Annotated in this window: 136 protein-coding genes, 1 tRNA gene and 4 pseudogenes (1 of these 141 only partly in view); 109 read left to right on the top strand and 32 right to left on the bottom strand. The window is 70.3% G+C overall.

Annotation, left to right across the window (positions count from 1 at the left end):
* The 9 genes from IG86_RS40280 to IG86_RS0130345 all read left to right on the top strand — a co-directional run.
* On the top strand, positions 1-2,170 hold the 3' portion of the coding sequence (locus tag IG86_RS40280; RefSeq protein ID WP_051785508.1) for a M16 family metallopeptidase. Its footprint begins 497 nt before the window's first position; the window shows 2,170 of its 2,667 coding nt (coding positions 498-2,667); its start codon lies off the left edge, out of view; the stop codon is at positions 2,168-2,170.
* 45 nt (positions 2,171-2,215) lie between these two features.
* Complete coding sequence (locus tag IG86_RS42575) at positions 2,216-2,701, top strand: hypothetical protein (RefSeq protein ID WP_157854938.1); 486 nt, start codon at positions 2,216-2,218, stop codon at positions 2,699-2,701.
* Positions 2,698-3,048 carry a transcriptional regulator gene (locus IG86_RS41710; RefSeq protein ID WP_234316055.1) on the top strand — a complete coding sequence of 117 codons (351 nt, stop codon included), beginning with the start codon at positions 2,698-2,700 and terminating at the stop codon, positions 3,046-3,048. The genes IG86_RS42575 and IG86_RS41710 overlap by 4 nt, the downstream gene beginning before the upstream one ends.
* 41 nt (positions 3,049-3,089) lie before the next feature.
* Positions 3,090-4,244 (top strand): nucleotide disphospho-sugar-binding domain-containing protein, encoded by a 1,155-nt coding sequence (locus IG86_RS0130375; RefSeq protein ID WP_045936601.1) that lies wholly within the window; start codon positions 3,090-3,092, stop codon positions 4,242-4,244.
* Positions 4,245-4,443: 199 nt separating this feature from the next.
* Positions 4,444-5,325: an ABC transporter ATP-binding protein gene (locus IG86_RS0130365; protein WP_244306155.1), complete on the top strand. Its 882-nt coding sequence runs from the start codon at positions 4,444-4,446 to the stop codon at positions 5,323-5,325.
* A gap of 37 nt (positions 5,326-5,362) precedes the next feature.
* Positions 5,363-6,238, top strand: a complete 876-nt coding sequence (locus IG86_RS0130360; protein WP_107051889.1) for an ABC transporter permease — start codon at positions 5,363-5,365, stop codon at positions 6,236-6,238.
* Positions 6,239-6,329: 91 nt separating this feature from the next.
* Positions 6,330-6,977 carry a GOLPH3/VPS74 family protein gene (locus IG86_RS0130355; RefSeq protein WP_030901203.1) on the top strand — a complete coding sequence of 216 codons (648 nt, stop codon included), beginning with the start codon at positions 6,330-6,332 and terminating at the stop codon, positions 6,975-6,977.
* Positions 6,978-6,984: 7 nt separating this feature from the next.
* Complete coding sequence (locus IG86_RS0130350) at positions 6,985-8,139, top strand: glycosyltransferase (protein ID WP_030901200.1); 1,155 nt, start codon at positions 6,985-6,987, stop codon at positions 8,137-8,139.
* An 84-nt stretch (positions 8,140-8,223) separates the two neighbouring features.
* On the top strand, positions 8,224-8,646 hold the full coding sequence (locus tag IG86_RS0130345; protein WP_030824762.1) for a hypothetical protein: 423 nt from the start codon (positions 8,224-8,226) through the stop codon (positions 8,644-8,646).
* A 99-nt stretch (positions 8,647-8,745) separates the two neighbouring features.
* Here the strand turns inward: IG86_RS0130345 and IG86_RS0130340 are convergent, their stop codons facing one another.
* Genes IG86_RS0130340 through IG86_RS0130320 form a run of 5 tightly spaced genes read right to left on the bottom strand, consistent with a single transcriptional unit; the run spans position 8,746 to position 13,151 of the window.
* Complete coding sequence (locus IG86_RS0130340; protein WP_030824765.1) at positions 8,746-9,678, bottom strand: tyrosine-protein phosphatase; 933 nt, start codon at positions 9,676-9,678, stop codon at positions 8,746-8,748.
* Positions 9,679-9,708: 30 nt separating this feature from the next.
* Complete coding sequence (locus IG86_RS0130335; protein WP_037943292.1) at positions 9,709-10,800, bottom strand: NAD(P)H-dependent flavin oxidoreductase; 1,092 nt, start codon at positions 10,798-10,800, stop codon at positions 9,709-9,711.
* A 4-nt stretch (positions 10,801-10,804) separates the two neighbouring features.
* Entirely contained in the window at positions 10,805-11,557 is a 753-nt protein-coding gene (locus IG86_RS0130330) for a CoA-transferase subunit beta (RefSeq protein ID WP_030901195.1), read from the bottom strand.
* The gene (locus tag IG86_RS0130325; RefSeq protein WP_030824775.1) at positions 11,554-12,405 is read right to left on the bottom strand and encodes a CoA transferase subunit A; all 852 of its coding nucleotides are present in this window, start codon (positions 12,403-12,405) and stop codon (positions 11,554-11,556) included. The genes IG86_RS0130330 and IG86_RS0130325 overlap by 4 nt, the downstream gene beginning before the upstream one ends.
* On the bottom strand, positions 12,402-13,151 hold the full coding sequence (locus tag IG86_RS0130320) for an enoyl-CoA hydratase family protein (RefSeq protein WP_030824778.1): 750 nt from the start codon (positions 13,149-13,151) through the stop codon (positions 12,402-12,404). Before IG86_RS0130320 ends, IG86_RS0130325 begins: the two co-directional genes overlap by 4 nt.
* A 56-nt stretch (positions 13,152-13,207) precedes the next feature.
* On the opposite strand from IG86_RS0130320, the gene IG86_RS0130315 reads away from it, so the two are divergent.
* Positions 13,208-13,972, top strand: a complete 765-nt coding sequence (locus IG86_RS0130315) for an SDR family oxidoreductase (protein ID WP_030824781.1) — start codon at positions 13,208-13,210, stop codon at positions 13,970-13,972.
* Between the two features lies 1 nt (position 13,973).
* Entirely contained in the window at positions 13,974-14,885 is a 912-nt protein-coding gene (locus tag IG86_RS0130310; protein WP_030901190.1) for an SDR family oxidoreductase, read from the top strand.
* Here IG86_RS0130310 and IG86_RS43255 read toward each other — a convergent pair.
* The 3 genes from IG86_RS43255 to IG86_RS0130295 all read right to left on the bottom strand — a co-directional run bounded on the left by IG86_RS43255 (position 14,862) and on the right by IG86_RS0130295 (position 17,029).
* A complete protein-coding gene (locus IG86_RS43255) occupies positions 14,862-15,035 on the bottom strand; it encodes a hypothetical protein (RefSeq protein ID WP_157854937.1) in 174 nt (57 codons plus the stop codon). The genes IG86_RS0130310 and IG86_RS43255 overlap by 24 nt on opposite strands.
* A gap of 221 nt (positions 15,036-15,256) precedes the next feature.
* The gene (locus IG86_RS0130300) at positions 15,257-15,952 is read right to left on the bottom strand and encodes an HAD family acid phosphatase (RefSeq protein ID WP_030901188.1); all 696 of its coding nucleotides are present in this window, start codon (positions 15,950-15,952) and stop codon (positions 15,257-15,259) included.
* Between the two features lie 180 nt (positions 15,953-16,132).
* Positions 16,133-17,029, bottom strand: coding sequence for a hypothetical protein (locus IG86_RS0130295; RefSeq protein ID WP_030901185.1), 897 nt, complete (start codon positions 17,027-17,029; stop codon positions 16,133-16,135).
* A 171-nt stretch (positions 17,030-17,200) separates the two neighbouring features.
* On the opposite strand from IG86_RS0130295, the gene IG86_RS0130290 reads away from it, so the two are divergent.
* The 3 genes and pseudogenes from IG86_RS0130290 to IG86_RS0130280 all read left to right on the top strand — a co-directional run bounded on the left by IG86_RS0130290 (position 17,201) and on the right by IG86_RS0130280 (position 19,629).
* A complete protein-coding gene (locus IG86_RS0130290; protein ID WP_030824789.1) occupies positions 17,201-17,953 on the top strand; it encodes a S1 family peptidase in 753 nt (250 codons plus the stop codon).
* Positions 17,954-18,212: 259 nt separating this feature from the next.
* A pseudogene (locus tag IG86_RS39265) lies at positions 18,213-18,811 on the top strand (response regulator); the annotation flags it as partial.
* 443 nt (positions 18,812-19,254) lie between these two features.
* Positions 19,255-19,629: a chorismate mutase gene (locus IG86_RS0130280; RefSeq protein ID WP_030901182.1), complete on the top strand. Its 375-nt coding sequence runs from the start codon at positions 19,255-19,257 to the stop codon at positions 19,627-19,629.
* On the opposite strand, the gene IG86_RS0130275 is transcribed toward IG86_RS0130280, so the two are convergent.
* Positions 19,630-20,943, bottom strand: coding sequence for a site-specific integrase (locus tag IG86_RS0130275; protein ID WP_030901179.1), 1,314 nt, complete (start codon positions 20,941-20,943; stop codon positions 19,630-19,632). It lies immediately after the preceding gene.
* A gap of 367 nt (positions 20,944-21,310) precedes the next feature.
* Positions 21,311-21,832: a helix-turn-helix domain-containing protein gene (locus tag IG86_RS0130265; RefSeq protein ID WP_051785506.1), complete on the bottom strand. Its 522-nt coding sequence runs from the start codon at positions 21,830-21,832 to the stop codon at positions 21,311-21,313.
* A gap of 214 nt (positions 21,833-22,046) precedes the next feature.
* Here IG86_RS0130265 and IG86_RS45615 point away from each other — a divergent pair, with 214 nt between their 5' ends.
* From IG86_RS45615 to IG86_RS0130190, 16 genes are all read left to right on the top strand, one after another.
* Entirely contained in the window at positions 22,047-22,256 is a 210-nt protein-coding gene (locus IG86_RS45615; RefSeq protein ID WP_159040020.1) for a helix-turn-helix domain-containing protein, read from the top strand.
* Positions 22,253-22,549, top strand: a complete 297-nt coding sequence (locus tag IG86_RS0130260) for a hypothetical protein (protein ID WP_030901171.1) — start codon at positions 22,253-22,255, stop codon at positions 22,547-22,549. Before IG86_RS45615 ends, IG86_RS0130260 begins: the two co-directional genes overlap by 4 nt.
* Before the next feature lie 101 nt (positions 22,550-22,650).
* Complete coding sequence (locus IG86_RS0130255) at positions 22,651-22,950, top strand: hypothetical protein (RefSeq protein WP_030901168.1); 300 nt, start codon at positions 22,651-22,653, stop codon at positions 22,948-22,950.
* Complete coding sequence (locus IG86_RS0130250) at positions 22,947-23,321, top strand: hypothetical protein (protein WP_030901166.1); 375 nt, start codon at positions 22,947-22,949, stop codon at positions 23,319-23,321. Before IG86_RS0130255 ends, IG86_RS0130250 begins: the two co-directional genes overlap by 4 nt.
* Before the next feature lie 14 nt (positions 23,322-23,335).
* Positions 23,336-23,674 (top strand): hypothetical protein, encoded by a 339-nt coding sequence (locus tag IG86_RS0130245; RefSeq protein ID WP_157854935.1) that lies wholly within the window; start codon positions 23,336-23,338, stop codon positions 23,672-23,674.
* Complete coding sequence (locus IG86_RS0130240; protein WP_030901161.1) at positions 23,674-23,859, top strand: hypothetical protein; 186 nt, start codon at positions 23,674-23,676, stop codon at positions 23,857-23,859. Before IG86_RS0130245 ends, IG86_RS0130240 begins: the two co-directional genes overlap by 1 nt.
* 88 nt (positions 23,860-23,947) lie before the next feature.
* The gene (locus IG86_RS0130235; protein ID WP_030901159.1) at positions 23,948-24,208 is read left to right on the top strand and encodes a hypothetical protein; all 261 of its coding nucleotides are present in this window, start codon (positions 23,948-23,950) and stop codon (positions 24,206-24,208) included.
* On the top strand, positions 24,198-24,665 hold the full coding sequence (locus IG86_RS0130230) for a hypothetical protein (RefSeq protein ID WP_030901157.1): 468 nt from the start codon (positions 24,198-24,200) through the stop codon (positions 24,663-24,665). The genes IG86_RS0130235 and IG86_RS0130230 overlap by 11 nt, the downstream gene beginning before the upstream one ends.
* Positions 24,662-25,015: a hypothetical protein gene (locus tag IG86_RS0130225; protein WP_167751177.1), complete on the top strand. Its 354-nt coding sequence runs from the start codon at positions 24,662-24,664 to the stop codon at positions 25,013-25,015. The genes IG86_RS0130230 and IG86_RS0130225 overlap by 4 nt, the downstream gene beginning before the upstream one ends.
* Positions 25,016-25,123: 108 nt before the next feature.
* Complete coding sequence (gene bet / locus IG86_RS43765) at positions 25,124-26,176, top strand: phage recombination protein Bet (RefSeq protein WP_051785505.1); 1,053 nt, start codon at positions 25,124-25,126, stop codon at positions 26,174-26,176.
* Positions 26,173-26,790 (top strand): hypothetical protein, encoded by a 618-nt coding sequence (locus tag IG86_RS0130215; RefSeq protein ID WP_030764871.1) that lies wholly within the window; start codon positions 26,173-26,175, stop codon positions 26,788-26,790. The genes bet and IG86_RS0130215 overlap by 4 nt, the downstream gene beginning before the upstream one ends.
* A 76-nt stretch (positions 26,791-26,866) precedes the next feature.
* A complete protein-coding gene (locus tag IG86_RS0130210) occupies positions 26,867-27,187 on the top strand; it encodes a hypothetical protein (protein ID WP_030901151.1) in 321 nt (106 codons plus the stop codon).
* Positions 27,184-27,492, top strand: a complete 309-nt coding sequence (locus IG86_RS0130205) for a hypothetical protein (protein ID WP_030901149.1) — start codon at positions 27,184-27,186, stop codon at positions 27,490-27,492. Before IG86_RS0130210 ends, IG86_RS0130205 begins: the two co-directional genes overlap by 4 nt.
* Positions 27,489-27,821, top strand: coding sequence for a hypothetical protein (locus IG86_RS0130200; RefSeq protein ID WP_051785504.1), 333 nt, complete (start codon positions 27,489-27,491; stop codon positions 27,819-27,821). The genes IG86_RS0130205 and IG86_RS0130200 overlap by 4 nt, the downstream gene beginning before the upstream one ends.
* Positions 27,818-28,087 carry a hypothetical protein gene (locus IG86_RS0130195; RefSeq protein ID WP_030901142.1) on the top strand — a complete coding sequence of 90 codons (270 nt, stop codon included), beginning with the start codon at positions 27,818-27,820 and terminating at the stop codon, positions 28,085-28,087. Before IG86_RS0130200 ends, IG86_RS0130195 begins: the two co-directional genes overlap by 4 nt.
* The gene (locus IG86_RS0130190) at positions 28,084-28,893 is read left to right on the top strand and encodes a hypothetical protein (RefSeq protein ID WP_030901139.1); all 810 of its coding nucleotides are present in this window, start codon (positions 28,084-28,086) and stop codon (positions 28,891-28,893) included. Before IG86_RS0130195 ends, IG86_RS0130190 begins: the two co-directional genes overlap by 4 nt.
* 70 nt (positions 28,894-28,963) lie before the next feature.
* On the opposite strand, the gene IG86_RS0130185 is transcribed toward IG86_RS0130190, so the two are convergent.
* Positions 28,964-29,173 carry a type II toxin-antitoxin system prevent-host-death family antitoxin gene (locus tag IG86_RS0130185; RefSeq protein ID WP_030901136.1) on the bottom strand — a complete coding sequence of 70 codons (210 nt, stop codon included), beginning with the start codon at positions 29,171-29,173 and terminating at the stop codon, positions 28,964-28,966.
* Positions 29,174-29,329: 156 nt separating this feature from the next.
* On the opposite strand from IG86_RS0130185, the gene IG86_RS43245 reads away from it, so the two are divergent.
* The 18 genes and pseudogenes from IG86_RS43245 (at position 29,330) to IG86_RS0130100 (ending at position 37,873) form a co-directional block, all read left to right on the top strand.
* Positions 29,330-30,226: a hypothetical protein gene (locus IG86_RS43245; RefSeq protein ID WP_157854934.1), complete on the top strand. Its 897-nt coding sequence runs from the start codon at positions 29,330-29,332 to the stop codon at positions 30,224-30,226.
* Between the two features lie 2 nt (positions 30,227-30,228).
* Entirely contained in the window at positions 30,229-30,972 is a 744-nt protein-coding gene (locus IG86_RS0130175; RefSeq protein WP_030901133.1) for an ATP-binding protein, read from the top strand.
* Complete coding sequence (locus IG86_RS0130170; protein ID WP_030901131.1) at positions 30,969-31,244, top strand: hypothetical protein; 276 nt, start codon at positions 30,969-30,971, stop codon at positions 31,242-31,244. The genes IG86_RS0130175 and IG86_RS0130170 overlap by 4 nt, the downstream gene beginning before the upstream one ends.
* 52 nt (positions 31,245-31,296) lie before the next feature.
* Positions 31,297-32,007, top strand: a pseudogene (locus IG86_RS45610) (DNA-methyltransferase); the annotation flags it as partial.
* A 71-nt stretch (positions 32,008-32,078) separates the two neighbouring features.
* Positions 32,079-32,336, top strand: a pseudogene (locus IG86_RS45605) (zinc finger domain-containing protein); the annotation flags it as partial.
* Positions 32,333-32,809 (top strand): hypothetical protein, encoded by a 477-nt coding sequence (locus IG86_RS44735; RefSeq protein ID WP_030901129.1) that lies wholly within the window; start codon positions 32,333-32,335, stop codon positions 32,807-32,809. The pseudogene IG86_RS45605 and the gene IG86_RS44735, both read left to right, overlap by 4 nt.
* A complete protein-coding gene (locus IG86_RS44730) occupies positions 32,806-33,168 on the top strand; it encodes a hypothetical protein (RefSeq protein ID WP_030901271.1) in 363 nt (120 codons plus the stop codon). The genes IG86_RS44735 and IG86_RS44730 overlap by 4 nt, the downstream gene beginning before the upstream one ends.
* Positions 33,165-33,368, top strand: a complete 204-nt coding sequence (locus IG86_RS43240) for a hypothetical protein (RefSeq protein WP_030901126.1) — start codon at positions 33,165-33,167, stop codon at positions 33,366-33,368. Before IG86_RS44730 ends, IG86_RS43240 begins: the two co-directional genes overlap by 4 nt.
* Positions 33,365-34,327: a DNA cytosine methyltransferase gene (locus tag IG86_RS0130145; RefSeq protein WP_063761581.1), complete on the top strand. Its 963-nt coding sequence runs from the start codon at positions 33,365-33,367 to the stop codon at positions 34,325-34,327. Before IG86_RS43240 ends, IG86_RS0130145 begins: the two co-directional genes overlap by 4 nt.
* Before the next feature lie 69 nt (positions 34,328-34,396).
* Positions 34,397-34,747: a hypothetical protein gene (locus IG86_RS39250; protein ID WP_030901121.1), complete on the top strand. Its 351-nt coding sequence runs from the start codon at positions 34,397-34,399 to the stop codon at positions 34,745-34,747.
* A gap of 79 nt (positions 34,748-34,826) precedes the next feature.
* A complete protein-coding gene (locus IG86_RS0130135) occupies positions 34,827-35,147 on the top strand; it encodes a hypothetical protein (protein WP_030901119.1) in 321 nt (106 codons plus the stop codon).
* A gap of 70 nt (positions 35,148-35,217) precedes the next feature.
* Positions 35,218-35,433 (top strand): hypothetical protein, encoded by a 216-nt coding sequence (locus IG86_RS0130130; RefSeq protein ID WP_030901116.1) that lies wholly within the window; start codon positions 35,218-35,220, stop codon positions 35,431-35,433.
* Positions 35,433-35,582, top strand: a complete 150-nt coding sequence (locus tag IG86_RS43235; protein WP_157854933.1) for a hypothetical protein — start codon at positions 35,433-35,435, stop codon at positions 35,580-35,582. The genes IG86_RS0130130 and IG86_RS43235 overlap by 1 nt, the downstream gene beginning before the upstream one ends.
* A 68-nt stretch (positions 35,583-35,650) precedes the next feature.
* Positions 35,651-35,989 (top strand): hypothetical protein, encoded by a 339-nt coding sequence (locus IG86_RS0130120; RefSeq protein ID WP_030901113.1) that lies wholly within the window; start codon positions 35,651-35,653, stop codon positions 35,987-35,989.
* Positions 35,990-36,059: 70 nt separating this feature from the next.
* Positions 36,060-36,353: a hypothetical protein gene (locus IG86_RS0130115; RefSeq protein ID WP_030901110.1), complete on the top strand. Its 294-nt coding sequence runs from the start codon at positions 36,060-36,062 to the stop codon at positions 36,351-36,353.
* Positions 36,350-36,559, top strand: coding sequence for a hypothetical protein (locus tag IG86_RS0130110; protein WP_030901107.1), 210 nt, complete (start codon positions 36,350-36,352; stop codon positions 36,557-36,559). The genes IG86_RS0130115 and IG86_RS0130110 overlap by 4 nt, the downstream gene beginning before the upstream one ends.
* Entirely contained in the window at positions 36,556-37,230 is a 675-nt protein-coding gene (locus IG86_RS0130105; protein ID WP_030901092.1) for a hypothetical protein, read from the top strand. The genes IG86_RS0130110 and IG86_RS0130105 overlap by 4 nt, the downstream gene beginning before the upstream one ends.
* Before the next feature lie 28 nt (positions 37,231-37,258).
* Positions 37,259-37,873, top strand: a complete 615-nt coding sequence (locus IG86_RS0130100) for a hypothetical protein (RefSeq protein ID WP_030901089.1) — start codon at positions 37,259-37,261, stop codon at positions 37,871-37,873.
* A gap of 47 nt (positions 37,874-37,920) precedes the next feature.
* On the opposite strand, the gene IG86_RS40265 is transcribed toward IG86_RS0130100, so the two are convergent.
* A complete protein-coding gene (locus IG86_RS40265; RefSeq protein ID WP_051785502.1) occupies positions 37,921-38,703 on the bottom strand; it encodes a BRO-N domain-containing protein in 783 nt (260 codons plus the stop codon).
* Entirely contained in the window at positions 38,700-39,131 is a 432-nt protein-coding gene (locus tag IG86_RS0130090) for a hypothetical protein (RefSeq protein WP_157854932.1), read from the bottom strand. Before IG86_RS0130090 ends, IG86_RS40265 begins: the two co-directional genes overlap by 4 nt.
* Before the next feature lie 186 nt (positions 39,132-39,317).
* Here IG86_RS0130090 and IG86_RS0130085 point away from each other — a divergent pair, with 186 nt between their 5' ends.
* Positions 39,318-39,695, top strand: a complete 378-nt coding sequence (locus IG86_RS0130085) for a helix-turn-helix transcriptional regulator (protein ID WP_157854931.1) — start codon at positions 39,318-39,320, stop codon at positions 39,693-39,695.
* A 63-nt stretch (positions 39,696-39,758) separates the two neighbouring features.
* Here IG86_RS0130085 and IG86_RS0130080 read toward each other — a convergent pair whose 3' ends face one another.
* Positions 39,759-40,535, bottom strand: a complete 777-nt coding sequence (locus IG86_RS0130080; RefSeq protein ID WP_030901077.1) for a GntR family transcriptional regulator — start codon at positions 40,533-40,535, stop codon at positions 39,759-39,761.
* Positions 40,536-40,808: 273 nt separating this feature from the next.
* Here IG86_RS0130080 and IG86_RS45165 point away from each other — a divergent pair, with 273 nt between their 5' ends.
* The 43 genes from IG86_RS45165 to IG86_RS0129855 all read left to right on the top strand — a co-directional run bounded on the left by IG86_RS45165 (position 40,809) and on the right by IG86_RS0129855 (position 72,636).
* The gene (locus IG86_RS45165; protein WP_276329201.1) at positions 40,809-40,943 is read left to right on the top strand and encodes a hypothetical protein; all 135 of its coding nucleotides are present in this window, start codon (positions 40,809-40,811) and stop codon (positions 40,941-40,943) included.
* Complete coding sequence (locus IG86_RS0130070) at positions 40,943-41,182, top strand: hypothetical protein (RefSeq protein WP_030901074.1); 240 nt, start codon at positions 40,943-40,945, stop codon at positions 41,180-41,182. The genes IG86_RS45165 and IG86_RS0130070 overlap by 1 nt, the downstream gene beginning before the upstream one ends.
* 70 nt (positions 41,183-41,252) lie before the next feature.
* Positions 41,253-41,600: a hypothetical protein gene (locus tag IG86_RS0130065; RefSeq protein ID WP_030901071.1), complete on the top strand. Its 348-nt coding sequence runs from the start codon at positions 41,253-41,255 to the stop codon at positions 41,598-41,600.
* A gap of 3 nt (positions 41,601-41,603) precedes the next feature.
* Positions 41,604-41,798 carry a hypothetical protein gene (locus IG86_RS0130060; protein WP_030901068.1) on the top strand — a complete coding sequence of 65 codons (195 nt, stop codon included), beginning with the start codon at positions 41,604-41,606 and terminating at the stop codon, positions 41,796-41,798.
* Between the two features lie 51 nt (positions 41,799-41,849).
* Positions 41,850-42,020, top strand: coding sequence for a hypothetical protein (locus tag IG86_RS43230; protein ID WP_157854930.1), 171 nt, complete (start codon positions 41,850-41,852; stop codon positions 42,018-42,020).
* The gene (locus IG86_RS0130050) at positions 42,020-42,208 is read left to right on the top strand and encodes a hypothetical protein (RefSeq protein WP_030901065.1); all 189 of its coding nucleotides are present in this window, start codon (positions 42,020-42,022) and stop codon (positions 42,206-42,208) included. Before IG86_RS43230 ends, IG86_RS0130050 begins: the two co-directional genes overlap by 1 nt.
* Before the next feature lie 219 nt (positions 42,209-42,427).
* A complete protein-coding gene (locus IG86_RS0130045; protein ID WP_030901063.1) occupies positions 42,428-42,655 on the top strand; it encodes a hypothetical protein in 228 nt (75 codons plus the stop codon).
* A gap of 35 nt (positions 42,656-42,690) precedes the next feature.
* Complete coding sequence (locus tag IG86_RS39245) at positions 42,691-43,950, top strand: hypothetical protein (RefSeq protein WP_037943288.1); 1,260 nt, start codon at positions 42,691-42,693, stop codon at positions 43,948-43,950.
* A 30-nt stretch (positions 43,951-43,980) separates the two neighbouring features.
* The gene (gene traA / locus IG86_RS0130035) at positions 43,981-44,496 is read left to right on the top strand and encodes a plasmid transfer protein TraA (RefSeq protein ID WP_051785501.1); all 516 of its coding nucleotides are present in this window, start codon (positions 43,981-43,983) and stop codon (positions 44,494-44,496) included.
* 14 nt (positions 44,497-44,510) lie between these two features.
* On the top strand, positions 44,511-46,520 hold the full coding sequence (gene traB / locus IG86_RS0130030) for a plasmid transfer protein TraB (RefSeq protein ID WP_030901054.1): 2,010 nt from the start codon (positions 44,511-44,513) through the stop codon (positions 46,518-46,520).
* Positions 46,521-46,721: 201 nt separating this feature from the next.
* Positions 46,722-47,189 (top strand): hypothetical protein, encoded by a 468-nt coding sequence (locus tag IG86_RS0130025; protein WP_030901052.1) that lies wholly within the window; start codon positions 46,722-46,724, stop codon positions 47,187-47,189.
* 9 nt (positions 47,190-47,198) lie between these two features.
* On the top strand, positions 47,199-47,408 hold the full coding sequence (locus tag IG86_RS0130020) for a hypothetical protein (RefSeq protein WP_030901049.1): 210 nt from the start codon (positions 47,199-47,201) through the stop codon (positions 47,406-47,408).
* 324 nt (positions 47,409-47,732) lie between these two features.
* Entirely contained in the window at positions 47,733-47,963 is a 231-nt protein-coding gene (locus IG86_RS0130010) for a helix-turn-helix domain-containing protein (RefSeq protein ID WP_030901042.1), read from the top strand.
* 71 nt (positions 47,964-48,034) lie between these two features.
* On the top strand, positions 48,035-48,412 hold the full coding sequence (locus tag IG86_RS0130005) for a hypothetical protein (protein WP_030901039.1): 378 nt from the start codon (positions 48,035-48,037) through the stop codon (positions 48,410-48,412).
* Between the two features lie 43 nt (positions 48,413-48,455).
* Positions 48,456-50,756 carry a GDSL-type esterase/lipase family protein gene (locus IG86_RS45160; RefSeq protein WP_078906081.1) on the top strand — a complete coding sequence of 767 codons (2,301 nt, stop codon included), beginning with the start codon at positions 48,456-48,458 and terminating at the stop codon, positions 50,754-50,756.
* 65 nt (positions 50,757-50,821) lie between these two features.
* The gene (locus tag IG86_RS45600) at positions 50,822-51,178 is read left to right on the top strand and encodes an HNH endonuclease (protein WP_030901033.1); all 357 of its coding nucleotides are present in this window, start codon (positions 50,822-50,824) and stop codon (positions 51,176-51,178) included.
* A gap of 264 nt (positions 51,179-51,442) precedes the next feature.
* Complete coding sequence (locus IG86_RS0129985) at positions 51,443-51,907, top strand: phage terminase small subunit P27 family (protein WP_030901030.1); 465 nt, start codon at positions 51,443-51,445, stop codon at positions 51,905-51,907.
* Between the two features lie 19 nt (positions 51,908-51,926).
* A complete protein-coding gene (locus tag IG86_RS0129980; protein WP_244306145.1) occupies positions 51,927-53,591 on the top strand; it encodes a terminase large subunit in 1,665 nt (554 codons plus the stop codon).
* A gap of 22 nt (positions 53,592-53,613) precedes the next feature.
* Positions 53,614-53,835: a hypothetical protein gene (locus tag IG86_RS0129975; protein WP_030901025.1), complete on the top strand. Its 222-nt coding sequence runs from the start codon at positions 53,614-53,616 to the stop codon at positions 53,833-53,835.
* Positions 53,835-55,769 (top strand): phage portal protein, encoded by a 1,935-nt coding sequence (locus IG86_RS0129970; RefSeq protein WP_037943284.1) that lies wholly within the window; start codon positions 53,835-53,837, stop codon positions 55,767-55,769. Before IG86_RS0129975 ends, IG86_RS0129970 begins: the two co-directional genes overlap by 1 nt.
* A 1-nt stretch (position 55,770) precedes the next feature.
* Positions 55,771-56,634 carry an HK97 family phage prohead protease gene (locus IG86_RS0129965; protein WP_030901020.1) on the top strand — a complete coding sequence of 288 codons (864 nt, stop codon included), beginning with the start codon at positions 55,771-55,773 and terminating at the stop codon, positions 56,632-56,634.
* Positions 56,635-56,649: 15 nt separating this feature from the next.
* Positions 56,650-57,969 carry a phage major capsid protein gene (locus tag IG86_RS0129960; RefSeq protein WP_030901017.1) on the top strand — a complete coding sequence of 440 codons (1,320 nt, stop codon included), beginning with the start codon at positions 56,650-56,652 and terminating at the stop codon, positions 57,967-57,969.
* A gap of 13 nt (positions 57,970-57,982) precedes the next feature.
* Positions 57,983-58,195 (top strand): hypothetical protein, encoded by a 213-nt coding sequence (locus IG86_RS0129955; RefSeq protein WP_030901014.1) that lies wholly within the window; start codon positions 57,983-57,985, stop codon positions 58,193-58,195.
* A 116-nt stretch (positions 58,196-58,311) separates the two neighbouring features.
* The gene (locus IG86_RS0129950; protein ID WP_030901011.1) at positions 58,312-58,539 is read left to right on the top strand and encodes a hypothetical protein; all 228 of its coding nucleotides are present in this window, start codon (positions 58,312-58,314) and stop codon (positions 58,537-58,539) included.
* Positions 58,529-59,071 carry a hypothetical protein gene (locus IG86_RS0129945; RefSeq protein ID WP_030901009.1) on the top strand — a complete coding sequence of 181 codons (543 nt, stop codon included), beginning with the start codon at positions 58,529-58,531 and terminating at the stop codon, positions 59,069-59,071. The genes IG86_RS0129950 and IG86_RS0129945 overlap by 11 nt, the downstream gene beginning before the upstream one ends.
* Complete coding sequence (locus IG86_RS0129940; protein WP_157854928.1) at positions 59,068-59,409, top strand: hypothetical protein; 342 nt, start codon at positions 59,068-59,070, stop codon at positions 59,407-59,409. Before IG86_RS0129945 ends, IG86_RS0129940 begins: the two co-directional genes overlap by 4 nt.
* A gap of 10 nt (positions 59,410-59,419) precedes the next feature.
* On the top strand, positions 59,420-59,707 hold the full coding sequence (locus IG86_RS0129935) for a hypothetical protein (protein WP_030901001.1): 288 nt from the start codon (positions 59,420-59,422) through the stop codon (positions 59,705-59,707).
* A gap of 110 nt (positions 59,708-59,817) precedes the next feature.
* Complete coding sequence (locus IG86_RS0129930; RefSeq protein ID WP_234350998.1) at positions 59,818-60,123, top strand: hypothetical protein; 306 nt, start codon at positions 59,818-59,820, stop codon at positions 60,121-60,123.
* Positions 60,124-60,159: 36 nt separating this feature from the next.
* Positions 60,160-60,939 carry an Ig-like domain-containing protein gene (locus IG86_RS0129925; RefSeq protein WP_234350999.1) on the top strand — a complete coding sequence of 260 codons (780 nt, stop codon included), beginning with the start codon at positions 60,160-60,162 and terminating at the stop codon, positions 60,937-60,939.
* Positions 60,940-61,028: 89 nt separating this feature from the next.
* The gene (locus IG86_RS0129920) at positions 61,029-61,373 is read left to right on the top strand and encodes a hypothetical protein (protein WP_030900995.1); all 345 of its coding nucleotides are present in this window, start codon (positions 61,029-61,031) and stop codon (positions 61,371-61,373) included.
* 2 nt (positions 61,374-61,375) lie between these two features.
* Positions 61,376-61,717 carry a hypothetical protein gene (locus tag IG86_RS0129915; RefSeq protein ID WP_030900993.1) on the top strand — a complete coding sequence of 114 codons (342 nt, stop codon included), beginning with the start codon at positions 61,376-61,378 and terminating at the stop codon, positions 61,715-61,717.
* A 209-nt stretch (positions 61,718-61,926) separates the two neighbouring features.
* Positions 61,927-62,136 carry a hypothetical protein gene (locus IG86_RS0129910; protein WP_030900991.1) on the top strand — a complete coding sequence of 70 codons (210 nt, stop codon included), beginning with the start codon at positions 61,927-61,929 and terminating at the stop codon, positions 62,134-62,136.
* A gap of 18 nt (positions 62,137-62,154) precedes the next feature.
* A complete protein-coding gene (locus IG86_RS0129905; protein WP_051785500.1) occupies positions 62,155-65,616 on the top strand; it encodes a phage tail tape measure protein in 3,462 nt (1,153 codons plus the stop codon).
* A 3-nt stretch (positions 65,617-65,619) separates the two neighbouring features.
* The gene (locus tag IG86_RS43220; protein WP_030900987.1) at positions 65,620-67,851 is read left to right on the top strand and encodes a hypothetical protein; all 2,232 of its coding nucleotides are present in this window, start codon (positions 65,620-65,622) and stop codon (positions 67,849-67,851) included.
* Entirely contained in the window at positions 67,851-68,951 is a 1,101-nt protein-coding gene (locus tag IG86_RS0129895) for a DUF5047 domain-containing protein (protein ID WP_030900985.1), read from the top strand. Before IG86_RS43220 ends, IG86_RS0129895 begins: the two co-directional genes overlap by 1 nt.
* Positions 68,948-69,550 carry a hypothetical protein gene (locus tag IG86_RS0129890; protein WP_030900983.1) on the top strand — a complete coding sequence of 201 codons (603 nt, stop codon included), beginning with the start codon at positions 68,948-68,950 and terminating at the stop codon, positions 69,548-69,550. Before IG86_RS0129895 ends, IG86_RS0129890 begins: the two co-directional genes overlap by 4 nt.
* 12 nt (positions 69,551-69,562) lie before the next feature.
* A complete protein-coding gene (locus tag IG86_RS40255) occupies positions 69,563-70,216 on the top strand; it encodes a hypothetical protein (protein WP_051785499.1) in 654 nt (217 codons plus the stop codon).
* Between the two features lie 55 nt (positions 70,217-70,271).
* Positions 70,272-70,907 carry a peptidoglycan recognition protein family protein gene (locus IG86_RS0129880; RefSeq protein WP_078906079.1) on the top strand — a complete coding sequence of 212 codons (636 nt, stop codon included), beginning with the start codon at positions 70,272-70,274 and terminating at the stop codon, positions 70,905-70,907.
* 1 nt (position 70,908) lies between these two features.
* A complete protein-coding gene (locus tag IG86_RS0129875) occupies positions 70,909-71,166 on the top strand; it encodes a hypothetical protein (RefSeq protein WP_030900975.1) in 258 nt (85 codons plus the stop codon).
* Between the two features lie 11 nt (positions 71,167-71,177).
* The gene (locus IG86_RS0129870; protein WP_030900973.1) at positions 71,178-71,531 is read left to right on the top strand and encodes a hypothetical protein; all 354 of its coding nucleotides are present in this window, start codon (positions 71,178-71,180) and stop codon (positions 71,529-71,531) included.
* The gene (locus IG86_RS0129865) at positions 71,532-71,972 is read left to right on the top strand and encodes a hypothetical protein (RefSeq protein ID WP_030900971.1); all 441 of its coding nucleotides are present in this window, start codon (positions 71,532-71,534) and stop codon (positions 71,970-71,972) included.
* Positions 71,973-72,031: 59 nt separating this feature from the next.
* The gene (locus IG86_RS0129860; protein ID WP_234434828.1) at positions 72,032-72,331 is read left to right on the top strand and encodes a hypothetical protein; all 300 of its coding nucleotides are present in this window, start codon (positions 72,032-72,034) and stop codon (positions 72,329-72,331) included.
* 53 nt (positions 72,332-72,384) lie between these two features.
* The gene (locus IG86_RS0129855) at positions 72,385-72,636 is read left to right on the top strand and encodes a hypothetical protein (protein ID WP_030900964.1); all 252 of its coding nucleotides are present in this window, start codon (positions 72,385-72,387) and stop codon (positions 72,634-72,636) included.
* Between the two features lie 46 nt (positions 72,637-72,682).
* Here IG86_RS0129855 and IG86_RS0129850 read toward each other — a convergent pair whose 3' ends face one another.
* Positions 72,683-72,937, bottom strand: coding sequence for a hypothetical protein (locus IG86_RS0129850; protein WP_030900962.1), 255 nt, complete (start codon positions 72,935-72,937; stop codon positions 72,683-72,685).
* Between the two features lie 141 nt (positions 72,938-73,078).
* Here IG86_RS0129850 and IG86_RS0129845 point away from each other — a divergent pair, with 141 nt between their 5' ends.
* The 3 genes from IG86_RS0129845 (at position 73,079) to IG86_RS0129835 (ending at position 75,311) form a co-directional block, all read left to right on the top strand.
* On the top strand, positions 73,079-73,663 hold the full coding sequence (locus IG86_RS0129845) for a recombinase family protein (protein ID WP_030900960.1): 585 nt from the start codon (positions 73,079-73,081) through the stop codon (positions 73,661-73,663).
* Positions 73,664-73,741: 78 nt separating this feature from the next.
* Entirely contained in the window at positions 73,742-74,131 is a 390-nt protein-coding gene (locus tag IG86_RS0129840; RefSeq protein ID WP_030900957.1) for a hypothetical protein, read from the top strand.
* A gap of 409 nt (positions 74,132-74,540) precedes the next feature.
* A complete protein-coding gene (locus tag IG86_RS0129835) occupies positions 74,541-75,311 on the top strand; it encodes a DUF3800 domain-containing protein (protein ID WP_030900954.1) in 771 nt (256 codons plus the stop codon).
* Positions 75,312-75,643: 332 nt separating this feature from the next.
* Here the strand turns inward: IG86_RS0129835 and IG86_RS0129830 are convergent, their stop codons facing one another.
* Both IG86_RS0129830 and IG86_RS0129825 read right to left on the bottom strand, forming a co-directional pair.
* Complete coding sequence (locus tag IG86_RS0129830) at positions 75,644-75,880, bottom strand: hypothetical protein (protein WP_030900952.1); 237 nt, start codon at positions 75,878-75,880, stop codon at positions 75,644-75,646.
* A gap of 23 nt (positions 75,881-75,903) precedes the next feature.
* Positions 75,904-76,233, bottom strand: coding sequence for a DUF6233 domain-containing protein (locus IG86_RS0129825; RefSeq protein WP_030900948.1), 330 nt, complete (start codon positions 76,231-76,233; stop codon positions 75,904-75,906).
* A 91-nt stretch (positions 76,234-76,324) separates the two neighbouring features.
* Between IG86_RS0129825 and IG86_RS0129820 the strand changes: the two genes are divergently transcribed.
* Positions 76,325-76,744: a hypothetical protein gene (locus IG86_RS0129820; RefSeq protein ID WP_030900946.1), complete on the top strand. Its 420-nt coding sequence runs from the start codon at positions 76,325-76,327 to the stop codon at positions 76,742-76,744.
* Positions 76,745-76,879: 135 nt separating this feature from the next.
* On the opposite strand, the gene IG86_RS0129815 is transcribed toward IG86_RS0129820, so the two are convergent.
* Genes IG86_RS0129815 through IG86_RS0129805 form a run of 3 tightly spaced genes read right to left on the bottom strand, consistent with a single transcriptional unit; the run spans position 76,880 to position 78,019 of the window.
* Positions 76,880-77,107, bottom strand: a complete 228-nt coding sequence (locus tag IG86_RS0129815; protein ID WP_244306142.1) for a hypothetical protein — start codon at positions 77,105-77,107, stop codon at positions 76,880-76,882.
* Positions 77,108-77,116: 9 nt separating this feature from the next.
* The gene (locus tag IG86_RS43755; protein ID WP_167751175.1) at positions 77,117-77,263 is read right to left on the bottom strand and encodes a hypothetical protein; all 147 of its coding nucleotides are present in this window, start codon (positions 77,261-77,263) and stop codon (positions 77,117-77,119) included.
* 9 nt (positions 77,264-77,272) lie between these two features.
* Positions 77,273-78,019 (bottom strand): hypothetical protein, encoded by a 747-nt coding sequence (locus tag IG86_RS0129805; protein ID WP_338116765.1) that lies wholly within the window; start codon positions 78,017-78,019, stop codon positions 77,273-77,275.
* 120 nt (positions 78,020-78,139) lie between these two features.
* Here IG86_RS0129805 and IG86_RS0129800 point away from each other — a divergent pair, with 120 nt between their 5' ends.
* The gene (locus tag IG86_RS0129800) at positions 78,140-78,334 is read left to right on the top strand and encodes a hypothetical protein (RefSeq protein ID WP_030900937.1); all 195 of its coding nucleotides are present in this window, start codon (positions 78,140-78,142) and stop codon (positions 78,332-78,334) included.
* Positions 78,335-78,598: 264 nt separating this feature from the next.
* Here the strand turns inward: IG86_RS0129800 and IG86_RS0129795 are convergent, their stop codons facing one another.
* The gene (locus IG86_RS0129795; protein WP_030900934.1) at positions 78,599-78,829 is read right to left on the bottom strand and encodes a helix-turn-helix transcriptional regulator; all 231 of its coding nucleotides are present in this window, start codon (positions 78,827-78,829) and stop codon (positions 78,599-78,601) included.
* Between the two features lie 382 nt (positions 78,830-79,211).
* Between IG86_RS0129795 and IG86_RS44715 the strand changes: the two are divergent.
* From IG86_RS44715 to IG86_RS0129775, 5 genes and pseudogenes are all read left to right on the top strand, one after another.
* A pseudogene (locus tag IG86_RS44715) lies at positions 79,212-79,286 on the top strand (chorismate mutase); the annotation flags it as partial.
* A 32-nt stretch (positions 79,287-79,318) separates the two neighbouring features.
* Positions 79,319-81,829 carry an aminopeptidase N gene (gene pepN / locus IG86_RS0129790; protein WP_078848239.1) on the top strand — a complete coding sequence of 837 codons (2,511 nt, stop codon included), beginning with the start codon at positions 79,319-79,321 and terminating at the stop codon, positions 81,827-81,829.
* Between the two features lie 519 nt (positions 81,830-82,348).
* Positions 82,349-83,731 (top strand): pyridoxal phosphate-dependent decarboxylase family protein, encoded by a 1,383-nt coding sequence (locus IG86_RS0129785; protein WP_030900930.1) that lies wholly within the window; start codon positions 82,349-82,351, stop codon positions 83,729-83,731.
* Entirely contained in the window at positions 83,728-85,137 is a 1,410-nt protein-coding gene (locus tag IG86_RS0129780) for a lysine N(6)-hydroxylase/L-ornithine N(5)-oxygenase family protein (RefSeq protein ID WP_030824799.1), read from the top strand. The genes IG86_RS0129785 and IG86_RS0129780 overlap by 4 nt, the downstream gene beginning before the upstream one ends.
* 106 nt (positions 85,138-85,243) lie before the next feature.
* Entirely contained in the window at positions 85,244-86,719 is a 1,476-nt protein-coding gene (locus IG86_RS0129775; protein ID WP_030900928.1) for a hypothetical protein, read from the top strand.
* A 62-nt stretch (positions 86,720-86,781) separates the two neighbouring features.
* Here IG86_RS0129775 and IG86_RS0129770 read toward each other — a convergent pair whose 3' ends face one another.
* On the bottom strand, positions 86,782-88,584 hold the full coding sequence (locus tag IG86_RS0129770) for a bifunctional metallophosphatase/5'-nucleotidase (protein WP_030824805.1): 1,803 nt from the start codon (positions 88,582-88,584) through the stop codon (positions 86,782-86,784).
* Positions 88,585-88,711: 127 nt separating this feature from the next.
* On the opposite strand from IG86_RS0129770, the gene IG86_RS0129765 reads away from it, so the two are divergent.
* The 4 genes from IG86_RS0129765 to IG86_RS0129745 all read left to right on the top strand — a co-directional run bounded on the left by IG86_RS0129765 (position 88,712) and on the right by IG86_RS0129745 (position 92,428).
* On the top strand, positions 88,712-89,416 hold the full coding sequence (locus IG86_RS0129765; protein WP_030824808.1) for an SIMPL domain-containing protein: 705 nt from the start codon (positions 88,712-88,714) through the stop codon (positions 89,414-89,416).
* A 146-nt stretch (positions 89,417-89,562) separates the two neighbouring features.
* A complete protein-coding gene (pyk, locus tag IG86_RS0129760; protein WP_030824810.1) occupies positions 89,563-90,990 on the top strand; it encodes a pyruvate kinase in 1,428 nt (475 codons plus the stop codon).
* A 58-nt stretch (positions 90,991-91,048) separates the two neighbouring features.
* Positions 91,049-91,615, top strand: a complete 567-nt coding sequence (locus IG86_RS0129755) for a hypothetical protein (protein WP_030824813.1) — start codon at positions 91,049-91,051, stop codon at positions 91,613-91,615.
* Positions 91,616-91,843: 228 nt separating this feature from the next.
* A complete protein-coding gene (locus IG86_RS0129745) occupies positions 91,844-92,428 on the top strand; it encodes a GNAT family N-acetyltransferase (protein WP_045936600.1) in 585 nt (194 codons plus the stop codon).
* A gap of 297 nt (positions 92,429-92,725) precedes the next feature.
* Here IG86_RS0129745 and IG86_RS0129740 read toward each other — a convergent pair.
* A tRNA-Leu gene (locus IG86_RS0129740) sits at positions 92,726-92,798 on the bottom strand.
* 99 nt (positions 92,799-92,897) lie between these two features.
* Here IG86_RS0129740 and IG86_RS0129735 point away from each other — a divergent pair.
* Positions 92,898-93,551 carry an ANTAR domain-containing response regulator gene (locus IG86_RS0129735; protein WP_030664904.1) on the top strand — a complete coding sequence of 218 codons (654 nt, stop codon included), beginning with the start codon at positions 92,898-92,900 and terminating at the stop codon, positions 93,549-93,551.
* Positions 93,552-93,631: 80 nt separating this feature from the next.
* Here IG86_RS0129735 and IG86_RS0129730 read toward each other — a convergent pair whose 3' ends face one another.
* From IG86_RS0129730 to IG86_RS0129695, 8 genes are all read right to left on the bottom strand, one after another.
* Positions 93,632-94,348 carry an ABC transporter ATP-binding protein gene (locus IG86_RS0129730; protein WP_030824819.1) on the bottom strand — a complete coding sequence of 239 codons (717 nt, stop codon included), beginning with the start codon at positions 94,346-94,348 and terminating at the stop codon, positions 93,632-93,634.
* Positions 94,345-95,367, bottom strand: a complete 1,023-nt coding sequence (locus IG86_RS0129725; RefSeq protein WP_208864285.1) for an ABC transporter ATP-binding protein — start codon at positions 95,365-95,367, stop codon at positions 94,345-94,347. The genes IG86_RS0129730 and IG86_RS0129725 overlap by 4 nt, the downstream gene beginning before the upstream one ends.
* A gap of 5 nt (positions 95,368-95,372) precedes the next feature.
* Positions 95,373-97,097, bottom strand: coding sequence for a branched-chain amino acid ABC transporter permease (locus IG86_RS0129720; protein WP_030824826.1), 1,725 nt, complete (start codon positions 97,095-97,097; stop codon positions 95,373-95,375).
* Between the two features lie 5 nt (positions 97,098-97,102).
* Positions 97,103-98,035 carry a branched-chain amino acid ABC transporter permease gene (locus tag IG86_RS0129715; RefSeq protein ID WP_030824829.1) on the bottom strand — a complete coding sequence of 311 codons (933 nt, stop codon included), beginning with the start codon at positions 98,033-98,035 and terminating at the stop codon, positions 97,103-97,105.
* 116 nt (positions 98,036-98,151) lie between these two features.
* Complete coding sequence (locus IG86_RS0129710; RefSeq protein ID WP_030824832.1) at positions 98,152-99,384, bottom strand: branched-chain amino acid ABC transporter substrate-binding protein; 1,233 nt, start codon at positions 99,382-99,384, stop codon at positions 98,152-98,154.
* 540 nt (positions 99,385-99,924) lie between these two features.
* Complete coding sequence (locus IG86_RS0129705) at positions 99,925-100,326, bottom strand: hypothetical protein (RefSeq protein WP_030900919.1); 402 nt, start codon at positions 100,324-100,326, stop codon at positions 99,925-99,927.
* Between the two features lie 201 nt (positions 100,327-100,527).
* Positions 100,528-101,019 carry a PaaI family thioesterase gene (locus IG86_RS0129700; protein ID WP_030824838.1) on the bottom strand — a complete coding sequence of 164 codons (492 nt, stop codon included), beginning with the start codon at positions 101,017-101,019 and terminating at the stop codon, positions 100,528-100,530.
* A gap of 54 nt (positions 101,020-101,073) precedes the next feature.
* The gene (locus IG86_RS0129695; protein WP_030824841.1) at positions 101,074-103,344 is read right to left on the bottom strand and encodes an FdhF/YdeP family oxidoreductase; all 2,271 of its coding nucleotides are present in this window, start codon (positions 103,342-103,344) and stop codon (positions 101,074-101,076) included.
* A gap of 200 nt (positions 103,345-103,544) precedes the next feature.
* On the opposite strand from IG86_RS0129695, the gene polA reads away from it, so the two are divergent.
* A complete protein-coding gene (gene polA / locus IG86_RS0129690) occupies positions 103,545-106,268 on the top strand; it encodes a DNA polymerase I (protein WP_030824844.1) in 2,724 nt (907 codons plus the stop codon).
* A gap of 40 nt (positions 106,269-106,308) precedes the next feature.
* Here the strand turns inward: polA and IG86_RS0129685 are convergent, their stop codons facing one another.
* Positions 106,309-107,190 carry a DUF4184 family protein gene (locus tag IG86_RS0129685; RefSeq protein ID WP_037848579.1) on the bottom strand — a complete coding sequence of 294 codons (882 nt, stop codon included), beginning with the start codon at positions 107,188-107,190 and terminating at the stop codon, positions 106,309-106,311.
* A 184-nt stretch (positions 107,191-107,374) separates the two neighbouring features.
* Here IG86_RS0129685 and IG86_RS0129680 point away from each other — a divergent pair.
* Positions 107,375-108,351 (top strand): lytic transglycosylase domain-containing protein (locus IG86_RS0129680; RefSeq protein ID WP_051785498.1); only part of this gene is annotated, 977 nt, incomplete at its 3' end.

Raw genomic sequence — 108,351 nt, 5'->3', positions numbered from 1 at the left:
CCAGGCGCTCTTCCGCACCTTCGCCAACGCGCACGACGGATACGGTGACCCGGAGCTGCTGGGCCGGATCACGCCCGAGGACTGCGCACGCTTCTTCGACGCCTACTACGCGCCCTCGAACGCGGTGCTGACGGTGGTCGGCCCGCAGGGCCCGGAGGAGCTCGGGGACCTGGTGGAACGCCACTTCGGTGACATCCCCGCCCGCGCGGTCGCCGGCCGGCAGCCGCTGGGCGAGCCCGAGCCGGACCGCGACCGCCTGCTGCGGCGCACCGATCCGCAGGCGGTGCGCACGGCCGTCGCCGTCGGCCACCTGCTGCCCGACCCGGCCACCGAACTTCCCGCGTACGTGGCCAACATGGTGCTCGCGGAACTCACCGGCCGGCCCGGTGCGTCGAGCCTGCCACGGCCCTTCACCGGGCCCGTGGGAGCGGGCTGCGGGTTCTTCGGCCCGCTGGACGCGCTCTCCCCCGACGTGCTCGTGGTGACCTCGCTGCTCCCGGCCGGCCAGGACCCGGAGGACTTCACCGGCCGGCTGACCGACTGGTGGTCCCGGCTCCGCGATCCGCTCGGGCCGGCCGCGTCCGGCGACGACGCCGTGGCCGCGGCCCGCTCGCTCGCGGCCCGCCACCGGCGCGACCACGCCGACCTGCAGCGGCGCTGCCGCGCACTCGGCCGCCTGGAACTGCTGCACGGCCGTGCCGAACTGGCGCTGGAACTCCCCGGGCTGCTCACCGCGGCCACCCCCGAGCAGGTCGCCTCCGCGGCCGCCGCGCTGGCCGACGCGCACCGGGCCGTCCTGGTGCTGGAGCCGGGTGAGGTGCGCGGCGGACCGGCCTGCGCGCCCCCGCCCGCCGTCCCGGCACCCGGCCCTGCCGGGGAGCCCGCGGGGCCGACGCGCCCGGCCGTGCGGCCGCGGCCCATGCCGCCGCTCGGGGATCCCGTGGCACCGGCGTTCGACGGCGCCCGGGAGACCGTCCTGGGCAACGGCCTGCGCGTGATGGCCGTACCGGACCGGCGGGCCGGTCTGATCGAGGTGCGGCTGCGGGTCTCGCTGGGCCCCGTCGGATGGCGCCGGCCCGAACGGGCGGCCGGGCTGTTGGGCGCCGCCGACCGGGCCGCCACGGCGTCGGTACGGGCGATGCGCCTCGGCGGAGAACTGCAGGTGTCCACCGGCGGACAGTGGGCGGACGTCAGCGCGTGGGCGCCCGCGCGGGAGTTCCCCCGGCTGCTGGGCATCGTGGCGGACCTGCTGGATCCCGCCCGCCTGCCGGACGGATCCGCGCAGCCGGGGAACGCAGCCCTGCGGCGCTCGCCGGAGCACCGGATGGACGGTGCGCTGCGCCTGCACTGGCTCGGGCCGCAGGCGGCTCCGGAAGGGACGGGCACCGAGACCCTCGCGGAGCTGCACCGGGCGCTGCTGTCGCCGGGCGACGCGGTCCTCGTCGTGGTGGGCGACGTGTCGCCGCGCCGTGCGGTGGACGAGGCCGCGCGGGCGCTCGGCGCCTGGAGGGCGGCCGCCCCGGCGCGCACCCTGCCCGCCTCGCGGCCCCTCGTACCGGCCACGGCCGGTGCTCCCGATGTCCTCGTCCTGCGGGAACCGTCCGCGGCCGCCGTCCATCTGACGCTGTGTGCGCCGGAACCGCCCCGCGAGGGCCACGGGGACGCGGCCCGCTATCTGGCGACCGCCCTGCTCGGAGGGCATTTCGGGGCGCGCCTCGCGGAGCGCTGCCGCCGTCTGGGCCGGGCGGAGCACGTCGTGTTCGCGGCCCGGGACCTCGTCGGCGACCGGGCCCGGGCGCTCGTGCGGGTCACCGCACCGCGCCGGTCGCTGGCCGACGCGGTCCAGGACGTGCGCGAGGAGACCGCAGCGCTGGCCGCCGCACCGCCGGGCCGCGAGGAGCTGGACACGGTACGGCAGTACTGTGCGGCGCAGTTGCTCACGGCGTTCGACTCGCCGGGCCTGCTCGCGGACGCCCTGCGGCACACCATGGTCTCCGGGCGCGGTCTGGAGTGGGTGATCCGGCGGCCGCGGCTGCTCGGCGAGGTGTCGGGCGAGGCGGTGTCGCAGGCGGCGCGCGCCCTCTTCGTGCCGGTCACGGACACCGTGGTCGTGCTCGGGGACGTGGGCCCCGCCCACGAGGTCGCGGCGGAACTGGCGGTGCGCCGATGAACCCGCCTGTTGCCATGATGGAAAGTCGACGTTATTGTTTCCAGTATGGAAACGGTAGGTGCATCAGTGGACGGAGAGGTGGTCACCATGGATCCGGCGGACGCGCGTGCGGCCCTCGAACAGGCTGCGGCGGCCCGGGCCCGCATCGTGGCGCGCACACCCAGCCCCTGGTGGTACTACCCGGGCGTCGGCTGCTGCCTCCTCTTCGCCTTCGCCTCCGTCAGCATCGACTGGGACCTGATCCCCTACGGCGTGATCTTCGGGCTCTCGCTGGGCCCGCTCCTGCTGACGACGGCCGCGGGCCGCGCCACCGGTGTCAGTCTCGACCGCTACTACGCGACGCCGGGCCTGCGTCGGACCACCTCCCTCCTCGGGCCCTTCGTGGTGGCGCTGATCGCCGTCGGGCTGGTCCTGGAATGGGCCGCCGACCTGCGCTGGTCGATGGCGGTGTGCGGCGCGGTCGCACTGATCGCCACCGTCCTCGCCGGACGGCGCCTGGACCGGACCCTCGCCGAGGAGCTGCGGCCGTGACGGGAGCGGGCTCGCAGGAGCAGCCGGGAGCCGAACCGCTGCCGGACTTCGACGAAGTGATCCACCCGATCAACCGGCTCCAGATCTGCGCCATGCTCGCCCCCGTCGAATCCCTCGCGTTCCCCGTCGTGCGCGACGCCCTCGGGGTGAGCGACTCGGTGCTCAGCAAGCAGGTGAAGATCCTCCAGGCGGCCGGCTACGTCACGATGCGCAAGGAGACGCTCAACTCGCGCATCAGGGCCTGGATCAGCCTGACCCCCCTGGGCCGCACGGCACTCGCCGCCCATCTGGAACGGCTGCGGCGCATCGCGGACCTGGCGCAGGCACCCGGCGACCCGAACGAATAGGCCGTCGGCCCCACACGTCCAAGCAAGGAGAAGGCAAGGTCATGCCCACGTACCGCGGCCCGGGCGCGCACATCGCCCTCATGTCCGTTCCGCTGCACGGACATGTGAACCCCATGCTCGGCCTCGCGGCCGAACTGGTGGCGCGCGGGCACCGGGTCACCTTCGCCACCGGCGCCGACTTCGCCCCGCTGGTCGAGCGGACCGGCGCCACGGCGATCGGCTACACCTCCGCCTTCCCCTCCCGCACCGCCCCCGGCCGTACCTGGCTGCCCGCCGACGACGACGGCAGCCTCGCCGTGGACGCCTTCCGGCGCGAGTGCAGCATCGCACTGCCCCAGGTCGCCGCCGCCTACGCCGACGACCTGCCCGACCTGGTGGTGTACGACACCGTCACCGGCCACGCCCCGCTCCTCGCCCGCAGGTGGAACGTGCCCGAAGTGCAGTTCTCACCCACACACGCCCTTGCCGGCGGTGCCACCGGCCCGTCGGTCGGCGAAGGGACCGGGGCGCTGTCCGAGAAAGCCCCCTGCATCGTGGCGATGCCCCGGTCCCTGCAGTTCGAGGCGGACAAGGTGGGCGCCCAGCACACCTTCGTCGGCCCCGTCCCCTGGCAGCGCGAGGGCCACGGCCGGTGGGCGCCACCCGAAGGGGACCGGCGTATCGCGCTCGTCTCGCTCGGGACGACCTACAACCAGCGCACCGACGTCTTCCGCCGCTGCGTGCAGGCCTTCGAGGAACTCGACGGCTCCGGCTGGCACGTCGTACTCGCGACCGGCCACGGCAGCGGTCACGACGGTCCCGCCCGGCTCGGCGAGCTGCCCCCGTGGGTCGAGGTCCACGAGTGGGTGCCGCAGATGAGCGTGCTGGCCCACGCCGACGTCTTCCTGACCGCAGGAGGCACCGGAAGCGTCCTGGAGGGCCTGGCCCACGGCGTTCCCCTGGTCGTGCTGCCGCAAGCCGTCGAACAGTTCGTCACGGCGCAGCGGATCGAGGCCCTCGGTCTCGGCCGGGTCGTCCCGCCGGGCCGGATCACGCCGCAGACGCTGCGCACGGCCGTGCGGGAGACGGTCACCGACCCGGCGATCGGCGGGCGGCTCAGCGCCGTGCGCGCGGAGATGGCCGAAGCCGGCGGCGCCCGCGCCGCGGCGGACGTCGTCGAGGCGTCCCTGGCGGGTCTCACCCCCGCCGGCCGCTGACGCCCTCCCGGCCACCGGCGGGGCACACGAGGCAGACACGGCACCCAGACCACCACGGGCAACGAACGAGAACGAGAAGGCGGGGACGGAACAGATGAAGGACGACGACGGGGCCGCGGCCCCGCGCACCCCTCACCACGGGGCCGCGGCCCGGCCCGAGGGGCCCGACGGGCCCGTGATCGACGTGCGCGGACTGCACATGCGCTACGGCGGCCACCAAGTGCTGCACGGGGTGGACTTCTCGGTGCGCCGGGGCGAGGTCGTCGCGCTGCTGGGGCCCAACGGCGCGGGAAAGAGCACCACGATCGAGATCCTGGAAGGGTTCCGCGAGCGGTCCGCCGGAGCCGTCCGGGTACTGGGCACCGATCCCGCGGAGGGCGACGAGCGCTGGCGGTCGCGCCTCGGCGTGGTCCTGCAGTCCTGGCGCGACCACGGCAAGTGGCGGGTCCGGGAACTGCTGGAGCACTTCGCCGCGTTCTACGCCCCGTACTCGACCCCGCACCACCCGCGCCCCTGGGACACCGCGCAACTGCTCGCACTCGTCGGGCTGACCGGCCAGGCGGAGCAACGGGTCGGCAGCCTCTCCGGCGGCCAGCGCCGCCGCCTCGACCTGGCCATCGCAGTGGTGGGCCGCCCCGAGGTGCTGTTCCTCGACGAGCCGACCGTCGGATTCGACCCGGAGGCCCGCCAGGAGTTCCACACCCTGGTCAAGGTCCTGGCGGACCAGGGGAACACCATCCTCCTGACGACCCACGACCTGGAAGAGGCCCAGAAGCTCGCCGACCGCGTCCTCATCCTGGTCGGCGGCCGGATCATCGCCCACGGCACGGTCGACGAACTCGCCCGCCGGATCGGCGCGGACGTGGAAGTGACCTGGACGACGGGGTGCATCGGCCACCGGCACCGGACCCCGGACGTCACCGGCTTCCTGCGCCGGCTCTTCGAGGAGCACGGCGACGACGTCGCCGACCTCCGGGTACGGCAGGTCAACCTCGAGGACGTCTACCTCGCCGTCGTCCGGGACGCCGAAGTGGGACGCACCGACGAGGCGGCACGACGGCTCGCGGGAGCGGCCCTGTGAACGCGGCCGGTACGACGACCGGGAAGGCGGCACGTCCATGAGTACGACCACCCGCGCGGCCGTGCATCCCCTGCGGATCACGCTCCGGCAAGGGCTGCACCGCGGTGGCAGGGAACTGCACCAGATGGTGACCAACGGCCAGGACCTCGCCAGCAACCTCGTCTGGCTGGTCGGCCTGCTGGCCCCGCTCCACATGCTGCGCGACAACGAGCTGGGGGACACCGGGATGTCCGTCGCCGGCTTCCTGCTGCCCAGTCTGATCAGCATGTGCGTGGCCTTCAACGGCATGCTGAGCCTCACCCAGCAGCTGATCGTGGACCGCCAGGACGGCACGCTGCTCCGGCTCAAGGCGATGCCCCACGGCATGCCCGGCTACCTCGTCGGCAAGATCATAAACGTGGCCGGCACCGTGCTGGCCGCCTGCGCGGTCGTGGTCCTCACCGGCATCCTCATGCTGCCGGACGTCTCGCCCGGCAACCCCGGACTCTGGCTCGCACTGGCCTGGGTACTGCCGCTCGGCCTGCTGTCGATGCTGCCCCTCGGGGCGATCCTCGGCTCGCTCATCGAGAGCCCGCGCAACATCGGCCTCGTCATGATCCCCCTCTTCGGACTCGCCTCGGTCTCGGGGATCTTCTACCCCGCCTCCCAGCTGCCCGCCTGGGTCCAGCACGTGGCGGAGGCCTTCCCGCTCTACTGGATCGGCCTGGCCGCCCGGGCCGCGCTGCTGCCCGCCGGCGCCGTGGCCGCCGAGATCGGGGAGAGCTGGCGGCACTGGGAGACGGTGGGAGTACTCGGCCTCTGGGCGGGGCTCGGCCTGCTCGTCGCACCCGCGGTCCTGCGCCGCACGGCACGCCGCGAGTCGGGCTCCGTCATGGCGACGCGCCGCGAACGCGCCATGCAGCGCCCCGTCTGAGCGAGCCGCCCCGCGGCCGCGCGCCCACCCGCGGCTGCGCGCCACCACCGCTTCCCCCTCATCCATCACACCGACAGAAAGAGAAGACGACATGTCCCTCGCACAGGATCTCGCCCTCCTCCTGCTCGACGACGAATCGGGCCGCACCACCATCGAGGTGGGCCGCCGGCACCGCGCCGTGGGCACCGCCGTCCTGCTCGACCTGGTACGGGCCGGCCGCATCACCATCGAGACCCCGCAGGACCGGCCCGCGGGCAGCCGTGCCGTCGTGACCGACACCGCCCCCACCGGCGACCCGGTCCTCGACGAGGCCCTCACCGCCCTGTCCGCCAAGGAGAAGAGCCTGAGCTGGGCGGCGGAGACCATCGGCCACCGCTCGTGGCGGCCCCTGCTGGAAGGCCTCGTCGAGCAGGGCCACCTGCGGCACGAGCAGGGCCGGTTCCTCGGCGTGATCCGTACCAACTCCTGGCCGTCCGCCGACCCGGCCCACGAGGACCAGGTCCTCGCCCGCATCCGCGGCGCGCTGGCGGACGGGCAGCAGCCGGACGAGCCCACCGCGCTCCTGATCACGATCCTGCACGCGATCGGCGCCCTCGCCGCGCTCCTGCCCGGCGAGGACAAGAAGACCGTCGGCGAACGGGCCGAGCGGATCATCCGCGAGACCGAGCAGAGCGGCCCCTGGCGCGAGGCGCTCCAGGGCTTCAACTCCGCCCTGCTCGCCGTGCTCCTGGCGAGCTGACACCCACGTGCGCACCACGGAACCGGGCACACCTGCGGCAGACACCGTCCTGATCGTCGATCACCAACTGCCCACCCCCGACCGCGACTCGGGCTCCCTGCGCCTGACCCGCATGATCGCGGAAATCCGCGGGCTGGGCCGGCAGGTCCTCTTCTTCCCCCTGGACGGACGCGCCGAGCAGCGGTACGCCGCCGCGCTGGCGCAGCTCGGGGTCGCCGTCCTCGCCGACCGGCGGGCGCAGCTGGGGTTCCTGCGCGAGCACGGCCGAAGGATCGCCCTCGCCCTGCTGTGCCGACCGCAGCCGGCCCTGGAACTCCTCGGCGAGATACGGGACTTCGCCCCTGGCTGCACGGTCGTGTACGACACGGTGGACCTGCACTACAGGCGGCTCGGACGACAGGCGCGACTGGCCCGGGAGCAGGGCGACGCGGACCGCTTCAAGCTGCGGGCCCAGGCCGAGACCATGCGCGCCCTCGAACTGTTCCTGGTCGCGGAGAGCGACGTGACACTGGTGGTCTCCCCGGACGAGCAGGAGGTCCTCGCACCCCTGGTGCCGGACGCCGACGTCCGGGTGCTCTCCAACATCCACGTCCCGGCCGACGCCCCCCGGGAGGCCACCGCCCCCGCCGGCGCACGGGTCCTCTTCGTCGGCCACTACCAGCACGCCCCGAACGTCGACGCGGCCCGCTGGCTGGCACACGAGATCATGCCGCTGGTCCGGCGAGAGATACCCGAAGCGGCCCTGGACCTGGTGGGCAGCTCCGCCCCGGAGCCGGTGACCTCCCTCGCCGGCGAGGGGGTGACCGTGCACGGCTGGGTCGAGGACCTCGCCGCGATGTACGCGCGCACCCGGCTGGCCGTGGCCCCCCTGCGGTACGGGGCCGGGGTCAAGGGCAAGGTCGGCGAGGCCCTGGAGCGCGGGGTGCCGGTCGTCGGCACGGCGCTCGCCTTCGAAGGCATGGGCCTGGAACACGACCGTCACGTCCTCGTCGGCGAAGACCCGGCCGGCATCGCCGCGCAGATCGTGCGCCTCGTCCGCGACGACTCCCTGCACGGCCGCCTGGTCCGCGCGGCGGGCCGCCGGCTGGAGGCCCGCTTCAGCCCCGCGGCGGCCCGCAACACGCTGCACGCGCTCCTGTCGGCGGGACCGGCCGCGGGCTGAGGAACACCGCAGGACCCCCATCCCGGCCCGCCGACGGGCCGGCCGATCCGCACTGTCCGAGAACAACCGACGTAAGGAACCAGCATGCGCCTGTCCCTCCCCAAGACGGCTGCCGTGGTCATGGCCCCGGCCGTCGCCTGCCTGCTCGGCGCCGGCCCCGCCACGGCCGCTGACACCGCCCGGTCCCAGGCGCACGGAACCGCCACGGTCACCGCAACGCGCTGGACGGAGCGCGAACTGCCCTTCTCCGTCCTGACGACACTGGTGGTCAAGGGCGAGCTGAGGAACACCGGCGCCGAATGCCACTCCCTGTGGGCCAGGTTCGACGGCAGCGGTGCGTCCGCCGCGAAGTACGCCACCCAGTGCGGACCGGGCGCCGCGCCGTTCACGCTGCGGTCGGCACCGGGTCTGAACCCCGGCGCGACGCTGTTCATATGCCGGGGCGAGGGCACCGACGACTGCGGGCCGCATTTCTCGGCACGGGAGTTCCCCGCCCGCCTGGGCTAGGGCGCGTCTTTCGGAGCTTGCCGGGCGGATCGCCCCCGGCCGGACGCCCGCGGTGCCGGCAGGAAGCCGGCGCCGCGGGCGCGCGAGGGGCGGGGCCGGTCAGCGGACCAGCTTGGTCTGGAGTTTCGCCAGCGTGCGCAGGTCCAGGCCGAGTCCCTGGGTCAGGTAGCCGTAGAAGCTGCCGTAGTCGGCCTCCAGCTGCGCCGTCGCCGAGTCCAGGTAGTCCTGGCGGACCTCCTGGAGCGGGATCAGCAGGTCCGGGTTCTGCATCCGGCCCGACTGCTTCAGGCCCGCCCGCACCTTGGCGTCGTAGGCGGCGCGGAAGGTGTTCGACGCCAGGTAGTCGCGCTCGGCGGTGTCCTCGGGGACGGCGAGCGCGCGCAGCAGTACGTAACTCATCCAGCCCGTCCGGTCCTTGCCCGACGTGCAGTGGTACAGGACCGGGCCCTGCCGGCCGTCCGCGATCTCCCGCAGGGTCGCCGCGAACTGCGCCCGGTTCTCGGGGCCGGTCACGAAGGTGCGGTAGATGTCGCGCATGTAGGCCTCGGCGCGCCCGCCGCCGAGCATCTGCTCCTGCGTGACGGGGTCTCCGCTGCCGATCGCCGCGACGAGGGTCCCGTAGAGGCCGAGGTCGCTGACCGGGCGGGCGGTGGGGGAGAGTCCGGCGGGCAGCCGGTCGGCGCCGTCGTACTGGACCTCCATCGGGATGCGGAAGTCGACGACCTTCGTGAGGCCGAGACCGGAGACGGTGGTGACGTCCGCGTCGGTCAGCTTGCTCAGTGCGTCGGAGCGGTAGACGAGGCCCTGGCGGACCTGGCCGCCGGTCCAGGTGCGGTGGCCGCCGAGGTCGCGGACGTTGACGGCGCCCTGGAGAACGATCTGACGAATCGTTTCGGCCTGCTGCTGGTGAGGCTGCCGGGCGCTGACCCCGGCTCCGGGTGCCGCCGCCGCGTGCGCGGCGGTCGGCAGGGTGGCGAGGGCGAGGGCGGCGACGGCCGCCGCGGCCGCTCTGCGGATTCTGACACGGCTCATTGGGGCGACTCCTGTGACGGAGAAGGGGGATCACCCTGGTGGTGGCAGGGCGTCGAGCGAGTGCGGTCCGTCGGGCCCGTGCAGACGGTCCAGCACGGTGTGGGCCTCGGCCATGACGCGGCGGACGAGCTCCGCGCAGGACGGGAGGTCGTCGATCACCCCCGCGACCTGGCCCGATGCCATGACGCCTAGGTCTGTACGGCCCTCGACCATGGACGCTTTGAGGAGCATCGGAGTGTTCGCGGCGAGCAGGACCTGGCTCCAGGACAGGTCCTTGCCGTGTTTCATCGCCAGGCCGTCGCGGACCATCTGCGGCCAGCTCAGACCGGACAGCCTCCGCAGGCCCGCCGCGTGCCGGACCGCCCGGACCAGCGCCCGGGCCCGGCCGGCCCGCTCCAGGGAATCGACCAGCTCCGTACGGAGCATGCGGTGCGGGAGTCCGTCGACGGCCGTGGTGACGGTGACGTCCCGGACCGTCGCCTTCAGGTATTCGGCCTTCACCGCGTCCGGGACGGTCGAGTCCGACGTCAGCAGGAACCGGGTGCCCATGGCGATGCCCGCCGCCCCGTACGCCAGGGCCGCGACCAGGCCGCGGCCGTCGCTGAAGCCGCCCGCCGCGACGACCGGGATGTCCACCGCGTCCACGACCTGCGGCAGCAGCACCGTCGTGGCCACGTCCCCGGTGTGGCCGCCGCCCTCGCCGCCCTGCACGATCACCGCGTCGGCGCCCCAGGCGGCCACCTTCTCGGCGTGCCGCCGCGCCCCGATCGACGGGACGACGACCACGCCCGCGTCCTTCAGCCGGCCGATCAGCTCCCTGGAGGGCGCGAGCGCGAAGGACGCGACCCGGACCCCCTCGTCGATGATCAGCCGGACCCGCTCGGGCGCGTCCCCGGCGTCCGCACGCAGGTTGACACCGAAGGGGGTCCCCTCCGGGACGCGGGACCTCACCTCGTGGACCGCCGCCCGCAGCTGGTCCGTGGTCATCGTCGCGGACGCCAGGATGCCCAGGGCGCCGGCGTTCGCCGCGGCCGCCACCAGGCGGGGGCCGGCGACCCAGCCCATGCCCGTCTGCACGATGGGGTGCTCGACCCCGACCAGTTTCGTGAACGCCGTCTCCACCGGATCAGCCCCGCACTTCCCGGTCGCGCAGCCCCTCCGGGTCGATCACCTCGCGGATCAGCCGCAGTTCCCCCTCGGTCGGCTCCCGCGTGTACGGGACCTCCTCGGGCAGCGCCAGCTCGAAGCCGGTCGCCGCCCGCACCTGCTCGACGGTGACGCCGGGGTGCAGGGAGGCCAGCCGCATCGCGTTCCCGGGGCCGGCGAAGTCGAAGACGCCCAGGTCGCTGACCACCCGGGGCAGCCGGTGGAAACGGCTCACCCCCGCCTCGGCGGCACGGTCGTAGCCCACGCCGCTCACCATGTCGACCCGCTCGACGAAGACCCGCGTCGAATGCTTGGGAACCCAGTAACTCACCGGATTGTTGAGGGTGTTGACGGGCGCCCCGCGCACGCCGAGCAGCTGGCGGGCCGGCCGCTCCCAGTCGCCGATGCAGGAGATGTTCTGGTTGCCGAACCGGTCGATCTGGCTCGCGCCCATCATCACGTGCCGCCGGCCGCCGGTGACCATGGTCAGGTGGCGCCGGTACGGGAGCCAGCCCTCGGGCGTGCCGTCGAGCCCGACGAGCATGGCCTCGCCGTCCGTCAGCAGCAGGTCGGGGGAGAAGGTCCGCTTCGCGAGCCGGGCCCCGAAGGAGGGGATCAGGCCCATCGGGCTGGCGAGCACCTCGCCGTCGCCGCGCCAGGCCTCGGCGCACGCGATCACGCAGACCTCGGCACGGGTGGCGGAGGCGGCGGGGGTGGCGGTCGTCGTGGTCACTGCTGCTCCTCGTGCCAGGTCCGGACGGCCAACTGGTAGTCGTGCTCGCCCGCCCCGGACAGGAAGCGTGCCGAGAACTCGGGCCAGGGGGTGCTCGCGTAGAGCTTCTGGAAGGCCTCGTCGCGGCCGTAGTCGGGGGCGCAGGAGGTGAAGTGCGCCCCGTTCGGGGTCTCCACCACCCCGGTGACGGAGTGCCGGCTGACCAGGAGGGACTGCGGGGGGCCGGCCTTGGTGAGCTCGGCGGTCTCCACGAGCTGCTCGCAGGAGACGTAGGCGGCGTCGGCGGCCTCGCAGAACAGGTCGTCGAAGTACGGGTCCGGACCGAGGTACTGGGCGTTGCCGAGGCGGTCGGCGCGGTTGAGGTGGACCAGGGCGGCGTCCATGCGCAGGGCGGGGACGGCGACGAGCTCCTCGCCGTCGCCGTAGGGCGAGGTGACCGTGCGCAGTTCCGGATTGACCCGCATCACGTCGGAGCCGAGGCCGGCGCGGACCGGGAGGAAGGGCAGCCGGTTGGCGGCGGCGTGCAGGCCCCACATGAACATGGCCTCGTCGTACTCGGTCAGCGCGAAGGCGGCCCGCTCGCGGGCGGCCCGGAAATGCGGCTCCAGCGCGATGGAGTCGAGGGTGGCGAAGGGGGCGACGAGCCGGCGGATCCGGCCCGCGGCCGCCAGCAGGCCGACATCGGGGCCACCGTAGGAGATCACGGTGAGATCGGTGATCTCGGACCGGAGCAGCGCTCTGACCAGGGCCATGGGCTTGCGCCGGGAGCCCCAGCCGCCGATCCCGAGGGTCATCCCGCTGCGCAGCTGCCCGACCACCTCTTCGACGGTCATGGTCTTGTCGCTCATGCGCGCTCTTCCTTCCCGAAGGTGTCGCGGACCCGGTCGGCCACCCCGCTGAGGTTGGCCTCGAAGGTGAAGCCCTGCTCGAAGCGGTAGCTGCGGCGCACGTCCACCGGGTCGATCCCGTTGATGGCCGCCTTCGCGAGGCGGATCAGGTAGCCGTCCTTCCGCGCGATCTCGGCGGCCAGTTCCAGGGCGGCGCCGCGCAGCGCCTCACGCGGGACCACCCTCCAGACCGAGCCGTGGGCGTGCAGTTCGGCGGCGGTCGCGGTGCGCGAGGTGTAGTAGAGGGCGCGCATCAGGTGCTGGGGGACCAGCCGGGCCAGGTGGGTGGCGGCGCCGAGCGCGCCCCGGTCCAGCTCGGGCAGGCCGAAGACCGCGTCGTCGGAGGCGACGATCGCGTCGGCGTTGCCGACCAGGCCGATCCCGCCGCCCAGGCAGAACCCGTTCACGGCCGCGACGACGGGCACCTCGCACTCGTAGACGGCGGCGAACGCCTCGTAGCAGCCCCGGTTGGCGCCGATGAGGGCCGCGTGGCCGGTGTCGCGTTGCATCTCCTTGATGTCGACGCCCGCGTTGAACCCGCGGCCCTCGGCGGCGAGGACCACGCACCGGACCTCGGGGTCCCGCCCCGCGGTGCGCAGGGCGTCGGCCAGGTCGTACCAGCCCTGCACTGGCAGTGCGTTGACGGGCGGGAAGTCGACCGTGACCAGGGCGACGCCCTTGTCCGGGTCGGAGGTGGAGACACCCATGAGAGGATCAGCTACCTTTCCACCAAACATTTGTTAGGTGAGGAAGGTAGCAGCCGATGGAGCTCGACGGGAGGGTTGTCGTCGTCACCGGCGGAACCAGGGGCGTCGGCGCCGGGATCGCCCGGTCGTTCCTCGCGGCCGGCGCGGAGGTCGCCGTCTGCGCCCGGCGGCCCCCCGACCGGCCGGTGTCGGCGGACGGCCGCGAGGCGTCCTTCACCGGGCTCGACCTGCGCGACGCGGGCGCCGTACGGGACTTCTTCGACGCGGTCGCCGGGAGGTACGGGCGGCTCGACTGCCTGGTCAACAACGCCGGCGGGACCCCGTACCGGCTCCTCGGCGAGGGCGACGCCGAACGCCACGCACGGGTCGTCGAGCTCAACCTCGTCGCCCCGATGACGGCCTCCCTGGCGGCCCACCCCTGGCTGAAGCGGGCCCGCGGCTCGGTGGTGATGATCGGCAGCGTCAGCGGAACCCGCCCCTCACCGGGGACGGCGGCGTACGGCGCGGCCAAGGCGGGCCTGGAGAACCTGGCCCGGTCCATGGCCGTCGAGTGGGCACCCGAGGTACGGGTGAACTCGCTGGTCCTCGGCATGGTGCGGACCGAACTGGCGCACCTGCACTACGGCGACGAGGCCGGGATCGAAGCCGTCGGCGCGACCGTCCCGCTGGGGAGGCTCGCCGAACCGGCGGACGTGGGCGACGCGGCGGTCTTCCTCGCCTCCGACCGGGCGCGGTACGTGAGCGGGGCGAGCCTGCTGGTGCACGGCGGTGGGGAGCGCCCGGCGTTCCTGGATGCGGCAACTGTCAACAAGGAGGGCTGAGATGGCGGGACTGTGCGAGGGTCGGGTCGTGATCGTGACGGGCGCGGGGCGGGGGCTGGGCCGGGCCCACGCGCTGGGCTTCGCCGCGGAAGGGGCGAAGGTCGTCGTCAACGACCTGGGCGTGGGACTGGACGGGCTGCCCGGGCCGGAGAGCCCGGCGGCGCAGGTGGTCCGCGAGATCGAGGGGCTCGGCGGCGAAGCCGTGGCGCACGGCGGGGACATCGCGACCGCGCAGGGCGCGGACTCCCTGGTGCGGGCCGCGGTCGACGCCTTCGGCCGCCTCGACACGCTGGTCAACAACGCGGGATTCCTGCGGGACCGGATGCTGGTGAACCTGGACGAGGACGACTGGGACGCGGTCGTGCGGGTCCACCTGAAGGGGCACTTCCTGCCGCTGCGGTCGGCCGCCGCGTGGTGGCGGGCGGAGGCGAAGGCCGGCCGCCCCGTGGCCGCCCGGGTCGTCAACACCTCCTCGGGTGCGGGCCTGCTGGGCTCCGTCGGCCAGGGCAACTACAGCGCGGCCAAGGCGGGCATCCTCGGCCTGACGCTGGTCGCGGCGGCCGAGATGGGCCGCTACGGCGTCCAGGTCAACGCCATCGCCCCGGCCGCTCGGACGCGCATGACGGAGGAGGCCTTCGCGCAGACCATGGCCGCCCCCGAGGACGGCGGCTTCGACGCGATGGCCCCGGAGAACGTGGCCCCGCTCGTGGTCTGGCTGGGCGCGGACGCCTCGGCCGGGGTCACCGGACGGGTCTTCGAGACCGAAGGCGGCCGGATCACCGTCATGGAGGGCTGGCGGCCGGGCCCCACGGCGGACCGCGGCGGGAGGTGGACCCCGGCGGAGGCGGGCGAGACGGCGGTGAAACTCCTGGCCGCGGCCGCGCCGCCGCTACCGGTGTACGGCTCGCGCTGACCCGCCGCCGCCGGCGCCTGCGGGCTCGGGGGCGGCGGGGGCGGCGGTGGTGGTGGCGGGGGTGGCGCCGCCGGTGCCGCCCTCCGCGCCGCGCAGGTCCGGGAGGAGGGTGAGCCCCTGCCGCGGGGTGCGGGCGAGGAACGGACCCACCCGCGGAGGCCGGAAACGGAAGCGGGCCCGGCCCCCTGGCGAGGGGTCGGGCCCGAGTCTTCGTCGGTGCGTTGAGGTATGACTACCCGCTGGGTCCACCCGCTGAACCGCAGTCAGGCCATCTGTTGTGCGCGAAGTTGTGCGCAGTTGCGTGACGTCACGCGACGGTCGCTCGAAGGGTGCGCGTGCGAGGCGGGAGCCGTGCGGTTCCCGCCGGTGCGTCAGGAGAGCTTGCCGTTGTAGTCCGGGAGCTTGACCGTGCGCTCGGCGTGACCGCCGACCAGATCGGTCGGGCTGTTCCCGATGTTCGCGATGATGGTGTAGCCGCGCGCCTCGATCTCCGCGCGCTTGGCCGTCTTGTAGGTGCTGACCTCCTCGAAGAGGTCGGGCAGGTCGCGGACGTAGAGCCCGGACACCGGGTAGCCGACGGCCTTGAGGTTGTACTCGGTCAGGGAGTGGATGATCCCGGGCCGGGCCGTGACGAAGAAGACGGCGACGCCGCGCGCGTGGGCGTACTGGGTCAGCGCGCGCACCTTGGCGATCGCGGGGGTCGGGTAGGTCCAGAACCAGTGGAAGTCCGTCTCCAGCGAGGTGTTGTCGATGTCGAGGACGAGGGCCGGCTTCTCACCGGCGGGCGAGTTCGCGATGCGCTGCTCGATGGCCGGACGGGCCGCGTCGACGACGGCGGCCACCTCCCGCTGCCAGGTGGCGTAGTCGATGCCGAGTATCGCCGCGTTCCCGCCCGGTGCGGACGCGGACGCGGAGGCGGGCGCGGGCGCCGGTGCGGAGACGGCTGCGGGCGCGGCGGCCGGGGCCGCCTGGGCCGCGGTGGCCGGAACGAGCGTCAGGACGGCGGCCGCTGCGGCCACGCCGACGGCGGCGGTTCGGGGCGTGCGGGTGCGGCGGGAACTGCGCATGGGGGGCGCTCCTCGGTCACGAATTGGCATGTACGTGACCAGAGTTGGCGAGAACCGCACCCATGTCTACTGGCCGGTAGGAAACTTTTCGCGACCGACCGGTGAATGATCAAGCCATATGCGGGCGGACCGGGCCCAGGGGGTCCTGTCGGTCGGCCCGGCATGATCGGCAGGACACCCCTACGTGTCGCAGTCGAGCACCGTGCGGCACAGACCGCACCGCGCCCGCAGCCGTCCGCGCACCGGCACCCGCACCCGCTGCTCGCACACCGGGCACGGGAAACTGACCCGCAGCCCCGGGCCGGACCCCTCGCGCTCGAAGCGGTACGCCGACCCGTCCGCCGGGGTGACCCCGGTGCGCCGCGCCCTCGCGTACCGCCGCCGCGCCCCCGGGCCGGCGGTGGCGAGCGGGGCCCGGCGGTGGTCCCGGGCCGCCAGCGCGCTCCCGCGCACGTAGGCCTCGTAGGCCTGGGGGCTGGTGAACCACGTGGACGGGTCCTCGCCGAACAGCGCCGCCCGCTTGGCGAGGACGTAGCCGAACTCCTCCGGTGTCAGGTAGCCGAACCTCTGGTGGGTGAGCGCGTCCTCCCGGTAGGCGTCCAGGAGCAGCCAGCCCGCCCCCAGGTAGGCGGCGGCGGTGTCGGTGAGGATCTCGTTCTCCGCCGGATCGGGGAAGGCGAGTTCCAGCCGGTGCAGCAGAACGTGGGCGACCTCGTGCGACAGGGCCGCCGCCAAGTCCCGACGGTGGGTGCGGAAGCGGTCGTTGACCTCGACGAAGTACTCGGGGCCCGCGGCCAGTTCCACCGTCGCGGCCTCCTCCATCGGCCGGAAGGCCACCACCATCCGCGCGTCGGGCAGCCGTAGCGCGCGCACCACCGCCGAGGCCACCCGCTGCGCCCCCAGGTGCAGATCGTCCGAGGTGTCGAAGGCGGCCTCGGCGGGGGAGAGGCTCGTGGCGTGGGCGCGGACCCCGTCGGCCGACAGGCGGCGGAAGAGCGCGGTGATCGAGGCGCGCACGGTCGACAGGTGCGGAAATCCGTGCTCGATGACCCCGCCCCGCCCGCCGTTCTCCTTCATCGGGTGCTCCTTACCGCAATCCCTGTCGCCTTGTGGGGAGTTGGCCGAAACTGCCTTCTTGTTGGCCGCCATCCTCCTGATGTGTCATGGACCCGTCATTCCCCGATGACACGCACGGCCCAACCCCCCACGAAAGGCAGTGTGTTGACTGTGTCCAGCCTTGTGCGATTCATGAAGCGCACCCTCGCCGTCGGCGCCGTCGCCCTCGCGGCCGTCAGCCTCCAGCCCGGCACCGCCACCGCCGGCACCGCACCCGTCGTGGGCGGCACCCGAGCCGCCCAGGGCGAGTTCCCCTTCATGGTGCGCCTCTCCATGGGCTGCGGCGGCGCCCTCTACACCCAGCAGATCGTCCTCACCGCCGCCCACTGTGTGAACGGCTCCGGCAACAACACCTCCATCACCGCCACCGCCGGAGTCGTCGACCTCAACAGCTCCAGCGCCATCAAGGTCAAGTCCACCAAGGTCCTGCAGGCCCCCGGCTACAACGGCACCGGCAAGGACTGGGCCCTGATCAAGCTCGCCAAGCCCATCAACCTGCCCACCCTCAAGATCGCCGAGACCAAGGCCTACGACAACGGCACCTTCACCGTCGCCGGCTGGGGCGCCACCCGCGAGGGCGGCGGCCAGCAGCGCTACCTCATGAAGGCCACCGTCCCCTTCGTCTCCGACGCCGCCTGCAACGCCGCCTACAGCGACCTCGTCCCCGGCGAGGAGATCTGTGCCGGCCTCATCGACCAGGGCGGCGTCGACACCTGCCAGGGCGACTCCGGCGGCCCCATGTTCCGCCGCGACAACGCCGGAGCCTGGATCCAGGTCGGCATCGTCAGCTGGGGCATCGGCTGCGCCCGCCCCGACTACCCGGGCGTCTACACCGAGGTCTCCACCTTCGCCGCCCAGATCAAGAGCGCCGCGGCCACCCTGTAGCCCCCACCCGCGAACGCCCGCGCCCGCGCCCTCGTCCTCCCGGCCCGGCACCAACCGGCCGGGAGGACGAGGCGCTCCCGCACCCGCAGCCCGGGCCCCGCGACACCCTTCCGGCGGCCCGCCGTGCGGTTGCGGGCCGCCCCACGCACCGGTCCCACGGGAGGGAAGCGGAGGCAGCGGGCGACAGCGGGGCAGGTGGCACACGGCGATCAGCGTGGTCATCGCGGACGACCAGGAGGCGGTCGGAACCGGCCTCCGGATGATCCTCGAAAGCCGTCCGGACATCGAGGTCCTCGCCGAGGTCCTCGCCGAGGTCCTCCCCGACGTCGTCGACGGAGAGGCAGCCCTCGCCGCCGTGGCCGGGCACCAGCCCGACGTCCTGCTCCTCGACCTCCGCACGCCGGGGCCCGACGGCCTCGAAGTCACCCGGCGCCGGTCCGGCAGCGACCGGCCACGCATCGTCATCGTCACCACCTTCGGCCTCGACGAGTACGTCCACGCGGCGCTCCACGGCGGAGCATCCGGCTTCCTCCTCGAAGACGCAAGCCCGGCCGTGCTGGTTGAAGCCGTACGGGCGGCGGCCGTCGGCGCCCCCCTCGTCCCGCCCGCCATCACCGTGCGGCCGCTGCGCGAGATGGCCCCGAAGACCCCGGCCTCCCGGGCCCGCCGCCCAGCGAACCGCTCACCGAACGCGACGTCGTCCGCCGCCCCGCGCGCGGCATGACCAACGCCGAGATCGCCGTAGAGCTCCACGTCTCCCTCTCCACCGTCAAGACCCACCTGGCCGACGACCAGGCCAAACTCGACGCCCGCAACCGCGTGGAGATCGCCGCACGGGCCTGGGGAAGCGGCCCGGCCGCCTTCCGGCCGAGCCCCGCGCGCTGCCGGCCCCGCCGGCGTGTCAGGCGCGGGGTCCGTGGCGGAGCGCCGGGAAGCCGCGGCGCAGCCGCCCCGCCGCAGGCCGGCCGTGCCCGCACGGGCCCCCGTACCCCCGCGACCGTCACCGTCACCGTCACCGTCACCGCCCTCCGCGTCACCCTGCGCACCGTCCCCGCAGGCTCGATGTCCGCATCGCCGACGACGGAGGCCGGCCGCGCCCGCGGTCTGCGAAAAGGCCCGCGGCGGCTACGGCCTCCCCGGCACGGCCGAACGCGCCGAAGCCCTCGGCGGACACCTCATCGCGGGCCCCAGCCCCGACGGGGGCTGGGCCGTCGCCGCCGTCCTACCCCTGTGACCGACGCCGTCTCACAGGCCGACATGCCCCGCGACCTGCACGCCCGCGCCACGTATTCTCGACAACCATGAACATCAGCGACCTCGACAACGGCACGGGCAACGGCAAGGGCGCCGCCGACGGCATCGACGAGAACGTCACCGCCGAGCTCGCCCGCCTGCGGGACAGCATCGACAACATCGACGCGGCCGTGGTCCACATGCTCGCCGAACGCTTCAAGTGCACCCAGCAGGTCGGCCACCTCAAGGCACGCCACCAGCTGCCCCCCGCCGACCCGGGCCGCGAGGCCAGCCAGATCGCCCGGCTCCGCCAGCTCGCCGAGAACGCCAAGCTCGACCCCGCCTTCGCCGAGAAGCTCCTCAACTTCATCATCGCTGAAGTAATTCGTCACCATGAGACGATCGCAGAGGAGGCTGTGACCAGCGAGGGAACCTCCGGCTGACTATTCGGAAGCCTCTCCAGGAAGATCATTTAGGAGAGATTTAGGGGATCTGGTCCGTTCCCAGACGGAGTCCCACCCGAGGTTTCCCATCGCCCGCTCGTACAGCTCCTGAAGCCCGTCGAGGCGTTGCTGCCGCATGGTGGGCGTGGGGTGCCGGTACGTGCCCTTGATGCCAGGGTACTTATGCCCCATCTGCTCGTACCCCAACACCGGCCGCACGTCGATCTGCTCCTGCCACGTGTCGTGCGTATGCCGCAGGTCGCGCATCGTCAGCCCCGGCATGATTGGTTCCCATTTCTCCTTGAGCGCTGTGCCGCGCGCCTTCGGACGGGCTTCCCGCCCGTCGGCCGCCGGCCTGATGATGCGGAACCACTCTGAGCGCCACCACCACTTGCCGGTCGGCGTGCAGAAGACGAAGTCGTATTTCCACTCCTTCAGGTGCTCTCGCAGCAGCTGAGCTAGAAACGGTGGTAGGTCAACGTCCCGCGCCGAGGGCCCGTTCTTCGGAGGCTCCAGCCCCCGGAAGATCTTCCGGTTCCCCTCCTCGTCGCGGATGTAATACTCGGCTAGCGCGCCCTCGTCCTCGTCGATCCGGATGATCGGACAGGAGAACACCTTCCCGTCATGCCGCTGCTTCCGGGTTAGCAGCGCGTTCCGCCGGTGGAGACCGACGAGCTCCTCCCAGCGCAGGCCCGTAAAAGCAGCCGTAAGAACGTGCATCCCATAAGCAGGCCCGAGCCGGCGCGCGAGCTGGAGCACAACCTCGGGTGTGGCCCACCGCTCCTCGTCGGGCTTCTTCTTCGCCGTGTCCGCGGGCATGCCCGTGAGGCGCCGCCCCGCCAGCGGATTGACCGCCAGGTGCTTCGCGTCTACCGCGCCGTTCAGGATCCGGGCCATGAGCTGCACGCAGTCCTTGACCGTGCTGCGGGCCGCCGTCTTGGCCACCTTCCTCGCCCAGGCCTCGACATCGAACCAGTTGAAGGCGATCAGCGGAGTGTGCTCCCACTCGGGGAGGATGTGAGCTTCCAGCCGCTCCCACTGGTTCATCGTGGTCCGGCCGCGGACGGCCTGGGCCTTCATCCACGTGTCCTTCGTGAAGACTCCGAACTTCTTGGCGGACAAGTTCGGGTCGATCCAACGACCCTCCCTCATCGCGGTCTCCTGCGCCTCTCCCCACTCCTCCGCGAGCTTCTTCGTGGGGAAGCCGGGCCGGCTTCCCCACTTCTCGTCGGGCCGCAGGTACCTGCACCGCCACGTGAACTGCTTGGTCTGCTTGCCGTTGCGGACCTTGTAGACCTTCTCGGCGTATGCCATGAGGACCTCTCGCGTCGGCGGGCCGTCAGCCGGCCACAGCGCGCAGCAGGGGGCGCTCGCAGCTCGGGGCCGACCGCAGTGTGAGCCCGGGTACGTGGATGGCCAAGGCCTCGTCGATGACGGCAACTGCCCTGTCGGTCAGATGGCCCTCGTGGAAGAGGGCAGGGTCGACAAGGACGCAGGTGTGTGGAAGTTGCCGGTCAACCCAGACGAGGGTGCCATTCGGCATCTTGCCAGGAACTCGGAAAACGTGGACACACATCGGCCACCCCTCGTCCTCTTGGTGGCCCCATGGTCGACGTTCTGTTATCGAACCACATCAGGGGGTCAGTTGGGAGGGGGTGTACGAAAGTCGTCCAACGCTGAATTAAGCCTGGTTTGCCGCAGGGCCATCCTCGCCATCGCGCTCCACTTCGACGGCCTCGAGCAGGTGCTGATATGCCACCCGCCACTTCTCGAGGTCCCGCCGAAGTTCGGCAGCACTGGCGCCCGGCTTGCCCTTCACGACGACGACCATGCGGGCGTCGTCGCCGAGCGGCACAACCGTGGTGTCCAGGAGTGCGCCGTCGTCGGCGAGTTCGTCAACGATTCGCAGGGGCAGCCGGCTTTCCGTGAGCGCGTCATCTGGGACCGGCGGGGGAGTGGCGGCAGGCTCAACGGTCGGTTCGCCGCCGGCCAGTACTGCCTCGATAGAGCCGTCGGCCCATCCGACGCGGCGCGCGAAGGCGCGCTGGGTCTGTGAGGGCTTACTGAACTGCTTGCCCCGCTCGATGAGCTGGACGACCGAGCGGCCCACGCCCAGTTCGTCCGCGAGCTGCTCTTGTGTGACTCCGGAGGCCTTGCGGGCGGCCTGGAGTGCCTTCCCTAGCCGTGCCCAGTCGCGATCCATGGGCACATGATGCCGCAACCTCGTGCAACCAAGAAGCCTACTTCCCGCGCTTTGACCTGCTGCTTAGTAAGCATTTCAGCCGTTCTCGGTTGCATCTCGCGCTCCTTGTGTGCGCCCCGTGTGCGCCTGTCACGCAGTGTCGCGCTCTGAAAGTGAGCCAAGAGTGTCGTCAGACTGCTTGCGCATTGAGCACGCAGAGGCGTAGTTTCTGAGCGTGAGACCGAACGGACCGGCACAACGGGCCATACGGAAGGCTCAGAACAAGAGCCTCCGCTTGCTCGAACGCATTACCGGATTGGATCGCGGATACCTCTCGCGAATCGAGACAGGACAGATCCGGCATGTGGCGGATACCTCAGTCCAGAAAATCGCCGACGCCCTCGGTGTCCCCACCGAGGCAATCACACACAAGGAGAAGACGTGACCGTCGAGGCCACCGAAACGCCCCCGGTCAAGCGGCGCCGCAAGCCGGCCCAGCAGGACAACTACGCGGCCGCCCTGAAGAAGAAGGCCGACGCCGAGCAGGAACTCGTCCGATGGACGCCTGAAGAGGTGGTGGCTCTCAAGCTTCTGCCCTACCGGAGCGTCCGCGTGCTCAAGCGGAAGTGCAACCGGCGGGAGGTCTGGTGCCACTTGGACGGTGGCCGGATCACCTTCACCGCGGAGGACATCCGCCGCGAGAACGAACGCACCGCAGTCGCCCCCATCGCCGCTTAGCGGCTATGCGGCCCCGACCGCCGGGCTACCACACACCGGACAGTCGAGGCCTCCCGATCCACCCCTCACCTGCACGCCTACATGCAAGGAGAAGAGGACCGATGTCCCACATCATGCCCGATCGGGTCGCGAACCTGATCCCCTCCCAGCGCCCGAAGCCCGCCGATCCGACCGCGACGTCCGACGCGGTGCGCCGGTTCTCGGCGAAGCGGCGCCCCCTGCCGCAGATCACCGCCGCGAGTGTCGCGGATCGGGTCGACGCCGAGATGTTCCGGTTCCGTGGCCCGCTGCTGTCGGTCGAGGACCAGGGCGACCGCGAGATGCTGCTGGCCGAGTACGCGGCGGCCGACAAGGTTCTGTCCGGTGTGGCGCTGCGGCAGTCAACGGCGGTGCTGTCATGAAGGACACGTTCCCGGTTTCCACTGACTCGCCGGCCGTCGCCGCTCTCACCCCGGCCTCGCCGCTGGACGCCTGGAACGCGGCGAACCCGATCGGTACCTGGGTCATCGCCTACCCGGGTGCTCGCGGCGACCGACCCGTGATCACACGGACCCGCGCCGAAGCCGGCTTCAGCCGGAACGGACTCCCGGTTGTCTGGCTCGAGGGCTACGACGGATACCTCCGGCTGGAGCACGTCACCCCGATCACGCAGAAGCGTGCCGGCGCGCTGCTGGAGCAGCGGCACCAGTTCCTTGACCTGGACGCCGACTCCTCCTGCCCGTTCGAGGGCGCCTGCCGCTACCCGTACCTGACCCTCGGAGGCCAGCCGTGAAGCTCCTTGCACCGATGGCCGGCCCGCTGATGGCGCAGGCCGACGAGGACGGTCGGGCGAAGATCCGCCGCGCGTTGACCGGGCTGCTGGGTAACCGCGCCTTCCGGATCCGGATCACGCCGGTGATGTGGGACGTGGACGGCAGCCCGCAGATGAGGCGGGTCGTGCTTCTGCTGGATGGTCTGGGTCGGGAGATCCCGACGCCGCGGGGCGCGCACCAGTTGATCGTGGACGCGGTGTGGTCGGTGTTTCCGGAGCAGTGGCTCGACGTCGCCTGCGAGTACGGGGTGAGTTCGGGTGAGCTGCGCCGGTACGACGCGCCGGTCCCGTCGTTCCTGCGGGCGGTGGCGTGATGGCCCGCACCGAGACGGTGGTGTCGGTCCTGCTGTCGGACCCGCCGCCCGTACTGGTCGCCCCGGCCCTGCTGCGCGCGCTGGACCTGACCGACCGCGAGCCGCCGGCCTGGATCCAGGACGCGGACCTGCGGGCGTCGATCGTCGCCGGGTTCGTGGACCTGCCGGACTGGGGGACGCCGTGACCGTCGCCCAGGCAACTCTCCGGACGCTTCTCGCCGCGGCTGTATCCGCCCTCGCCCTCTGGTGGGGCCGTCGAACCTGGAGGACCACGTGACCGCCCGCTACCCCGTGATCGTGGAAACCCGCGAACGCCACCTCGTCTGGGAGGAAGCCGACAGCCAGGAACAGGCCGTCGCCCAGCTCGCCAAGTGCGAGGAGGTCTATCAGGACCTGAACGCGTCGACCCTCCTCGAGAACGGCCTTGACCTGTACGTCGAAGCGCCCAGCGAGTGGGAGTGGGACGACCTCATCGACGAGCACCCCGAGGTCGCCGCGCTCCGCCCCACCGAGGAGGACTCTCATGGCCACTGACCCGATGGTCGCCGAGCTGACCGAACTCCGCGCCAAGCTGCGGATCAACGAGCAGCAGCTCGAGGAACGCGACCAGCGCGTAGCAGACCTCGAAGCGACGCTTGAACGGTACGTCGGCAAGGAGCCCACCGTCCGCGACGAGATGGCCTACCTGCACCGCTGCCTGAACGCCGTCTTCAACGCATGCCGGGTAGCCGAGAAGCAGGCCACCCGCTGGGAGAACCCGCTGCCCGTACCCGAGTGGGTGTCCACAGTCCGCTCCGCCGCGGCCGGCGAACACGACGACTGGCCCGCCGACAACCGGCGCCGCATCTACCTCGACGGCACCGGCCAGGCCTGGATCGAAACCACCAAGGGCTTCGTCACCCAGATCGAGATGCCCCTGTGGGACGGCGAGCCCATCGCCAACGTGCGGGAGAAGACCGGCGAGATCCACGAGATCGGCAGGACGTGGTGAGCCTCCCCGTCATAGACCGGTTCCGGTCCCGCACCACGGCCCGCGGCCAGCACCGGGCCCAGGACCGGCTCAGCCGGCTGGAAGTCGAACTGCAGCTGGAGCGGGCCCGCAACGCGGACCTGCAACGCCGCCTTGACGAGTCGCAGGCGGCCAGGGACAAGGCCAACGCGAAGGCCAACCGGCTCGGCGAACAGCTTGCCGCGGCGGTCGAGGCCACGCGACAGAACCAGACCGCCGTCTCCTCCCTCACCGCACACCCCGCCGTCACCGACACCCAGCCGATCCCGGTCCTGCCGCTCCACCTGGCGCCGTTCGCCAGCCCCGACCCGGCCCACGTGCCGGGCGCCTGAAGACCCGCCGGGGCCAGCCGTGCACCGACCGGCCGCCCCGGCGCCAAACCACCACCGCTGAGGGCCCCACACCGGGGCCCCAGCCCGCCACACCCTGAAAGGCTCACCGTGAGCACCGAAATCACCAAGGCAGGCGGCAGCCTCGCCATCCGTCCCGACCAAACCAACTGGACCCCCGAGCAGGCCGCCGTACTGCGACAGGGCGGCATCGACAACGACGTCACACCCGCCGAACTCTCCGGCTTCCTCCACCTCTCACAGCGAACCGGCCTCGACCCGTTCACCCGCCAGGTCTACCTGATCGGCCGCTGGGACAACCGGCAGAAGCGCAAGGTCTTCACCCCCCAGACCAGCATCGACGGCTACCGCGTCATCGCCCACCGCGTCGTCGCTGCCGCCGGCCACACGCTCGGCTACGAAGACACCCTGTGGTGCGACGCGTCCGGCCGCTGGTACGACGTCTGGCTGTCGGACGAAGCGCCAGCCGCCGCCAAGGTGGTCGTCGTCCGCAACGGACAGCGCTTCCCCGCGGTGGCCAAGTACTCCGAGTACGTGCAGCGCGGCAAGGAAGACAAGGTCATCGGCCTGTGGGGCAAGATGCCCGCGACCATGACCGCGAAGTGCGCCGAGGCTCTGGCCCTGCGCATGGCCTTCCCGCACGACCTGGCCGGTGTGTACACGGCCGAGGAGATGGCGCAGGCCGACAATCCGGAGCCCGAGCGGCACCTCCGCTCCGTTCAGCCGGGCGAGGCGGACCCGTGGGCCACCGCCGCACCGGTGGCACCGGCCGCTCCGGCACGGGACTTCGTCGCCGAGGCGCACGCCGCTGCCACCGCCGACGAGGTTCGGCAGATCTACCGCGACGCGTCCGCCGCCGGCTACGGCCCCGGCACCGCGACCCTGCAGGAGATCGCCGAGGTGGGCAAGGCCAAGGCAGCGTCGCCCGCCGCCCCGGCCCCGGCTGACACGGTCACCGACGCCGAGTTCGCGGACCCGGTGGCCGAGGCCGAGCAGCAGCTCCGGGCCACCGCCACCCGCGTCGGACTCGACACCCTCGACGCCGACTTCCAGCAGTCCTACGGCATCCCCATCGGCGAGGCCGGCGTCCAGCAGCTGACCGAAATGACGCAGATCCTCAGCGGCACGGCAGGTGCCGCATGAGCCTCCGTGACAATGCCGCGCAGGAGGCGTACCTCAAGACCCTCCTCGACGTCATCAACATCGCGTACAAGGCGAAGCGGGCCGAGGTGCAGCAGCAGCTCGACGACCTCGCCCGGGAGACCGGCACCCGCCAGATCGTCGTCACGCTCCCCGACGGCATCGAGGTCGGCAAGGTCAGCCTGACCGCCGGCAGCAGTGAAGCCAAGGTCACCGATGCGGACGCGTTCAAGGCGTGGGTGCTCCAGAACCACGCCGGTGAGATCGAGCGCGAGTTCCGCACCAGCGTCCGGCCCGCATTCGAGAAGAAGGTGCTGGCCGAGCTGACCGCGGCGGGCGGTACGGAGTGGGCGGATCCGGAAACCGGCGTCATCCACGACGTACCGGGCGTCAGCATCGCCCCTGCCAGCGCCCGCACCCACAGCGTCCGGTTCGGAAAGACGGGCCGCGACCAGGTGATGGCCGCATGGCGCAACGGCCAGCTGGCCGGAGTCGCCCTGCCTGAGCTGGCGGCCGGCCCGGCCACCACCACCCCCGCGGGACCGTGCCCGCCGTGTCAGGACCCGAACGGGCCGTGGGACGCCAACGGCCTCTGCGAGGACTGCCCCCACCAGTAATCCGCCTTCGGGGTCCCGCCCGCCGCAAACAGGCGGGGCCCCACCCCTCCAGTACAGCAGACGAGAGGACACCACCATGGACACGAAGCCCCTCGAAACCCGCTGCGACAACTGCGCCCAGTCCCGGCCCGTCTTCCTGTACGAGCCCAACTGCGGCATCCACCTCGGCGCAGGCGGCTTCACCTGCCCCTGGTGCGCCATCGACCGACAGCCGCTCCTGTGCACGCCGTGCTGGTCCGCCCGCAAGGAACGCGAAGAGGCCGACCCCGCGCTGAACTCGGAAGCCGAAGTCATGGAGCGGATCTGCGCCGCCAACCGGCGCTACGCCAAGAAGCGCGACGCCGACCGGGCCGTCTGCGAGGGCATCGCCAAGGCCACCGAGGAACGGTCGTCGTGAGGGCCTTCTACCGCGGCTACAGCGCCGCCACAGGCCGCCGGGCCGGCCAGGTACGCCGACTCCACGTCATGCGGGAGGACGGCAACTTCGCCGGACGGCAGGGACTCTGCGGCGCCCCCGGCTGGGGTGTCACCAACAGCCCGGCCGTGATCCTCGACCCGTTGCCCACCCAGCCCCCGCCCGGACTGTCCTGGTGCCGGTCCTGCATCGGCCACGCAGCCGATCTCGTCGGCCAGCTGGACGCCTTCGCCCGCCTCATCGCCGCCCTGAACGACCTCGCCATGGCAGAGGAGTCCGCGTCATGACCGTGCAGCCCCACCTCGACGGAACCATCCCCACCCCCACCATCCCCCCCGCCCGCCGCAAGGCCGAGGACTACGAGACCTGGGTCGCGGCAGTCCGACCCGACCTTGTAGCGGCAGGCAAGACCGGCAAGCCGTTCCTGTTCTGGCAGATCCTCTGCAGGCCCCACCTGCCGATCGCTCCCGATCCCGCACACGACCCCGGCCGCCTCGCCGCCACCCTCCACCGCGACCGGATACTCCGGACCGCCGGCTACGGCAAGACCCGCGACAAGTCCGCCGTCCAGCGGTGGCGCGGCACCCGCGACCTCATCGAGGGGCGAGTCGCATGACCGCCTACGACTGGGCCGTCGTCATCGCCATCGGCGCCCTCCTCGTCCTCGCCAGCAGCTACCGAGGCAGCGACGACGAGGACGACGACCGGGCCGCCTGGCAGGCCAGCACCACCACCCGCCGCACCGAAGACGACGTCCGCCGCGACCTCGCCGCCGCACGCAAAGCCCTCGAGGTCGCCCAGCTGTACGACATCTGGCCCGACCCGCCCCGCGGCACCACCCAACTCCCCACCCAGCGCCAGCCCCGGAAGGACCAGCCGTGACCAGCCGCCCCTACGCCATCCGAATGGCCCGCTCCCGCTGGAACCAGCGCCGCAGGACCCTCATGCAGCAGGGCCAGTGGCAGCCCTTCACGCCCGCCCAGCCCGTCCGTGATCACGTCAACGCCCTCCGCGCGGCAGGCATGTCCCCGGCCCGCATCAGCGAACGGACCGGAGTCGGCGTCGGCACCCTCAACTACCTGCTCTTCGGCGAGGCCGGCTACCCGGTCCCTGCACAGATCCGCACCGAGTCGGCCAACATCCTGATGGCGTTCTGGCCGACCCTCGACGACTTCGCCGACGGCGCCCGCATCGACGAAACCGCCACCCTCCGCCGCATCCAAGCCCTCGCAACCATGGGCTGGCTCCCCGCCGAGATCGCCAAGCGCACACCACTGAGCAAGCACACCTTCTTCAACATGCGGCCTGGGCGCCGGGTCACCGCCGCCGTGGCCCGCGTCGTCCGCGACTTCTACCAGGAGTACGCCGACAAGCCGGCCGAGGAGTGCGGCGTCCGCCTCCGCTCCGCCCGGTACGCCCGCACCTGGGCAGCTGCCAAAAACTTCGCGGCCCCCATCGCCTGGGACGACGACACCATCGAGGACCCTGCAGCCGAACCGAACTACGGCGAAACAGTGCCCCGCTACATCGCCATCGCCGAGGACCACGCCGAGCTGGAGCGCCTTGGGCACGACCGGCAGCAGATCGCCGAACGCCTCGGGGTCAGCAAGAACACGCTCGACCACGCCCTCTCCTACTACCGGCAGAAGCAGGCCGAAGCCGCCACGCAGCCGGCCGCCGCGGCCTAGCCGAACCCCACCCGCACACGACAAAGCCCCGCGGTCAACGCGGGGCTCGAGGAGAGGAGGAGCTATGAGGTCAGGACTTCGGAGCAGCGGGCACGACCGTCTCGCCGAGAGCCTCGAGGGCCCGTTCGTAGAACTCGAACGGGACGATCACGGCCGCCTCCTTGCCGCGGTTCATGAGGACGGTCGTCTCGCCGGCGAACCGGGCGCGGGCGATCACTTCGCCAAGGACGTTGCGAGCGTCGGCGATCTTGTCGCGGTGCTCGGTTCGGGTCGCGGTCATGCAACCACAGTAGCGGATTCGCTGGGTACTACAACAGCGCAAACTCGCGTTCTTAGCTATGATAGCTATGTAGGCGTCGGCGTGTTGAACCCGCCCTAGGGCCCCTGGTTCCACGCGCCCGCCCACCCCGCAACACCACCCGAGAGAAGAGAGCTCGTGGGAATCCGGCTGATCGTTGAGGTGCTGGACTACGCGCCCGCCGACCTGACATGGCGCGAGCGATGCGCCCTGCTCGTCCTGGCAGAGAACGCCAACGACAGCACCAGGCAGTGTTGGCCCGGCATCGAAGACGACCCGGAGATCGCGCACCGCATGCGCCTCCCCGGACGCTCCAGCCGGTACGACGTCATGAGCGCACTCCGCAAGAAGAAGGCCCTCGAGACCGTCTCAGCCGGCCGACGAGGGCACCGCGCGGTCTACAAGGTCGCGGAGATGGGCCCCACTTTGGGTCCGGAAACCCAGGACCCTAACGGCGAGACAGGGTCCGGGAACTCCGGACACAGGGTCCCGGATCCACGGACCCAAACCGAAGGAAAGGGTCCGGAGAACCCGGACCCTAACCCTGAGAAAGGGTCCGGGAACCACGTAGTTAGGGTCCGGGAACCACGTGAACAGGGTCCGGAAACCCAGGACCCCTTCCCCTCAGACCCCTCAACCCCCTCAACAGATAAAGACTCTTCTCCCGCCGCCGTCAGCCGTCCCGCTCCCCGGGCAGGCGCCAAGACCGGCCAGCAGAAGGACCACCACCTCGCCGCCTTCGGCGCCTTCTGGCACAACTACCCGCTCAAGCGAGCCCGCGAGGAAGCCAAGAAGGCCTGGATCGCCGCCATCGAACGCGGAGCCGATCCCCAGCGGATGGTCGACGGCGCCCAGGCCTACGCCCGCGAGCGGCGCGACCAAGACCCCCAGTACACGAAGCACCCGGCGACCTGGCTGAACAAAGGCTGCTACGACGACGAGCCCGCTGGCCAGCCCAACCTTCGGGTCGTCGACGGCCAGAAGTACCAGCCGTTCCGCCTCGACCCGAACGCCAACTACGCGAACGGATTCTGACCATGCCCGAACCCAGCCGCGCTTTCGGCGGCGACCTCACAGCCCGCCTCCAGCGAGTGCTCGAAGCCCGCGGCCTCGACCACATTGAACCCGGGCCGATCGACGACACCCCCGACGAGGACGAGCCCGGCCACCCGGAGTACCACCGTCGCCGCCGTGCCGCCTGGTCCCTTGCTCGCTGGGAGACCGCCACCCCCTACCGCTACCAGGGCGCCACCTGCACCCACCCCGAGCTCCAGGCCTGGGCCGACCGCGTCGTCGCCAACCCCCGCAGCGCCGGGTTCGTCCTGCTGACCGGATCGTTCGGCACGGGCAAGACCCACCAGTCCTACGGGGCCCTGCGCCGGATCGCCGAGGCCGGCCCCGACCGGTACGAGGTCATCGCGATCACCGCCCCCGACATGTACGCCCTGATGCGGCCCGGCGGCAGTGAGCGAGGCACCGAGTACGAGGTGAAGCGGCTCAAGAAGATCCCGCTGCTGCTGATCGACGACCTCGGCACCGAGAAGATCAGCGAGTTCACCGAGGAAGCCACGTACCGGCTGCTGAACGAGCGGTACAACGAGTCCCTGCCGACGCTGATCACCAGCAACTTGCCCGCTCTCTCCGCGGTCGACGACAGGGGCGTCAAGCAGGGCCCCGACCTCACCGACAAGCTCGGCGAACGGATCGCCGACAGGCTGCGGGAGATCACCCACATCGTGCCGATGGAGGGCCCGAGCCGGCGTCGGCGAGGCGCGGCATGAAGGCCGACGACCCGCGCATGGCCGCCGTCGAATGCGACCTGGCCCGGATCAGCTACGAGCACGGCCAGAACGGCATCGCCATCGCCGAGCAGTGGATCACCGCACACGTCAGCGCGGTCCTCGCCGTCCAGAAGGGTCGAGCCGCAGACCCCAGGGCCTTCCCCCAGTTCGGCGACGGGACTCCCGAGGAGACCGCCCGCCGGATCGTCGCCCGCCTCTTGGACGCTGGCTGGCGTCCGCCGGACACCGAATGCCTCGAGGTCAGCCCATGACCCCACGCGACCGCGACGGCACCCAAACCAGCACCACCTGCCACTGCCCCGGATGCACCACACCCACCCAGGAGGACCAGTGACCAGCCCCACCGCCTACTACTCCGACGATCAGGTCACCCTCTACCACGGCGACATGCGGGAACTCCTGCCCGCGCTGGGGCTGCAGGCCGACCTCGTCTGCACAGATCCTCCCTACGGGGAAACCTCACTCGCCTGGGACCGGTGGCCCGACGGCTGGCCCGCCCTCGCCGCCAGCGTCGCCTCGTCGATGTGGTGCTTCGGGTCGATGCGCATGTTCCTCGACCGGCGCGGCGACTTCGACGGTTGGAAGCTCAGCCAGGACATCGTCTGGGAGAAGCACAACGGTTCCGGCTTCGCGACTGACCGGTTCAAGCGCGTTCACGAGATCGCCACCCACTGGTACCGCGGCAGCTGGACCGCCATCGCCCACGACGTTCCCCGGGTCGCTGCACAGCACGGCAACAAGGGCAAGGTCATAGCGCGAGCCGTCCGCACCCCGCACACAGGCGACGTCGGCCAGTCCACGTACATCGACGACGGGCAGCGCCTAATGCGGTCGGTGCTCGCCGTTCCGTCCATGCACGGCCGCGCCCAGCACCCCACCGAGAAGCCGCTCGGCATCCTCGACCCGCTGATCCGCTACGCCTGCCCGCCTGGTGGTCTCGTCGTTGACCCGTTCGTGGGCTCCGGCAGCACCCTGGATGCCGCCCGCCAGTCCGGCCGCCGCGCCATCGGCATCGAAGCGAACGAGGCGCCCCCCCCCCCCCCCCCGCCCCCCCCCCCCCCCCCCCCCGCCCCGCCCCCCCGCCCCGACACCCCGCCCTCACCATCCGCTGCCCCCACTGCGCAGCCGCCGAAAACCAGCGCTGCACCACTCGCTCCGGCCGCGTCACGAAAACCGACCCCCACCCCGCCCGCCAAGCCGCCCACGCCATCGCCACCGCCGTCTGCCCCACCTGCCAGGTGCTCCAGACCTACCCCTGCCGCGACAACCACGGCAACGAACTTCCCGACAGCAGCCCCGTCCACCCCGCCCGCTACACCGAAGCAGGAAGGCCCGCAGCATGACCAACACCACCACCCACCAGCCGACCACCGTCTACGCCGGTCCCGTGGACTGCATCGAGCGGGAGTGCGAGGAGTTCTGGGACGACGAGGGAGAGGACCGCCCCGGCGTCAACCTGTGCTCGCACATCGCCGCCGAGCAGATCTGCGCAGCCTGCTCCGAACCGCCCAAGGAGGAAGGCGGCTACTGGCAGCGGACCGTTGCTTGGCCCTGCAAGCACGTCGCACCGGAGCCCGAAGGCTGCCACGCCTGGCAACTGACCCCGAGCAGTCACAGCTTCATCGACAACACGATCGACAAGCTCGGCGTCTTCACCAAGGACTACTGGCAGGAAGTCGACGGCAAGCTCGCCGTCGTCGGCCTACGCATCGGGCAGCGGCCCGGCCACGTCATCGCCTTCTACGGCGACTGGATCATCCGGCACCCCGACGGCGGCTTCACCATCCACAAGGGGCCCGCCGAGGTGACGGCATGAGCCCGATCCGCCCCGAGAACCGGGCCCTCTACCCGATGAACTGGCCCGACATCAGCCGAGCCATCCGCATCGACCGCGCCATGTGGCGCTGCGAATGCGACGGCCGCTGCGGAACCCCCCACGGCGGACGCTGCACCGCCCGCAACAGCAAGCCCAACCCGATGACCGGCTCCATCGTCGTCCTCACCGTCGCCCATCTCGACCACAACCCGGCCAACTGCGACCCCGCCAACCTGATGGCCGCCTGCCAGGCATGCCACCTCCGGTACGACGCCGAGCACCACCGGCAGACCCGGGCCGCCACCCGCCGAGCCGCCGTCGAGGCTGCGGGGCAGCTGCCCCTCGAGGCCGACCGGTGACCGCCGCAACGGCCGAGCAGCAGGCCCGCCTCGCCACCCTCGCCGCCGCCATCCGCACCACCCGACGGCAGCCGGCCGCGCCGCCGTCCCCCTGGACCCCCGAACAGCAGCAGCGGCACCGCACCACCCTCACCCACGCCCTCGACGGCACCGAATGGCATCAGCCCATCCCGCCACGACCCCGAAAGGCCACCCGATGACCGACCTGTTCGCCGGCCCCGGCGGCATGACCCTCGGCGCCCGCACCGCCGGAGCCCCCGGCATCGGCATCGAGTGGGACGCCAACGCCGTCGCCACCCGCCGCGCCAACGGACTCCCCACCGTCCACGCCGACGTCCGCAACCACGGACCCGCCGACTTCCCCGACCGCCGCACCCTCAAGGCCGGACCTCCCTGCCAGACGTTCACCATGGCCGGCAAGGGATCCGGGCGGGCCGAGATCGCCCGACTCGTCGCCGCGGTCCACGGCATGGCGGCTGGAATCCCGGCGCCGACCTTCGCCGACGAGCGGACCGGCCTCGTCCTCGAACCGTTGCGTTGGATCCTCGGAGCCGAATGCCTAGACCGGCCCTACGAGACGATCGTCCTGGAGCAAGTGCCCAAGGTTTTGCCCATCTGGCACGCCTACGCCCACGTCCTCGAACGCCTCGGCTACGGCGCCGCAACCGGCATCCTCCGCACCGAGCAGTACGGCCTACCCCAAACCCGACGCCGGGCCGTCCTCGTCGCCCGATACGCCGCCGACGCCCACCTGCCCGCACCCACCCACCGCCCCTACCGCAAGGGCATCCCACAGCACGAAGGCGACCCGACCCTCCTGCCGTGGGTGTCGATGGGCGACGTCATCCGCGACAGCCCGTTCGAGGTGATCTCCAACTACGGCACCGGCGGCGACCCCCGCAACCGCGGCCGACGCACCAGTGCCGAACCCGCATTCACCGTCACCGGGAAGATCAGCCGGCTCCGGCTCGTCGACCCGATCGGCAACGAACTCCCGCGGCTCACCCACTCGGAAGCCGGACAGCTCCAGGGTTTCCCCGCCGACTGGCGGTGGGCTGGCAACGACATCAGCCAGCAGATCGGCAACGCCTGCCCCGTCCCGCTCGCCCACGCCCTTGTTGCCGCGGCACTGGGGCAGCACGCACTCGCCACGGCCTGAACAGCAAGCCGGCCCGCCGAGGTGAAGTCGGCGGGCCGTGCACCAACCATCCCACGAACGGAGCCCCCGATGGCCAGCATCCGCACCGACCGACCGCCCACCCGCGAGCAGCTCCTCGTCCTCGCCGACCGCGCCGAACGCGGCCAGCTGACCGCGGCAGAGACGGCCCGACTCCGGGCCGGCATCAGCGCCGTGTTCGCCAGCCAGCGGATCGTCGGCGACCGGACCCGCCTCGCAAGCCGTGCACGACGCGAAGCTGCCGACCGCATCGCCGCCGTCACCCGCCTTACCGCTGCCGCCCGCAGGCGAGGCATCCGCAGCATTCCCGTCCGGGACCTGGAGATGGCCATCGGGGCCGCTGTACGCCCGTCTGGCGCGACGGGAGCCCGTGAAGGCCGCCGGGTAGCTCAGAGCGCCTGAGAGGCCCGCAGAGGGCCGCACGACGATCCGCCGCCCCAACCGACCCCCTGACCCGACCCGCGCACAAGGAGAAACCCACATGCCCGAGTACCCGCCGCCGGACGACCGCCTCAAGCACCTCCTCGCTCAGGAGATCAACCTCAGCGTCGACACGTGGAAGCTCGCCTTCTGGATCGCCGACGGCATCGTCAAGAACCCGGAGATCCGTGCCGAGCTGGACCGCATCGCCGCCGCCCACCATGCCGGGCAGCACTGCGGGGACCGGCACTGCGCACGCTGCTTCGCCGTGGCACTGACCGACGGCGAGACCGTGGCCGCTGCCGCCAAGTGCGTGAGCTACGTCGGCGACCACATCCGCTGTGACCGCTGCACGCGGCCGCTGGAAGCGCACTCCGCCTGACCCCGCCTACCGGTCGTCCTCCTGGGGCGGCCGGCCCGGACACCACCCACACCACCGGAAGGACCCGACCGTGCACAGCAACGACGACCACGTCCACGAGGTCTGGATCATGACCTGCGGCACTGACGAACTCACCATCGAACTGTGGACCGACCTTGAGTCCATCCACGTCCACGGCGGCGACGGCGAGGCGTACAGCGGCAGCCGCACGGAGATCGTCGACAGCCTGGTCGCGAAGTACGAGCAGGCCGGCTGGACGCTGACCGCGAACCACGAGGTCGCCTGATGGCCGAGCCCTTCGTCCCCGTTGAGCCTGCGCCCGACGAATGCCCCGAGTGCGGCACCAAGGCCTTCGAGCTCGAACACCCCACCGCCGAACGCCCCTTCCCCGCCTGGATGTGCACCGGCTGCCGCTGGGGCACCGCCGCCTACTGACCGCTCCGCCGCCGCTTCGACCCGACTCCCGCCTAGCCCCGCCCACACCACTGGAAGGAACCGCCCTCATGAACCGCTTCGAGTACACCGACCCCGACGGAGACCGTCTCCGTGTCGAGCCCTTCCCCGGGCGCCCGGCAGTCCTGTTGATCCTCGGCACCGACGGGGAGGACGACACCGCGAGCCTGCGTGTCCCTCTGGACCGGGTCGAGGAGGTCGTCTCCGGGATCCGCGACATGGCCCGCCAGGCCGGAGGAGCCGCGCCCGCACCTCGCCGCCGGCTGACCGAGCTGGAGCACACCGCCGCCTGGCACGCCATCGAAGGCACCGCCGCCGAGGAAGGCGCCGACCCCGACACCGTGCTGAACGCCGTCCTCCGCGCGCTCAACATCGACCCGCCCGCCTGATCAGCGCCCGGCCGCCCTGCGGGCATGGCAGGGCGGCCGACCCCACCAGCATCCACCGGAAGGACCTGCCATGACCGTCCTGTGCACCGCCCGCATCGACGACTCGGTGACTGCCCGCCTCCACCACTGCACCCTCCCCGCCCACCACGACGACGACTGGCACCGCGGGCCCGAAACCGACGGGCGGGTCGTCCGGTGGAAGGACGGCGCACCCGGCGCCGTGGAGCACAGCGCTGCGGCGCCTGCGTGCCCCACGGACTGCGACGACGACTGCGACGCCCCCTGCCACGAGGGCCACTATCGACCGCGCCGCCGTCACCACCAGCTGCACGAGTGTCCGTCCGTCGCCGAGACCGCGCCGTGACCGGTCAGCTCGAACTGTGGGGGCCGGGCTGGGACATCGAACCCTGCGACACCAGCCCGGCCCCCGACCCCGACGAGCAGGCCCACCTAGACCTCCACGCCCGGCCCCGCTACATCCCCGGCGACCACGGCAGGGCGGCCGGCAGACCCACCTACTGGCAGAAGCAGCGCATCACCACCATCCAACCCAGTCAGGAGTACCTGTGACCGACCAGCCCGAGACCGGCTGCTGCGTGTGCGGCGGCGGCCCGGTCGTCTACCGCAACTACCGTGACCTGCCGTTCTGCTGGCCCTGCGCCGACTGCCGGTGCGCCCAGAACCCCTGCGTCCGGACCGGCGTCAACGACCCGGCCGTGAGCGCGGAAGTCTCTGAGCCGCCGGACTCGGCAAAGTGCTCCGGCGAGGAGGGCTTCTGCGACGCTCACGGCTTCCACCGGCACGCGCCCACCGCCGACGAGCCGCACCCGACGGACTGCCGGTGCGCCTGCGACGGCTGCCGCCACCACAACGCCCACCCCATCCCCGACCCGCGCGCCGAATACGTGGCCGCCGTCGAAGCAGCCATCGGCCCCAATGTCGACTGCGGCGGCATCGAAGGCGTCCACCGGGTACGCGACGCCGTCCTCGCTGTCCGAGACCTGGAGCTCGAGCAGGCACGCGCCAGCCGCGAGCAGTGGCGGCAGGAAGTCCTCGAGCTGGCCGAGCAGGTCAAGGCCCTCAACGCAAAGCTCGACGCCATCGCCCAGGCCGCCGACCTGATACGGGCCGACGCCGACCACCACGACGGCTGCCTGCTCGAGCCCAACGCCGACGGCGGGATCAGTCACAGCAGCATCGCCGCCGGACTCCGCATCGCACTCCGACACCTCGACGCCTGACCCACCCGCGCCGCCGCAAGGAGCACCAATGCACTGCACCGTCTGCACGAGCGCCCTGTACGCCGACGAGCTCGACCACCAGGCCTGCCGCCCCTGCACCAACCGCGTCGACCAACACCTCCGCGCCCTCGCCGGCCCCGACGGCCTGTACGCCCAGCTCGCCGACAGCCTCACCCCCGGCAGCTGTAGCGGCGGGCCCGTCGTCTCCGGCACGCGCGGCGCCCCCATCCCCGTCCGGTTGGAGCCGCTCAGCCTCACCGCCCGCGGGGGGATCATCACGATCCTGCAGACCTGGCTCGTCGACTGGCACGACACCCTCGGCTGGCGCTACCCCCGCTGGACCGGCGACCTCCAAGGCCAACTCGACCAAGCCGTCCACGCGCTCCGCATCAACCTCGCCTGGGCCGCCGCATCCCACCCCGCCTTCGCCGAATTCGCCCGCGAGATAGGCCAGCTCAAGCGGCAGGCCGAAGGGCAGCTGACCGGGGAGAAGCCGCCTCGCCGGATCCCCGTCCAATGCCCGTGCGGCACGGTCCTTCGCGTCACCATCGACACCCCGGGCGCCCGCTGCCCCGGATGCGAAACCCAGTACGGGCACAGCGAGGTACTCCAGCTGCCCATGGCGGAACGGACCGCGGCGTGAAGAAGCGCCCCAGCCGACTTGGCTGGGGCGCTTCAGTGCGTTCAGGGTCAGGCGCTGATGGCGATTTGGTCCCCGTGCTCGAACGCGGCGATCAGGTCGGCCATGCCGGCGTACACCTGCTCCAGCAGCGGTTGGTCCTCCGCCGTGTAGACCGCAACGGTGTCGATCCGGGAGCCGGCGGGGCCGGCGATCTTCTCCGGCCGACGGCCGTGCCGCTTCAGATAGGCGTTCGACACCCGCTGCCCGAACCCGGACTGGAACTTGGCCACGGTCTTCGCCTTGTGACCCTTCTCCGCCAGGAACGTCGCCGCGTACAGCGGAGTCTCCGACGGATCCAGCTCAGGCCGCTCGCCCATTGCGCGGGCCAGGATCACCTTCGCCGTCGCCGTCGCGTAGGGCTCCGGGAGGGCGGGACGGAGGATGGCGAGGATCTCAGCCTGCTCGCGGTACGGCAGCGCGCCAGCCGCCGCGGTGATCTCCCTCTGCGCCGGGGCCGGCGAGGGCGCCTCGTAGCTACCCTTCTTGCGGATTGCCGGGATCACCTCGTGCGTTACCCAGCGCTTGAACTTCTTCGCCTCGGGCTTGTCCGAACGGAGCAGGAGCGTGTACAGCCCCGGCTCGTTGACGATGGAGCGGTTGGGATTTCCCGGGCTTCCATCCGCCAGCCGGATGGAACTCCTCTCGTCCTCGTCGAGCCGCGCGAGGGCATTCCCGACGTTGGCGATGCCGAGGGCTGCGCAAACGTCGTTTGCGATCCACCACGGTTCGCCATCGATGAGGGCCGTCCGCACCTCGGCACCCTCGAAGGTGAAGGCCTGGAGAGCGCTCATGCGATTGCCTCCTTGCGGAGTGCGTCCAGGGTGTCCTCGATGAGGCGGATGAACTGCCCAGCGCCGTTCAGCTTCCACATCGACGAGTGCTTGAACAGTGCGGCCAGTTCGGCGAAGCCGGGCTTCGCTTCGGCGATGGTGGCCAGAGCCTCCTCGACCGCGAATACCTTCGCGTCGGTTGCGCGCCGTTCGACCACGATGCGGGCGAACGCCAGTACCTCGGCCGGGTCGCTGTCCGAGTCCATGACCATGACGTTCCGGCCGTTGTCGAGTCGCCCGAACTCAAGGGAACCGCGGCTCCGGCCCTTGCGTACCTGGAGCACGATGCCGTGCTCGTCGGCGAAGGTAGCGAGCTGCTTCGCGCTGGTGACCCGCGACACTTCCCCTTCGCCTGACTGGGCGGTGGCCTTGTGCGTTGCTACGCTCATCAGAGAGCGCTCCTTTCACGCAGATGGGACCTCTACTGCTCAGCGAGTCGCCTCTCGCTGGACGACAGGGCCGGACGGTTGCCTCCGTCCGGCCTTTCGCTTGCCGTGAGCACTACGTTAGACATTCGCTGGACATTGCGCAACGGGTTCGTGGACGAACGTAAAGCGATGGTGCATCATGTAGCCATGGACCTGGACTGGGTAGCACTCGGCGAAGAGCTTCGCGCCACCCGCCTCCAGCTAGGCCTCACCATGGAGGCTCTCGCTGAGAAGGCGGGCGTCTCGCGCATGACGTACCACAAGGTGGAAAAGGGCGAGACGCGCGGCCGCATCCCCCCCTCCCTCCCGAAGATTGAGGAAGCGCTTGGATGGCCGTCCGGGCGCGCGACCGCCATATTGACCGGGCAGCGACCGGTGAAAGCAGTCAAGGCGGACCTGTCATCCGAGCTGGAGCGGTCGATTTCGCTGGCCGCCATTGCCACACGAGGCGATCTGACCGCCGCCGAAATTCAGGAGCTGTCTCAGCGTGTCCTTGCGGATCTGCACGCACGCGGCCTGCTGTAGGTGGTGCACCGCACAAGCAAAAAGGAGGAGCCCCCGACCTATGGTCGGGGGCTCCTTTGCGTCTCAGCTGGCGCGCGGCCAGGTTGCCGACTCGTCACGCTCCACGTGATACGAGACCGCAAACTGAGCCGCAGCCATCGCTGTCTCATTCACCTCGACGACAACCTCCTCGCCGTCCCGGCGGATGCGAGCCTCCCGCGTCACCACCAGCACCGGGCTGGAAGCCGGCACGCCCAGAGCCTTCTGCTCCTCCGGGTTCGGGTGTCTCGCGGACACGGTCTCCCGCCACTCGAGCGGCGCCCGGTAGTGCTCTTCGAACCTGTCGTAGATCCCGCCTGAGCCGGTGCGCTCTGCTCCGACCTCCGGGATCTCGGCGACCACGGAGAGGGGGATGAAACTGACCGCCACCTGGTGTGCGACGGTCGCCCCACGCGGGCCCATGAGCCGGCGTCTGGCGAGGACGTCCTGGCCGCGGGTGGTTCCGAGGAGATCGGCCACATGACTGGGCGGCACTTCGAACCCGCGGGTGGGCGGCGTTACGGCGGCCCAGTCCTGGGCGTTGCGGTCGAAGAAGTAGCCGAGGTCGTCGCGGTAGACCACTCGGTCGCGGACCACAGTCGTGTGACGGGGGCGTTCCTTGACTCGAGCAGGATGCCGACGCGTCAGTGTCAGGTAGCCCTCGGCCGCCAGCTGCTGGACGGCTTTCTGGGCGGTGGCACGGGCGACGCCGTGCTCCTCTGCTAGGCGTTCGGCGGACGGCAGCGCGGCCCCCGGCGGGTAGTCGCCCGCTTCGATCGCGGCCCGGAGGGCGTCCGCGAGCCGGTGGGTGGCCCCTGTCATCCATCCTCCTCGGTGTTTTTCACGGTCACTTCCTTCGTAGAGTATCCCACCAGCGGTAGACCGTGCTACGGTCTGTGCTGTCGAAACAAGGCGACCCCGAGTCGACGGTGTTCCAGCACCTATGACTCGGGGCCTAAGACCCATCCACCTGCAGCAACAGGAGGAGTGATCCTGATGTCGGATCGTAGCCCCGCTACCAGTGGTAGCGCATTTCGGTCGTCCGTAGAGCGTCCCACCCCGCAGCGTCTGCACGCTGCCGCAGCCCACGCGTCGATGGCCGCCACCCTCTTCGAGGAGCTGGCCGCCACCGCCCGCAAGGCCGGCGACCACGCCGAAGCCGCCGCCTGCACCGCCCAGGCCGCCGGCCTCCGCCGCGAGATCCAGTACCGCACGCCGGACGCCGCCTGATGGCCGCCCCGGCCCTGGCCCTGTCCGAGGAGTGGCGTGCCGAAGGCCTCGCCTGCCGCGTGATCGAGATCCTCGCGGACCCGGTGAACCCGTCCCGCCGCAGCCTCCCCGCCTACCAGCTGTCCGCCCGCCTCGCCTTCGCGACGGCCGCCGCCAGCAGCATCCAGCCCGGCGACTGCCCGTGCGACTGGTGCGGGCAGGGCGGCAGCGACCCCATCGACCCGCAGGACGGCGAGTAGCCGCGCCGGCCAGCAGCACACCCACCGCAGCTAGACCACCCTCCCGTCTGACCAACCGAGGAGTACCGCCATGCCCGAAACCACCTGGCCCACCGGCGTCATCGCCCGCCACCTGACCGTCGGGGGCGCGACTGTCGACATCGTTGAGAAGGCCGTCGAGTACACCGAGGGCGAGACCGGATTCGGCCCGATCGGCAACGGCTACTCCGGATACCGGCAGCCCACGGAACTCGTCGACATCACGCTCACCGCGTCGTGCTCCGGCTGCACCGCCATCGACGAGAAGAAGTTCACCGGCATTTACGCATACGCCCGAAGGGGATTCCTGGACGAGCTGAAGCCCTGGCAGAGCCCCAAGACCTGGGCCCAGAAGCACGCCGAGACCTGCCGCGCCATGCCCCGTCCGATGGGGGCCTGAGCCATGAGCACCGTCCTCGACGTCATCGCGGTCCTGGTTCTGGCGGCCTCGCTGTGGCAGCTCATCGGCTACTTCCGCTGGCAGTACCTGGAGTGCACCGAGTGCGGCATGACGATGCGCTTCCGCTGCGTCAGCCGCACCGAGGAGCAGACCCTGACCGCTCGCATGCAGCAGCACGTCGACACCCATCGCAGCTAGACCCCACCTCCTGGGCCGGCCGCCGTGCCGGCCTCAACCGAAAGGACCACCATGGGTTTCTTCCGTGACAAGGCTGTCGAGATGAAGGCCGCGATCGACTCCGGCGACATGGAGCGTGCAGCGGACGCCATCATCTACGCGATGCGTGAGGGCGGCTCCGACCGCGCCGAGACCCTCGCGAAGATGACGGACGAGCTGCTGCGTGAGCAGGGCCGCAGCTGATGTTCACCGGCACCCCCGAGGAACTGAACCGGCTCGAGACGCAGGCCCGCAACATTGCCGGCCGGATCGCCATGCTGCTCGACGACCTTGAGGCCCTCGGCCTCGGCAACGCCTCCGGCCAGATCCACACCCCCGGCGGCATCATCCGCCAGCAGCCTGGCCGCGGCTGGGTCGTCACCGACCGCTAAACCCCGCCCCATCCCGCCTGACCGGCGAAGGAGCACCACCATGCCCTTGCCCGACTGGATGTACAGCCAGCTTGCTGCCCGCGGACTCCGACCCTGCGGGCACCCTCAAACCGACCACCCCAGCGACGACTGCCCGTCCTGCTCAGGCCACCGGGACGACAACCTCCCCCAGCAGGACTGACCCACCCTCCCGCTCAGACCACTGGAAGGACCACCGTCATGCCCACCGGCCTGATCACCGAGCTGGAACTGAACCGCCTGGACACCGCCGAGGCCGCCGGCCGCGCGCTCATCGAGCAGTACCTGATCGCCCTCCGCCGTGGTGACGAGCTCGGGATGCGCCGCTACGCCGCACTCGCCGCCGACCACGACCTGCTCTACCCCGACTCCCCGATCTCCGCCGAGATCGACGGCCTCCACACGCCCGCCACCGACATCGCCGCCTAACAGCCGGCACCGCACCGCCAAGGAAGGAGGTCGTCATGACCGCCCAGCTGGACCACATCAACGGCGCCGCCGTCGCGCCGCGGTTCGACCCGGTGGCCCTCGCCGAGGCGGAAGCCATCCGGTCGCAGGCCGCCGCTGACGCCGAAGCCCGCCGTATTGCCGCCGAGGCCGAAGCCGAGACAGTCCGCATCAAGGCTGCCGCAGAAGCCGAGAAGCAGGCCCTGACCAACAAGCGGGCGGCGCTCCAGCTGCAGCGGTTCGAGGCCGAGCAGCACGCCAAGATCGCCGAGGCGGAGCGCAAGGCAGCCGCCGAGGCGCGCGAGGCCGAGCGGGAGCGGCTGGCAGCAGAGGCCGCGGACCTGGCGGAGGCTGAGGCCGGCGAACAGCGCGAGAAGTCCGCGAAGTCGTGGAAGATCGCAGCCATCAGCTTCGCCATCGTCTGCGGCGTCGTGGCACTCCCCGTCCAGATGAACGCCTTCTACGACGAGGACGCCCGCTACCTTCTGGCCGCCCCTCTCGTTCTCGAAGGGGCCGCATGGGTCGTCCTCCGTGGCGCCGCCGCAGCCGTCGATGACCGGCGCCCGCACTGGCACTACCGGCTCATCGCCTGGCTCCTCGCCTTCGTCGCCGCCGGCGTCAACCTGTGGCACGGCCTGACCGCCTTCGACACGGCCACCGCCGTCGGCACCGCCATTGCCTCGCTCGCCGGCCCCGGCATCTGGGACCTCCACGAGCACGGGCGGATCCGTTCCCGCGACGGCAAGCCCACCCTCCGGCAGCGGAGTGCGCAGTGGCGGGCCGAGCGCAGGCAGGCCAAGCGGGAGGCGGCCCTCGCCGAGGAGCGGGCAGCAGCAGCGCAGGAGGACGCGGACGCCAAGGCCGCGGCCGACGCCCGGCTCGCCAACGACCGGGCCGAGGCCTTCCCCGACGTGTGGCAGCACGCTCTCAAGCTGGCTGCCGCCCTCGGCGAGACCACCGTCACCGAAACCATCTGGAAGCGCGCGCACCGCGACATCGAAGGCACCGACCCCGGCGAGACCGTGGCCATCATCCGCGGTCGGAACGCCGCCGAACGACGCCTCCTCGCAGCCCGCTCCGAAGCCCCCGGCGAGAGGCCCGTAAAGGTCAACTCTTCGCAGGCGGCATCGCAAATGCCCCCCTCCGGCGGCAGGCGCGTCTACAAGCCTCCGACGCGGCCCGGCGTGCGCCGCAAGAACGACACACCCAAGTACGTTCCGGCCGCCAACCGACAGGCCGCCATCGCCGCCCGCAACGCGGCCAGCAAGGACCAGTAACCCCACCCGGACCCGACTGGAGGAGATCGCATGCCGATCAACGGGCAGCGCACGAGCAGCAGCACGCGGACCAACCCGCGGAGCAAGGGCGGCACGACCAAGCACGGGCCGTCGTTCAGCTTCGGCCCGAACATCAACGTCAACTCGACCAAGACCACCAACACCGGTGGAAGCCGCGGCGCCGCCGGCGGCAGCCGTTCCCAGTTCATGCTGCCCGACCCCGAGTTCGGGTCGGCGGCCGAGCTGCGGAACTACTGCAACACCCTCCGCGCGTTCGGTGTCCACGCCTCCATCGAGGTCATGGTCGCCGCCGAAATCCTGCAGGCCGCACTGTCCCAGGCCAACGGGCTGAAGGACGACAACTTCATCCAGCACAAGCTCCGGGCCCGCAAGGTAGCCCGGAAGCTGAAGAAGTCCGGCGAAGCCCTCGCCGACGCCGCCTCGCTCGCCGCCGCGACCTACGCCGCGTTCCAGCGCGAGTACGCCGACATCATGTCCGCCCGCACCCCGAACCGGCCCGCGCAGTCGCGCCCGTTCCAGTACTGACAGGAGGCACTCCCATGGCCGGCAAGGACATCGAGCAGCGGCACGAAGACCAGCTCAAGGGCAGTTCGGACGGCGGCGGCATCAAGGGCTACCTCCTCCACCGCGCCAAGCCCTACCTCCCGCCGTGGCTCGGCGTTGGCGCGGTCGGTATCACCGGCGGCGCCGCGAACCTGGTGTGGTCCGGCGAGCCCGGCATGGGGGTACTCCTCACCCTCGGCTCCGTTGCCCTGACCGGCTCCACCTGGTGGGCCGCCCGCATGACCGGCAAGGAACGCCGCCTCCACTCCGCCGTCACCGTTGCCGCTGGCTCGTCCTGGTTCACGTCGGCCGCCATCTTCGGCCCGGCCTGGGACATGTGGTTTGTCGGCGGCATCGTCACTGCCCTGTCCTGGAACATCCGGCAGGTCATGCGCCGCGACCCCGACGGCGCCAAAGCCATCGCCGCGGACGGAGGCCTGCTGGAGAAGATCGGCCTGGCCAAGGCCAAGATGGGCCAGCCCAGGGTCGAACCCAACCGGGTCACCGTCCCGATCGCCCTCGACCCCGGCACGCAGACCAATGACGACATGGCCAAGGCCCTCGGCAACGTCGCCTCCGCCCTCGACGTGCCGGCCACCGCGATCCGCTACCTGCCCGACCCCGACTCCGCACGCCGCGGCGAGCTCGTCATCGTCCCCATGGACATGCTCGCCGACACCGTCCGCTGGGAAGACCAGGGCCCGTCGCTGCCCGGCGGCTCCATCACCGACCCGCTCGTCCTCGGTGTGTACGACGACGGCTCGCCGCTCCAGCTGTGGCTGCCCGGCGACCCCAACGCGGGACGCAACGCCACCCACGTCCTGATCGCCGGCATGACCGGCGCCGGCAAGGGCGACGGCGCCCTCAACCTGATGACCGAGATCCTCTCCCGCAAAGACATGATCCTCTGGCTCAACGACCCGAAGGGCTTCCAGGACTTCCGTCACCTGCTTCCCGGCATCGACTGGGCCACCGACGCCTCCGGCACCGAAACCATGACCGAGGCAGTACTGCCCGTCGTCCAGGCCCGCACCGCATGGCTCGGCCAGCACGGCTACCGCCAATGGTGTGCCGAAGCAGCCGTCACCCAGAACGACCCCGCCCACTCCTGCCGGCCCGACGGACCCTGCAGCTGCCCGGGCATGCCGTTCCTCGTCACCTGGTTCGAGGAAGCCGGCGTCAGCCTGTCCGTCCTCGGCGACGACGCCTTCAACAACATCGCCAACCTCGCCCGATCCGGCGGCGTCGCCCTCATCGCCTCCCTGCAGCGCCCCAGCCACGACCAGATGTCCACCACCGCCCGCGACGCCTTCGGCACCCGCCTCTGCTTCGGCGTGCAGACCGCCACCGCCGCCGGGTTCATGCTCCCCGACGCGGTCATCGACGCCGGCGCAGCACCCGAACGCTGGTCCAACCGTCGGCCCGGCTACTGCTACCTAGTCACCCCCGGTGTCGACGAGGGTCGCTACTCCAGCCCCGGCCGGACCCGCTGGTTCACGCCGTCCGCGAACTCGCTGATGGAAGCCGTCGCCGCATGGGCAGCCCGCAACGGCGCCAAGCCCGACCCCGTCACCGCGGCGGCCGCAGCCAAGGCCGTCGGCAAGGCGTACACCGAACGCGCCCGCCACGAAGAGGAGAACCCCAGCAACGACGAGGACCAGGAGACGACCGTGAGCCGCCTCGACGACGAGGACCGTGACATCGACCCCACCCAGGAACTGCCCCAGCCGCGACCCGGCGAGGAGAACGTCGTCTTCGATCAGGGCGACGGCGCGGAGCTCAGCCGCGAGGAAGCTCGTGCAGCCCTGCAGGAGATCGTCGCGCAGTTCGAAGCCGGCGGCACGATGGTGATCGGCGTGGTCGACGTCATGAAGCACGCCGAGCGCTTCGGCCGCAAGCGCGGATGGGTGTCGGGCGAGCTCCAGCAGATGCTCACCGAGGGCCGGCTGGCCCTCACCTCGAAGCCGGGCCGGTACCGGATCGTGCCCGCCATGGCCGACGTCTGACAGTCCGCGCGCGCCTGACAGTCGTGTTCTGACACGCGACCTTCCTAGGGGTTTGCCAGTCACGCCCTGACACCTGACACCTGACACCCGCTACGCAAAACGTCACCTACCAGGACAAACGCGGCGGGGAGCGGTGTCAGGGTCCGCGACCCACTGTCAGAGACCGTCAAGCACCGTCAAACCCCCTCAAGGAGCCCCTCCATGACCGCCCCGAAGCCCCTCGACCACGATCACGCCGCCCGACTCGTCGCCGCCGTCGAGGAAGCCCTGACACCCGCCACTTCCTACCGTGACACCAGCCTCCTGCCCGCCGTCGGCACCGTCCCGCCCGTGCCCCAGCCCGGCCGGCCGCCCATGAGTCAGAGGGCGACCGATGCCAGCGCCCTCATGCTCACGGGCAGCGTCGTCACCCTGTCCGTCGGCGGCGCCACCTCGCTGGTCCTCATCGCCTCCGACTACGCCGACCCCGCCGTCATCGCCATGATCTGCGCGGCCCCCGTGGCCATAGCCGTCCCGATCCTCGCAGTCGCCCGGATGCTCCGCGGTGCCAAGACGCTCGTGCCTGAGACCCACAACCACAACTACAACGCCCCCGTCGAGCAGCATCACCAGCACACCACCACCCAGACCTGCGGCATCTGGGCCAAGACCACCAACCACGGCAACTGAGGAGAACCCGTGCTGGAGCACATCGCCACATCCGTCCTCCGTGAACTACTGGGGCAGACGGAAGCCCGGATCGACGAGCCGAAGACGGACGTCGAGGAGAAGGCCGACCAGCTGATGAGGCTCGCATGCAGCGGTGACAAGCCCGGCATGGAACGGCTCATCCGGTCCTGGCCGGAGAACCTGGCGCGGGAGGTACACGCGCTGATCGAGAAGCGCTGACTTCTACCGCTCGACGAGGCCCTCGCCATCCGCGGGGGCCTTCGGCGTGGGCACCGCACGCGCCAGCCACCCCGGGCCGGCCGCCCGAATCGGCGCCGTCGTCGGCGTCGCATCCAGTGCCACACACAACCGGTCCAACGCACGCTGACACTCGGCAGCAGTCGACCCGCGGACCATGTACGAAACCCCCATGGCTGCAGTCTCGCACCACAAAGCACCTCTTGACACGAGTAAGTCACCGAAGCGAAGATTTGCTGAAATAGCACTCGTGCGCACTCAGGCCGTCCCCCACAGGACGGCCTTTCGTCATTCCAGGGGGTGCGTATGGACCGGCCGCAACTCGTCACAGCCGCCGACGCCGCCTACTACACCGGGCGGCCCGTCGGCACGATCTGGCGCTGGGCATCCGAAGGCCGAATCAACCGCTACGGCGGCCGTGGCAAAGCAGCCCGATACGACCTCCGCGAACTCGACCGCAAGACCGTCGACGAATGGACCGGCGAAGTCCACGTCGGTGAAGCACCACCACTTCCCGCCGGAGCGAAAGCCGCCTGACGCAAACTGCTGCGGCACGGCCGCGAATCGGCCAGCATGAGGCACCCAGAACCGCGACCTCAGAGGTGCTCATGTTCGGCAGCAAGAAGACCCCCGAAGAGAAGGCCGCAGCAGCCCGGCTCAGTAAAATCCGCGGAGCAGCCGCCGCCGCCGGCGTCACCATGTTCGGCGGCAAATTCAAGGCGCCGAACCAGATGGACGTCCCCGTCGAAGGCGCGAAGGTCACCCTGGAGCGTGGTGAAGAGGCCAAGGCCCGCATCACCGCCACCCGCGTTGCCCTCACCGGCATCTTCGCCCTCTGGCTGAAGAAGGACATGAACAAGCTGTTCATCACCATCGAAGGGGCCGGCGGCGAAGTCCTCGTTCAGCCGGTAGCGGCGGCCAAGGAACCCCAGGCCCGCATATTCGCGACGCTCGTCAACGGCGAAGCGACCACGCCCGACGCATAGGCCGGCCGCACGGCGCGGCGGATCTACCTCGAGGAGGTCCGCCATGCCGCTGCCCGACGGAGTCGAGACCGTCACAGTTGTCGACGACCGGGCTCACCCTGACGGCGGACACATGCGCGGCAAGGTCATTTTCCGGCCCCGCGTTCGCACCGTCACCTCGACCGAACACGGCCTCATCGTCATGGGCGACGCCGTAGGCGAATGGGTCAACGGCACCCTCAGCGTCGAACTCCTCGCCGGAGACGCCGACGGCTTCACCCCCAGCGGCTGGACCTACGAAGTCATCGAGCGGCCCTACGATGCCGCCGGCGACAGCTACGACATCTTCCTCGCCGCCAGCCTTGGCCCGACCGTCAACCTGGCCACCCTCGCTCCCACCAGCCCGGAACAGGGCGACTACGTCACCGTTCCCGGACCGGCAGGCCCCCAAGGCCCCACCGGGGCCACTGGGCCGACGGGGGCAACTGGCCCGGCTGGCGCTACGGGCCCGGCGGGACCCACCGGAGCCACGGGCCCAGCAGGGCCGGCAGGAGCCGACGGAGACGACGGAGCACCCGGAGCGACAGGCGCAACCGGCCCGCAAGGCGATCCCGGAATAGCCGGCGCTACAGGGGCAACAGGACCCATCGGCCCTCAGGGCGACCCCGGCCCCACCGGACCGACTGGAGCTACGGGCGCAACCGGACCGGCAGGATCTGACGGGCCCGAAGGGGCACAAGGCCCCCAAGGCTTGGTAGGAGCCGACGGCGCCAACATACGGACCGCAGAGGCCCGCATCACCGACGGGGCCGTCGTCGACCTCACGTCATCCACCCCGTGGATCATCGCGACCACATCAGTCGGAACGCCGCTTCAGTGCTCCGTCCCCGCCATGGCGGGCGACCGAATTCGCGTGCACTTGTCGATGATGTACGTCGGCGCCCACTTCATGGACCTGGCTTTGCTGACCGGCGCCGGTGCCATCGACCAGTACGGGGCATCGGGCACCTCATCCCCGCTGGCCGAAGGGGCGCCCGAGTTCTACCCCAGCGTCTCCTTCTCCAAGACCGCCTCCGCAGGCATGTTCACTGTGACCGCCAGCCACATCTCGGCTTCCGGCCTGGCAACGATCGCGCTCGTCCACTCGGGGACCAGCTCCGGCAAGGTCTACGCGAACGCGACCTACCCCTGGCGGATGCTGCTGGAGAACCTCGGCCCCGCTCCGGCGCCTACGTCGATCAGCGTGGCGCAGACCGGCACCGCCACCAGCGGATACATCAAGTACGCGCCCGCAGGCGTAGCCCTGGCCGGCAGCGACGTCACCGGGCCCTACCGCTACCTCGGCGCTACGGGCTTCCAAATCGGCACCGGAACCCCGGACAGCAGCAACGTCCTCCCGACCAGCCGCTACCCCAACACGCGCGGCACCCTCTCGTCCTCCCAGTCCGTCTGGTCGGTCGAATTCGGCACCGACGCAGCCGTCCTGCAGCTCCGCTTCAACTACCAGACCGCCGGCATGTACCGGCTATGGGTCGATGGACGTCGCTACACCGATCTCATGCTGCCCGTAGGCGGCACGACCCCCGGCAGTACCCACCTGATGACCGTCAACCTCGGCGTCGCCCAGGCGAGGACCGTGCGGTTCGACTTCTACACGGTGCCCTTCGGCGGCGTACACCTGCCGCCCGGCGCGACCATGTGGTCGACCTCCGCACGCGCCGAACGGTTCATGGCCTTCGGAGACAGCCTCTCCGACGGCTCCAGCATGAACACAGGCGGCGGAGCAGGAACCTGGGCACACAAGACAGCCCGACTCCTCGGCTACGACGACTACTGGAACGAAGCCCGCGGAGGCACCGGCTACATCACCTCCGGAAGCTTCACCACCCTCGCCAACCGTGTAGCGACCGACGTCATCGCCAATACCCCGACCAAGCTGGTCGTCTGGGCCGGCTACAACGACAACGGAGGCTCCCAGCCGAGCATCTCCGCAGCCGCGGCCAGCCTCTACAGCACCATCAAGGCCGGGTTGCCGAACGCTGCGGTCTACGTGATCGGCTGCTGGTCACCCTCGGGCTCCCCGGGGGCGTCGATCACCAACACGAACGACACCCTGAGACTGGCGGCCGCGGCGGCGAACCTACCGTTCATCAGCCCGATCACTGGGGGCTGCTACGACGCCTCAGGGACGCTCATAGCGACCCACGGGGCCTGGATTACGGGCACAGGGCGCGTAGGGGCCACAACGGGCACAGGGAACGCTGACGTGTACATCGGTACGGATGCTGTCCATCCCACGGATGCAGGGCATGCATACCTGGCCAAGCGCATTGCAGCAGCCATCCAGGAGCTAACACCCGCCTAGGGGTTCAGGCACCCCCGCCCCCCTCCTCAGGGGGGCAGGGGGGTGGAGGGGAGGGGGTGGAGGGTATGCCTACCTCACCCCCATCCAGGTGTGGGGATCCCGAGTGCCAGGAGCTCACCACACAGGGACGGTGCGAGAAGCACCAGAGGAGGGCATGGGCCAACAAGTCGAAGGCTTGGGGCTCAGGCTCGACACGTAAGTGGCGCACGTTCAGGGCTCAGATGCTGGAGCGAGAGCCTCAGTGTCGATGGTGCGGAGCAAAGACGGGGCTCGAAGTCGATCACCTCATCCCGCTGTCCGAAGGCGGCTCGAAGTGGGACCCAGCGAACGTCCAGACGCTCTGCAAGGCTCATCACGAGGTCAAATCGGATCAAGATCGACGTCGGAGGACGCGTCCGGACGGTCCAGGGCTCACCTTTTGACCCTGTACAGGGCTCATTTGAGGTGAGAAAATGGGCTCCGGATCTTCGATTTTGGGGCCTCTGAGAGCCCCGAATCGGCTCCCGAGAGCCCGGATTTGACCCCGGGAGGACCCCCAGGAGGGGGTAGGGGAGTCGAAATCACCAAATCGGACATCCTGGACAGCGCCGCGGTGAGCTGGGAAGGCGCACGCTCACTACAGCCATGGGGGGTCAAGCCCCTGACCTGCGGTAACGCTACGTGACTGCTTTCAGGGGGTGTTGACCATGCCCCGGACCGCCAAGCCTGCCGGGCTCAAGCTCATCGAGGGCCGTTCCTCGGGCCGGGACTCGGGTGGCCGCAAGGTCAACTCCGGCCCAGACTTCAAGCGGCTGCCACCCGAGGCGCCCGACTGGCTGTCACCCGAGGCTGCCGCCGAGTGGGATCGCGTGCTGCCCGAGCTGTCCCGCCTCGACCTGGTCAAGGAGAGCGACCGAGCCGCCCTCGCCGCGTACTGCGAGGCCTGGGCAACGTTCGTCGAGGCCACCCTGACCGTGCAGCAGGAGGGCCAGTTCATTGAGGCGCGGCAGGGCAAGCTCGCCCACCCTGCTGTCGGCATCGCCCGCGCGGCCGGCCGTGAGATGCGGTCGTGGGCCGCTCACTTCGGTCTGACCCCGTCGACGGAGCAGGCCCTGGCGCGAAGCGGGGGCGACGATGGCGACGAGGCGAACCCGTTCGCCGGATCCGGCTGACCTGGGGATTTCCCCGGAGGTGGCCTGGTACTTGCAGGACCGCGGGATCCCGCTGCCGGACTGCCCGCCGAAGATCCAGACGCCCAGCCCTGGCGAGGCTCCGGGCGCGGTGTTCGACCCGGCGAAGGTCGACAAGGTCTTGCAGTCCTTCCACCTGTTGCGGCACACGCAGGGCAAGTGGGCGGGCAAGCCGTTGGACCCTGACCCGTGGCAGGTTGCGTACATCCTGGCGCCGGTGTTCGGCTGGGTTCGCTGGGACGACGAGGCCGAGGGCTACGTCCGGATCGTTCGCAAGCTGTACGTGGACGTCCCCCGCCGCAACGGCAAGACGACCCTCAGCGGCGGTATCGCCGTGTACCTGATGGCCGCGGACTCGGAGCCGGGCGCCCAGGTGTACGCGGCGGCCACGTCGGAGAAGCAGGCCCGGTACACGTTCGACCCGATCAAGACGATCGCGGAGCGTGCTCCGGCGCTGAAGGGGAACGTCAAGGCGTTCACCAAGAAGATCACGCACCCAGCGTCCGGGTCGTATTTCACGGTCGTCTCGTCGGTGGCCGAGGCCCTGCATGGCGCGAACGTGCACGGCGGGATCATCGACGAGCTGCACGTCCACAAGAGCCCGGACTTGGTGGAGACGATCGAGACGGGTACCGGCTCGCGTCGGCAGCCGCTCGTCATCATCATCACGACGGCGGACGAGGGCAAGCAGGAGTCGATCTACGACCGGAAGCGGCAGTACATCGAGCAGCTGGCCCGCGGCGCGCTGCACGACCTCGACACCTACGGCGTCGTCTGGGGCGCGGGCGAGGATGACGACCCGCACGACGAGGCGACATGGCGGAAGGCCAACCCCGGCTACGGCGTCAGCCCTTCGGCGGCGTACCTGCGCGGTGCGAGCGCGGAAGCCCAGCAGTCGCCAGCCGACCTGGCGAAGTTCTTGCGCCTGCACCTGGGGATCCGCACCAAGCAGACCACGAGGTTCCTGACGCTGGAAGCCTGGGACCGCAACGCGTCGATGGTCGATGAGCGGCGGCTGGTGGGCCGGCCGGCATACGGCGGGCTGGACCTTGCGAGCAGCAGCGACCTGTGTGCCCTGTGCTGGCTGTTCCCCGACGATGAGACCGGCACGCTGGATGCGGTGTTCCGGTTCTGGACGCCGGAGGACAACCTGCGGGCGCTGGACAAGCGGACCGCGGGTGCTGCCAGCCGATGGGTGCGAGAGGGCTTCCTGGTGGCGACGCCGGGGAACGTCGCGGACTATGACTGGATCAAGGAACAGATCCGCCGGGACCGCGACCATTTCAAGGTCAAGTCCATCGGCTACGACCCGTGGAACGCGTCGCAGCTGACCAACGACCTGGTGTCCGAGCGGGCACCGATGGTGAAGGTCCGGCAGGGCTTTGCCACGATGTCGCCGGTCCTGAAAGAGATCCAGCGGCTGACCTTGCAGGGCACCGCCGAGGCGCCGGCCCTACGACACGGCGGCCACCCCGTGGCCCGCTGGTGCGTCGACAACCTTGCCGTCGCCATGGACCCTGCGGGCAACGTCAAGCCGGACAAGGCGAACAGCGGCGACAAGATCGACGGCGTATCGGCCCTGGCAACAGCGATGGCCGAGGTTGTCGCCCGGCCCCCGCGCAGGAAGTCCCGGTACGCGGACGACGAAGAGATCATGGTCGTATAAGCGGCCTTCGAGAGGAGGCCGCATGTTCGCCTGGCGTCGCACCGCGGTACGCAAGAGGGTCATCGTCAACCTGGCGGACAAGGCGTTTTCCGGCGTGCTGTGGGCGAAGCGCGGACCCCTGCTGGTCCTGCGTGACGCCGAGCTGCTTGAGCCCGGCCGGGCGCCTCAGCCGATGGACGGCGAGGTCGTGATCGAACGGCACCGCATCGAGTTCACCCAAGTCCTGGCGACGGGCGGTGCCTGATGGCGTTCGTGGTCTCCTCCGGCCAGCTCGCAGTCACCGGCGCCGGCGTTACCCCTGGCTACGCGGCGATGCCGCTTCCGGCGGCGCCGTGGGAGTACGAGACGATCTGGCGCACCCAGCCCCAGGTCCGCACGGTCATCGGCTTCCTCGCCCGGAACATCGCCCAGCTGGGGATCCATACGTTCCGCCGGGTCAGTGACACCGACCGGGAGCGGCTCACGGAACACCCCCTGGCGCAGCTCCTGGCATCGCCGATGCCGGGTATGACGACGTACCGGTTTGTCGAGCGGATGGTGTCCGACGTTGCCCTGTACGACTCCTGGTACGGGATCAAGCTGAAGCTCAACGGCAAGCTTCAAATCCTCCCGGTGCCGCCCTCCCTGATCCGCCCCTACGGCGGCAACTGGATCAGGCCCGACCACTATGAGACAGCGGGCGGCAAGGACTTCGCCGTCGAGGATGTCGTCCATATCCACGGCTACGCGCCGGACAGCCTGACCGTCGGGTCGTCGCCGATCGAGTCGCTGCGTGAGCTGCTGCTCGAATCGTCGGAGGCGGCCCGTCAGAGGCAGCAGATGTGGAAGGGCGGCGCCCGCCTGACCGGTGTCCTGCAGCGTCCGCCGGACGCCCCCGATTGGGGGGCCAAAGAGAAGCAGCGCTTCCGCGAGATGTGGCGGACCTTCTCCCAGGGCGGCGGCGCCGAGGGCGGTACGCCGATCCTCGAAGACGGCATGACCTACACGCCGGTCGGCTTCAACCCTGAGCAGGCCCAGTACATCGAGTCGCGCAAGCTGACCCGTGAGGAAGTGTCGGCGGCGTACTTCATCCCGCCACCGCTGATCGGAATCCTTGACCACGCCACCTACTCCAATATCAAGGAGCAGCACGCCCACCTGTACCAGGACACGCTGGGTCCGTGGATGGTGATGCTGCAGCAGGAGATCCTCGCGCAGATCCTGCCTGATCTGCCCGGCGACAACAGTGACGTGTACGCCGAGTTCAACATCGACGCCAAGCTCCGCGGCTCCTTCGAGGAGCAGGCGGTGGCTGCGTCGACGGCGACGGGCCGGCCGTGGATGACGGTCAACGAGACCCGGGCCCGGAACAACCTGTCGGCCATCGAGGGTGGCGACTCGCTGATCACTCCGATGAACGTGACCGAGGGCGGGCTGGCCTCGCCGCGGGACACAGCGCCGGATCCGGCGGCTCTCCCAAAAGCGCGCGGCCTGGCGCTGGTGAAAGGCGGCAGGCCGGCTGAGCTTGGCACCGCAGTCACCGAGGCGGAGGCGCTCGCGACCTCGCTGGAGCGGTGGACGAAACGGGCTGCCGACCGGCTGTTGGTGGCGGCGGGCGCGAAGGCCGGCGACATGCCGGACCTGCTCGCCCTGTGGGCCGCCGGCTCCGAGGACCGGCTCGCGCAGCTGGAGGCGCTCCTCGCGGACCATGGCTACCGGCTCGCGCAGGTCGGGGCCTGGGAGGTCCTGAACGTCTGGAACCCGGACGCCGAGAACTGGTCGGCCGACGTGATGCTCGCGTGGATTCTTGCGGCCGCGGCCACGCACGCGGAGCAGCACGAGGAGGCTGGCCGGAAGGCGGTGGCCGCGGCGCAGGAGCGCGGCGGGGACGGCTGGCGGGAGAGCCTGCAAGGCGCCGCCCTGGCGTGGGAGTCGGCGGCCACTGTCCGCGCCGCGACTTCGTCAACGGAGTTCCGCAGCTTCGGCGGCCATGACGCGGCGTCCGCGTCCGGGCTGGTGAAGAAGATCTGGCGGACCGGCGGCCGCAACCCGCGGCCCTCGCACAAGGCCCAGAACGGCGAGTCCGTCTCGCTGGACGACGTGTTCTCCAACGGTCTGCGCTGGCCCGGTGACGGCAGCGGCAAGGTCGACGAGCTCGTCAACTGCAACTGCACTCTCGACTATGCGAAGGAGGGATGACGTGCGCACGAAGGATTTCACCGCCCGGGTGAAGGCGGCGGGCGTCGCCGACGGGCTGGCCGAGGGGCAGTTCGTTGCGATCGTCTCGGTGTTCGGCAACGAGGACAGCGTCGGCGACGTCGTCCGGCCTGGCGCGTTCACCGAGACGCTGGCCCAGTGGGACGCCAAGGGCGATCCGATCCCCGTGATCTGGTCCCATGCCTGGGGCGACCCGTTCGCCCACGTCGGCGTCGTCGTCAAGGCCGTCGAGACCCTGCAGGGTCTGGAGGTCACCGGTCAGATCGACGACCTCGATACGAACCCGACGAGCGCCCAGGTGTACCGCCTGCTGAAGGGGCGCAGGGTGACCCAATTTTCCTTCGCCTATGACGTCAAGGAAGGCGCCTGGGTTGAAGACGACCAGCACCCGTGGGGCGGCTACTACGAGCTGCGCCGCCTCAAGCTCCACGAGGTCGGGCCGTGCCTGGTCGGCGCCAACCAGGAGACCGAACTCCTCGCAGCCAAGGCCCACGGCCTGGCCCGCGGAGCGAAGGCCGGCCGTGTTCTGAGCCAGGCCAACTACGACTCCCTCTCCAAGGCGCACGCCGCCATCGGTGAGGTTCTCGCGGCGGCAACGCCCGAGAAGAGCAAGATCGAAGAGACCGGCCAGCCGGAACCTCTCGCAGACGACGGCACCCAGCCGTCGCCGCAGCCGGAGGTCCAGCCCGCCCAGGAGCTCAAAGCAGAAACCACCCCCAGCAGCACAGAGGAAGGGACCACGCCAGGCCCCCGCGAAGCGTCCGTCGAGGACGCCGCCAAGGTCGGTGCCGCCGCCTCCCGCCTGCTTACTCGCCTGGACCTCGAGCTGATCGAGCTGGGCGCTTAACCGGAACGAGGAGACATGACCGTCAAGATTGGCGAGCTCACCGACCAGATCAAGCACCACCTCACCGAAGCCCGCGCCATCGCGGCGAAGGCAGAGTCCGAGGACCGCGACTTCTACGACGATGAGCGCACCGCGCTCAACGAGCACATGGCCAAGGCGCAGGAGGCTAAGGCCGGCCTGGCCAAGGCCCAGGGCGACGCCACCCTGCGCTCCGCCCTCGCCGACCTCGGCGACGACATCGCCCTCAACGAGAAGTCCGGCGAACGACGTACCCCCAGCGGCCTGATCGTCCCCGACGAGAAGACCTCCCTCGGCGAGCACTTCGTGAAGTCCGCCGAGTACGCGGCGCTGATGGGCACCACGGCGAACGGCCAGTTCGGTGCGAAGCAGCGCGTGCAGTCCCTGCCTGTCGGCTACAAGAGCCTGGTCACCGGCCTGTCCGACACCTCTGCCGGCGCGTTCGTCACCAACGACATGCGCGGCCTGCAGGTGGCACTGGACTCGTTCCAGCGCCCGCTGCGCCTGCGGGACGTGGTGACGAACGGCACCACGACCAGCGACACGGTCGAGTACGTCCGCATGACGTCGACCACGAACAACGCCGCTCCGGTCGCGGAAGCGACGAGCTCGGCTGCACCTACCGCGCCGGCTTCCGTCCCGGGCGCCCTGGTCAACGCGGCAGGCGGCGGCTACAAGCCCGAGTCGGCGCTTGCCGCGGCGAAGGTCACCACCCCGGTACGGACGATCGCGCACTGGATCCCGGTCACCAAGCGTGCCCTGTCCGACGCTGCGCAGATCCGGACCCTCATCGACGCCTTCCTCCGCTACGGACTGGAGGAGGAACTCGAAGACCAGATGATCTCCGGTGACGGAACCGGCGAGAACTTCGAGGGCCTCGGCAACGTGTCCGGCGTGCAGGCGCAGGCCTGGGACACCAACGCGCTGACCACTGCCCGCAAGGCGAAGACGAAGGTCCGCACCGTGGGCCGCTCCATCGCCAACGCGTACCTCCTCAACCCGGCGGACCTGGAGACGATCGACCTCCTGCAGGACAACGAGGGCCGGTTCTACTTCGGCGGCCCGCAGGGTGTCGGCTCGGCGTCCGTCCTGTGGGGGCTGCCGGTCATCGAGACCGAAGCCGTTCCTGCGGGCACCGGCTATGTCGGCGACTTCCGCAAGGCCGTCCTGTGGGACCGCGAGCAGGCATCCATCCAGATGACCGACTCCCACGCGGACTTCTTCGTCCGCAACCTCGTCGCGATCCTCGCCGAGATGCGTGCTGCCTTCGGCGTCCTGCAGCCCAACGCCTTCGTCGAGATCGACCTGACCGCGTAAGGAGGGGCTCGACATGGCATACCTGAACGCAGGGGCCGGCGCTGCCCGCGAGGGCAAGCAGACCGCAGCCGTAGCGGATGCGGCCGCGGCTACCTCCGTGGTCGCCGCTGGCGCCAACCCGACAAAGGCCGAGTACGACGCCCTGCGCGCCGACTACCTGGCGCTCCGCACCAAGGTCAATGCGCTGCTCGCCGCGATGCGGACGTCCGGCCAGCTCGCATCGTGACCCTGTTCCTCCGGCAGACGGCTCAAGGGCGGTGCCCATGCGGTGCCGAGCATGCGGCGTGCGGCCCGCCCTCGACCGCTGTCCCCGTCGATCAGCACATCGTGGAGGTGTCCGCCATGAGCGGCCCGCTCAGGAAGTACCGGTACACATCGCCCGGCGGAAGCGAGTCCGTCCTCAAGCTGAGCACGGAGGATGCCGAACGTCACGGCCTGTCCGATGAGGATCTCGTCGAATCGGGCAGCGGCGCGAAGGCGGCGTCCCCCGAACCGAACAAGGCGCGCGCCGCCGCTGCCAACAAGGCGCGTGCGCCTCGAGGCAAGGGCGGTGCGGGTGGTGGCGACTGACACACCGCTGGCCGACCCTGCTGCCCTGGCCGTATGGCTGCGCGTGCCGGCCGACGATCCCCTCCTGCTCGCCGCGCTCACCTCCGCATCGAATCGCTTCCGTGGCGAAGTGGGTCACGAGGTCTCCCTTGTCGAGAACGAGCAGGTCACCCTTGACGGCAACGGGCGCGAGTCCGTTCTCCTCCCGGTGTGGCCGACGGTCGGCGTGTCGGAGGTTCTCCTCGACGGCGAGGAGCTCGTCGAGGGCACCGACTACGACTGGTCCGAGGCGGGCTTCCTGCGCCGTCTGGGCTGCCAGTACTGGCCGGCCCGCCTGCGCTGCATCCAAGTCACCTACAGCCACGGCTGGGCGCAGACTCCCTCCGACATCCAGGAGGCCGTCATCGAGCAGGCGCGCGCCGGCTACGGCGGTCAGCCCGGCTTGAAGTCGAAGGCGGTCGGCGGGCAGTCCGTCACCTGGGAGACCGGCGTGACCAGCCAGTGGTCGAAGGCGGTCGAGCGTCACCAGGTGCAGACCGGGAGCGACGCGTGATGTTCAACCAGTCGCTGGTGCGCGTGCGCGCGGGCACGCGCCCGGACCGTGCGGGCAACACGGTCCGCGACTGGGCAACGGCAACCCGCGTCACGGTCCAGCAGGTGAACATCCAGCCGAGCATCCAGCAGGAGACCACCGATGCCTCCCGCACGGCCAAGGTCACCGGCTGGCATGTGCAGTCCGCCGAGGGCACCGCCCCCGACATCCGCGCGGACGACCGCATCGAGTGGGACGGCATGACCTGCGAGGTCGACGGCGAGGTGGCCCGCTGGCCCGAGCTGTTCACCGACTCGGTCCACCACATCGAGTTCGAGATGAAGCGGGTCACCGGATAGGAGGCCGCCAATGCTGGAGAAGTTCGAACTCGACACCGCCGGCGTGCGGGAGGTTCTCAAGGGGCAGGCCGTCCGCGACCTGGTCGACGGCTACGCCCAGACCGTTGCCGACAACGTCAAGGCCAAGGTGCCATCAGGCGTACCGATCGAGGTCCGCAAGTACACGACGGACCGCGGCGCCGCCACGGTCGTTGTGGCCGACGTGCGCGGCATGGCCTGGCAGGCGCGCGACGGGATCCTCACCCAGTCCGCTTCGGCGGCCGGGCTGGAGGTCAAGGCTGCTGGAGCTGAGGAGTGAAGCCGCTCGTCGTCTTCGCCGACGCTCAGGCCGCGGGCGTACAGATCCTCCGGGCAGCCTTGGCTGGACGCCCGGAGTCTTACACGGACGGCGTCACCGTTGGCTCGCTTGTGCCAGGCGACCGCTCGCCGGAGACCCCGCACCTGCCCTACGTCCTCGTCCGCAAGGACGGCGACCTGCCGCATCCGTCGATGGCCAACGCAAAGGTCCTGCTGCGCGTGACCGCATGGCATGAGGACGCCGACCAGGCGCACGACCTGGCGATGCTCTGCCAGGGCCTCCTGCTAGTCCACTCCGGCCCCATCATCCGCGGCGTGCGCCCCGTCACCGGGCCGCTGCCGGCAGTCGACGACGTCTCCCTCGTGGACGTGTCCACGTTCGTCGTCAACACCAACGTCAAGCCCGTCCCGCTCTAACCCCGCCCCTGAACTGCGGCGACAACCCTTACCCGAGTGAAGGAGGACGCCGTGGCCGGCGACCCGCTGAAGGCAAATCTGTGGACGGACGCGGACGTCTACATCTCCACCAACCTCTCCGCGACCCTGCCCGCCAACGCGTCCACGCCGTTCGGTGTGGACTGGGATCTGGTCGGTCTCCTCGACGGCGACGACGGCTTCCCCGAGTCCCGCGACGAAGACACCGACGACAAGTTCGCGTGGGGCGGCATCCTCGTCCGCACGTCACGCAACCACTTCAAGCTGACGAAGTCGTTCACCGCGCTCGAGGACAACGACACCACCTTCTCCCTGCTGTGGCCCGGATCTACCGAGACGCAGATCAAGGTCCCCCGCCCGGCCAAGGTCCTCGTCGCCTTCGAGACCCGCGAGGGTGACAAGGTCCGCCGGCTCATCACCGCGAACTACGCCGAGGTGTCCCTCGACGGCGACCACGGTGAGAACGAAACCGACCTCGAGTCGATGACGTTCGTCGCCACGATCTACCCCACCGGCGACGGCGTTCTCTTCGACCGGCAGACGACCCCCACCCTGGTCAGCATCTCTATCCCGACCACGCTGTCCGTGGCTGACGGTGCCATCGGCTCCCTCACCGCGACCGCCACCTACGACGACGCCTCCACCGCGAACGTCACCGCGCTCGCTTCGTGGACGTCGTCCGTGCCTGCGAAGGCCACGGTGTCGGCAGGCTTCGTCACCGGCGTCGACCCCGGCTCGACCACCGTCACCGCCACCTACGAGGGCCAGTCCGACACCTGCGCCGTCACCGTTACCTGACCGGCGCCCCAGACGCCGGGGCGCGGTCCTTCGTCGCGGTTCGCCCGCGCCCCGGTGCACCACCAGAACCGCGACGGAAGGCCACTCCTGTGCCGATCAGCTATACCGACCAGCAGATCCACGACAAGGCCGTCGACCTCGGTCTGATCTACGCCAGCCAACTCCTGCCCAGAAACCTGCGCGGGAAGGTTGTTGCGGCTCTGGCCGCAGAGGAAGCGGCCGACCGCCAGCAGTCCCCCGAGCCGCAGTTGGCCGGAGAGATCGTCATCCACGGCAGCAACATCCTCATCGACGGCGAACACTTCCCCTGGCTCGTCGCCACCCAGCCCATGGAGATCGGCCTCAACCCCGACGGCGTCAGCACCGTCCGCCTGACCCTGATGGCCGCCACCGTGCAGGTCATCCGCCCCGAACCGCGACCCGAAAGCGAGTAGCCATGGCCACCCGAACCGCGACCAAGCCGGCCGACGACCAGCCGTTCGACTTCAACCTCGACGCCGTCGAATCCGAGGTGGAACTCCGGCCCTTCCGGATCCACTTCAACGGCCGGCGCTGGACCTTCGAACACCTCGAGGGCCTGGACATCTGGGATCTTGTAGAGGCCGCCGAAGGGGGCCAGGTCAAGGCCATGATCGGAATCTTCGAGATCTCCCTCGGTGAGCAGTGGCCGGAGTTCCGAAAGATCAAGCTGCCCCAGTACAAGATGAAGGCCCTCTTCACGGCCTACCAGAAGCACTGCGGTCTTAAGCCGGGGGAATCCGAGGCCTCCGGGAACTGATCCGGAGGCACGGCCGAGCCCTCGAGGCAGACCTTCCGGCAACCTACCCCGGCGTCCGCCTCAAGCACCTTTACACCGGCGAGCTCACATGGCGCGAGCTGGGATCTCTCGTGCAGGGTTTGCCACCTACGTCGCGGCTCCGGACCGCCCTTAACCAAGGACGCGCTGAGCCGACGGCCGAGGCAGTCCTCCTTGCCGACATCTTCGACATGCTCCAGAACGTGGACTGGCACATCGTCGCCAGCAACGTCGACAAGAAGGCCAACCTGCCGAAGGTGCCCAAGCCGTACCCGCGCTGGTGGGCCGCCGGCAAACAGGCCGACGAGGCCAAGCGCGAGGACCGGGTCATCCGCCTCGAGGCCGCCCGTGCCCGCAGGCGCGAGCGCGCCCAGGCAATCGCGGACGGCCGCATCGCCTAACCGGACGGGGGTGGCCTGATGCCCAACGTCGGCTACGCAACGATCCAGATCATCCCCTCCGTCCGCGGCATCGCCGACGAACTGCGCAGCCAGCTCGTCGGCCCGTCGGAGGACGCCGGCGCCGATGCTGGACAGGCCGCAGGCGGAACCCTCAAGGAGAAGCTCCTCATCGGCGCGGCCGCGGCCGGGGCCGCTGCTGGCGCGATCCTCGTCGCCGGCATCACCGAGGCGATCGAGCAGGCCGGCATCACCTCCACCCTGCAGGCACAGCTTGGCGCGACCGCCAAGGATGCCGGGAAGTACGGCGAGGTCGCCGGCAGCCTATACAGCAAGGGCCTGGTAGAGACCTTCCAGGAAGGCGCCGACGCCATCCGCGCAGTGGTCAACGCCGGCCTCGTGTCGCCGGATGCCACGAACGCTCAGCTGGAATCCCTCTCCGCCAAGATGTCCGACGTCGCGACGACGTTCGCGGTCGACATGTCGCTGCAGACGCAGGCCGTCGCGGCCATGTTCAAGAACGGGCTGGCGCCGTCAGCCGAGGACGCACTCGACCTGATCACGGTCGGCTTCCAGAAGCTGGGTCCGAACGCCGAAGACCTCCTGGAGACCTTCCAGGAGTACTCGATCCAGTTCAAGAAGCTGGGCATCGACGGCGAGGAAGCGCTCGGCCTGTTCCAGCAGGGCATCAAAGCGGGCGCCCGAGACACCGACATCATCGCGGACGCCTTCAAGGAATTCGGCATCCGCGCGATCGACATGAGTCAGTCGTCGCAGGACGCCTACAAGGCGCTCGAACTGGACGCCGAGAAGATGTCCCTGCAGATCGCCAAGGGCGGCGAGACCGCGGGTGAGGGACTGCAGATCGTTCTGGACAAGCTGCGCTCCATGAAGGACCCGGTCGAGCAGAATGCCGCCGCTGTCGGCCTGTTCGGGACGCAGGCCGAGGACCTCGGCAACGCCCTTTTCGCCCTTGACCCGAACGCTGCGATCGACGGGATGGGCCTGATCACGGGCGCCACCGCCAAGCTCGGGGAGACGATTCACTCGGGCCCGGTCCACGAATTCGAGGTCTTCTACCGGAGCCTCAAGCAGAACTTCGTGGACTTCCTCACGGGCGAAGCCCTGCCCGTCATTCTGCAAGTGGCGCACGGGCTCAACACGTATCTGCTGCCGCCGCTCACCACGCTCACCACAACGATCGTCGGCCCGCTCGTCTCCGCCTTCAAGCTCCTGCTGGGGGCCGGCCTGGCGGTGGTCGACTGGTTGCGCGAGTGGGGTGTGTGGCTGACTCCGGTCGCCATCCTCATTGGCGGTGTCACCATCGCTCTCAACGCGCAGGCCATTGCGACGGCCGCGGTTACCGCCGTGTTCTCCGTGTACCGAGCGGCGATCCTCCTCGGCACCGCGGTGACGCAGGGCTTTGCGGCAGCGCAGGCGGTCCTCAACGCAGTGATGGCGCTAAACCCGATCACCCTCATCGTGATCGCGCTCGTTGCCCTGGCGGCCGCCATCGTCATCGCCTACAAGCGCTCGGAGACTTTCCGCGCCATCGTCCAGGCAGCCTGGGCGGGCATCCAGACCGCGGTGAAGTACGCCTGGGAATCGATCATCAAGCCTGCCTTCGAGGGCTTCATGATCGGCCTCAAGGCGGTCGGTGCCGCAGCTCTCTGGCTGTGGGAGAACGCCCTCAAGCCCGCCCTCGGCTGGATCTGGGAGGCGATCAAGTTCGTCGCGACGGGGATCCTCGTCGTCTTCGTCGGCCCCACCATCGTCGCCATCAAGGTCCTCGGCGCCGTCTTCGGATGGCTGTGGGATGCGGCCATCAAGCCTGCCTTCGACGCCATCGCTACCGGAGCCCTGTGGCTGTGGACGAATGGCCTTAAGCCGGCGTTTGACCTCATCGTCGCCGGCATCCACCTGGTGGGCGCAGGAGCCATGTGGTTGTGGACCAACGCCATCAAGCCGGCCTGGGACGCGATCGCACTGGGCGCCATGTGGTTGTACAACAACGGCATCAAGCCGACGTTCACGAACATCGTCGCTGGCGTCCACCTCGTCGCCGACGCGGCGATGTGGCTCTGGCAGAACGCCATTAAGCCCGCCTGGGACGGCATCGGTACCGCCATCAAGTGGGTGTGGAGCAACGCGATCAAGCCTGCCTTCGACAGCGTCTCCAAGGGGATCGGCTACGTCCGTGATTCCTTCGAGACCGGGGTCAGCGGCATCGGCAAGATCTGGGACGGCCTGAAGGACATCACCCGCAAGCCCGTCCAGTTCATCATCGACACCGTCTACAACAACGGCATCCGCAAGGTCTGGAACATGATCGCCGAGTTCACCGGCTCCAAGACGCTGGGCGTGGCGACCTTCGCTACGGGCGGCTCGGTGTTCGGCGCTGGCACCGCGACCTCCGACTCCATCCCCGCGCTCCTCTCCAACGGCGAGCACGTGTGGACCGCGGCCGAGGTCCGCGGCGCAGGCGGCCACGCCGCGGTCGAAGCGCTCCGAGCGCAAGCCGCGCGAGGCGGCTCCGCCTTCGCCAGGGGTGGCGCTGTGGGAATCCCCCGGTACGCCGACGGCGGCGTCGTGGACTGGCTGTCCGGGAAGGCCCGCCAGATTGGCGGCGCCCTCATGGACGGCATCGAGTTCATGACCAGCCCGAGCAAGGCTTGGGACACGGCGACGAAGTTCATCCGCGACCAGATCGGCTCCAACCTCACGGGCTCGCAATGGGCGCAAGCCCTCAGTCAGTTCCCAATCAAGATGCTGCAGGCACTGAAGGACAAGGTCGTCGCGGCAGCCGAAGGTCTCATCGGAGGATCTGCAAGCGGCTCAGTCGCCGCAGCGATGGGCTTCGCCCGCTCGCAGGCCGGCAAGCCCTACCAGTGGGGCGGCGCGGGCGACCCGTCATGGGACTGCTCCGGCTTCATGTCCGGAATCCAGAAGGTCATCCAGGGCCTCGCCCCTGGCGGCCGCCTCTGGAGCACGTTCTCCTTCCAGGGGGACACGGCCCCGGCCGGCTGGAAGCGCAACCTGCAAAGCCCGTTCATGATCGGCATCACCAACGATGGCGTCGGCCACACGGCAGGCACCCTCGCTGGCATGAACGTCGAGTCCCGTGGTGGCGATGGGGTCGTCGTGGGCGCCCGCGCACGCGGCTACAACTCGCCGCTCTTCCACGACCGGTACGGCTTCGTGCCCGCCCTCCGGAAGTACGACAGCGGTGGCTGGCTCCAGCCAGGAGTCACTACCGCGGTCAATGCGACGGGGCGGCCTGAGGCCATCCTCACCGCGCCCCAGTGGCGCCTCGCCGAGAACGCCCTGGCGAACGCCGCCCAGGGCATTCAGCCGGGCGACACCCTGACGCTCCGCGTAGGCGAGCACGAGTTCGACGCCTACGTGGACACGCGTGCGGATGCCCGCGTGGTTGGCGGCATGCGGCAGCTGCGGCAGACAACCCAGCCTGGACGAAGGGGGTAGGCGGTGGCGATCCCCGGGAACATGTTGTCGCAGGTCACGGAGACGGTCGACCCGAACACCACGGGCTGGGCCGCGAAGATGAACTGCAGCATCAGCAAGGGCACCGGCGGCAGGTCGGGGGACGGGACTCTGCGCCTGTCCTCGACCGCCGCCGGTGAGATGCAGGCCCGCACGACCGGCTTCTACCCGGTGGCGAGCGGGCAGGAGTATCAGGCTTTCGCGGACGCGTCCGGGGCTACGGTCCCGGAGCGCATCGGCCTGCGCTGGATGAACTCCTTCAACGCCGAGATCAGCATCACGTGGTCGCTGACCACGGCTACCGCCTCGGCGACATGGCACCGCATCAGCGTGTCCGGCACGCCGCCTCTCGGTACCGCGTGGGTGCAGGTGGTGGTGTCGGCAACCCCGGCCGCCGGATCGGTCGTCAACCATTTCGAGAACGTCTACCTGGGCGTTCCGATGCGCACCACCGGCAACCTGCTGTCGGCGGATGCCGAGAACATCGAGCACGCCACCCTGAAGTGGGTGGCGGAGACGAACTGCTCGGTGGCCCGGCAGGCGCCGATGGTGTCGTGGCCGGTCGACTACTACCTGGCCGGCGGGCATGTGCTGGCGCTGACGGTCACCGCGAACGGCAACGCCGCGGCGAAGGTCACGGAGAAGCCGGCCGCGACCGCAGGCGTCGAGTACATCGGCCGCTGCTATCTCAGTCCGCCCACGTCCGGGTCGACGGTCTGGGTGGAGCTCCGGTTCTACACGGCCGCAGACGTCCTGCTGACCTCGACAAGGTCGAATTTGGCGGCTCCGGGAACCGGCTATTACGAGCAGCGAGTCTCGGCGGTCGCGCCAGCCACTACCGCTTACGCGACGCTCGCCGTAGGCATCACCTCAGGTACCGCGGCCCAGGTCATGCGGATCGACACCGCGGTCATCGCGACCGCCCCGGTCATCCGCGAGGGCAGCATCATCCCCTACGCCGACGCCTCGTTCGAGAAGGACGTTGCAGGCTGGACCGTCACGAGCGGCGTCGCGACCCTGGCCCGATCGACGCCGTGGGGAACCTATGGTGTCGACGGCGCCTACGCCCTCACCGTGTCCTCGGCGACGGCCACGGCCAGCACCATTCGCAGTGCCCGCTTCCCGGCAGGTGCCGCGGCGGGGAAGAGCTTCCGGCTGCAGCTGTACACGAACGTCAGCGCGGGCGGGTGGACAATCCAGCGGCACATCCGTTGGTACGACGCTGCGAACAACTCGCTAGGCCTCACCTCGTCGACTTCGGCAGCGGCGCCGACCCCGGACTGGTGGGTGCTCACCCACAGCGGGACGGCGCCGGCACTCGCGACGCAGGCCGCGGTGGAGCTGACTCTGACGGCGACGGCCACCTCCTCGGCGCTGCGGATCGACGCGGTGCAGGTGTGGGAGGCGCTGCCGCAGATCGAGGTCGACGGCGACGATCCGACCGCGGTCGTCACGTTGACGCTGCGGGAGCTGACGGTCGGCTACCTGCTGACGGTGTGGCGTGTCACCGCAGACGGATCCCGGACTCTGGTCCGCGGCCCGTCCGGACTCATCCAGAGCGAGGCGATCACCGCGGACCAGGCCATCATCGAGGACGCAGAGGCGCCTCTCGGGGTGCCGGTGACGTACTACGTGGAGATCGCGGCCAGCGTCGGCGCGACCCCGGAGACCCGCACCAGCGACAGCGTGACCCTCGCTGCCGGCGACAACCAGTACGCGTGGCTGAAAGATCCGGGCCGCCCGGACCGGAACATGCAGGTCATGATGGCCGAGCCTCCGTCGTGGACGCGGCCGGTCACGCAGGCCGAGTTCAGGGTCCGGCACCGCCGCAACCCGGTCGTCCTCAGCGACGTCCGCAGTGGCCTTGAGGGAACCCTCGTCGTATTCACCCAGACCGACGCAGAACGGGAGGCCCTGCACCGGCTCCTCGACTCCGGGTCGGTGCTGCTGTGGCAGGCCGCCCCCGGCCACGGCGTCGACGACATGTACGTCGCCGTCAGCGCTGCCACGGAGGAGCGAAAGGGGCTGGCCACCGACGAGTGGCGGACCTGGCAGCTGCCCGTCAAGCAGGTCGACATGCCGGTCACGGTCGGCGTCGCCAGCTCCGCAGGCCGCACATGGCAGGACGTCCTCACCGAGAACGCCACCTGGGCCGAGGTGCTGTCCAAGTACGCGACCTGGGAGGACGTGTTCCTGGACCGGAAGATCGGAGCCTGATGTACGCCGTCTCGGACCGCTTCCTGCAGGCCATCGCCGAGTCACATGATGTAGTCACCGAGGTGGTCCTCATCCGTACCGACGGCGGCGAGGAAACGCTGGACATCACCGGCGGCAGCGTCTCGGTGGACCGCAACAGGTCCGTGCGACGGACCTGCACGGTCACGGTGGCCGACCCCACGCTGATCCCGCGGACCGCCGCCGACAAGGTCAGCATCTACGGGGCCCGCCTCCGAATCAGCCGCGGCGTCCAATACAGCGACGGCTCCCGGGAGGTCGTACCGCTCGGCACATTCCGCGTTGACGACGTAGACGGCGATGTCGATGTAGGCCCCGCCACCATCACCGGCAACGGCCTCGAGATCGTTGTCGCCGACGACCGGTTCAGCACGCCGTACCGGGCGACGGGCACAGCGGTCAGCGCCATCACCGCACTGATCCAGCGGTCCATCCCCACGGCGTCTGTCGTGGTCGGCTCGCTGGTCGACACCGCGATCGGCGCCCGCACCTGGGACGTCGGAGGCGATCCCTGGGCAGCTGTCCAGGAACTGGCTTCCGTCATCGGTGCCGAGGCCTACGTCGACGGCAACGCGTCCTTCGTGCTGGAAGAGCTCCCCGACGTCCTGACGACCCAGCCGGTCTGGACGGTGTCGGCCGCCGAGGGCGGCACCTACGTGCAGGCGTCACGGGGCATGAGCAGCGAGGGCGTGTACAACGGGGTCCTGGGCCGCGGCGAGAACAGCGAGGCCGGCGTCGCCCCGTTCCAGGTGCTGGTCGTCGACTCCGACCCGGGCAGCCCCACCTACTGGGATGGCCCCTACGGCCATCGGCTGGACCCCACCCCGGTCACCTCGCCAGCGATCCTCACGTCGCTGCAAGCGACCTTGGCGGCGACACTGCGGCTGCGGCAAGCGCAAGCCGCGAACGCGTCCGCGGAGCTCACCACCCTCCCCAACCCGGCACTGGAGACAGGCGACGTCCTCCGCGTCATCTACGAGGACGGCACCGCCGAACTTCACCAGGTCGCTGCGTTCCCCGTCCCGCTCGACGTAGGCGGAGCCTTCCAGATCCGCACGATTTCGGCGAAGGAGGACACGTGAGCTCCGTCCAGCAGGCAGCGGCAGACCTCGCCGATGTCCTCTACGCCCAAGTTCGGCAGGCCTCTGACCAGGACCCCAGCATCCGGGGCGCGGACTGGCGGCTGGCTACGGTCACGTCGATCCAGACGACGGGAACGGTCACGACGACCGACGGGATTGTGGCCCGCCGTACCGACCTGTACGTCACCCCGGTGGTCGGGGACACGATCATCCTGACGGTGTCCGGTATGGGGAACTGGCTTGCCCTCGGCCGTGTCGCGCCGGTGACCACCGCGGGCACCTGGCAGGCGCTCACCTACAACGGCAGCTGGTCTGCTTGGGGGGCGCCGCACTATTCGCCGGCCTACCGCATCAACGGCGACGGCACCGTCTCCCTGTCCGGCCTGGCCAAGGCGCCCGGCTCGACGACGGGCACCTCGACCATCGCGACGCTGCCGACCGCGGCCCGGCCCGCGCAGAAGGCCCGGTTCTCAACGATCGTCAACCCGGGTGTCAATGGCGCCCTCGACGTCAACACCGACGGCACGATCCAGATCACCGACTACAGCGGCACCGCGATCTGGGCCACCCTCGACGGCGCCACATTCCGCCTCACGTAGAAAGGGGTGCATGTGAGCACCACAGACGCCTACGGGCAGGGCATCCAGGTCGCGGCGCTCACGGATGCCCCGAACGCCCAGGTGCTGGCCCAGGGCCTCGCCGCGGCAGTGGGCCAGAGCAATATGCGGTTCACGAACGCTGCCGCCCGCGCGGCCGCGCTCACCAGCCCGGTCGCCGGCATGCGGGCCTGGCTCGCCACCGAGAAGCTTTGGACGTACTACGACGGCAGCGCCTGGATCGTGGAGTCCTTCTCCGCGTTCGTGTACGCCGCCTCCACCCAGTCGATCCCACACAACACGGCGACGACGATCAACCTCAGCAACGCCATCCTCGACGACACCTCCGGGCTGAACGTGCCCGGCAAGTACTGGGCCACGCCTGTCGCCGGCAAGTACAAGCTGACGGCGATGGTGTCGTGGGTCGCGTCCGGCGGTGGCGGCTGGCGCACGATGTGGCTCAACGACAACGGCAGCCAGATCCCCGGCTCCCAGGGCGGCGCGGTCGGTTCCTCCGTCGGCACGCTTCAGGAGCGCTCCTGCATCGCCAACCTTGCGGCCGGCCGGCAGATCACCATGTCCGCCCTGCAACAGTCCGGCAGCTCCCTCAACACGGACACCCCCGCCGGCATGGCCGCGTCCATCCAGATCGAGTTCCTGCACACCTGACCCACACCAGCCCCGGACCGCACTGGCCGGGACTTCCTCATGTCCTGGAGGCCTCATGGCCTGGTATCCCGAAGCCCGCAAGATGGAGCTCCAGCCGGAGAGCGACACTCAGCAGGCCATTCGGCCAACGCAGTTCATCATGCACTCCATCGCCGCACCATGGACGAAGGAGCGGACCTTCGAGTACTGGCGAGACAGCACCAACCTCGAATCCCACTTCGGGCAGTCCTACGACGGCACCATCGCCCAGTACATCGGGACCGAAACGCGGGCCGACGCCAACTACAGGGCGAACCGGCGAGCCGACGGCACGGGCGCGGTCAGCATCGAGACGGCGTCCAACCTGAATCACAGCGACCCGTGGACCGCCGCGCAGGTCGAGGGGCTCATCCAGCTCGGCGTCTGGCTGCACAAGACCCACGGGATCCCGCTGCGGGTCTGCCGCACCGCCTCGGATCCCGGGTTCGGCTACCACCGGCTGCACGCCGACTGGGCGCTCGGCGGCACCGACTGTCCCGGAGATGCGCGCGTCACCCAGTTCAAGGACACGATCTTCCCGTCGATCGTTGCGCGCGCCCAGGGCAAGCCGGCGCCGACGCAGCCGCCCACGGGACCCGTCACGCCGCCGCCCACCCCTGTTCCCGCGCCCCGGTACCGCCGGCCGCGCGCCTACCGAGCGATCGGACTCTGAGATGACGACTCCTCCCACCACCCCGCCCGCCCCGACGTTCACCAAGCCGGCCGGCCTGATCCTCGTCAAGGGGCAGGCCGCGCAGGGCGACGGCAAGGCCGTCTTCGGGATCTGGCCCACGGGCTTCACCCGCCGGATCACCGCCGCCGAGTACACGCTCTGGGGCGCCCCCGAGATCGACTACTGGATCCCCGGGGACGCGGACGGCGACGCCCAGTACAACCAGCTCTTCGCCTACGACGCTGCCCTCCGGGGCTGAGAGGAACACCCGTGATCTTCAAGCGTGAACCGGCGCTCTGGCTCGGCCTGATCGCCATCGTCGTGAAGCTCCTGGCAGCGTTCGGTATGGACGTATCCGCCGAGCAGCAGGCCGTCATCAACGCTGTCGCCGCAGCCCTCGTCGGCCTGATCCTCGCCGTAATGGCGGGCGACGCCATCGGCGCCGCGGTCCTCGGCTTCGCCCAGGCCGCCCTCGCGCTCGCCGTCGGCTTCGGCCTCGACTGGTCCGCCGAGCAGCAGGCCGTCGTCCTCGCCGCCGCGGCCGCGGTCGTCGCCATGTTCGACCGGACGCAGATCACCGCCCCGGCCCCGGCCACCGCGGTCGCCCCGGTCCGGAGCGTGTAGGTGAAGTGCCGTGCGGTCCGGCGGCTACGTAAGCAGCTGGGCCGCCGCGGCCACTTCCTCCTCATCCTGGGCCTGGGCAAGACCTGCTGGGGCGCCGGCATGATTGTCGACCCGCCCCAGTCCGCCGGCCTTGGCCTCCTCACCCGCAACGCCCCGCTCCACTGCTGGGCATGGCTGTGGGTCATCGCCGGCCTCATCACCACTCTCTCGGCCTTCCTGAAGGTCGGCCGAGACCGATTCGGATTCATCGCTGCTCTGGTTCCGCCGGCCGTGTGGGCGATCTCCTATCTCGCCGCTGTCATCAGTGGCGACTACTCACGCGGCGCCTGGGTCGCCGTCTGGTACCTCACCTCCCACGTGGGGGTGATCATGTGGGCCGCGACGGTGCCCGAGCACTCAGTGCCCAACGCTCCGCGCGCCCGGAGAGCTGAGGGCGGATGACAGGCGTCTGGGCAGCAGTAGTGACGGTGACGGCGGCCGTCCTCACATGCATCGGAGCGGTGTACACGGCACGGTCCTCACGGGCTGCCGCAGCCGCGACCGCACGCGCCACGGAAGTAGCGGCCGTCGTCCAGAGCGAACCGGCACAGCGGGCCGCCGACCTGCAGGCGTTCCGGGAGATCAGGGAGAAGCAGACGGCCGACCTGGCGGAGACCCGCGAGGAAGTCCGGTCGCTCCGCTCGCTGGTCCGCGCGTTCGTCTTCTACGTCGGAGACCTCACGACCCAGATGCGCCAGGCCGGGATCGAGCCGCCAGCGCCCCCGGACCGGATCAACGACTACAACCGAACTGGAGTGTGATGAGCGACGAAGCGCCGGCCCCTCGGCCAGCACCACCCCGACGCCAGCCCCTCATGGCCGACGTCGAAACGCTCGTCGACATGGGCCTCATCGAAGAACAACCCCAACCGCCGCCCGAGGAACCACCCGAGCCGCCAGTCGAGGAGCAGGCCAACACAGTCGCACTCGACGAGGCCCTCGCCGGAGCCGGCATCCAGCCTGAGCCGGCTGACGCCGCGGCGATCGCGGAGCTCGCCAAGCTCGACCCCGCCCTCGTCGAAGCCATCACGCGGTGGGTCCAGCCCGCCCCGGTCGAGGAGAAGTAGAAGCCCCCACCGCTTCGGCGGTGGGGGCGTTTTGCTGTGCGCGGAGTCAGGAAGCCTGACGGCTTGCGAGGGCTGCCGCAGTCTCGGTGAAGCCGAAGGCGGCCAAGTCCTCGACGGCGCTGTCGCCGGTGAGGGACTTCGCTAGGTAGTGGTCGAAGACCACGATCATCTGGCGGAGGAGGGCTCCCTCTCCGTGAGGGTCGTCGGGAGTGGACTCGGCGGCATTGAGCCGAGCGAGGTAGTCCAGGGGCAGGCCGCTCCGCGCGGCCATTTCCCGAACCTTTTCCATGTCGTGGGCCAATGCCGCTCCTTGATCACTGAATGACGGCTAACCACCGTCTGTCGTCATCTCGTCAACGAGCCTATCGTCGCAGGACGTTGGTGTCGACAACTCGTGTCGAGATTCAATGACGGGTAACCTCTCGGGCGGTAGAGTCGTCACATGGACTTCGGATACGCACGCGTCTCCACCACCGACCAGAACCCCGACCATCAGATCGACGCCCTGCTTCGCGCCGGCGTCCACCGCGACAACATCCACATCGACTACTTCAGCGGCTCCAAGGCCTCCCGCCCCGAGTTCGACATCCTCATGAAGCGCCTCCGCGAGGGCGACACCCTCAAGGCGACGCGCCTGGACCGGATCTCCCGCTCCCTTCTCCACCTCGTCACGCTCGGCGAAGAGCTGCAGCAGCGGAACGTGGGGCTGCACATCATCGAGCAGAGCATCGACTCGTCCACACCTGAGGGTCGGGCCATGTTCGGCATGCTGGGCGTGATGGCACAGTTCCAACGGGAGCTCATTCACGCGAACACCATGGACGGGCTCGCCGCGGCGCGCGCCCGCGGCCGCGTCGGCGGCCGGAAGCCAAAGCTGAGCGAGCAGCAGGCGAGGCTCGCGCAGGAGCTGTACGACAAGCGCGAGAGGACCGTGCAGGAGATCGCCGACCTGTTCGGCGTGCCGCGCACCACCGTGTACGGCCACCTCGATCGGTCCACCGACAACGCCCGTAAGGCCAGCAAGTAGGCAGTCGTTATGCGCTGGTCTACCGCAGCGGGCGCTCGCGATGTTGAATGGGCGCCCGTCGGCAGAGAGGAAGAACAGATGCCTCGCCGGAAGAAGTCGCCCCTGCCCACCTTCGTGCCGTGGGGCGATGGTGACGTGATCAGCTTGCGGCATCATGACCACGACCTGAAGATCGGCCGTATCGAGCTGCTCGCCTACGACGGAGCGCAGAGGTGGCGGCTCTCCTGGAAGGCCGACTACCTCCCCGCCACGTGGCACGACGACGCGCAAGCAGCCGCCAAGGCCGCGAGCGACACCTACGCGGCCTTCCTGTTGGCTGAGCGTGAAGCGCATCGCGACTCCTACGAGGAGTGGGAGTACCAGGACCGGTTCACTCGCCGTCAGGCCAGCGCCGTTGCTCGGGCCGTCCGGGTTCCGATGGGCGGCCAGCGTGGATGGACGCCGGCGCCGAACGGTGACCCCGCCTGACCCCCGCCCGTTGTCGGCGCCCCGTGCCACACCTGGCATAGACGCGAATGCACATCTGCCACTAGAGGTCTTCACCGTCAGGGACGGGTACTGACCGGCGCACGGTGAGCACTGCCTAGCCCCCGCCTTCGAGCGGGGGCTTCTTCGTGCTCCTAGGCCACGGCACGGCGTATAGATGCGCGTGGATGCCGCCGATCGGGTGTAATTTACCGTCACCGGTCGTGCGCATGGGCGCGTCGGCCGCAGAGGGCCTTATGCCCCCGGCGGGCTGGACCCCGCCGAGGGGGAGAACCAAAGGAGTGCAGTCTCCCGTGGTACGTACTTACCGTAGCGTGCGCCGCTGCGCTCGTGCCGTCCGATGACGGACCCGTTTAATGTCCGGTTCCTCCACCCGAGTTCCTTGCCCCGGGTGAACGTCTACGTCGACGAGACCGGAGACCGCGGCTACGGAAAGCAGTCCTCGGCTTTCTTCGCCATGACGGCACTCATCGTGCCGGAAGAGGAAGACTGGAACGTGCGCGCAACCGCGGGCGGCCTCCGCGCACTGATCCACCAGAGCCGGCCCCAGGACGTTTCGCGGCCGCTGCACTGGGTTGACCACTTCAAGAAGAAGCATCCCGAGCGCCGCCGCAATGCGGCCCGGATGCTGGCAGTAATGCCCTCGGCGAAGGTCGTCCACGTGATCGTCCCCAAGGACGGCACGCGCCAGTTCGCCGGCATGACGAACGGTGTCCGGTTCTACAACTACACGACGCGCCTACTCCTCGAGCGGGTGGCTTACGCGGCCAAGGGCTGGGAGGGCGGCCCCCGTTCGGCCGTCGTTCGGCTGGGCGCCGTGAAGGGCATGGACCACAGCGACACACTCAACTACCTGACCTACGTGAAGCAGGGGTTTGTCGCCACCTATGGGGTTCCCTGGAGTCACATCAAGTGGCCACCCAAATGGCACGGCACCGAGTGGGACGGCATCCAGCTGGCAGACATCCACGCTGGCCTGCTGAACGCTGCGCTGTCGGGCTCCCCGAACGACGACGACTGTGCCGAGAATCTCCTGCTGTGCAAGCACCAGCTGTACCGCAAGACCTCCGGCGGTTCGCTGCTCGGCTACGGCGTCAAGGTGGTGGGCGACCCCGCCTACGTCACCTGCCGCAGCTGGTGGAAGAAGTGGTGTGTGGCCTGACGCAGGAAGTCCCCAGGAGGGCTCCGGGGGCCACTGCCACCTCTGTGGGTGGAGGATCCAGTTGCCTGGCTCCGGCTGATCCCGGCAGCCCACCTGGGGACTCCCAAAGCGCTATCACTTACCCGCAGGCTACCTGAAACTTCAGGTAAGTGCTGCAGTGGGGTAGCAGGCTTTGCCCATCATTCACACCGATTGAGGATGCGAATAGGCGGGGAGATTTCCCACGTCATATGCCTATCGCTGCCGGACGCTGAGGTCTACGGTGCTCCCACCGGACCCCCCGGGGCCGGCGTCCCTCCCGGTCCTCCCCACGGGAGGGCTGCCGCGCGCGCTCAGCCCTCGTCGGCCTCGGCATAGACGTGCGGCTGGCCGCCTTGCCATGCGATGACCTCGGAGTCGCCGAGGACCAGGTCGTCGGGGTCGGGGATGTCGATGCGCCGCAGGAACTCGATCAGGTCCCGGTCGGAGTGGGCGACGCCGAGGACGGTGTCGATGCCGCGGACCCGGATCACGACCCGCCGGCCACCCGACGGGGAGATCCGGTGCACGAGGATCGGCGCATGCTCCATACCCCCAGCGTGCGGGCGCGCGGTCAGTCCAGCACGCCGAGCACAGTGTCCGGCCGGCAGTGGGTGCAGGCTTCAACGCCGTTGACGAGGGCCCGGCGGGCGACGTCGCGGTCGGCGGGATGACAGCGGGACCGGGTGTCCCAGCAGTCGCCGCCGTGGACGCGGACGGGGGTTCGGCCGATGCCGATGCCGTACTCGACGAGCCAGTCCGGGACGGGCGGCGGCTCGCGGTGAACGTCGACGGCGGCTTGCTGTTCGGCTGCGGCTATCTGCTGCCGGACCCGGTCGAGGCTCAGGGCGAGCCACGTCTCCAGGGTGCGGAGGCGGGGCAGGTCGGGCGGCAGATCGGACACATGTTCGAGTCTACGCGGTTGACGCATACCTTGACGCCGCATACCCCGCACCGGTACCCATACCTACACAAACCAACCCGAGGGGGATTTCATGACCGACACCCTGCCCCACGACGCCTATATGGACGAAGTCGCCCACCAGCTCGCCGCCTACGGCATCGAACCGGGCGCCTGCTGGACCGAGACCCCCGATGGCGAACAGCTCGACGCCGTCTTCCGCGACTGGCCCGCCGGCATCGTCGCCGAGGAGCACTGGCCGCACGGCGTCTACCTGGGATGGGACCAGCGCAACGGCTGGCTCCTCATCGAGGACGGAGGCAGCCGAAACACCTGGCCACTGTCCGAGAACTCCGGCACCTACTCCCGCCCCCGCCAGATCGCCGCCGACACGCATGCACGCCTCACCCACGGCATGGATGGCTATACCCCCGGACCGATCTGCGCGACTGGCCCCCTCTGGGACGACCGGATCGCGGCGGCAGCTGTCGCAGCGTGGGAGCAAGCCGGGTAATTCTGTGGCGCCTCGTTGTCAGTGCCCGCCGCTAGCCTGTTCGTATCCCATTCACGGGTTGAGGCGGGCTGCCTCGCTGCACGATCCCGCCCCACCGGACCCCACGGGGACAGCGCCCGGCGGGGCGGAGGTCTGTCAAGCCTCAGGTTCCGGATGCCTCACGGCCTTCTTCACCGCAGCCTCGACCTTGTTCCGCGGCTCGCCGATCTCCTTCGCGTACTCGGTCACCGCTTTCTGCACCTCGCCGGCCCGGTCCCGCCAGACAGCCCACGCCTCCGGGGACGGGTCGGCACGGACGGCCTCATGCGCCTCGTCGGAGGCACGCTGGAGCTCGATCAATTCGTCAGGGGGTTCGATAGCCACGGCCGGATTCTAGGCCGCCAGCTCCTGCTCGGCGCGTACCGCCTCAGCCCACTCCACGACGAGCCGGTGATAGCGGTCGACGTCCTCAGCCGCCAGCGAGCCACCCGCCCACAACTCGCGGATCTCAGCGTTCACGACCTCAGCGGACCGGATCATGCCCCGATCCTACGAGCCGCCACCGACATCCGGAACCGGCCGGCCAGCAGCCCACAACGTCTCGGCATGCTGGGCAAACCGGTCGAACAGCCCGTCGGGCTGGAGCCGGCGCAGCTGCAGGAGCGGCGACTCGTGGCCCAGCTGGTCCGCGATGTGCGGCGTGACGAGCGCCTCGTCATCGAACCGGAACACCGACAGCGAGATATGCCCCTCCGAGAAGCGGGCCTCCAGCCCCGGCAGCTGGCCCAGCTTCCGCAGCTGGTCCAGCGTGATCCGGATCCGCGTTGACACCGTCAACGGGACGTCCTCGACCGCCTCTCGCCGGCGGGTCACCTCCGACTCCGGGTCGCCCAGCAGGAACCGGATGCGGCAGCCGGCCTCCGCCTTCGCCCGCAGCCGTTCGGCGGCCCGCGGCTGCTCCTGCCACAGGAAGTACGACGTGTAGCCGGCGAACACGATGTCCCGATGGGCGCCGTCCAGCAGCGACGACCACACCGTCGGCGGGCAGGCGTTCCGGTACGGGTACGCGGCCAGGATCTCCCGGTCGGCGCCCGTCTTTATGGCGGCCCTTACGGCGCGCGGCCACAGCATTCCCGGATCCACTCCCAGCACCTCAGCGACCGCGGCCCGTCTCGGCGAGTGCGGCGTCCGCGACGGCGGATCCACCCACCGGTCGACGGTCTTCACGTCCACGCCGACGATACGGGCCAGCTCCGTCCGGGTCACGCCGCGGCGGGCCATGGCGTCCCGGAGCATGGCGTTCACGAGCGGCCTCTGCGGGCGTGTGCGGGCATGCGGTGACGCTACCGGGAATGTGTCCCAGGCGTCCCAGAAAGGCGGGTGGAAGCGTCCCGGCCGGCAGGGCAGAGTACGGGCATGAGCGACACCCTTCCTCCTCTCCCGCCGGTCGGTGATCTGTCGACGGAGCAGGTCCGCGGTGCGGCGTGCGTGTACTGCGGGATCCATCTTGGCGTCGGCCCGGCCATCGACCTCGGCGAGCAGCCGGCGGCCGTCGCCGACATGGCGGTGCGCTGGTTCCCGCGGGCCTGCCACGGCTGCGGCACTCCATGACCCCCGCTCCTCCTGGTGCGGCGGCGCTAGGGGGAGCGGGAACCGGCCACAGGTTCGATCCCGGAATGGTTGACTCCGGACCTACTCGCTCGTAAGTTCGAGCGCGACAGGGGTGAACCACTGGGACAGGACTGGCAAAAGTGACACATTCGCACGGGGTGTGAACGCAGTGTATAGATAAATGCGCCACGCACCCTTCCCGGAGCGGCATATGCCAGGCAGGATGAGGGGCGTTCCTCGTGGCCGAAACAGGGCATGAGGGGACTACGGCATGAGGTCCCGCGCCGGGAGGCGTAGGGCTCGGGCGAGGCGCAGAATCAAGCTGAACTTGGGGTCGGTCTTGCCGGCCTCAGTGTCTTGCAGGGTGGTGCGGTGAATGCCCGCGAGCTCCGCAAGCTGGTCTTGCGTGAGGTCCGCCTCGCGCCGGGCGTCGCGAATGCGGTCGCCGAATCTGATGCGGGCTTCGAGGATCCATGGGGGCGTTGCGGGTTGCACCCACTAGACGCTCATACTTCAAGATCGTCTTGTCTGCAGGATACATCCTGCTTTTTGTGATCAAGGTTGGCCGACCGTCGCGGACGCCAACCCAAGAGCGCGTCGGGGGTCGGACATCGGTGGCCCTTTGGTCGGCATCCTGACGCCGAGCGGCTCCTCGCCTTCAGGTAGGCGAGGAGCCGCTCATCATGCTGGCGACCTGGTGAAAGGATGCGACCCCCGTAGGAGATATTTAGGGGACGGCGCCTCGTACCAGGAGTGGTCTGAGAGTGTCCTAAGAGTGACCTCAGAATGCATGCGGCCGGGTGGCAAGCTGCAGCCCTAGGCCTGTGAGCTGCGGGGACGCTGCTCGATCGCTGTTCAGTGCGGGTGCAACAGGGGCGCCGAGAAGCTCCTCAACTTCATCATCGCCGAGGTCATCCGCCACCACGAGACGATCGCCGCCGGCGAAGAGTAGACACTCGGGGTCCGGCCGCCCACTGCGGCAGCATGGGCCCCATGTCCGCACTGACGCGCAACGAAGCGCAGCTCCGAGCCCAGCTCCTCGACGTCCACGACTACACCGTCGGCCTCGACCTCACCACCGGCGACGACACCTTCGACTCCACCACCACCATCCGGTTCACCGCCCGCTCCGCCGGCGACACCTTCGTGGAGCTGAAGCCCGAAGAACTGCGCTCCGCCACCCTCGACGGCCACCCCCTCGACCCGGCGGCCCTCGACGACAACCGCCTCCCGCTCGCCCTCACACCGGGCGACCACGAGCTGCGCGTCCACGCCCGCATGCGCTACTCCCGCACCGGCGAGGGCCTGCACCGCTTCACCGACCCCGCCGACGGCGAGACCTACGTCTACAGCCAGATGTTCCTCGACGACGTCCAGCGCGTCCTGGCCGCCTTCGACCAGCCCGACCTCAAGGCCGTATTCCAGTTCACGGTGACCGTCCCCGCGCACTGGACCGTCCTCGCCAACGGCGTCACCACCCGCCTCGCCGACCGCGACACCGACGGGGCCGGCATCTGGCAGTCCGCCCCCACACCCGTCATCTCCACCTACCTCGCCGCCGTCGCCGCGGGCCCCTGGCACAGCGTGACCACCGAACACGCCGGACTGCCCTTCGGCATCCACTGCCGCCAGTCCCTCGCGCCCCACATGGACGCCGACGCCGACGAGATCCTCTCCATCACCAAGGCCTGCTTCGACCGCTACCAGGTCAAGTTCACCGAGCCCTACCCCTTCGACTCCTACGACCAGGCCTTCGTCCCCGAATTCAACGCCGGCGCCATGGAGAACCCCGGCCTCGTCACCTTCCGCGACGAATTCATCTACCGCTCCGCCGTCACCGACACCGAACGCCAGTCCCGCGCCATGGTCATCGCCCACGAGATGGCCCACATGTGGTTCGGCGACCTCGTCACCCTCGCCTGGTTCGACGACATCTGGCTCAACGAGTCCTTCGCCGAATACATGGGCTACCAGACCCTCACCGAAGCCACCCGCTTCACCGACACCTGGACCGACTTCGGCGTCACCCGCAAACCCTGGGGCTACGACGCCGACCAGCGCCCCTCCACCCACCCCGTCGCCCCCGAGGACGTCCCCGACACCGCCTCCGCACTCCTCAACTTCGACGGCATCTCCTACGCCAAGGGCGCCTCCGCCCTGCGCCAACTCGTCGCCTGGCTCGGCGAGAAGGACTTCCTGGCCGGCATCAACACCCACTTCGCCCGCCACAAGTTCGCCAACGCCTCCCTCGCCGACTTCATCGACTCCCTCGCCGCCCACACCGAACGGGACGTCCGCGGCTGGGCCGACGCATGGCTGCGCACCACCGGCATCGACACCCTCACCCCGCGCATCGAGGACCCCGAAGACACCAACGGCTGGACCCTCACCGTCGACCGCGACGGCAGCCGCCCCCACCACATCGCCGTCGGCGTCTACGACCGCGACCCCGTCGACGGCCGCATCCTCGAACTGCGCGAACTCCTCGACCTCGACGTCCCCTCCGACGAGGTCATCTCGGCCGGCGGCACCCGCCCCGCACTGCTCCTCCTCAACGACGCCGACCTCACCTACGCCAAGATCCGCCTCGACGAAACCTCCCTCGAAACGGTCCTGCGCGGCCTCTCGGGCATCCCCGAGGCCCTCACCCGCGCCGTCGTCTGGAACTGCCTGCGCGACATGGTCCGCGACGGCGAACTCGCACCGCAGGACTACCTGGCCACCGCCGAAGCGCACCTGCCCGCCGAACACGACCTCGCCGTCGTCCAGGGCGTCCTCGCCTTCGCCCGCACCGAGATCGCCGTCCGCTACCTCGCCCCCGAGGACCGCACGGCCGCACTCGTCACCCTCTCCACCATCGCCCGCGACCTCCTGCGCCGCACCGAGGACGGCTCGGAGCCCGGCATGCGGCTGACCGCCGTACGCACCCTCGTGGGCAGCGCCACCCAGCCCGACACCATCGCCGCCTGGCTCGCCGACGACACCGTCCCCGGCGGCCCCGCCCTCGACCCCGAACTGCGCTGGCGCATCCTCGGCCGTCTCGCCGTCCTCGGCGCCGTCGGCGAGACCGACATCGACGCCGCCCTCGCCGCCGACCCCAGCGCCACCGGCGAGGAAGGCGCCGCCCGCTGCCGCGCCGCCCTGCCCACCCCCGAGGCCAAGGCCGCGGCCTGGAACCGCCTCTTCAACGACGACAGCCTGTCCAACTACCTCTTCAGCGCCACCGCCCAGGGCTTCTGGCAGCCCGAACAGAGCGACCTCACCGCCGAGTACGTGACCCGCTACTACCCCGACGCGGTCGCCCTCGGCGCCCGCCGCGGCCCCGCCATCGGCGAAGCCGCCGGCCGCTACGCCTTCCCGGCCTACGCCGTCGACGAGGCCAACCTCAAGGCGGGCCAGGCCTGCCTCGCCGACCCCGACATCATCCCGCTCCTGCGCCGCAAGCTCGTCGACCAACTGGACGACCTGTCCCGCGCCATCCGCGTCCGCGGTTAGCCCTGCGGGCGGCTCGGCGGAAGGGGGCCGGTGCCGGGTCCGGGGCCGGTCCGGGATGTCGTCCGGGACTGCATGATTTATGGCGCCCTGGCGGGAACGGCCCGCAGAGCGAATCACGCGCCGACAAATCACGTTCTATGTCCCGGACAACACCCCGGCCCACCCCCGGCCCACCCCCGGCCCGACCCCGGCGGGCGGGTCCGGCTCGCGAGGCCGGTGACGGGGGCGGGGTGGGGTGCCGCGGGACGTAGAACGTGATTCGTTGGCGCGGCAGGAGCCTCTACGGGCCGGTCCGCTTCAGGCGCCGTAAATCATGCAGTCCCGGACGGCACCCCACCCCGGCCCGGCCCCGGCACCGGCCCACCCGCACCGCCGATTCGGACAAACCCCGGCGGTTACCCCATTCGGGTCTGAGTCGTTGTACTGGCCGGGTGCCCCTACCGCACCCCGGCGAGCCCCCGGAGGTCCTGTGAAGCGCCGCACGGCACACCGCACCCCGGCGAGCCCCCGGAGGTCCCGTTGACAGGGCCGTACGGCGACGCGCTCGCCGGCGGAGCCCACGGCCCCCACGCGCTGCGCCCCCTCCTCGACACCGTCCTCGACGCCCTCCACACCGGCGCCACCGAACGCGGCGGCCCCCTCCCCGCCGGCGGACCCGACGCCGTCACCGCCCGCGTCAGAGCCGCACTGGGCGACGTACTGCCCGACCACGGAGCCGGCGACCACGAAGCCCTGCGCACCCTGGTCCACGCCCTCGCCGCCGGCGCCGCAGACCCCGCCCACCCCCTCTGCGCCGCCCACCTGCACTGCCCGCCGCTCGCCGTCGCCGCCGCCGCGGACCTCGCCGCCAGCGCCCTCAACCCCTCCCTCGACTCCTGGGACCAGGCCCCCGCCGCCTCCACCCTCGAAGCCGAACTCACCCGCACCCTCGCCGCCGAGTTCTTCGACACCCCCCACCCCGACGCCCTCGTCACCACCGGCGGCACCGAAGCCAACCAACTCGCCCTGCTCCTCGCCCGCGAACGCCACGGCCCCCGCCTCACCGTCCTGCACGGAGCCAACGCGCACCACTCCGTCCCGCGCGCCGCCTGGCTCCTCGGTCTGCCCCCGGCCACCGAACTCCCCACGCCCACCGGCGTCCTCGACCCCACCCGCCTCGCCGACTCCCTCGCCGCCACCCCCGGCCCCACCCTCGTCACCGCCACCGCCGGCACCACCGACGCCGGACTCATCGACCCCCTCCCCGCCCTCGCCGACCTCTGCGACCAGCACGGCGCCGACCTCCACATCGACGCCGCCTACGGCGGCCTCCTCGCCCTCAGCCCCCGCCACCGGCACAAACTCGCAGGCCTGGGCCGCGCCCACTCCCTCACCATCGACCTGCACAAACTCGGCTGGCAGCCCGTCGCCGCAGGACTCCTCACCGTCCCCGACACCGCGCTCCTCGCCCCCCTCGCCCACCAGGCCGACTACCTCAACGCCACCGACGACACCGAAGCCGGACTCCCCGACCTCCTCGGCCGCTCCCTGCGCACCACCCGCCGCCCCGACGCCCTCAAGATCGCCGCAACGCTGCGCTCACTCGGCCGCGACGGCCTCATCCGCCTCATCGACCGCACCTGCGAACTCGCACACCACCTCGCCCAGCGCCTCGACGCCCACCCCGGTTTCGAACTCCACTCGGCACCGACCATCAGCACCGTCCTCTTCCGGCCCACCCACGCCAGCGACGACGAACTCGCCACCCAGCGCCGCGCCCTCCTCCACCAAGGCCGCGCCGTCCTCGGCCGCACCCACGCCGACGGCCGCCTGTGGCTCAAAGCCACCCTGCTCAACCCGCACACCACGGCGGGAGACCTGGACACCCTCATCGCCCACCTGGAAGGCAGCACCCACCGATGACCGCCCAGCTCGATGCACCCCACGACCTCGTCGGAATCGGCATCGGACCGTCCAACCTGTCCCTCGCCGCCCTCGCCCACGGCCTCCCCCACCAAGGAGCGGGCGAACTCGCCACCGTCTTCTACGAGCAGCGCCGCGACTTCCGCTGGCACCCCGGACTCCTCATCGAAGGCGCCACCCTCCAAGTCCCCTTCCTCGCCGACCTCGTCACCCTCGCCGACCCCGCCAGCCCCTGGAGCTTCCTCAGCTACCTCAAGCACAAGGAACGGCTCTACCCCTTCTACTTCGCCGAGCAGTTCCACATCCACCGCGCCGAATACGACGCCTACTGCCGCTGGGTCGCCGGCCGCGTCCCCGGCCTGCACTTCGGCCACCAGGTCGACGCCGTCCGCTGGAACCCCGAACGCGACCTCTTCGAAGTCGACTTCACCCAACTCGACCCCGCGGGCGAGGCCGAGGCCCTCGGCCGCACCTACACCCGCAACCTCGCCCTCGGCATCGGCACCGCCCCCCACATCCCCGAACCCCTGCGCCCCCTCGCCGAAGCCCCCACCGTGCCCGTCATCCACTCGGCCGACTACCTCGACAACAGGCAGCGCATCCTCGGCGCCGAACACGTCACCGTCATCGGCTCGGGCCAGTCCGGTGCCGAAGTCTTCCTCGATCTGCTCCGCGCCCGCCCCACCGGCCGCGAACGCCTCACCTGGCTCGCCCGCACTCCCTCCTTCGCCCCCATGGAGTACTCGAAACTCGGCCTCGAACACTTCACCCCCGACTACACCCGCTACTTCCACTCCCTCCCCGAACCCGTACGCGACCACCTCGTCCCCGCCCAATGGCAACTCCACAAGGGCATCGACACCGCCACCATCGCCGCCATCCACGACGAGCTCTACCGCCGCACCCTCGACGGCGGCTGGCCCGACGCCGTCCTCACCCCCGGGGTCACCGTCCGCACCGCCGGACGCGTCGCCACCACCAAGGTCGAACTCCACCTCGAACACGCCGAACAAGGCGCCCGCTCCCGCCTCACCACCGACGCCGTCGTCCTCGCCACCGGCTACAAGGAACGACCACTCACCCGCCTCCTCGCAGGCCTCGACCCCTACCTGCGCAAGGACTCCTCCGGCCGCCCCCGCATCGACGACCGCTACCGGATGGTCCTCGACCCCTCCGTCACCGGCAGCATCTTCGTCCAGAACGGCGAACGCCACACCCACGGCGTCGGCGCCCCCGACCTGGGCCTCGCCGCCTGGCGCAGCGCCGCCATCCTCAACACGCTCACCGGCAAAGAGGCCTACCCCCAGCCCCCGCGCACCGCCTTCACCACCTTCGGCCTCGAACAGCGCGAACACACCCGCCCCCGCCCGGCCGGCGAACTCCTCCCGCTCGTCGAACACCCGTAGGAGGCGCCACGCCGGTCACGCCGGGCCGATCGACGGGACACCCCCTGGGACCCCTCCGGCGGCCCCCTCGGCCGACCGCACCTGACCTGCGGCTATCGTCGCCGTCATGCAGCGAACCAGTGCCGACGGGGTCACCGTCCTGTGGCAGGCCGCCCCCGCCCCGGGCCCCCTCACCGCGGTCCTCTCGTTCGGCACCGGGCTGCGGGACGAAACCGCCCCCACCCTCGGCGTCACCCGCCTCGTCGAAGCCCTCGTGACGACGCAGCTCGGCAGGCGGCCCCACGAGTTCACCAGCACTGTCGAGGAGGAGGCGACCCACTTCGCAGTCAAGGGAACCCACCCGGAGGTCACCGGCTTCCTCCACGCCGTCTGCAGCGCCCTCCGTGACCTGCCGACGCAGTACATGGAACACGCCACCCGCCTCCTCGGCATCCAGCCACCCCGCACCTGCGACCACCGCGGCGCCGAACCCCTCAGCGCCCGCTACGGCCCCCACGCCCTCGGCCTCGTCGCGCACCACGACCCCGACATGTACGCCCGGCTCACGCCCGACGCCGTCCGCACCCACGCCGCCGCCCTCTTCACCCGCGGCAACGCCGTCCTCGCCCTCGACGGACCGCCGCCCGCCGGACTCACCCTCCCGCTGCCCGACGGCCCCCGCCCCGACCGCACCGCCCCCCGTATCCGTGCCGGGGTACCCGGGACCTGGCAGCACCGCCTGGTCGACACCGTCTCCCTCCTGCTGACCTCCCGCGCCCACGAACCCGCCGCCGTCGCCGCCTGCCACGTCCTGAGCCACCGCGTCGAGCACCTCGCACACGACACGCTCGGCTTCACCGACGGCGTCACCCTCCACCGGTTCCTCCGCGACCGCCTCACCCTCGACCGCGTCCTCGCCGTCCACCCCGCCGACGGCCACGCCGGACAAGCCGCCGAAATCCTCTGGCACGAAGCCCTGGACCTCGCCCGGCGAGGCCCCACCCGGCACGAACTCGACACCTTCACCGCGCACGCACGCCCCGAACCCGACGACGGCCAGGTCCTCTGGAACTCCCTCCGGCGCGCAGTCGAAGCGGAACACTTCGGCATCCCGTACCACGACGCCGGCACGCTCGCCGCGAGCTGCGCCACCGTCACCCCGCACGACGTCGGCGCCTACCTGGAACGCGCCCTCACCGACGCCGTCCTCGTCGTCCCGGCCCAGGTCTTCCCCCGCCTCAAAGCCCTCCACGGCAAGCGCCTGCCCAATTCCGACTGCTGGCGCCCGTACGGACAGCACGCCCCCACCCCCGGCACCCGCTTGCGCATGCACCGCTTCCGCCGCGCCCTCACCCCCCGCCACGAGCACGGCGAATACGTCCTCACCGAGTGGGGCCTGGTCGTCCGCGACGCCCACCGCGACGAACACGACATCCGCTTCGACGACATCGCCCTCATGCACCAAGACGGCCCCGGCCGCATCGTCCTCACCGGCTGCGGCTGCCACCTGCACGTCCACCCCGACCAGGTCGCACGCGGCGAACGCCTCATCGCCCTCCTCGACGCCGCCGTCCCCGCACACCTCGTCCACACCGACGCCTGAGAACACGCGCGGGGCCGGTGTCCGCCGCCGCGGACACCGGCCCCGTCACGAGTGGGGGCGAACTAGAACACCGGCACGCCCGCCCGCGTCAGCCGCCAGTCCACCGAAGCGAACTGCGCCGGGTCGATCGTCCCCTTCGCCTTCACCCACTGGATGATCGTGTTGCGGATCTCGTCCGAGTTCGACCACAGCTGCTTGGCCTGCGGCACGTGCGGGAAGTTCCCGCCGCCCGAAGCGCGGTAGTTGTTCACCGCCAGCACGAACTGCGCCGCCGGATCCACCGCCTTGCCCTGGAAGGACAACCCCGAGATCCGCGAACCCGCCGGCTGAGCGATGTCGATGTCGTACGACAGCCCGTACACCGCGTCGTAGTTGTAGTCCGGGATCGCCTCGGCGTTCGTCAGCTTCGCCGGATCCACCGCGTCGCCCGGCGCCGTCCGCACGAAGTACCGCGCCGAGTACTCCAGGTAGTCCTTCAGCTGCGCACCCGTCAGCAGCCGCGCCTCCATCGTGTTCTCGAACGGGTACAGACCCGCCGCGTCCCGGATCGTCACCTGCCCGGCCGGGATCGCCGCCGTCCGCGAGAAGCACGAAGCCTGCGACAGCACCGGCAGCGCCGCCCACTCCGTACCCGCCAGAGCCGCCTTCACCGTCTCCGCCTGCACGTGGTTGATCAGGTCGATGATCGCCACGTCCTTGACCGGACCCTCCGCGGACGACATCGCCTGCGTCGAGGTACCGATCACCTGGTTCACGTACGCCACGACCTTGCGGTGCTCGTCCGCCAGCAGCCGCGTGATCTTCGCGTCCTCCGCCACCGTGTTCGAGTTCAGCACCTTCGCCGCGACCTTCGCCACCGACCAGCGGCCCTTCTCCCACGTCAGCTCGAAGTCGAACAGCGTCAGCCGCTGCCCCCACTTCAGCGGCTCCGACAGCACCACGTCCTTGCCGGTCGCCTTGTTCTTCACCCGGTACTCCGGGATCTCCGTGTGCGCGTGCCCCACCAGGATCGCGTCGATCCCCGGCACCTGCTCCGCCACCAGCGCCGCCGCGTTCTCGATGTACGGCAGCTGGTCACCGTACGACGACGTACCGCTCGACCCCGAGTGCGCCGACACGATCACCACGTCCGCGCCCATCGACCGCAGCCGCGGCACGTACTTCGCCGCCTGCTCCTCCAGCCCCGGGAACGTCATCTTCCCCTGCACGTTCGCCTTGTCCCACAGCGCGATGCCCGGGTTCGTCAGCCCCAGCACCGCCACCTTCACGTCCCGCCCGCAGGGCGTGCGCAGCTTGTGCATGCTGTACGGCGCGAACGCCGGCTTCAGCGTCTTCGCATCCAGCGCGTTCGCCCCCAACAGGGGGAAATCGCACTGCTCCTCGAACTTCCGCAACACCGGAATGCCGTAATTGAACTCGTGGTTCCCCAGCGCCGCGGCGTCATAGCCGATCGCGTTCATCGCCTGCGCCATCGGGTGGACCGGACCACGCCGCGCCGTGATCGGATCGACCTTCGCGTAGTAGTACGACAACTGCGTGCCCTGGATGGTGTCACCCGCGTCGATGAGCAGCGTGTTGCGCCGCCCCTTCTCCGCCCGCACCTGATCCACCAGGGTCGAGATCTTCGCCAGACCGACGTCGTTGTGGGCCTTGTCGTCGAACTCCTTGTCCGTGAAGTAGTCCCAGTTGAAGACGTTTCCGTGCAGGTCCGTCGTCCCCATCACCGTGAACGCGTAGCTCCGCGGCCCCTGCTTCTTCGCATCCTGCTGCGCGGCGGCTGCCGGGGTGCTCGTGGCCCCCGCCAACGCCACGGCCGCACCGGTCGCGGCCGTGGTCCCTATGAATGTCCTGCGGTCGAACGCCATGCCATCTCCCTTTTGAGGCCTGAACAACGCGCGTAGATTCTGACCCACTGGTAACAAGCCGCAACACCCCCGTCAGGTTTCGATCCGGTGACCACACCCGAACGGGCGACAGTGCGAGAGTGAATCCATGACCCAGGACGCATCGCACCAGCCCTACGGCACCCCCGAAGTACCCCGCGTCGCCGTCCGCGGCGAAGCCCGCCTCGAAGTCGACCCCGAGATCGCCCGCATCGGCATCACCGTCAGCGCCCGCGGTACCGACCGCCGCACCGCACTCGAAGACCTCACCCGGCGCAACAACACCGTCCTCGACCTCATCAAGAGCTACGGCGACCCCGTCGAGAAGCTCGAAACCGGTGCCCTCTCCATCACCCCCGAACTCACCCGCCACGGCCGCGCCGAACGCGTCCGCGCCTACCACGGCCGCGTCCACATCACCGCCGAACTCAGCGACTTCACCACCCTCGGCGAACTCACCACCCGCCTCGCCGACCTCGAACTCACCCAGGTCGACGGCCCCTGGTGGGCCCTGCGCCCCACCTCGCCCGCCCACGGCGAAGCCCGCCGCCAGGCCGTGCTCGAAGCCGTCCAGCGCGCCCGCGAATACGCCGAAGCCCTCGGCGCCCGCCTCGCCGCCCTCGTCGAACTCGCCGACCTCGGCGCCGAGAACGCCGCCCCGTTCGCCCAGGCCCCCGGCGGCTCCGGCATGCGCACCATGGCCTTCAGCGCCGCCGAGGACGCAGGCCCCCCGCCGCTCGACCTCGAACCCCAGCGCCAGACCGTCCACGCCCAGGTGAACGCCCGCTTCACGATGACCCCGCCCCAACTCTGAAACGCGTAGAAAACGGGCCCCCGGGGGTGCTCATCGGAGCACCCCCATGCACATTCAACAGTTGTCAACAACCTTTTGCTCAAAGGTTGTTGAGTGGACACCCGGAAGCGATTACCTACCCGTTGGTAGGGGAATACGCTCGCCCCATGCGCCGAGCGAAAATCGTATGTACCCTGGGCCCCGCCACCGACTCATACGACCAGATCAAAGCACTGGTCGAAGCCGGAATGGACATCGCCCGCCTCAACCTCAGCCACGGCACCTACGCCGAACACGAGGAGCGCTACCAGCGTGTACGCAAGGCCTCCGACGAGACCGGCCGCAGCGTCGGCATCCTCGCCGACCTTCAAGGCCCGAAGATCCGCCTCGGCCGCTTCCGCGAAGGACCCGTACTCCTTGAACGCGGTGACGAATTCACCATCACCGTCGAAGACCACGAGGGCGACCGCCACACCTGCGGCACCACCTACAAAGGACTCGCCGCGGACGTCACCACCGGCGAACGCATCCTCGTCGACGACGGCCGCGTCACCCTCGAAGTCACCGCCGTCGACGGACCCCGCGTCCGCACCCGCGTCATCGAGGGCGGCATGGTCTCCGACCACAAGGGCCTCAACCTCCCCGGCGTAGCCGTCTCCGTCCCCGCCCTCTCCGACAAGGACATCGAAGACCTCCGCTGGGCCCTGCGCACCGGCGCCGACGTCATCGCCCTCTCCTTCGTCCGCAGCGGCCGCGACATCGAAGACGTCCACCGCGTCATGGACGAAGAAGGCCGCCGCCTCCCCGTCATCGCCAAAATTGAAAAGCCCCAGGCCGTCGACAACATCGACGACATCGTCGCCGCCTTCGACGGCATCATGGTCGCCCGCGGCGACCTCGGCGTCGAAATGCCCCTGGAACAGGTCCCCATCGTCCAGAAGCGCGCCGTCAAACTCGCCAAGCGCAACGCCAAGCCCGTCATCGTCGCGACCCAGATGCTCGACTCGATGATCGACAACTCCCGGCCCACCCGCGCCGAAGCCTCCGACGTCGCCAACGCCGTCATCGACGGCACCGACGCCGTCATGCTCTCCGGCGAGACCAGCGTCGGCAAATACCCTGTCGAGACCGTCCGCACCATGTCCCGCATCGTCCAAGCCGCCGAAGGGGACATCCTCGCCAAGGGCCTCCCGCCCCTCACCGACCGCAACAAGCCCCGCACCCAGGGCGGAGCCGTCGCCCGTGCGGCCGCGGAAATGGGCGACTTCCTCGACGCCAAGTTCCTCGTCGCCTTCACCCAGAGCGGCGACACCGTCCGGCGCCTCTCCCGCTACCGCTCACCCATCCCCCTCCTCGCCTTCACCCCCGACCCGGCCACCCGCTCCCAGCTCAACCTCACCTGGGGCGTCGAAACCTTCCTCGGGCCCCACGTCGACTCCACCGACGCGATGGTCGCCCAGGTCGAGGAGGAACTCCTGCGCATCGGCCGCTGCGTGACCGGCGACGTGGTCGTCATCACCGCCGGCTCACCCCCCGGCGTCACCGGCTCCACCAACCTCGTCCGCATCCACCACATCGGCGACGCCGTCCGCTGACCAGCCCCACCCCGCCCCACCGCGCCGGACGGTCCGGCGCGGTGTGGACAATCACCCCATGGACGTCATCGAGTTGCTCGAAGCAGCCGCCCTCCTCACTCCCGAGGAGACGGCCACCGACAACGACCTCACCGTGCGGGACGTCTGGGACCTCCTCGCCCACGACGAGTGGGAAACCGCCCTCACCATGCTCGAAGGGGCGGGTAACGCGCGACCGCTGCCCCTGACCTTCTGGGAACGACTCGCCGACGCGGCCCGGCAGCTGCACCTCGAACACAGCACCGCCTGGTGCCACTGGAGGGCCTCCGAGATCCGCAACGGAATGATCCGCGCCGACCTCACCCTCGGCGCCCGCGGAGCACCGGTCCCCGGGCACGGCATCCTCCGCCCCGTATGGGACATCGGCAACCTCTCACCCACCGGAGAGCCCGCCGTGGACATCGCCGCGCTCTGGCTGGAGAACACCCGCTCCCTGGAACCCGGTGCCCGGGCCACCGTCCGCCTCGTCCCCCTCACCCCCGCCCAGTGGCAGCACGTCCGCCCCGGCCGGCGCATCACCATGCACGAAGGCCGGCCGACGATCGCCACCGCGGTCGTGACCGAGGTCCACCTCCCCACCCCGTGACCCCCCTACGACGACCAGCACACCGACTTCGAAGCCGTCTTCGCCGACCTCACCGCCCACGGCGCCGAGGTCCATGCGAGGATGCGCGAAGGCATCGACGACGCCGCGTACGCGGCCACCATCGACGTACTGCGCCGCATGGTCGCCAACCTCGGCGGCGACGGCGACCTCCCGTAGCCGGCCGAAAAGGGCTGGCGAGAGGCACGACGGCCGAGTAGGAAGGGCGTCATGAGCACCTCCATACGGACGTTCGTCCGCACCACGCTCGACCTCGGCGACGTGACGCTCCACCCGTGGGGCCGCGAGCCGGCCGGACCGGAGCTGCTGGACAGCCTCGTCGCCGCCGCGGCCGATCCGACGATCGCCCTCTGGAACCCCCTCGCCGCGGCCGACCACAAAGCCGCCCGGACCTGGCTCGAAGCCCGCGAGGACGCCTGGGACCGGGGGGCGGGCGCCGCCTTCGCCGCCCTGGCCGCGACCGACGGCGGCCTCCTCGGCACCGTCAACCTCCGCTGGGTGGACCGGGCCGACGGCCTGGCCATGATCGGCTACTGGCTCCTGCCGGACGCCCGCGGCCGGGGCCTCGCCACCCGCGCCACGAGGGCCGTCACCACCTGGGGCTTCCGCACGGCCGGTGCCCGCCGCATCGAGCTCGCCCACGCCACCGGCAACGAAGACTCCTGCCGCGTCGCCCACCGCTGCGGCTACCTCCCCGAAGGAACCCTGCGCGAGTCACACCTCTTCGGCGACGGCGTCCACCACGACGAACACCTCCACGCCCGCCTGGCCACCGACCCGGAACCACGGCCTTGAGCGCGAGCATCCGGTAGCGCACCGACCGCGACCTCGGCCCCTGCGCGTGGGTGGCGGAACCGCACGGCACCGCCGCCGGCCGCGTCGGCCTGTCCCGAAACGGTGCGGGAGACGCGGCGCCCTGGTGTGCGTAAACGGGAGGACGGCTGATTCGCGTATCGCAGTATCGCGGGATTGTGCTCCACGCCCGGGGAGCTACGCCGGTCTTCGTCCGGTTGGCCGCAATTCGAAGTTTCGTTCACCGCGACGAGTGAAGATCGCCGAATTATCCTGGCGACCTTGAAATTGAAGGAGAAGTACCCCGGGTCGGATTCGAACCGACGCTGAATGGGTTTTGAATCCATCGCCTCTACCGCTGGGCTACCGGGGCCCCTTCGAAACGAAGGATACATAAGACCCTCCGTGTCACAAACATACAGGAGCTAGGTAGGCTCGGGGGAGCTGAATCGCCTTGCAACAAGGAGCCCCCGTGACCGCCGAGCACGAGTCGACGCCCACGCCCGACGCCGACCAGTCGCACGTTCCGCCGCTGACGACCCGGGTCGTCATCGCCGAGGACGAGGCGCTCATCCGTCTCGACCTCAAAGAGATGCTCGAAGAAGAGGGCTACTCGGTCGTCGGCGAGGCCGGCGACGGGCAGACGGCCGTCGAGCTCGCCCGCGAGCACCGGCCCGACCTGGTCATCCTCGATGTGAAGATGCCCGTCCTGGACGGGATCTCCGCCGCCGAGAAGATCGCGCAGGAGTCCATCGCGCCCGTCCTGATGCTGACGGCGTTCTCGCAGCGCGACCTCGTCGACCGGGCCCGGGACGCCGGGGCCATGGCGTACCTCGTGAAGCCGTTCAGCAAGAGCGACGTGGTGCCGGCCATCGAGATGGCGGTGTCCCGGTTCGCCGAGCTGCGGGCGCTGGAGCAGGAGGTCGCCGACCTCTCGCAGCGGCTGGAGACCCGCAAGCTGGTCGACCGGGCCAAGAGCATCCTGCAGACGCAGTACGGGCTGACCGAGCCCGCCGCCTTCCGCTGGATCCAGAAGTCCTCCATGGACCGCCGGATGTCGATGCAGCAGGTCGCCGAGGTGGTCATCGAGGATGCCGAGGCGAAGAAGAAGGAGAGCGGGAAGTAGTTCTCCGCGACACGGTTCCGGCACCCGGACATGCGTGAGGCCCGCCTCCCCCCGAGGGGAGGCGGGCCTCACACGTTGTGTCAGTCCTCGCCGAGGTAGGCCTTGCGGACGTCCTCGTTGTGGAGGAGGTCCTGGCCGGTGCCGGAGAGGACGATCTTGCCGATCTCCATGACGTGCGCCTGGTCGGCGAGGGAGAGCGCCGCCTGGGCGTTCTGCTCGACGAGCAGGATCGTCATGCCCGAGGCCTTGAGCTCGGAGATGGTCGACATGATCTTCTGCATCATCAGCGGGGACAGGCCCATGGAGGGCTCGTCCAGCATGAGGAGCTTCGGCTGGCACATGAGCGCACGGCCCATGGCGAGCATCTGCTGCTCACCGCCCGAGAGGGTGCCGGCGGCCTGCTTGCGACGCTCGCCCAGGATGGGGAAGAGGTCGTAGGCGCGCTGGATGTCCTTCTCGATGCCGTCCTTGTCGCTGCGGAGGAAGGCGCCGAGCTGGAGGTTCTCCTCGATCGTCAGCCGGGGGAAGATGTGGCGGCCCTCGGGGGAGTGCGCCAGCTTCAGGGAGACGATCTTGTGGGCGGGGACACCGACGATGGGCTGGCCGTCGAAGGTGATGCTGCCCGCGGTGGGCTTCAGGAGCCCGGAGAGGGTGCGCAGGGTGGTCGTCTTGCCGGCGCCGTTGGTGCCGACGAGGCAGACGATTTCGCCCTCGTTGACCTCGAAGGAGATTCCCTTGACGGCTTCGATCTTGCCGTAGGCGACCTTGAGGTCCTCGACCTTGAGCAGTGCGGTCACTTGGCCTCTCCTTCCGTGCTGGTGGTGCTGGTGGTGCTGTCCGCGTCCGTGTCCGCGTCGGCCTCGGCGTCCGCGTCCGTGGCGGGGGCCTCGTCCTCGTCCGCGGCTTCCGCCTCGGTCTCGGTCTCGGTCTCGGCCGCAGCCTCGGGCTCGGCCGCAGCCTCGGCCTCCGCCTCGGCGTGGGCTTCCGCCGCCTCGACCTCGGCGACTTCGGCCGCTCCCGGCTCGCCCTCGAAGGGGGTGCCGAGGTAGGCCGCGATGACGCGCTCGTCGCCCTGGACTTCGGAGGCGGTGCCTTCGATGAGCTTCTCGCCCTGGACGAGACAGGCGACGCGGTCGCACAGGTTGAAGATGAAGCGCATGTCGTGCTCGATGACGAGTACGGCGATGCCCTTGTCCCGGATCGCGAAGATGAGCTCTTCGGCGGCGCGGGTCTCCTGCGGGTTCATGCCGGCGGTGGGCTCGTCCAGGAGGATGAGGCCGGGGTCGCTGGCGAGGGCGCGGGCGATCTCCAGCTTGCGCTGCTCGCCGTAGGGGAGGTTCTTCGCGAGGTGGTCGGCCTTGTGCTCCAGGCCGATGAACTCGAGGAGTTCCATGGCGCGCGCTTCGCTGGCGGCTTCGGCCTTCTTGAAGCCGGGGCCGCGCAGCAGGGCGGACCAGAGGCCCTCCTTCGTGCGGGTGTGGCGTCCGACGAGGACGTTCTCCAGCACGGTCATGTTGTGGAAGAGCCGGATGTTCTGGAAGGTGCGGGCGATGCCGGCCTCGGTGACCTTGTGGGGCTTCGGCGGCAGGACGGTGCCCTTGTAGGTGACGGAGCCCTCGGTGGGGACGTACAGCCCGGTGAGGCAGTTGAAGAAGGTCGTCTTGCCGGCGCCGTTGGGGCCGATGAGTCCGACGATCTCGCCCGCGTTGACCTGGAGGTCGACGCCCTTGACGGCGGTGAGGCCGCCGAAGCGCATGGTGACGCCCTTGGCTTCGAGAACCGTGGTCTTGGTGGTGGTGTCCGTGGTGGTCGTCATGGTGTTCACGCCCCCGCCTTGGCGGTGGCCAGGTCCGTGGGGGCCTGGTCAGCGGTGTCGTCGTGGAACTCGAGCTGCGCGCGCTTGTTGGCGATGAGGCCTTCGGGGCGGAAGCGCATGAGCAGGATGAGGGCGATGCCGAAGGCGAGGAGCTGGTAGTCCTGGAGGAAGGCCAGCTTCGCCGGGATCAGGAAGAGCAGTGCGGCGCCGAGGATGGGGCCGCGGATGGTGCCCATGCCGCCGAGGATGACGGCCGCGAGGAGGAACGCGGAGTTCGGCGGGACGGGCCCGGCGAAGACGTAGTTCTCGGGGACGACCGTGCTGTTGACGTGCGCCTGGACGGTGCCGGCGAGGCCGGCGAGGGTGGCGCCGAGGGCGAAGGCGATGAGCTTGACCTTGAAGCCGTTGATGCCCATGGCCTCGGCGGCGGTCTCGTCCTCGCGGATGGCGACCCAGGCGCGCCCGATGCGGCTGTTGCCGGCGCGGGAGAAGACCACGACGACCAGAGCCATGACGAGCAGCATCAGGAAGTAGTAGTTGGCGTAGGCGCCGAGTTCGATGCCGCCGACCATGTGGGACTCGCCGAAGTTCCACCCGAAGAGTTCGAGGTGGGGGATGTTCGGGATGCCGTTGGGGCCGTTGGTGATGTCCGGGCCGGAGTCGCCGTCGAGGTTGCCCATGGCGATGCGGAAGATCTCTCCGAAGCCGAGGGTCACGATGGCGAGGTAGTCGCCGCGCAGGCGGAGGGTGGGTGCACCGATGACCACGCCGAAGACGAGCGAGGCGAGTGCGCCGACGATGACCGCCGCCCAGAAGGGGAGGTGGATGCCGAAGGCGGAGGCGGTGCTGCCGGAGACCAGGGCGGCGGCGTAGGCACCGACGCCGAGGAAGGCGACGTATCCGAGGTCGAGGAGGCCGGCGAGGCCGACGACGACGTTGAGGCCGAGGGCGACGGTCGCGAAGATCAGGATGTTGACCGCGATGAGCGTGTAGGTGTCGCCGCTCTGCTGGATGAAGGGGAAGGCGATCGCGGCGGCCGCCGTGCCGATGAGGGTGACCTGGCGGTTGTTCGCGGTGAGGGCCGAGAAGCGGGCGAGGAGGCCCGACTTGTTCAGGGCGAGGGCCGCGAAGGCGACGGTGATCAGGTAGGCGACGAAGAGCTGCGGTTCCTTGTCATCGGTGTCGATGCCGAAGGTGATGACGAAGAGGCCGAGCGCGAAGACGCCGGTGATGACGAGGATTTCGGCCCAGGAGGGCAGCTTCGCCTTGGGGGCGGCCGCCTTGCGGGTGTCGTCGGGCAGCTTGTACGCGGCGAGGGCCGGGACGAGCGAGCCGACGAGGGCGACGTAGGCGCCGGGTTCGAGGTTGATCACGCCGCCGAGGACGACGGTGATCGCGACGACCGTGAACCAGGTGGCTGCGGCGTTGCCGAGGGCGAGGAACCAGACGGCCTTGCGGGAGCCGGCCGGGGTGAGCCAGCCGAGGCCCTTGACGCCCAGCGCGGAGAGCGCGAAGACGAGGGTGAGGGCCGCTCCGGCGAGGGTGACGTACTGGAGGCCGGCGGGGCTGCCGTAGAAGGTGAGGTCGCCGGGGAAGTCGGCGGTCCACGTCCAGGCGAGGAAGGCGCTGACGATGGTGAGGAGGCTGCCGCCGATGACCGCGTAGAGGAGTGCGGCGGGCGCGGAGGCCGTCTTCGCGGTGTCGGTCTGCGGGGTGGTGTTGGTGGTCATGGTTCTCACGCCCGATCCGCGACGCGCTCACCGAGCAGGCCTTGTGGCCGCACGAGGAGGACGACGATGAGGAGTACGAACGCCCAGACGTTGGACCAGGCTCCACCGCCGAGCTGCTGCATGCCGGGGATCTCTTCGATGTAGGCGATCGAGAGGGCTTCGGCGAGTCCGAGGACGACGCCGCCGACCATGGCTCCGTAGATGTTGCCGATGCCGCCGAGGACGGCCGCGGTGAAGGCCTTGAGGCCGAGGATGAAGCCCATCTCGAAGTTGATCTGGCCCTTGTCGAGGCCGTAGGCGACGGCGGCGACGGCGGCGAACGCGGCACCGATGGCGAAGGCCATGACGATGATGCGGTCGGTGTTGATGCCCATCAGCTTCGCGGTGTCGGGGTCCTGCGCGGTGGCCTGCATGGCGCGGCCGCTGCGGCTCTTCTGGACGAAGACGCCGAGGGCGAGCATGCAGAGCGGGGCGAGGATGAGGACGAAGAGGTCCGCACGCTGGATCGCGAGGCTGTCGGTGATCTTGAAGGCCGCGCCCTTGAACTCGGGGAAGCTGACTGCCTTCTTGGCGTCCGGGTAGAACTGCCAGACGAGCTGCTGCAGCGCGATCGAGAGGCCGATTGCGGTGATGAGGGGTGCGAGCCTGGGAGCGCTGCGCAGGGGGCGGTAGGCGAAGCGTTCGGCTGCGCAGGCTACGGCGACGGAGGTTATCGCACCTCCGATGATCATGACTGGGATCGCGATCAGCAGGCTGGTGCCGGTCGGGAGGATGGCGTAGGCGGAGAGCGCGCCGAAGCCGCCGATCATGAAGATCTCGCCGTGGGCGAAGTTGATGAGCTGGACGATGCCGTAGACCATGGTGTACCCGATGGCGATGAGACCATAGAGAGCACCGAGGGCCAGGCCGTTGGCCAGCTGTTGCGGCAGTTCGTGCACCGCAGGGCCTCCGATGAGCGTGTCGGATAAGACTCCGCGCGAGGGCACTGTTTGCGCCCTCGCGCGGCGTTGGTTCAGGTGATGCGGGTGTTACGGGTGCTGCTGGGTGCTACGGCTTACTGGTTGAAGGTGTCGCTCTTGACGTCGACCCACTTGCCGCCCTCGACCTTGTAGACCGTGAGCTGCTTGTTGGTGGTGTCGCCGTACTGGTCGAAGGCGACCTTGCCGGTCACGCCCTCGAAGGAGACCTTGCCGAGAGCCTCGACGACCTTGGCGCGGGCGTCGTCGGGGAGCTTGCCGCTGTTGGCGGCGACGACGGCCTTGACGGCCTGGATGACGGCCCAGCCGGCGTCGTAGGAGTAGCCACCGTAGGCGGCGTACGGGTCCTTGTAGCCCTCGGCCTTGTAGTCCTCGATGAACTTCTTGGCGGTGTCGAGCTTCTCGACCGGGTAGCCGATGGAGGTGGCGAGGTCGCCCTCGTTGGCCTCACCGGAGGCGCTGATGAACGCCGGGTCCTGGATGCCGTCGCCGCCCATGAGCGGGACGTTGGCGCCGGTCTTCTTGATCTGGTCGGCGAGCAGGCCGCCCTCGGGGTACTGGCCGCCGAAGTAGACGGAGTCGGCGCCGGAGGACTTGACCTTGTCGGCGGTGGAGGAGAAGTCGGTCTCCTTCACGGTGACGTGGTCGGTGCCGGCGACCTCGCCACCGAGCTTCTTGAACTCGTCGGCGAAGATCGCGGCGAGGCCGGCGCCGTAGGTCTGCTTGTCGTCGACGATGAAGACCTTCTTCTTGCCGGCGTCCTTGAAGAGGTACTGGGCGGCGAACTTGCCCTGGACCACGTCGGTGGCGGCGGTGCGGAAGTAGGTGTCGAAGCCGCGCTTGAACTCGCCCTTGCCCCAGTTGTCACCCTGGCTGAGCGCGGGGTTGGTGTTGGCGGGGGAGACCTGCGCCAGCTTGGCGGAGGCGAAGACGCCCTGCATCTGCTGGGCGACGCCCGAGTTCAGCGGGCCGACGACGCCGACGACGTCCTTGTTGCCGACGAGCTTGGTGGCGTTGGCCTGACCGGAGGCCGGGACGGCCTGGTCGTCGAGGGCCTCGACCTTGAACTCGATGCCCGGGACCTCGTTGTTCTTGTTGGCCGTCTTGGCCGCGAGGTCCACGGAGTTCTTGATGCCCTGACCGAGAGCGGAGAGGGAACCGGTCAGCGGGGCGTCGACGCCGATGACGACGACGGTCTTCTTGCCGCCGCTGTTGTCCTTGGAGCCTCCGTCGCGCGATCCGCAAGCGGTGAGGGTCAGTGCTCCCGTGGTGATCACGGTGGTGAGGATGAGCAAAGAACGGTGTCGCACGATTCTTCCTTTCCCTGGCGCAGCCCTCTGTCGAGGTGCCGTTGGGTCGCCGGGCCGCACTGGAGAGGTCCACGGCCGTGCTGATTCGCGCCCTGCGGCGCGGTGACTGGCCGTGACTCTAGGGCCGAGGTGGCGAGCACCGGGAGGCGGGAAAGGAGGATGTGACGCTCTTGTTATGCCAAGGCCAAGAATGTGTGGTGGGAGTTAGAACAAACCGGACATTTAGGTACCCCTGACATTGTCCGCATCGTGAGAAATACCTGTTCCCCTAAGGGGCTTGAGGGCTTCATGCACCTGTCTTAGATCAAATTCAGCCGAATGTGGCTGCGCGTGTCCGAAAGAATCCGCGGGGTGGCCATTCTCAAGGGAAAAGACGGATTAAGACCGTCCTGTGCATTACGCAGAGTGATCATTACGGCGTTGTGTCGGGGCTGTGAACGATCTTGTTCAGGTGGCCGCCAGGGCCCTCACCTGCGGTTCGGCCCCGCGCGGGCGGCTGACCGGAAGACGGACAGCGTGCTCGGAATGCGGTGACGCCGGTCACACCGGCGGACGCCAGTTCTCCGAACTGCGGGTCGCGCCGCCCTGCTCGGCGCAGCGCTGCGCGACGAACCGGTCGATCAGCTCAAGTGCCTTTTCCCGTCCGGTAGTTCGTTCCTCGGTGCGTCCCGCGGCCACCGCGTCCTCGTGGATCGCGTACTGGTCGTTGGAAAGCCCCTTCTGTTCCCAGTCGAGACCGGACCATGTGGTGCCCAGGAGGGTCTCCTTCGCCCAGTAGGACACCAGGCTCGTGCACACCTGTACGGGCGAGGCGGGAGTGGGGGCGGAGGGGCTCGCGGAACCCGCCGCGGAGGGTGGTGCGGAGGATGAGCATCCGGCCAGGGCGAGCGCCGCGAGGAGGATGTGCGCGGCGTACCGGGCCGTGCGTGGCATGGTCCCCATGGGGGGACGGTAGGCGGTGGCCACCTGCGAGACAACAGATGTCACCGCGAAGCGTGCGGACTGGCGGATTCCGGGCGGTTGCGGGCCGGGGTGGTACGCCCGGGAGCGCCGGGACGGCGCAGGCCCGGATCCACCGCCCGTGAAGGTCGGGGTCCGGGCCCGGGGCGCACCGAGGGCGCGGGTGCCGCGCTCGCGGCCGGGTCAGGCCTGCGCGTGGGCCCCGGCGCCCCCGGCGACCTGGTCGACGTCGCGCAGCAGGCAGGTCAGGCGGGCGGTGCAGATCCGCTTGTCCTGCTCGTCGGTGATGACGATCTCGAAGGTGGTGGTCGAGCGGCCGCGGTGCACCGGGGTGGCGACGCCGGTGACGACACCGGTGCGGGCGCCCCGGTGGTGGGTGCAGTTCAGGTCCACCCCGACGGCGATCTTGTTGATGCCGCCGTGCATCATGGCGCCGATCGAGCCCAGGGTCTCGGCCAGTACGGCGGAGGCGCCGCCGTGGAGCAGTCCGTAGGGCTGGGTGTTGCCCTTGACCGGCATGGTGCCGACGACGCGGTCGGCGGAGGCCTCCAGGATGCGGATGTCCATGCGCTCGCCGAGGTCGCCGGCCGAGAACAGCGCGGGCAGGTCGATGCCCAGGGCCGCGTACTCGTCGAGGACCTCCTGCGGGAACTTCACTGCGTGCTGCTCACCCATGGTCAGGCTCCGTTCGTCAACGCTCGTTAACCTTCATGTCCTGAGGTCGTTCTATCAGGCCGGTTCGAAGCGCACGACGACGGACTTGCTGGCCGGGGTATTGCTGGTGTCCGCGGTGGAGTCGAGCGGTACCAGCACGTTCGTCTCGGGGTAGTAGGCGGCGGCGCAGCCGCGGGCGGTCGGGTAGTGCACGACGCGGAACCCCGGTGCGCGCCGCTCCACGCCGTCCCTCCACTCGCTCACCAGGTCGGTGTACGAGCCGTCCGCCAGGCCGAGCTCGGCGGCGTCGGCGGGGTTGACCATGACGATGCGGCGGCCTCCGGTGATGCCGCGGTAGCGGTCGTCGAGGCCGTAGATGGTGGTGTTGTACTGGTCGTGGCTGCGCAGGGTCTGCAGGAGCAGCCGGCCCTGCGGGACCCGCGGGTATTCGACGGGCGCCGCGGTGAAGTTGGCCTTGCCCGTCCTGGTGGGGAAGCGGCGTTCGTCGCGCGGGGCGTGGGGGAGGCGGAAGCCCTCGGGGCGGGCGGCGCGGGCGTTGAAGTCCTCGAAGCCGGGGACCACGCGGGAGATCCGCTCGCGGATGGTGGCGTAGTCGCGCTCGAACTGCTCCCAGGGTGTGGCGGAGGCGGTGCCGAGGACGGCGCGGGCCATGCGGGCCACGATCGCGGGTTCGGAGAGCAGGTGCGGGGAGGCGGGGGCGAGGTTGCCGCGGGAGGCGTGGACCATGCCCATGGAGTCCTCGACGGTCACGAACTGCTTGCCGCTCGCCTGGACGTCCTTGTCGGTGCGGCCGAGGGTGGGCAGGATCAGGGCGCGCCGGCCGGTGACCGCGTGGGAGCGGTTGAGCTTGGTGGAGACGTGCACGGTCAGGGCGGTGCGGCGGATCGCGGCCTCGGTGACGTCGGTGTCGGGGGTGGCGCCGACGAAGTTGCCGCCCATGGCGAAGAGGACCTTGGCCCGGCCGTCGCGCATCGCCTCGATGGAGCGGACCACGTCGTATCCGTGGCCGCGGGGCGAGGTGATCCGGAATTCCTTGTCGAGGGCGTCGAGGAAGGCGGGCGCGGGGCGTTCGAAGATGCCCATCGTGCGGTCGCCCTGGACGTTGGAATGCCCGCGGACGGGGCAGACGCCGGCGCCGGGGCGGCCGATGTTCCCGCGCAGCAGGAGGAGGTTGACGACCTCCCGGATGGTGGCGACGGCGTGCTTGTGCTGGGTCAGGCCCATGGCCCAGCAGACGATGGTGCGCTTCGAGGCCAGGATCATGGCCAGCGCGCGCTCGATCTCGGGCCGGGTCAGGCCGGTCGCGGTGAGCGTCTCGTCCCAGTCGGCTTCCTTCGCGGCGGCGGCGAGTTCCTCGTAGCCGTGGGTGTGCTCGCGGATGAAGTCCTCGTCGGTGGCGCCCTCGGTCTCGATGACGAGCTTGTTGAGGAGCCGGAAGAGGGCCTGGTCGCCGCCGATGCGGATCTGCAGGAAGAGGTCGTTGAGGGCGGTGCCCCTGAGCATGCCGAGGGGGGTCTGCGGGTTCTTGAACCGCTCCATGCCGGCTTCGGGCAGCGGGTTCACCGAGATGATCTTCGCGCCGGCGGTCTTGGCCTGTTCCAGGGCGGAGAGCATGCGCGGGTGGTTGGTGCCCGGGTTCTGCCCGGCGACGATGATCAGGTCGGCCTGGTGGAGGTCTTCGAGGGAGACGCTTCCCTTGCCGATCCCGATGGTCTCGGTCAGCGCGGAGCCCGAGGACTCGTGGCACATGTTGGAGCAGTCGGGCAGATTGTTGGTGCCGAACTCGCGGGCGAAGAGCTGGAAGAGGAACGCGGCCTCGTTGCTGGTGCGGCCCGAGGTGTAGAAGAGGGCCTCGTCGGGGGAGCCGAGCGCGGTCAGCTCCTCGGCGATGACGGCGAAGGCGCGCTCCCAGCTGATCGCCTCGTAGCGGTCGCCGCCCTCGGGGAGGTACATGGGCTCGGTGATGCGGCCCTGCTGGCCCAGCCAGTAGCCGGAGCGGGTGGCGAGGTCGGCCAGGGGGTGCGCGGCGAAGAACTCCGGGGTGACCCGGCGCAGGGTGGCCTCCTCCGCGACGGCCTTGGCGCCGTTCTCGCAGAATTCGGCGGTGTGCCGCTTGTCGCCCTCGGGCCAGGCGCAGCCGGGGCAGTCGAAGCCGTCCTTCTGGTTGACCTTGAGGAGGGTGCGGGCGGTGCGGGCCAGGCCCATCTGCGCCCCCGCGATCCGCAGGGTGTGACCGATCGCGGGCAGCCCGGCGGCCGCTTGCTTGGGCGGTGTGACCTGCGGCGCGTCCTGTACCGGATCGCCTGTGGGCGGCTTGGTCGCCATCGCGCTCCCCTTCGAGCGTACGTACGTGTGCAGCACGGGTGGCCGCGTGCTTCGATCCTTGCACGAGCCATGGGTACCGGGGGAGGGCGGTCCGGTGTTCGCGGCGCCCGGACCGGTGCGCCGGGGGCGTCCGGCGGGGCGGATGCGCCGGGGGAGGCGACGGGCCGGAATTGTCGGTGGGGGCGCCTAGGATCGGGGACGTGGCAGATTCAGCATCGAAGAAGACGGACCAGACGACCGCAGCGGACCGCCCCCGCCTGATGCTCATGGACGGGCACTCCCTGGCGTACCGGGCGTTCTTCGCGCTGCCCGCGGAGAACTTCACGACCGCGACGGGGCAGCCGACCAACGCCATCTACGGCTTCGCGTCGATGCTGGCGAACACGCTGCGCGACGAGGCGCCCACGCACTTCGCGGTGGCGTTCGACGTGTCCCGCAAGACGTGGCGCTCGACGGAGTTCCCCGAGTACAAGGCGAACCGTTCCAAGACGCCCGACGAGTTCAAGGGCCAGGTCGAGCTGATCGGCGAGCTCCTCGACGCGATGAAGGTGCCGCGGTTCGCCGTCGACGGCTTCGAGGCCGACGACGTGATCGCGACGCTGGCGACGCAGGCCGAGGCCCTCGGATTCGAGGTGCTGATCGTCACCGGCGACCGGGACTCCTTCCAGCTCGTGTCCGAGCACACCACCGTGCTCTACCCGACCAAGGGCGTCTCGGAGCTGACGCGCTTCACGCCGGAGAAGGTCGAGGAGAAGTACGGACTGACCCCGCAGCAGTACCCGGACTTCGCGGCGCTGCGCGGCGACCCGTCCGACAACCTCCCCGGCATCCCGGGCGTCGGCGAGAAGACCGCAGCCAAGTGGATCACCCAGTTCGGGTCGTTCGCGGAGCTCGTGGAGCGCGCCGAGGAGGTCAAGGGCAAGGCCGGGCAGAACTTCCGGGACCACCTGGAGGCCGTCAAGCTCAACCGGGTCCTGACCGAGATGGTCAAGGACGTGGAGCTGTCCAAGACCCCCGCCGACCTGGGCCGCCTGCCGTACGACCGGTCCGCGGTCACCGGTGTGCTGGACGTGCTGGAGATCCGCAACCCGTCGCTGCGCGAGCGGCTGCTCGCCGTGGACCCGGGCGCCGCCGAGCAGGAGGCCGCCCCGGCGCCCGCGGCCGGTGTGGAGCTCGACGCGTCCGTGCTGGGCACGGGCGAGCTGGCGCCGTGGCTGGAGAGCCACGCGGGCGGGCCGCTGGGCGTCGCGACCGTCGACAGCTGGGCCCTCGGCCAGGGCAACGTCGCCGAGATCGCGCTGGCCGCCGCCGGGGGAGCAGCCGCCTGGTTCACCCCGGCCGAGCTCGACGAGACGGACGAGCGGGCCTTCGCGGCCTGGGCGGCCGACGCCACCCGGCCCAAGGTCGTGCACAACGCCAAGGGTCTGATGCGGGTCTTCCCCGAGCACGGCTGGAGCCTCGCCGGCATCACCATGGACACCGCGCTCGCCGCCTACCTGGTCAAGCCGGGCCGGCGCTCCTTCGCCCTGGACGCCCTGTCCACGGAGTACCTGCACCGTGAGCTGGCCCCCGCCGCCGCCGACGGGCAGCTGGCCTTCGGCGCCGACGAGACGGCCGAGGCCGAGGCGCTGATGGCGCAGGCCCGCGCCGTCCTGGACCTGGGCGACGCCTTCACCGGCAAGCTCACCGAGGTGGGCGCCGCGGAGCTGCTGCACGACATGGAGCTGCCCACCTCCGAGCTGCTCGCCCGGATGGAGCGCGCCGGCATCGCCGCCGACCGCGACCACCTGGAAGCCATGGAGCAGCAGTTCGCCGGAGCGGTGCAGCAGGCGGTCAAGGAGGCGCACGCGGCGGTCGGCCACGAGTTCAACCTCGGCTCGCCCAAGCAGCTCCAGGAGGTCTTCTTCGGCGAGCTGGACCTGCCGAAGACGAAGAAGACCAAGACCGGCTACACCACGGACGCCGACGCGCTGGCCTGGCTGGCCACGCAGACCGACCACGAACTGCCGGTGATCATGCTCCGTCACCGGGAGCAGGCCAAGCTGCGCGTCACCGTCGAGGGCCTGGTCAAGACCATCGCCGCCGACGGCCGGGTGCACACCAGCTTCAGCCAGACCGTCGCCGCGACCGGCCGTCTGTCCTCCACCGACCCGAACCTGCAGAACGTACCGGTGCGCACCGACGAGGGGCGTGCCATCCGCCGCGGCTTCGTCGTCGGCGAGGGCTTCGAGTCGCTGATGACGGCCGACTACAGCCAGATCGAGCTGCGCGTGATGGCCCACCTCTCCGAGGACGAGGGCCTGATCGAGGCGTTCGCCACCGGCGAGGACCTCCACACCACCGTCGCCTCCCAGGTGTTCGGCGTGGAGCGCGACCAGGTCGACGCCGAAATGCGCCGCAAGATCAAGGCGATGTCCTACGGCCTGGCCTACGGTCTGTCCGCCTTCGGCCTGTCCCAGCAGCTGGGCATCGAGCCCGCCGAGGCGCGCGGCCTGATGGAGACCTTCTTCGAGCGGTTCGGCGGGGTGCGCGACTACCTCCAGCGCGTCGTGGACGAGGCCCGCGCCACCGGATACACGGCGACGATCTTCGGCCGCCGCCGGTACCTGCCCGACCTCAACAGCGACAACCGCCAGCGCCGCGAGGCCGCCGAGCGGATGGCGCTCAACGCCCCGATCCAGGGCACCGCCGCCGACATCGTCAAGGTCGCGATGCTGCGCGTGGACAAGGCGATCGCCGAGGCCGGCCTGCGGTCGCGGATGCTGCTCCAGGTCCACGACGAAATCGTGCTGGAGATCGCCCCCGGTGAGCGCGAGCGGGTGGAGGAGCTGGTGCGCCGCGAGATGGGCGCCGCCGTCGAACTTCGGGCCCCGCTGGACGTGTCGGTGGGCGTCGGCGCGGACTGGGAGTCCGCCGCGCACTGACCGACGTGAGGCACCGCCGGCGCCCGTCCCCACCGTCCGCTCAGGCGGTGGGGACGGGCGTCCGCGTTTCCTCGTCCGTCTCCTCGCCCGCCGGGCGCCCCACGTGGTCGCGCCCGTCGCGGCGGTGGCGCAGCCGGACCAGCAGCCCGTAGAGCAGCAGGCCCACCGCCAGTCCGCCGCCCGCCCCGAAACAGATGGTCGGAATGATGTCGAGGGGGGTGCGGATCCGGTCGAAGAAGGTGAAGAAGCGGATCACGCGCACGGTGACCCCGGTCGTCACGCACGCCGCGATCAGCGCCAGCCAGCCCCAGTACTCGGCACGGCCGAGCACCGGCACCTCCGCGGGGGCCGCGGACGCGGGCAGCCGGCGCAGCGCCGTCGCCGTGAACCAGAGCAGCGCACAGGCCGCGACCGCCGAAGTGCCGTACTGCAGGAAGGTGTAGGGCGGGAAGCCGAAGGCGATGGGCTCGCCGAGCCACGGCATCGCGTTCGTCCCCCAGCGGTCCATGTGCGTGAAGCTGTCCCACACCACGTGCGTGAGCGAACCGATGACCGCCGAGACGTAGAACCATGCGGCCAGCGCGGGCAGTCGGCGGCGCACCCGCCACTCCTCACCCCGCACGAAGGCGTGCACCCGGCCCCGCGAACCGCGCGGCAGGAGCGCGACCAGCGGTTCGCGCAGCAGCAGCCAACAGCCCACGAGCACGGCGGTGAGCAGCGCGTCCACGGTGAGCACCCCGGGCAGCGAGTGCGTGAAGGCGCCGTACGCCATGACGCCCTCGACGATCGCGTCCGTGAAGTAGAAGGTGTCGGGTGCGAAGGAGCCGAGGACGAGCGCCGAGGCCACGAGGGGCCCCCGCGCACGCCCCGTCCGGCGGACGGCCGGCAGTACGGCGGCCGCATGGCTGAGAGTGAAGGGCATGGCACCTCTCCTGGACGTTCCGTGCGCGTTCCTTTACTTCGGGCCAATGCGCTCGAAGGGTCCCGACAGTATGCGTGACCGCTACATGGACGTGGGGATGTGGTGAATTCCGACGCGCTGTCCGTGCTCTCTCAAGGCAGTTGACGTAGGGTCACGCGGACGTCGAGGGGGAGGGGTCCGGCTCATGTCGTCCATATCAGGCGGACGCGGGCGCTACAGGCTGTACAGGGGTGCGACCGCCGCCCTGGTCTGTGCCCTGACGGCCGCGGCGCTGACCGGCTCCCGCGGGCCCTCACCCGTCGGCCCGGACCGGGTGTCGGCGTCGGGCGCGAACGGCGCCCCGCCCCTTGCGGCGGACCCGAGGGGCGGCGACTCGTCGTACTTCACCGAACTCCCGCCGCTGATCAGCCCGGAGCCGCCGGCCGTGGTGCTGCCGGACGGGCCGCCCGAGGCCCGGCTGCAGGAACAGACGGCGCCGCAGCCCCAGCCGGCGGCGGCGGTCGCCGTGGGCGGGGCCGCGCAGGGGATACCGGCGAGCGTGCTCGCGGCGTACCGGCGGGCCGAGAAGACGGTGGGGCAGAGCGATCCCGGCTGCGGTCTGCGCTGGCAACTCCTCGCGGCCATCGGCAAGGTGGAGTCCGGACAGGCGCGCGGCGGGCAGGTGGACGCCGCCGGGACCACGCTGCGGCCGATCCTGGGGCCGGTGCTCGACGGCAACGGCTTCGCGAACATCTCGGACACCGACGGCGGGGCCTACGACGGGGACGCGCGGTACGACCGGGCCGTCGGGCCGATGCAGTTCATCCCCTCCACGTGGGCGGCGTGGGGCCAGGACGCGGACGGCGACGGCCGGCGCAACCCGAACAACGTGCACGACGCGGCCCTCGCGGCCGCCCGGTACCTGTGCGCGGGTGCCCGGGACCTGCGCGTCGACGCGGACCTGGACCGGGCCGTGCTGTCCTACAACCGGTCGACGGAGTACCTGCGGACGGTGCGCTCCTGGTTCACGTACTACCTCAAGGGCACCCATGAAGTCCCGGACGGCGGCCTCGCGGCGCCGACGGCACCCACCCCACCGGCGAAGCCGAACCCGAGGCCCACGCCCACCCCCACGCCTACGCCGACTCCGTCCCCGACCCCCACGCCGCAGCCGTCACCCAC

The organism is Streptomyces virginiae (genome assembly GCF_000720455.1).
Lineage (GTDB): Bacteria > Actinomycetota > Actinomycetes > Streptomycetales > Streptomycetaceae > Streptomyces > Streptomyces virginiae.
This window is presented reverse-complemented; position numbering and strand designations above follow the sequence as displayed.

Bases quoted from the DNA above. Each gene is read 5' to 3' on its own strand.
- IG86_RS42575 (WP_157854938.1), top strand. From the start codon at position 2,216: ATGGAAACGGTAGGTGCATCAGTGGACGGAGAGGTGGTCACCATGGAT.
- IG86_RS0130375 (WP_045936601.1), top strand. From the start codon at position 3,090: ATGCCCACGTACCGCGGCCCGGGCGCGCACATCGCCCTCATGTCCGTT.
- IG86_RS0130365 (WP_244306155.1), top strand. From the start codon at position 4,444: ATGCGCTACGGCGGCCACCAAGTGCTGCACGGGGTGGACTTCTCGGTG.
- IG86_RS0130360 (WP_107051889.1), top strand. From the start codon at position 5,363: ATGAGTACGACCACCCGCGCGGCCGTGCATCCCCTGCGGATCACGCTC.
- IG86_RS0130355 (WP_030901203.1), top strand. From the start codon at position 6,330: ATGTCCCTCGCACAGGATCTCGCCCTCCTCCTGCTCGACGACGAATCG.
- IG86_RS0130345 (WP_030824762.1), top strand. From the start codon at position 8,224: ATGCGCCTGTCCCTCCCCAAGACGGCTGCCGTGGTCATGGCCCCGGCC.
- IG86_RS0130340 (WP_030824765.1), bottom strand. From the start codon at position 9,678: ATGAGCCGTGTCAGAATCCGCAGAGCGGCCGCGGCGGCCGTCGCCGCC.
- IG86_RS0130325 (WP_030824775.1), bottom strand. From the start codon at position 12,405: ATGAGCGACAAGACCATGACCGTCGAAGAGGTGGTCGGGCAGCTGCGC.
- IG86_RS0130320 (WP_030824778.1), bottom strand. From the start codon at position 13,151: ATGGGTGTCTCCACCTCCGACCCGGACAAGGGCGTCGCCCTGGTCACG.
- IG86_RS0130315 (WP_030824781.1), top strand. From the start codon at position 13,208: ATGGAGCTCGACGGGAGGGTTGTCGTCGTCACCGGCGGAACCAGGGGC.
- IG86_RS0130310 (WP_030901190.1), top strand. From the start codon at position 13,974: ATGGCGGGACTGTGCGAGGGTCGGGTCGTGATCGTGACGGGCGCGGGG.
- IG86_RS0130300 (WP_030901188.1), bottom strand. From the start codon at position 15,952: ATGCGCAGTTCCCGCCGCACCCGCACGCCCCGAACCGCCGCCGTCGGC.
- IG86_RS0130295 (WP_030901185.1), bottom strand. From the start codon at position 17,029: ATGAAGGAGAACGGCGGGCGGGGCGGGGTCATCGAGCACGGATTTCCG.
- IG86_RS0130290 (WP_030824789.1), top strand. From the start codon at position 17,201: ATGAAGCGCACCCTCGCCGTCGGCGCCGTCGCCCTCGCGGCCGTCAGC.
- IG86_RS0130280 (WP_030901182.1), top strand. From the start codon at position 19,255: ATGAACATCAGCGACCTCGACAACGGCACGGGCAACGGCAAGGGCGCC.
- IG86_RS0130275 (WP_030901179.1), bottom strand. From the start codon at position 20,943: ATGGCATACGCCGAGAAGGTCTACAAGGTCCGCAACGGCAAGCAGACC.
- IG86_RS0130265 (WP_051785506.1), bottom strand. From the start codon at position 21,832: ATGGATCGCGACTGGGCACGGCTAGGGAAGGCACTCCAGGCCGCCCGC.
- IG86_RS0130255 (WP_030901168.1), top strand. From the start codon at position 22,651: ATGTCCCACATCATGCCCGATCGGGTCGCGAACCTGATCCCCTCCCAG.
- IG86_RS0130250 (WP_030901166.1), top strand. From the start codon at position 22,947: ATGAAGGACACGTTCCCGGTTTCCACTGACTCGCCGGCCGTCGCCGCT.
- IG86_RS0130245 (WP_157854935.1), top strand. From the start codon at position 23,336: ATGGCCGGCCCGCTGATGGCGCAGGCCGACGAGGACGGTCGGGCGAAG.
- IG86_RS0130240 (WP_030901161.1), top strand. From the start codon at position 23,674: ATGGCCCGCACCGAGACGGTGGTGTCGGTCCTGCTGTCGGACCCGCCG.
- IG86_RS0130230 (WP_030901157.1), top strand. From the start codon at position 24,198: ATGGCCACTGACCCGATGGTCGCCGAGCTGACCGAACTCCGCGCCAAG.
- IG86_RS0130215 (WP_030764871.1), top strand. From the start codon at position 26,173: ATGAGCCTCCGTGACAATGCCGCGCAGGAGGCGTACCTCAAGACCCTC.
- IG86_RS0130210 (WP_030901151.1), top strand. From the start codon at position 26,867: ATGGACACGAAGCCCCTCGAAACCCGCTGCGACAACTGCGCCCAGTCC.
- IG86_RS0130200 (WP_051785504.1), top strand. From the start codon at position 27,489: ATGACCGTGCAGCCCCACCTCGACGGAACCATCCCCACCCCCACCATC.
- IG86_RS0130195 (WP_030901142.1), top strand. From the start codon at position 27,818: ATGACCGCCTACGACTGGGCCGTCGTCATCGCCATCGGCGCCCTCCTC.
- IG86_RS0130185 (WP_030901136.1), bottom strand. From the start codon at position 29,173: ATGACCGCGACCCGAACCGAGCACCGCGACAAGATCGCCGACGCTCGC.
- IG86_RS0130175 (WP_030901133.1), top strand. From the start codon at position 30,229: ATGCCCGAACCCAGCCGCGCTTTCGGCGGCGACCTCACAGCCCGCCTC.
- IG86_RS0130170 (WP_030901131.1), top strand. From the start codon at position 30,969: ATGAAGGCCGACGACCCGCGCATGGCCGCCGTCGAATGCGACCTGGCC.
- IG86_RS44735 (WP_030901129.1), top strand. From the start codon at position 32,333: ATGACCAACACCACCACCCACCAGCCGACCACCGTCTACGCCGGTCCC.
- IG86_RS44730 (WP_030901271.1), top strand. From the start codon at position 32,806: ATGAGCCCGATCCGCCCCGAGAACCGGGCCCTCTACCCGATGAACTGG.
- IG86_RS0130145 (WP_063761581.1), top strand. From the start codon at position 33,365: ATGACCGACCTGTTCGCCGGCCCCGGCGGCATGACCCTCGGCGCCCGC.
- IG86_RS39250 (WP_030901121.1), top strand. From the start codon at position 34,397: ATGGCCAGCATCCGCACCGACCGACCGCCCACCCGCGAGCAGCTCCTC.
- IG86_RS0130135 (WP_030901119.1), top strand. From the start codon at position 34,827: ATGCCCGAGTACCCGCCGCCGGACGACCGCCTCAAGCACCTCCTCGCT.
- IG86_RS43235 (WP_157854933.1), top strand. From the start codon at position 35,433: ATGGCCGAGCCCTTCGTCCCCGTTGAGCCTGCGCCCGACGAATGCCCC.
- IG86_RS0130120 (WP_030901113.1), top strand. From the start codon at position 35,651: ATGAACCGCTTCGAGTACACCGACCCCGACGGAGACCGTCTCCGTGTC.
- IG86_RS0130115 (WP_030901110.1), top strand. From the start codon at position 36,060: ATGACCGTCCTGTGCACCGCCCGCATCGACGACTCGGTGACTGCCCGC.
- IG86_RS0130100 (WP_030901089.1), top strand. From the start codon at position 37,259: ATGCACTGCACCGTCTGCACGAGCGCCCTGTACGCCGACGAGCTCGAC.
- IG86_RS40265 (WP_051785502.1), bottom strand. From the start codon at position 38,703: ATGAGCGCTCTCCAGGCCTTCACCTTCGAGGGTGCCGAGGTGCGGACG.
- IG86_RS0130090 (WP_157854932.1), bottom strand. From the start codon at position 39,131: ATGAGCGTAGCAACGCACAAGGCCACCGCCCAGTCAGGCGAAGGGGAA.
- IG86_RS0130085 (WP_157854931.1), top strand. From the start codon at position 39,318: ATGGACCTGGACTGGGTAGCACTCGGCGAAGAGCTTCGCGCCACCCGC.
- IG86_RS0130080 (WP_030901077.1), bottom strand. From the start codon at position 40,535: ATGACAGGGGCCACCCACCGGCTCGCGGACGCCCTCCGGGCCGCGATC.
- IG86_RS45165 (WP_276329201.1), top strand. From the start codon at position 40,809: ATGGCCGCCACCCTCTTCGAGGAGCTGGCCGCCACCGCCCGCAAGGCC.
- IG86_RS0130070 (WP_030901074.1), top strand. From the start codon at position 40,943: ATGGCCGCCCCGGCCCTGGCCCTGTCCGAGGAGTGGCGTGCCGAAGGC.
- IG86_RS0130065 (WP_030901071.1), top strand. From the start codon at position 41,253: ATGCCCGAAACCACCTGGCCCACCGGCGTCATCGCCCGCCACCTGACC.
- IG86_RS0130060 (WP_030901068.1), top strand. From the start codon at position 41,604: ATGAGCACCGTCCTCGACGTCATCGCGGTCCTGGTTCTGGCGGCCTCG.
- IG86_RS43230 (WP_157854930.1), top strand. From the start codon at position 41,850: ATGGGTTTCTTCCGTGACAAGGCTGTCGAGATGAAGGCCGCGATCGAC.
- IG86_RS0130050 (WP_030901065.1), top strand. From the start codon at position 42,020: ATGTTCACCGGCACCCCCGAGGAACTGAACCGGCTCGAGACGCAGGCC.
- IG86_RS0130045 (WP_030901063.1), top strand. From the start codon at position 42,428: ATGCCCACCGGCCTGATCACCGAGCTGGAACTGAACCGCCTGGACACC.
- IG86_RS39245 (WP_037943288.1), top strand. From the start codon at position 42,691: ATGACCGCCCAGCTGGACCACATCAACGGCGCCGCCGTCGCGCCGCGG.
- traA (WP_051785501.1), top strand. From the start codon at position 43,981: ATGCCGATCAACGGGCAGCGCACGAGCAGCAGCACGCGGACCAACCCG.
- traB (WP_030901054.1), top strand. From the start codon at position 44,511: ATGGCCGGCAAGGACATCGAGCAGCGGCACGAAGACCAGCTCAAGGGC.
- IG86_RS0130025 (WP_030901052.1), top strand. From the start codon at position 46,722: ATGACCGCCCCGAAGCCCCTCGACCACGATCACGCCGCCCGACTCGTC.
- IG86_RS0130010 (WP_030901042.1), top strand. From the start codon at position 47,733: ATGGACCGGCCGCAACTCGTCACAGCCGCCGACGCCGCCTACTACACC.
- IG86_RS0130005 (WP_030901039.1), top strand. From the start codon at position 48,035: ATGTTCGGCAGCAAGAAGACCCCCGAAGAGAAGGCCGCAGCAGCCCGG.
- IG86_RS45160 (WP_078906081.1), top strand. From the start codon at position 48,456: ATGCCGCTGCCCGACGGAGTCGAGACCGTCACAGTTGTCGACGACCGG.
- IG86_RS45600 (WP_030901033.1), top strand. From the start codon at position 50,822: ATGCCTACCTCACCCCCATCCAGGTGTGGGGATCCCGAGTGCCAGGAG.
- IG86_RS0129985 (WP_030901030.1), top strand. From the start codon at position 51,443: ATGCCCCGGACCGCCAAGCCTGCCGGGCTCAAGCTCATCGAGGGCCGT.
- IG86_RS0129975 (WP_030901025.1), top strand. From the start codon at position 53,614: ATGTTCGCCTGGCGTCGCACCGCGGTACGCAAGAGGGTCATCGTCAAC.
- IG86_RS0129970 (WP_037943284.1), top strand. From the start codon at position 53,835: ATGGCGTTCGTGGTCTCCTCCGGCCAGCTCGCAGTCACCGGCGCCGGC.
- IG86_RS0129960 (WP_030901017.1), top strand. From the start codon at position 56,650: ATGACCGTCAAGATTGGCGAGCTCACCGACCAGATCAAGCACCACCTC.
- IG86_RS0129955 (WP_030901014.1), top strand. From the start codon at position 57,983: ATGGCATACCTGAACGCAGGGGCCGGCGCTGCCCGCGAGGGCAAGCAG.
- IG86_RS0129950 (WP_030901011.1), top strand. From the start codon at position 58,312: ATGAGCGGCCCGCTCAGGAAGTACCGGTACACATCGCCCGGCGGAAGC.
- IG86_RS0129935 (WP_030901001.1), top strand. From the start codon at position 59,420: ATGCTGGAGAAGTTCGAACTCGACACCGCCGGCGTGCGGGAGGTTCTC.
- IG86_RS0129915 (WP_030900993.1), top strand. From the start codon at position 61,376: ATGGCCACCCGAACCGCGACCAAGCCGGCCGACGACCAGCCGTTCGAC.
- IG86_RS0129910 (WP_030900991.1), top strand. From the start codon at position 61,927: ATGCTCCAGAACGTGGACTGGCACATCGTCGCCAGCAACGTCGACAAG.
- IG86_RS0129905 (WP_051785500.1), top strand. From the start codon at position 62,155: ATGCCCAACGTCGGCTACGCAACGATCCAGATCATCCCCTCCGTCCGC.
- IG86_RS0129895 (WP_030900985.1), top strand. From the start codon at position 67,851: ATGTACGCCGTCTCGGACCGCTTCCTGCAGGCCATCGCCGAGTCACAT.
- IG86_RS0129880 (WP_078906079.1), top strand. From the start codon at position 70,272: ATGGCCTGGTATCCCGAAGCCCGCAAGATGGAGCTCCAGCCGGAGAGC.
- IG86_RS0129875 (WP_030900975.1), top strand. From the start codon at position 70,909: ATGACGACTCCTCCCACCACCCCGCCCGCCCCGACGTTCACCAAGCCG.
- IG86_RS0129855 (WP_030900964.1), top strand. From the start codon at position 72,385: ATGGCCGACGTCGAAACGCTCGTCGACATGGGCCTCATCGAAGAACAA.
- IG86_RS0129845 (WP_030900960.1), top strand. From the start codon at position 73,079: ATGGACTTCGGATACGCACGCGTCTCCACCACCGACCAGAACCCCGAC.
- IG86_RS0129840 (WP_030900957.1), top strand. From the start codon at position 73,742: ATGCCTCGCCGGAAGAAGTCGCCCCTGCCCACCTTCGTGCCGTGGGGC.
- IG86_RS0129830 (WP_030900952.1), bottom strand. From the start codon at position 75,880: ATGGAGCATGCGCCGATCCTCGTGCACCGGATCTCCCCGTCGGGTGGC.
- IG86_RS0129820 (WP_030900946.1), top strand. From the start codon at position 76,325: ATGACCGACACCCTGCCCCACGACGCCTATATGGACGAAGTCGCCCAC.
- IG86_RS43755 (WP_167751175.1), bottom strand. From the start codon at position 77,263: ATGATCCGGTCCGCTGAGGTCGTGAACGCTGAGATCCGCGAGTTGTGG.
- IG86_RS0129805 (WP_338116765.1), bottom strand. From the start codon at position 78,019: ATGCTCCGGGACGCCATGGCCCGCCGCGGCGTGACCCGGACGGAGCTG.
- IG86_RS0129800 (WP_030900937.1), top strand. From the start codon at position 78,140: ATGAGCGACACCCTTCCTCCTCTCCCGCCGGTCGGTGATCTGTCGACG.
- pepN (WP_078848239.1), top strand. From the start codon at position 79,319: ATGGGCCCCATGTCCGCACTGACGCGCAACGAAGCGCAGCTCCGAGCC.
- IG86_RS0129780 (WP_030824799.1), top strand. From the start codon at position 83,728: ATGACCGCCCAGCTCGATGCACCCCACGACCTCGTCGGAATCGGCATC.
- IG86_RS0129775 (WP_030900928.1), top strand. From the start codon at position 85,244: ATGCAGCGAACCAGTGCCGACGGGGTCACCGTCCTGTGGCAGGCCGCC.
- IG86_RS0129770 (WP_030824805.1), bottom strand. From the start codon at position 88,584: ATGGCGTTCGACCGCAGGACATTCATAGGGACCACGGCCGCGACCGGT.
- IG86_RS0129765 (WP_030824808.1), top strand. From the start codon at position 88,712: ATGACCCAGGACGCATCGCACCAGCCCTACGGCACCCCCGAAGTACCC.
- pyk (WP_030824810.1), top strand. From the start codon at position 89,563: ATGCGCCGAGCGAAAATCGTATGTACCCTGGGCCCCGCCACCGACTCA.
- IG86_RS0129755 (WP_030824813.1), top strand. From the start codon at position 91,049: ATGGACGTCATCGAGTTGCTCGAAGCAGCCGCCCTCCTCACTCCCGAG.
- IG86_RS0129745 (WP_045936600.1), top strand. From the start codon at position 91,844: ATGAGCACCTCCATACGGACGTTCGTCCGCACCACGCTCGACCTCGGC.
- IG86_RS0129725 (WP_208864285.1), bottom strand. From the start codon at position 95,367: ATGACGACCACCACGGACACCACCACCAAGACCACGGTTCTCGAAGCC.
- IG86_RS0129720 (WP_030824826.1), bottom strand. From the start codon at position 97,097: ATGACCACCAACACCACCCCGCAGACCGACACCGCGAAGACGGCCTCC.
- IG86_RS0129705 (WP_030900919.1), bottom strand. From the start codon at position 100,326: ATGGGGACCATGCCACGCACGGCCCGGTACGCCGCGCACATCCTCCTC.
- IG86_RS0129700 (WP_030824838.1), bottom strand. From the start codon at position 101,019: ATGGGTGAGCAGCACGCAGTGAAGTTCCCGCAGGAGGTCCTCGACGAG.
- IG86_RS0129695 (WP_030824841.1), bottom strand. From the start codon at position 103,344: ATGGCGACCAAGCCGCCCACAGGCGATCCGGTACAGGACGCGCCGCAG.
- IG86_RS0129685 (WP_037848579.1), bottom strand. From the start codon at position 107,190: ATGCCCTTCACTCTCAGCCATGCGGCCGCCGTACTGCCGGCCGTCCGC.